General features: G+C 65.3%; 101 protein-coding genes and 3 tRNA genes (1 of these 104 cut by a window edge). 36 read left to right on the plus strand and 68 right to left on the minus strand.

Annotated elements, in window-relative coordinates; genetic code table 11:
- Positions 1–79 precede the first annotated feature (79 nt).
- Positions 80–1801, minus strand: a complete 1722-nt coding sequence (ilvD, locus tag AC50X7_RS03765; protein WP_494977835.1) for a dihydroxy-acid dehydratase — start codon at positions 1799–1801, stop codon at positions 80–82.
- Positions 1802–2127: 326 nt separating this feature from the next.
- Here ilvD and AC50X7_RS03770 point away from each other — a divergent pair, with 326 nt between their 5' ends.
- Together AC50X7_RS03770 and AC50X7_RS03775 are read left to right on the plus strand one after the other, a co-directional pair.
- A complete protein-coding gene (locus tag AC50X7_RS03770; protein WP_494977836.1) occupies positions 2128–3204 on the plus strand; it encodes a sunset domain-containing protein in 1077 nt (358 codons plus the stop codon).
- A 278-nt stretch (positions 3205–3482) separates the two neighbouring features.
- Positions 3483–3558 (plus strand) — tRNA-Lys (locus AC50X7_RS03775).
- Positions 3559–3729: 171 nt separating this feature from the next.
- Here the strand turns inward: AC50X7_RS03775 and AC50X7_RS03780 are convergent.
- Positions 3730–4188, minus strand: a complete 459-nt coding sequence (locus tag AC50X7_RS03780; RefSeq protein WP_307097821.1) for a MarR family winged helix-turn-helix transcriptional regulator — start codon at positions 4186–4188, stop codon at positions 3730–3732.
- A 96-nt stretch (positions 4189–4284) separates the two neighbouring features.
- On the opposite strand from AC50X7_RS03780, the gene bcp reads away from it, so the two are divergent.
- The 8 genes from bcp to AC50X7_RS03820 all read left to right on the plus strand — a co-directional run bounded on the left by bcp (position 4285) and on the right by AC50X7_RS03820 (position 14288).
- Complete coding sequence (gene bcp, locus AC50X7_RS03785; RefSeq protein ID WP_494977837.1) at positions 4285–4758, plus strand: thioredoxin-dependent thiol peroxidase; 474 nt, start codon at positions 4285–4287, stop codon at positions 4756–4758.
- 115 nt (positions 4759–4873) lie between these two features.
- Positions 4874–4955: transfer RNA gene (locus tag AC50X7_RS03790), tRNA-Leu, on the plus strand.
- A 256-nt stretch (positions 4956–5211) separates the two neighbouring features.
- Positions 5212–5886, plus strand: coding sequence for a fasciclin domain-containing protein (locus AC50X7_RS03795; RefSeq protein ID WP_494977838.1), 675 nt, complete (start codon positions 5212–5214; stop codon positions 5884–5886).
- A 162-nt stretch (positions 5887–6048) separates the two neighbouring features.
- Positions 6049–7719, plus strand: coding sequence for an ABC transporter substrate-binding protein (locus AC50X7_RS03800; protein ID WP_494977839.1), 1671 nt, complete (start codon positions 6049–6051; stop codon positions 7717–7719).
- A 79-nt stretch (positions 7720–7798) separates the two neighbouring features.
- Positions 7799–9301, plus strand: a complete 1503-nt coding sequence (locus tag AC50X7_RS03805) for a malate:quinone oxidoreductase (RefSeq protein WP_494977840.1) — start codon at positions 7799–7801, stop codon at positions 9299–9301.
- Positions 9302–9373: 72 nt separating this feature from the next.
- Entirely contained in the window at positions 9374–12592 is a 3219-nt protein-coding gene (locus AC50X7_RS03810) for an efflux RND transporter permease subunit (protein WP_494977841.1), read from the plus strand.
- Positions 12593–12708: 116 nt separating this feature from the next.
- On the plus strand, positions 12709–13818 hold the full coding sequence (locus AC50X7_RS03815; protein ID WP_494977842.1) for an LLM class flavin-dependent oxidoreductase: 1110 nt from the start codon (positions 12709–12711) through the stop codon (positions 13816–13818).
- Complete coding sequence (locus AC50X7_RS03820) at positions 13818–14288, plus strand: MarR family winged helix-turn-helix transcriptional regulator (RefSeq protein WP_104042212.1); 471 nt, start codon at positions 13818–13820, stop codon at positions 14286–14288. The genes AC50X7_RS03815 and AC50X7_RS03820 overlap by 1 nt, the downstream gene beginning before the upstream one ends.
- Before the next feature lie 51 nt (positions 14289–14339).
- Here AC50X7_RS03820 and AC50X7_RS03825 read toward each other — a convergent pair whose 3' ends face one another.
- Positions 14340–15146 (minus strand): transglutaminase-like domain-containing protein, encoded by an 807-nt coding sequence (locus AC50X7_RS03825; RefSeq protein WP_494977843.1) that lies wholly within the window; start codon positions 15144–15146, stop codon positions 14340–14342.
- A 74-nt stretch (positions 15147–15220) separates the two neighbouring features.
- The gene (locus AC50X7_RS03830; RefSeq protein ID WP_494977844.1) at positions 15221–16024 is read right to left on the minus strand and encodes a hypothetical protein; all 804 of its coding nucleotides are present in this window, start codon (positions 16022–16024) and stop codon (positions 15221–15223) included.
- A 132-nt stretch (positions 16025–16156) separates the two neighbouring features.
- Here AC50X7_RS03830 and AC50X7_RS03835 point away from each other — a divergent pair, with 132 nt between their 5' ends.
- The gene (locus AC50X7_RS03835; RefSeq protein WP_307094649.1) at positions 16157–16816 is read left to right on the plus strand and encodes a DUF1684 domain-containing protein; all 660 of its coding nucleotides are present in this window, start codon (positions 16157–16159) and stop codon (positions 16814–16816) included.
- Between the two features lie 9 nt (positions 16817–16825).
- Here AC50X7_RS03835 and AC50X7_RS03840 read toward each other — a convergent pair whose 3' ends face one another.
- From AC50X7_RS03840 to AC50X7_RS03860, 5 genes are read right to left on the minus strand one after another with little or no spacing between them, the layout of a single operon-like run.
- Entirely contained in the window at positions 16826–17998 is a 1173-nt protein-coding gene (locus AC50X7_RS03840) for a cysteine desulfurase family protein (RefSeq protein ID WP_494977845.1), read from the minus strand.
- A gap of 6 nt (positions 17999–18004) precedes the next feature.
- Positions 18005–18922 carry a carboxylating nicotinate-nucleotide diphosphorylase gene (nadC, locus tag AC50X7_RS03845; RefSeq protein ID WP_494978237.1) on the minus strand — a complete coding sequence of 306 codons (918 nt, stop codon included), beginning with the start codon at positions 18920–18922 and terminating at the stop codon, positions 18005–18007.
- Positions 18923–18929: 7 nt separating this feature from the next.
- Positions 18930–20801: an L-aspartate oxidase gene (gene nadB, locus AC50X7_RS03850; protein ID WP_494977846.1), complete on the minus strand. Its 1872-nt coding sequence runs from the start codon at positions 20799–20801 to the stop codon at positions 18930–18932.
- The gene (nadA, locus tag AC50X7_RS03855; RefSeq protein ID WP_494977847.1) at positions 20798–22105 is read right to left on the minus strand and encodes a quinolinate synthase NadA; all 1308 of its coding nucleotides are present in this window, start codon (positions 22103–22105) and stop codon (positions 20798–20800) included. The genes nadB and nadA overlap by 4 nt, the downstream gene beginning before the upstream one ends.
- Positions 22102–22812 carry an NUDIX hydrolase gene (locus AC50X7_RS03860; protein ID WP_494977848.1) on the minus strand — a complete coding sequence of 237 codons (711 nt, stop codon included), beginning with the start codon at positions 22810–22812 and terminating at the stop codon, positions 22102–22104. Before AC50X7_RS03860 ends, nadA begins: the two co-directional genes overlap by 4 nt.
- Before the next feature lie 237 nt (positions 22813–23049).
- On the opposite strand from AC50X7_RS03860, the gene AC50X7_RS03865 reads away from it, so the two are divergent.
- The 3 genes from AC50X7_RS03865 to AC50X7_RS03875 all read left to right on the plus strand — a co-directional run bounded on the left by AC50X7_RS03865 (position 23050) and on the right by AC50X7_RS03875 (position 26057).
- Positions 23050–24429: an amino acid permease gene (locus AC50X7_RS03865; RefSeq protein WP_494977849.1), complete on the plus strand. Its 1380-nt coding sequence runs from the start codon at positions 23050–23052 to the stop codon at positions 24427–24429.
- A 66-nt stretch (positions 24430–24495) separates the two neighbouring features.
- The gene (locus AC50X7_RS03870) at positions 24496–25323 is read left to right on the plus strand and encodes an alpha/beta fold hydrolase (RefSeq protein ID WP_494977850.1); all 828 of its coding nucleotides are present in this window, start codon (positions 24496–24498) and stop codon (positions 25321–25323) included.
- Positions 25324–25409: 86 nt separating this feature from the next.
- The gene (locus AC50X7_RS03875) at positions 25410–26057 is read left to right on the plus strand and encodes a phosphoribosyltransferase (RefSeq protein WP_494977851.1); all 648 of its coding nucleotides are present in this window, start codon (positions 25410–25412) and stop codon (positions 26055–26057) included.
- Positions 26058–26150: 93 nt separating this feature from the next.
- On the opposite strand, the gene AC50X7_RS03880 is transcribed toward AC50X7_RS03875, so the two are convergent.
- A complete protein-coding gene (locus AC50X7_RS03880; protein ID WP_307094641.1) occupies positions 26151–27482 on the minus strand; it encodes an MFS transporter in 1332 nt (443 codons plus the stop codon).
- A 282-nt stretch (positions 27483–27764) separates the two neighbouring features.
- On the opposite strand from AC50X7_RS03880, the gene AC50X7_RS03885 reads away from it, so the two are divergent.
- The gene (locus AC50X7_RS03885; RefSeq protein ID WP_494977852.1) at positions 27765–28499 is read left to right on the plus strand and encodes an IclR family transcriptional regulator; all 735 of its coding nucleotides are present in this window, start codon (positions 27765–27767) and stop codon (positions 28497–28499) included.
- Between the two features lie 25 nt (positions 28500–28524).
- Here the strand turns inward: AC50X7_RS03885 and AC50X7_RS03890 are convergent, their stop codons facing one another.
- From AC50X7_RS03890 to AC50X7_RS03900, 3 genes are all read right to left on the minus strand, one after another.
- On the minus strand, positions 28525–29769 hold the full coding sequence (locus tag AC50X7_RS03890) for an MFS transporter (protein ID WP_494977853.1): 1245 nt from the start codon (positions 29767–29769) through the stop codon (positions 28525–28527).
- A gap of 198 nt (positions 29770–29967) precedes the next feature.
- A complete protein-coding gene (locus tag AC50X7_RS03895; protein WP_494977854.1) occupies positions 29968–33042 on the minus strand; it encodes an AAA family ATPase in 3075 nt (1024 codons plus the stop codon).
- Positions 33039–34229 carry an exonuclease SbcCD subunit D gene (locus AC50X7_RS03900; RefSeq protein ID WP_494977855.1) on the minus strand — a complete coding sequence of 397 codons (1191 nt, stop codon included), beginning with the start codon at positions 34227–34229 and terminating at the stop codon, positions 33039–33041. The genes AC50X7_RS03895 and AC50X7_RS03900 overlap by 4 nt, the downstream gene beginning before the upstream one ends.
- Positions 34230–34467: 238 nt before the next feature.
- On the opposite strand from AC50X7_RS03900, the gene AC50X7_RS03905 reads away from it, so the two are divergent.
- Positions 34468–35571, plus strand: a complete 1104-nt coding sequence (locus AC50X7_RS03905; RefSeq protein WP_494977856.1) for an ADP-ribosylglycohydrolase family protein — start codon at positions 34468–34470, stop codon at positions 35569–35571.
- Here AC50X7_RS03905 and AC50X7_RS03910 read toward each other — a convergent pair.
- Both AC50X7_RS03910 and AC50X7_RS03915 read right to left on the minus strand, forming a co-directional pair.
- Positions 35552–36031 (minus strand): DUF4395 domain-containing protein, encoded by a 480-nt coding sequence (locus AC50X7_RS03910; protein WP_494977857.1) that lies wholly within the window; start codon positions 36029–36031, stop codon positions 35552–35554. The genes AC50X7_RS03905 and AC50X7_RS03910 overlap by 20 nt on opposite strands.
- A 72-nt stretch (positions 36032–36103) precedes the next feature.
- On the minus strand, positions 36104–37117 hold the full coding sequence (locus tag AC50X7_RS03915) for a 3'-5' exonuclease (protein WP_494977858.1): 1014 nt from the start codon (positions 37115–37117) through the stop codon (positions 36104–36106).
- Between the two features lie 145 nt (positions 37118–37262).
- On the opposite strand from AC50X7_RS03915, the gene AC50X7_RS03920 reads away from it, so the two are divergent.
- Positions 37263–38057 carry a DedA family protein gene (locus AC50X7_RS03920; protein ID WP_307097819.1) on the plus strand — a complete coding sequence of 265 codons (795 nt, stop codon included), beginning with the start codon at positions 37263–37265 and terminating at the stop codon, positions 38055–38057.
- A gap of 86 nt (positions 38058–38143) precedes the next feature.
- On the opposite strand, the gene rdgB is transcribed toward AC50X7_RS03920, so the two are convergent.
- From rdgB to clpS, 6 genes are all read right to left on the minus strand, one after another.
- Positions 38144–38794 carry an RdgB/HAM1 family non-canonical purine NTP pyrophosphatase gene (rdgB, locus tag AC50X7_RS03925; protein ID WP_494977859.1) on the minus strand — a complete coding sequence of 217 codons (651 nt, stop codon included), beginning with the start codon at positions 38792–38794 and terminating at the stop codon, positions 38144–38146.
- The gene (rph, locus tag AC50X7_RS03930; RefSeq protein WP_104042241.1) at positions 38791–39549 is read right to left on the minus strand and encodes a ribonuclease PH; all 759 of its coding nucleotides are present in this window, start codon (positions 39547–39549) and stop codon (positions 38791–38793) included. The genes rdgB and rph overlap by 4 nt, the downstream gene beginning before the upstream one ends.
- Positions 39550–39610: 61 nt before the next feature.
- The gene (locus tag AC50X7_RS03935; protein ID WP_104042242.1) at positions 39611–40408 is read right to left on the minus strand and encodes an MBL fold metallo-hydrolase; all 798 of its coding nucleotides are present in this window, start codon (positions 40406–40408) and stop codon (positions 39611–39613) included.
- A complete protein-coding gene (gene murI / locus AC50X7_RS03940; protein ID WP_494977860.1) occupies positions 40405–41421 on the minus strand; it encodes a glutamate racemase in 1017 nt (338 codons plus the stop codon). The genes AC50X7_RS03935 and murI overlap by 4 nt, the downstream gene beginning before the upstream one ends.
- A 102-nt stretch (positions 41422–41523) precedes the next feature.
- Positions 41524–42090 (minus strand): DUF2017 domain-containing protein, encoded by a 567-nt coding sequence (locus AC50X7_RS03945; RefSeq protein WP_307094634.1) that lies wholly within the window; start codon positions 42088–42090, stop codon positions 41524–41526.
- The gene (gene clpS, locus AC50X7_RS03950; RefSeq protein WP_104042245.1) at positions 42083–42466 is read right to left on the minus strand and encodes an ATP-dependent Clp protease adapter ClpS; all 384 of its coding nucleotides are present in this window, start codon (positions 42464–42466) and stop codon (positions 42083–42085) included. The genes AC50X7_RS03945 and clpS overlap by 8 nt, the downstream gene beginning before the upstream one ends.
- Positions 42467–42562: 96 nt before the next feature.
- Between clpS and AC50X7_RS03955 the strand changes: the two genes are divergently transcribed.
- A complete protein-coding gene (locus AC50X7_RS03955; protein ID WP_494977861.1) occupies positions 42563–43891 on the plus strand; it encodes a nicotinate phosphoribosyltransferase in 1329 nt (442 codons plus the stop codon).
- Positions 43891–44529, plus strand: coding sequence for an isochorismatase family protein (locus tag AC50X7_RS03960; RefSeq protein ID WP_307094632.1), 639 nt, complete (start codon positions 43891–43893; stop codon positions 44527–44529). The genes AC50X7_RS03955 and AC50X7_RS03960 overlap by 1 nt, the downstream gene beginning before the upstream one ends.
- A gap of 3 nt (positions 44530–44532) precedes the next feature.
- Here the strand turns inward: AC50X7_RS03960 and AC50X7_RS03965 are convergent, their stop codons facing one another.
- The 9 genes from AC50X7_RS03965 to AC50X7_RS04005 form a co-directional block, all read right to left on the minus strand.
- The gene (locus tag AC50X7_RS03965) at positions 44533–46314 is read right to left on the minus strand and encodes a DEAD/DEAH box helicase (protein WP_307094631.1); all 1782 of its coding nucleotides are present in this window, start codon (positions 46312–46314) and stop codon (positions 44533–44535) included.
- Positions 46314–46655 (minus strand): DUF3039 domain-containing protein, encoded by a 342-nt coding sequence (locus tag AC50X7_RS03970; RefSeq protein WP_104042248.1) that lies wholly within the window; start codon positions 46653–46655, stop codon positions 46314–46316. The genes AC50X7_RS03965 and AC50X7_RS03970 overlap by 1 nt, the downstream gene beginning before the upstream one ends.
- A 120-nt stretch (positions 46656–46775) precedes the next feature.
- On the minus strand, positions 46776–47558 hold the full coding sequence (gene nagB / locus AC50X7_RS03975; protein ID WP_494977862.1) for a glucosamine-6-phosphate deaminase: 783 nt from the start codon (positions 47556–47558) through the stop codon (positions 46776–46778).
- A gap of 66 nt (positions 47559–47624) precedes the next feature.
- Positions 47625–49196, minus strand: coding sequence for a transporter (locus AC50X7_RS03980; protein ID WP_494977863.1), 1572 nt, complete (start codon positions 49194–49196; stop codon positions 47625–47627).
- Entirely contained in the window at positions 49178–49972 is a 795-nt protein-coding gene (locus AC50X7_RS03985) for an ABC transporter ATP-binding protein (protein WP_494977864.1), read from the minus strand. Before AC50X7_RS03985 ends, AC50X7_RS03980 begins: the two co-directional genes overlap by 19 nt.
- Before the next feature lie 91 nt (positions 49973–50063).
- Positions 50064–50351, minus strand: coding sequence for a DUF3253 domain-containing protein (locus tag AC50X7_RS03990; RefSeq protein ID WP_307097817.1), 288 nt, complete (start codon positions 50349–50351; stop codon positions 50064–50066).
- 11 nt (positions 50352–50362) lie between these two features.
- Entirely contained in the window at positions 50363–51460 is a 1098-nt protein-coding gene (locus tag AC50X7_RS03995) for an NADH:flavin oxidoreductase/NADH oxidase (RefSeq protein ID WP_494977865.1), read from the minus strand.
- Entirely contained in the window at positions 51460–52452 is a 993-nt protein-coding gene (locus tag AC50X7_RS04000; RefSeq protein ID WP_494977866.1) for a co-chaperone YbbN, read from the minus strand. Before AC50X7_RS04000 ends, AC50X7_RS03995 begins: the two co-directional genes overlap by 1 nt.
- A 53-nt stretch (positions 52453–52505) precedes the next feature.
- On the minus strand, positions 52506–54218 hold the full coding sequence (locus AC50X7_RS04005) for a DUF8094 domain-containing protein (protein WP_494977867.1): 1713 nt from the start codon (positions 54216–54218) through the stop codon (positions 52506–52508).
- Between the two features lie 317 nt (positions 54219–54535).
- On the opposite strand from AC50X7_RS04005, the gene AC50X7_RS04010 reads away from it, so the two are divergent.
- Positions 54536–55720 carry an AI-2E family transporter gene (locus tag AC50X7_RS04010; RefSeq protein ID WP_494978238.1) on the plus strand — a complete coding sequence of 395 codons (1185 nt, stop codon included), beginning with the start codon at positions 54536–54538 and terminating at the stop codon, positions 55718–55720.
- A gap of 38 nt (positions 55721–55758) precedes the next feature.
- Here the strand turns inward: AC50X7_RS04010 and AC50X7_RS04015 are convergent, their stop codons facing one another.
- On the minus strand, positions 55759–56556 hold the full coding sequence (locus AC50X7_RS04015) for an alpha/beta hydrolase (RefSeq protein ID WP_494977868.1): 798 nt from the start codon (positions 56554–56556) through the stop codon (positions 55759–55761).
- Between the two features lie 34 nt (positions 56557–56590).
- Positions 56591–56947, minus strand: a complete 357-nt coding sequence (locus tag AC50X7_RS04020) for an Rv1322 family protein (RefSeq protein ID WP_494977869.1) — start codon at positions 56945–56947, stop codon at positions 56591–56593.
- Positions 56948–57056: 109 nt separating this feature from the next.
- Between AC50X7_RS04020 and nucS the strand changes: the two genes are divergently transcribed.
- Positions 57057–57752: an endonuclease NucS gene (gene nucS, locus AC50X7_RS04025; protein WP_494977870.1), complete on the plus strand. Its 696-nt coding sequence runs from the start codon at positions 57057–57059 to the stop codon at positions 57750–57752.
- 324 nt (positions 57753–58076) lie between these two features.
- Positions 58077–58280: a cold-shock protein gene (locus AC50X7_RS04030; RefSeq protein WP_011692441.1), complete on the plus strand. Its 204-nt coding sequence runs from the start codon at positions 58077–58079 to the stop codon at positions 58278–58280.
- Positions 58281–58442: 162 nt separating this feature from the next.
- On the opposite strand, the gene AC50X7_RS04035 is transcribed toward AC50X7_RS04030, so the two are convergent.
- From AC50X7_RS04035 to argS, 26 genes are all read right to left on the minus strand, one after another.
- Positions 58443–60986, minus strand: coding sequence for a bifunctional lysylphosphatidylglycerol flippase/synthetase MprF (locus tag AC50X7_RS04035; protein WP_494977871.1), 2544 nt, complete (start codon positions 60984–60986; stop codon positions 58443–58445).
- Entirely contained in the window at positions 60983–62293 is a 1311-nt protein-coding gene (locus AC50X7_RS04040; RefSeq protein ID WP_494977872.1) for an alpha/beta hydrolase, read from the minus strand. The genes AC50X7_RS04035 and AC50X7_RS04040 overlap by 4 nt, the downstream gene beginning before the upstream one ends.
- A gap of 5 nt (positions 62294–62298) precedes the next feature.
- Positions 62299–62730 carry a DUF2550 domain-containing protein gene (locus tag AC50X7_RS04045; RefSeq protein WP_494977873.1) on the minus strand — a complete coding sequence of 144 codons (432 nt, stop codon included), beginning with the start codon at positions 62728–62730 and terminating at the stop codon, positions 62299–62301.
- A 10-nt stretch (positions 62731–62740) separates the two neighbouring features.
- Positions 62741–63025, minus strand: coding sequence for a F0F1 ATP synthase subunit epsilon (locus AC50X7_RS04050; RefSeq protein ID WP_013601509.1), 285 nt, complete (start codon positions 63023–63025; stop codon positions 62741–62743).
- A 1-nt stretch (position 63026) separates the two neighbouring features.
- Positions 63027–64481, minus strand: a complete 1455-nt coding sequence (gene atpD / locus AC50X7_RS04055) for a F0F1 ATP synthase subunit beta (RefSeq protein ID WP_307094619.1) — start codon at positions 64479–64481, stop codon at positions 63027–63029.
- Positions 64482–64562: 81 nt separating this feature from the next.
- A complete protein-coding gene (locus AC50X7_RS04060; protein ID WP_307094618.1) occupies positions 64563–65453 on the minus strand; it encodes a F0F1 ATP synthase subunit gamma in 891 nt (296 codons plus the stop codon).
- A 73-nt stretch (positions 65454–65526) separates the two neighbouring features.
- Entirely contained in the window at positions 65527–67164 is a 1638-nt protein-coding gene (gene atpA / locus AC50X7_RS04065) for a F0F1 ATP synthase subunit alpha (protein ID WP_307094617.1), read from the minus strand.
- Between the two features lie 82 nt (positions 67165–67246).
- Positions 67247–68074, minus strand: coding sequence for a F0F1 ATP synthase subunit delta (locus AC50X7_RS04070; protein WP_494977874.1), 828 nt, complete (start codon positions 68072–68074; stop codon positions 67247–67249).
- Entirely contained in the window at positions 68074–68625 is a 552-nt protein-coding gene (locus AC50X7_RS04075; protein ID WP_307094615.1) for a F0F1 ATP synthase subunit B, read from the minus strand. The genes AC50X7_RS04070 and AC50X7_RS04075 overlap by 1 nt, the downstream gene beginning before the upstream one ends.
- Positions 68626–68677: 52 nt before the next feature.
- Positions 68678–68881, minus strand: a complete 204-nt coding sequence (gene atpE / locus AC50X7_RS04080) for an ATP synthase F0 subunit C (RefSeq protein ID WP_009356484.1) — start codon at positions 68879–68881, stop codon at positions 68678–68680.
- A gap of 81 nt (positions 68882–68962) precedes the next feature.
- A complete protein-coding gene (gene atpB / locus AC50X7_RS04085) occupies positions 68963–69763 on the minus strand; it encodes a F0F1 ATP synthase subunit A (protein ID WP_494977875.1) in 801 nt (266 codons plus the stop codon).
- A gap of 81 nt (positions 69764–69844) precedes the next feature.
- Positions 69845–70183: an AtpZ/AtpI family protein gene (locus AC50X7_RS04090; protein WP_494977876.1), complete on the minus strand. Its 339-nt coding sequence runs from the start codon at positions 70181–70183 to the stop codon at positions 69845–69847.
- Positions 70176–70658, minus strand: a complete 483-nt coding sequence (locus tag AC50X7_RS04095) for a Cg1360 family ATP-synthase-associated protein (RefSeq protein WP_494977877.1) — start codon at positions 70656–70658, stop codon at positions 70176–70178. The genes AC50X7_RS04090 and AC50X7_RS04095 overlap by 8 nt, the downstream gene beginning before the upstream one ends.
- 97 nt (positions 70659–70755) lie before the next feature.
- Positions 70756–71781, minus strand: coding sequence for an MraY family glycosyltransferase (locus AC50X7_RS04100; protein ID WP_494977878.1), 1026 nt, complete (start codon positions 71779–71781; stop codon positions 70756–70758).
- Entirely contained in the window at positions 71778–73556 is a 1779-nt protein-coding gene (locus tag AC50X7_RS04105; protein ID WP_494978239.1) for a polysaccharide biosynthesis protein, read from the minus strand. The genes AC50X7_RS04100 and AC50X7_RS04105 overlap by 4 nt, the downstream gene beginning before the upstream one ends.
- A 189-nt stretch (positions 73557–73745) precedes the next feature.
- Positions 73746–74708 (minus strand): glycosyltransferase, encoded by a 963-nt coding sequence (locus tag AC50X7_RS04110; RefSeq protein ID WP_494977879.1) that lies wholly within the window; start codon positions 74706–74708, stop codon positions 73746–73748.
- A 6-nt stretch (positions 74709–74714) separates the two neighbouring features.
- Entirely contained in the window at positions 74715–75626 is a 912-nt protein-coding gene (locus AC50X7_RS04115) for a glycosyltransferase (protein ID WP_494977880.1), read from the minus strand.
- 1 nt (position 75627) lies between these two features.
- The gene (locus tag AC50X7_RS04120) at positions 75628–76389 is read right to left on the minus strand and encodes an L-threonylcarbamoyladenylate synthase (protein ID WP_494977881.1); all 762 of its coding nucleotides are present in this window, start codon (positions 76387–76389) and stop codon (positions 75628–75630) included.
- Between the two features lie 12 nt (positions 76390–76401).
- Positions 76402–77274 carry a peptide chain release factor N(5)-glutamine methyltransferase gene (prmC, locus tag AC50X7_RS04125; protein WP_494977882.1) on the minus strand — a complete coding sequence of 291 codons (873 nt, stop codon included), beginning with the start codon at positions 77272–77274 and terminating at the stop codon, positions 76402–76404.
- A gap of 21 nt (positions 77275–77295) precedes the next feature.
- Complete coding sequence (gene prfA, locus AC50X7_RS04130) at positions 77296–78369, minus strand: peptide chain release factor 1 (protein WP_307094605.1); 1074 nt, start codon at positions 78367–78369, stop codon at positions 77296–77298.
- A gap of 243 nt (positions 78370–78612) precedes the next feature.
- Positions 78613–80796 (minus strand): transcription termination factor Rho, encoded by a 2184-nt coding sequence (rho, locus tag AC50X7_RS04135; protein WP_494977883.1) that lies wholly within the window; start codon positions 80794–80796, stop codon positions 78613–78615.
- A gap of 297 nt (positions 80797–81093) precedes the next feature.
- Positions 81094–82068 carry a homoserine kinase gene (gene thrB, locus AC50X7_RS04140; RefSeq protein WP_494977884.1) on the minus strand — a complete coding sequence of 325 codons (975 nt, stop codon included), beginning with the start codon at positions 82066–82068 and terminating at the stop codon, positions 81094–81096.
- A 2-nt stretch (positions 82069–82070) separates the two neighbouring features.
- On the minus strand, positions 82071–83177 hold the full coding sequence (gene thrC / locus AC50X7_RS04145; protein ID WP_494977885.1) for a threonine synthase: 1107 nt from the start codon (positions 83175–83177) through the stop codon (positions 82071–82073).
- Positions 83178–84500, minus strand: coding sequence for a homoserine dehydrogenase (locus tag AC50X7_RS04150; RefSeq protein WP_307094601.1), 1323 nt, complete (start codon positions 84498–84500; stop codon positions 83178–83180).
- The gene (lysA, locus tag AC50X7_RS04155) at positions 84501–85976 is read right to left on the minus strand and encodes a diaminopimelate decarboxylase (RefSeq protein ID WP_494977886.1); all 1476 of its coding nucleotides are present in this window, start codon (positions 85974–85976) and stop codon (positions 84501–84503) included.
- Between the two features lie 5 nt (positions 85977–85981).
- Complete coding sequence (argS, locus tag AC50X7_RS04160) at positions 85982–87646, minus strand: arginine--tRNA ligase (RefSeq protein ID WP_494977887.1); 1665 nt, start codon at positions 87644–87646, stop codon at positions 85982–85984.
- A 171-nt stretch (positions 87647–87817) separates the two neighbouring features.
- Between argS and AC50X7_RS04165 the strand changes: the two genes are divergently transcribed.
- From AC50X7_RS04165 to AC50X7_RS04190, 6 genes are all read left to right on the plus strand, one after another.
- Positions 87818–88282, plus strand: coding sequence for an FMN-binding protein (locus AC50X7_RS04165; protein ID WP_494977888.1), 465 nt, complete (start codon positions 87818–87820; stop codon positions 88280–88282).
- 3 nt (positions 88283–88285) lie between these two features.
- Positions 88286–89158, plus strand: a complete 873-nt coding sequence (locus AC50X7_RS04170) for an FAD:protein FMN transferase (protein ID WP_494977889.1) — start codon at positions 88286–88288, stop codon at positions 89156–89158.
- Complete coding sequence (locus AC50X7_RS04175) at positions 89155–90699, plus strand: ferredoxin--NADP reductase (RefSeq protein WP_494977890.1); 1545 nt, start codon at positions 89155–89157, stop codon at positions 90697–90699. The genes AC50X7_RS04170 and AC50X7_RS04175 overlap by 4 nt, the downstream gene beginning before the upstream one ends.
- Before the next feature lie 126 nt (positions 90700–90825).
- Positions 90826–90901 (plus strand) — tRNA-Arg (locus AC50X7_RS04180).
- Between the two features lie 353 nt (positions 90902–91254).
- Positions 91255–92307, plus strand: coding sequence for a M4 family metallopeptidase (locus AC50X7_RS04185; RefSeq protein WP_494977891.1), 1053 nt, complete (start codon positions 91255–91257; stop codon positions 92305–92307).
- 62 nt (positions 92308–92369) lie between these two features.
- Positions 92370–92690 (plus strand): protealysin inhibitor emfourin, encoded by a 321-nt coding sequence (locus AC50X7_RS04190; protein WP_494977892.1) that lies wholly within the window; start codon positions 92370–92372, stop codon positions 92688–92690.
- Between the two features lie 10 nt (positions 92691–92700).
- Here AC50X7_RS04190 and AC50X7_RS04195 read toward each other — a convergent pair whose 3' ends face one another.
- On the minus strand, positions 92701–93669 hold the full coding sequence (locus AC50X7_RS04195; protein WP_494977893.1) for a GlxA family transcriptional regulator: 969 nt from the start codon (positions 93667–93669) through the stop codon (positions 92701–92703).
- An 81-nt stretch (positions 93670–93750) separates the two neighbouring features.
- Between AC50X7_RS04195 and AC50X7_RS04200 the strand changes: the two genes are divergently transcribed.
- Positions 93751–93918, plus strand: coding sequence for a hypothetical protein (locus AC50X7_RS04200; protein WP_494977894.1), 168 nt, complete (start codon positions 93751–93753; stop codon positions 93916–93918).
- An 81-nt stretch (positions 93919–93999) separates the two neighbouring features.
- Entirely contained in the window at positions 94000–97965 is a 3966-nt protein-coding gene (hrpA, locus tag AC50X7_RS04205) for an ATP-dependent RNA helicase HrpA (RefSeq protein WP_494977895.1), read from the plus strand.
- Here the strand turns inward: hrpA and AC50X7_RS04210 are convergent.
- Genes AC50X7_RS04210 through AC50X7_RS04220 form a run of 3 tightly spaced genes read right to left on the minus strand, consistent with a single transcriptional unit; the run spans position 97962 to position 100534 of the window.
- Entirely contained in the window at positions 97962–98387 is a 426-nt protein-coding gene (locus AC50X7_RS04210; protein WP_494977896.1) for an HIT family protein, read from the minus strand. The genes hrpA and AC50X7_RS04210 overlap by 4 nt on opposite strands.
- Positions 98384–99592 carry an NAD(P)-dependent alcohol dehydrogenase gene (locus AC50X7_RS04215; protein ID WP_494977897.1) on the minus strand — a complete coding sequence of 403 codons (1209 nt, stop codon included), beginning with the start codon at positions 99590–99592 and terminating at the stop codon, positions 98384–98386. The genes AC50X7_RS04210 and AC50X7_RS04215 overlap by 4 nt, the downstream gene beginning before the upstream one ends.
- A 9-nt stretch (positions 99593–99601) precedes the next feature.
- Positions 99602–100534, minus strand: coding sequence for a sulfurtransferase (locus tag AC50X7_RS04220; protein ID WP_494977898.1), 933 nt, complete (start codon positions 100532–100534; stop codon positions 99602–99604).
- 73 nt (positions 100535–100607) lie between these two features.
- Here AC50X7_RS04220 and AC50X7_RS04225 point away from each other — a divergent pair, with 73 nt between their 5' ends.
- Complete coding sequence (locus tag AC50X7_RS04225; protein ID WP_494977899.1) at positions 100608–101699, plus strand: PLP-dependent cysteine synthase family protein; 1092 nt, start codon at positions 100608–100610, stop codon at positions 101697–101699.
- Here the strand turns inward: AC50X7_RS04225 and AC50X7_RS04230 are convergent.
- Entirely contained in the window at positions 101696–102352 is a 657-nt protein-coding gene (locus AC50X7_RS04230) for an MBL fold metallo-hydrolase (RefSeq protein ID WP_494977900.1), read from the minus strand. The two genes, AC50X7_RS04225 and AC50X7_RS04230, sit on opposite strands and share 4 nt — an antisense overlap.
- A 95-nt stretch (positions 102353–102447) precedes the next feature.
- Between AC50X7_RS04230 and AC50X7_RS04235 the strand changes: the two genes are divergently transcribed.
- The gene (locus AC50X7_RS04235) at positions 102448–102966 is read left to right on the plus strand and encodes a Fur family transcriptional regulator (RefSeq protein ID WP_494978240.1); all 519 of its coding nucleotides are present in this window, start codon (positions 102448–102450) and stop codon (positions 102964–102966) included.
- A 50-nt stretch (positions 102967–103016) separates the two neighbouring features.
- Here AC50X7_RS04235 and AC50X7_RS04240 read toward each other — a convergent pair whose 3' ends face one another.
- The 5 genes from AC50X7_RS04240 to AC50X7_RS04260 form a co-directional block, all read right to left on the minus strand.
- Entirely contained in the window at positions 103017–103892 is an 876-nt protein-coding gene (locus AC50X7_RS04240; RefSeq protein WP_494977901.1) for a metal ABC transporter permease, read from the minus strand.
- Positions 103892–104707, minus strand: a complete 816-nt coding sequence (locus AC50X7_RS04245; RefSeq protein ID WP_494977902.1) for a metal ABC transporter ATP-binding protein — start codon at positions 104705–104707, stop codon at positions 103892–103894. The genes AC50X7_RS04240 and AC50X7_RS04245 overlap by 1 nt, the downstream gene beginning before the upstream one ends.
- A complete protein-coding gene (locus AC50X7_RS04250; protein ID WP_494977903.1) occupies positions 104704–105690 on the minus strand; it encodes a metal ABC transporter solute-binding protein, Zn/Mn family in 987 nt (328 codons plus the stop codon). Before AC50X7_RS04250 ends, AC50X7_RS04245 begins: the two co-directional genes overlap by 4 nt.
- Positions 105691–105845: 155 nt before the next feature.
- Positions 105846–106916 carry a hemolysin family protein gene (locus AC50X7_RS04255; RefSeq protein ID WP_307094582.1) on the minus strand — a complete coding sequence of 357 codons (1071 nt, stop codon included), beginning with the start codon at positions 106914–106916 and terminating at the stop codon, positions 105846–105848.
- Positions 106913–108250, minus strand: coding sequence for a hemolysin family protein (locus tag AC50X7_RS04260; protein WP_494977904.1), 1338 nt, complete (start codon positions 108248–108250; stop codon positions 106913–106915). The genes AC50X7_RS04255 and AC50X7_RS04260 overlap by 4 nt, the downstream gene beginning before the upstream one ends.
- Positions 108251–108786: 536 nt before the next feature.
- Here AC50X7_RS04260 and AC50X7_RS04265 point away from each other — a divergent pair.
- The 4 genes from AC50X7_RS04265 to AC50X7_RS04280 form a co-directional block, all read left to right on the plus strand.
- A complete protein-coding gene (locus AC50X7_RS04265) occupies positions 108787–112593 on the plus strand; it encodes a multifunctional oxoglutarate decarboxylase/oxoglutarate dehydrogenase thiamine pyrophosphate-binding subunit/dihydrolipoyllysine-residue succinyltransferase subunit (RefSeq protein WP_494977905.1) in 3807 nt (1268 codons plus the stop codon).
- Positions 112594–112733: 140 nt separating this feature from the next.
- Positions 112734–113333, plus strand: coding sequence for a GDSL-type esterase/lipase family protein (locus AC50X7_RS04270; RefSeq protein ID WP_494977906.1), 600 nt, complete (start codon positions 112734–112736; stop codon positions 113331–113333).
- An 86-nt stretch (positions 113334–113419) separates the two neighbouring features.
- Positions 113420–114247: a DUF4097 family beta strand repeat-containing protein gene (locus tag AC50X7_RS04275; RefSeq protein ID WP_494977907.1), complete on the plus strand. Its 828-nt coding sequence runs from the start codon at positions 113420–113422 to the stop codon at positions 114245–114247.
- Positions 114247–114433 carry the 5' portion of a PadR family transcriptional regulator gene (locus AC50X7_RS04280; RefSeq protein ID WP_494977908.1) on the plus strand. It continues 431 nt past the right edge of the window, so only the first 187 of its 618 coding nucleotides appear in the window; it begins with the start codon at positions 114247–114249; its stop codon lies off the right edge, out of view. The genes AC50X7_RS04275 and AC50X7_RS04280 overlap by 1 nt, the downstream gene beginning before the upstream one ends.

The raw sequence follows: 114433 nt of genomic DNA on the forward strand, positions 1-114433 counted from the left end.
AGGTGGCGGATTTTGCGGAGGTTCGCACCCCTTTTCTCTTTTGTCCCCCCCCCCCGCCCCAGCCCCACCAGGGCAGGCCTTAGCCGCAGTAGGCACCCGTGCTGGCGCTGTGCACCAGCTTTGCGTACTTGGCCAAAACACCTTTGGTGTACCTGGCCGGGAGCGGCTCCCAGCCGACCTTGCGGGCTTCAAGTTCTGCTTCATCCACCAGGAGGTCGAAGCTGCGGGCTGCGATGTCCACCCGGATCCGGTCGCCGTCCTGGACGAAGGCGATGGGGCCGCCGTCGACCGCTTCCGGGGCAACGTGGCCGATGCACAGGCCGGTGGTGCCGCCGGAGAAGCGGCCATCGGTGAGGAGCAGGACGTCCTTGCCGAGGCCTGCGCCCTTGATGGCTCCGGTGATGGCAAGCATCTCGCGCATGCCCGGGCCACCCTTGGGGCCTTCATAACGGATCACCACAACGTCGCCGGCGTGAATCTGGCCGTTGTCCAGCGCGTCCAGGGCGCCCTGTTCGCGTTCGAAGACGCGGGCAGTGCCTTCAAAGACGTCGGCGTCGAAGCCGGCGCTCTTCACCACTGCGCCCTCAGGAGCCATGGAACCGTGCAGGATGGTGATGCCGCCGGTCTTGTGGATCGGGTTGTCCAGCGCGCGCAGGATTTTGCCGTCAACGTCCGGCGGGTTGATGGCGTCAAGGTTTTCGGCAACGGTCTTGCCGGTGACGGTGAGGCAGTCCCCATGCAGCAGGCCGGCGTCGAGCAGTGCCTTCATGATCACCGGCACGCCGCCGATCTTGTCCACGTCGGTCATCACGTAACGGCCGAAGGGCTTGAGGTCGCCCAGGTGCGGGATCTTGTCGCCGATGCGGTTGAAGTCGTCGAGGGTCAGCTCAACCTCGGCCTCGCGGGCGATGGCCAGCAGGTGCAGGACGGCGTTGGTGGAGCCGCCGAAAGCCATGGTGACGGCGATGGCGTTTTCGAAGGCCTTTTTCGTCATGATGTCGCGGGCCGTGATGCCCAGCCGGAGCAGGTTGACCACTGCTTCGCCGGACTTGCGGGCGAATTCGTCACGACGGCGGTCTGCCGAAGGCGGGGCAGCGGAGCCGGGCAAGGACATGCCCAGGGCCTCGCCGATGCAGGCCATGGTGTTGGCCGTGTACATGCCGCCGCAGGCGCCTTCGCCCGGGCAGATGGCCTTTTCGATGCGGGTCAGGTCTTCCATGCTCATCTTGCCGGCGGCGCACGCGCCGACAGCTTCGAAGGCGTCGATGAGCGTGACTTCCTTTTCGGAGCCGTCCTCAAGCTTCACCCAGCCGGGCATGATGGAGCCGGCGTAGAGGAAGACGCTGGACAGGTCCAGGCGGGCTGCCGCCATCAGCATGCCGGGGAGGGACTTGTCGCAACCGGCCAGCAGGACCGAACCGTCGATGCGCTCGGCCTGCATCACGGTTTCAACGGAGTCGGCGATGACTTCGCGCGAAACCAGCGAGAAGTGCATGCCTTCGTGGCCCATGGAGATGCCGTCCGAGACGGAGATGGTGCCGAACTGCATGGGGAAACCGCCTCCCGCGTGCACGCCTTCCTTGGCGCCCTGGGCCAGGCGGTTGAGGGAAAGGTTGCAGGGGGTGATTTCGTTCCATGAACTCGCGACGCCGACCTGGGGCTTGGCGAAGTCGTCATCGCCCATGCCTACTGCGCGGAACATGCCGCGTGCGGGGGCGGCGTGGATGCCGTCAGTTACTACCCGGCTGCGGGGCTTGATGTCAGGCTTGTTGTCGGTCGCGATCAGGGTGTCCTCACTCATAGGGGAAATTCTATGGCTCCCCGGCAGGGCTCAACGACAGGGCGGCGCCGGTTAAGCGGAATATCGGGAATATTTCGATCAGATAGTGGACTGTCATCTCGAATAATGAGACCAGCAGGCCACCCCGGTGTCGCTCTGTGCTGTTAGTCACGCCTCATTTGCTTCACGTTCGAGGGGGAACCCGGCTCTGGTTTTTTCGTCGGGGTATCCGCGCCCGGTTACCGCACGCCATTGGAAGTCCCGGCAGGTCAAAGAGCTAGACAGCGCTGTTGCGCCGACGTAGCGTCGGTGAAAGTGCACCTTGCCATCCGACTGAAGGACCTGCCATGGAATTTGTCTTTTTGATCATCCTGCTCGCTGTGCTGGCGGGCGTGGTGTGGTGGCGGCTGAACGCTAAAAAGTCCGCGGCCGCTTCCGGAGGCGCGGGACAGACTGAAAGGCCCCACACCGACGGGGGTACACGCGCTGACGGTGCACTTTCGAGCGGCGGCGCAGCAGCGTCCGCCGAAGCTGCCGGCACCACTGGCATTCCCGGTGCCGCCGGATTCGGCGCCCCGGCCGAACCCGTGGCGCGCCCGGCGGCAGAGGAGCCGGCTGAAACAACGTCGACGGCGGGACCCGCCCCGGCCACTCCCCAGGGCCACAGCGGGACCGGCGCGACTGCTGTCGGCGCCCGAGCCGGTACGGACCGGGCAGAAGGTACCACCCAGGACGAAGGCAGTGTCCGGGATGAAGCTGAATGGGAAACGCAATGGTCGGAGGCCTCAGGGCCTGCCCACGTCCACGAGGGAGCCGGCCGCCGGGAAGGTGCCGCGCCGGCGTCGCCCGCCCCCTCCCCCGAGCAAGCGCCGCCAACCGAACAAACACCGGTTCACCACCCGGAGTACACGGAACCGCAGGCCCCCACCCTGCCTGGTGCAGAGACTGCGGCCGTTGAGGACGCGGACGACGCCGGCGCCGGAGTTTCCTTCCCGGTCCCCGCTGCAAGCACGTCCCGCCCCCAGGAAGGCGGTCCGAATGCCGCCGCTGCCGGCATGCGCCTCCCCAGTGATGCCGCAGAAACAGAGACCCAGGACCGGGCGCACTCCTCGGCGTTGGTGGAAACGGGGGCGGACCACATCCAGGGCCCGGCCGGCGGCGGTGCTGCCGCGGTGCAGGAGCCATCGGCGCATAAGCCAACAGGGCACCTCGCGGCGGAGGAACCTTATGGCGAGGGCTCGGCGTCGGCCGCGGCGGACGGCAGCGGGCCAGCGGACTACACCGTTAAAGGTGACGCCGGCGCCATGGTCTACTACGAGGAGGGACACCCCGAATACGGGCAGGTCCGGGCTGAAGTGTGGTTTGAATCTGCCGCCCACGCCGAGGCTGCAGGATTCAGGGCGCCGAGGCGCAGGCGGATCTAGCAGCACTGGCCCCGGCGGATGTGGACGGTGTACCCAGCCGGCACGCTTGTGGCCCAATTCACAGGCTGGTACGGGCGGATCCGGGACGCAGCACGGGCGGTTTTGGCTGGCCACCAACAACCAAAACCCTGAGTTTGTGCTGGTTTTGCCCCCTTCCGGCCAAGCGGCGAGTGCCGGCGGGCGCCGATTTCACATGAACCGGAAGTTCGTGTAGAGTTTCATGTCGTTGCGGAGATCAACGGGGAAACAAAAAGCCCCAAACGATCGAAACAAAAGATGCACCTCTAGCTCAATTGGCAGAGCAATTGACTCTTAATCAATGGGTTCCGGGTTCAAGTCCCGGGGGGTGCACCACTGGGAAAACAGCCCCTGGCTTGTGGAAACGCAAGCCAGGGGCTGTTTTGTTTTGCCCGCGAATTGTTCCGCCTAAGCGTCCGGCTAAAAGAAAAGGCGTGACCTCAGCTTCAAAGAGAAGCTGGGATCACGCCTGTACGCGGTAGGCAGCGGCGGTAGTGGCCGCGACGCCTACGGGGTCATGGATGGATTCTCCAGGAACTCTCCGGTTGCCTGCGATCCGAACTGGCTTGCCAACTCCCGGACAACAGCTTTGAGTTCCTGGCGGAGGACATCGGGATCGATGGTGGCGGCTGCAAGCACGGTGCGCTCCATCTCCACGGCAGCAGCAACAGCTTGCCGGCCCTGTTCCGTCAAAGACACCACGTGGCTTCTGCGGTCGGACGTGCTGCGGACCCTGACGATGTGGCCGTGGGACTCCAGCCGGCTGAGCGTTTTACCCATCGTCTGGGCCTGAACCCGCACGTACTGGGCAAGCTGTGCCTGCGTCATGGGGCCTTGTGCGTGGAGAACCTCGATGGCTATAACACCCGCATGGGTAAGGCCAATGGCCCCAAGTTTTTCATTCCATGAGTGTTCGACGAGGCGCGCAGCAGTGGACAAGAGGCGCCCTGTGGGCCATTGATCCATATCAGGCATAGCAGCAAGTATAGCCAAGTGTCGATTGGCACTGCTCCGGACGGCTTACTAGGGTGGGGTGTCCCGCCCGCAACAAGGAGAAAAACAATGGCTGACAGACTCGTAACCGGTGACGAAGCGCCCCCATTCACGCTCAGGGATTCAGCAGGCAAAGACACCAGCCTGGCACCGCGCCCGGGCCGCCACACGATTGTCTACTTCTACCCGGCAGCTGCAACACCGGGGTGCACCAAGGAGGCCTGCGATTTCCGGGACAACCTGGCGTCCCTGCAGTCAGCCGGATATGACGTCCTCGGGATCTCCCCCGACCCGGTGGAGAAACTTGCAAAATTTGTTGCCCAGGAAGCCCTCAGTTTCCCGTTGCTCTCGGACGAGGACCATGCCGTCGCGGAGGCTTACGGGGCTTGGGGTGAAAAGAAAAACTATGGCAAGACCTACCAGGGCCTGATCCGCTCCACCATTGTGGTTGATCCCGACGGCAAGGTGGCGATGGCCCAGTACAACGTCCGTGCCACGGGACACGTGGCAAAGCTGCGCCGGGACCTGAAGCTGGACGCCTGACCTCACCGCTGCTGACGCAGATCCGGCCTGCGCGACGTTACAATTAAAACTGGCATCCGGCGTCGTGCGTTTACCAGCCCTGTTATTAGAGGTCTCGGACACGCTGCCGTGCCATGCGCGAGTGGTGAAATTGGCAGACACGCAGGATTTAGGTTCCTGTGCCTTCGGGCGTGGGGGTTCAAGTCCCCCCTTGCGCACACCAAGAGGTCCTCCGGCTCCGGCCGGGGGATCTCTTTTTCTTTTTCCCGTGGGCGCACGCGCCGCCGGTGCCCAAAAAGCTGCAGATTCGCGGCACGCACAAAACTCCTTGATGTTTGACCCATCCGTATTCGTACAACTCCCGAATACCCATTGAGACACCAGCCAAGGGCAGGTGCCCGCCAGCCAGACGCAAACAAGGCCCCGGACATCCGGTCCACCGCCTGCGAAACGCTAAACACAAGGAGAACCGAAATGCAGACAATCAAGCGCACAACTTTCACGGTCGCAGGCGTCGCAGCTGCCGCTCTGCTGAGCCTCACGGCGTGTGGCGGCTCGGCCGGCACCTCAAGTTCCTCGGCCCCTGCCGCCGCACCTGCGGCTTCCAGCATGGCCCCTTCCCCGTCCGCCAGCGCCACTGCCGCCACCATGGATCCGGCCGCAAACCTCGTTGGCCCGGGCTGCGCAGGTTACGCCAAGCAGGTACCCACCGGCGCAGGCTCCGTTGAAGGCATGGCACTGGATCCGGTGGCCGTCGCTGCATCGAACAATCCCATCCTCACCACCCTGACTTCCGCCGTGTCCGGCAAGCTGAACCCGAAGGTGGACCTGGTCGACACCCTCAACGGCGGCGAGTTCACGGTCTTCGCACCGGTTGATGACGCCTTCGCAAAGATCGATGCCGCCACCCTCGAAACGCTGAAGACGGACGATGCCCTCCTCAGCAAGATCCTCACCTACCACGTGGTTCCCGGCCAGATTGCTCCTGACAAGATCGCCGGCACCCACGCCACAGTCCAAGGCGGGTCCGTCACCGTCACCGGCAGCGGTGACGCCCTCAAGGTGGATGACGCCAAGGTGATCTGCGGCGGCGTCCAGACCAAGAACGCAACGGTTTACCTCATCGACTCGGTGCTGATGCCCAAGTAATTTCGTCAGCACGGGACGGGCCTGGTCCCACAGGACCAGGCCCGCCCGCGTTTATGGCCGTACCTGCGGGCGGCCATGACGGGAAACGGGAGTACGGGGTCAACTAGACTGGGTCCCGGCCCGCAGTCGGCGGCGCCGGCAAAATCCAGAGGTGATAAACGAGTGCCCAGCAGTCCATCGCGGCGGACGGTCATCAAGACCGGAGCCGTCCTCCTGGCGATGAGCGTCACCTCCTGCACGGGTGTTCCCGCCCCCTCGCCGTCGTCCACCACGCCAACTCCAAGCGCCTCCGCCGAGCCCACGGCGACCTTCAATTTCGGCACCGCAGTGCAGCCGCTGGGCCTGGACCCGGCACTGTCCAGCGACGTTGAGTCCCAGCGCATCACCCGGCAGATCCTGGAGGGGCTGGTGGGCGTGGACCAGACCACCGGTCAACCCACCCCGCTGCTGGCCACCGAGTGGAGCGAATCCAACGAGGGCCGAACCTACACGTTTAAGCTGCGCAGCGGCGTCACCTTCCAGGACGGAACGCCGTTCAACGCGGACGCAGTGTGCGCAAACTTCAACCGGTGGTTTGCCTTCTCCGCAGAACTGCGCCGGCGGGCCCCGGGCAGCTCGTTCAAGGGCGTATTCAAGGCGCACTCGGACGAGGCAGCGCTGTCCATCTTCAAGAGCTGCACCGCGCCGACCGTCGACACCGTGCAGATCGACCTCACGCAGCGCTTCACCGCATTCCTGCAGGCACTGACCCTGCCTGCCTTCGCCATCGCCTCCCCCGCGGCACTGGCGGCAGGCAAGGCGGATGTGCTGGACCGGACCCGCGGCGGCCAGGCCTTGTCGGCGTACGGCGCCCACCCGGTGGGAACAGGTCCGTTCAGCCTGAAGTCCTGGGATGAAGGAAGCGTCACGCTGGTCAGCAATCCGTCCTACTGGGGGGACCGGGGGCAGATCGCCACCATCAACTTCGTGGCCTACAACCATCCCCAGGCGCGCCTCCAGGCGCTGCTGGACGGCAAAATCGATGGCTACGACGCCGTGACGGTGGGGAACTTCGACCAACTCGTCAAGCGCGGCAAGCAGATCGTGCAGCGCGATCCGTTCTCGGTGATGTACTTAGGGATCAACCAGGAAATTCCTGTCCTGCAGAACCAGAAAGTCCGGCAGGCCATCGAGTTGGCGATCGACAAAGAAACGTTGATCCGCAGGTTCTTCATCGATAACACCGCTGCGGCCACGCAGTTTGTTCCGCCCAAGATCAGCGGGTTCAACAATGACGCCCCTGCCCTGGGCCATGATCCGGCAAAGGCCAAGGAATACCTCAAGGAGGCCGGGTACGCCGGCGAAGCGCTGAGGTTCTACTACCCGTTGAATGTCACCCGGCCGTACCTTCCCACACCTGAAAAGGTCTACGCCGAAATCAGCCGGCAGCTCACGGCGGCAGGGTTCAACATCCAGCCCGTGCCCGTTGACTGGTCCGATGGCTACCTCCAGAAGGTCCAGTCCCCGGGCGACCATGCACTCCACCTGCTGGGCTGGAACGGCTCCTACTCCGACGCCGACAACTTTGTTGGACCCCTCTTCGGGGAGAAGAACGGCGAGTTCGGCTACCAGGATCCGCAGGTCTTTTCGAAGATCAACCGCGCGCGCGGGCTGCCGGAAGGGGAGGAACGCGATGAGCAATATCACACCATCAATGCCCAAATCGCGGCATCCGTTCCCGCGGTGCCCATTGCCTTCCCGATCTCCGCGCTGGCCCTCTCGGACCGTGTGGTGAGTTATCCGGCGTCGCCTGTCTTAAATGAAGTTTTCACTAAAGTGCAACTGAAGCCTTGACGGGCCAGTCCAATTTCAGTAGTAGGGCTGCCCGGGGATATTCTGTGACAGCCAGAGCCGCTGCAATCGGAGACTGATCGTGACCTTCATTTCCAAGACCCCACATGCCGACGTCGTCCTGATCGGCGGCGGCATCATGAGCGCCACGCTGGGGGCATTCATCAAGCAGCTGGAGCCGAACTGGACCATCTCCATGTTCGAGCGGCTGGACGAGCCGGGGCTGGAAAGCTCGGGCCCATGGAACAACGCAGGAACCGGCCACGCCGCCCTCTGCGAACTCAACTACTCCCCCGCAGCCAAAGACGGCTCGGTGGACCCCACCAAGGCACTGCTCATCAACGAGCAGTTCCAGCTTTCCCGCCAATTCTGGTCCCACCTGGTGGACCAGTCCCTGATCGGGTCGCCCAAGGGCTTCATCAACACCGTGCCGCACATGAGCTTTGTGATCGGCGAGGCGAACACCAAGTTCCTCAAGACCCGCTACGAGGCGCTTAAGCCGCACGCCCTGTTCCGCAGCATGGAATACTCCGAGGACCACGGCCAGATTGGCAAGTGGGCTCCGCTGATCGTCAAGGGGCGTGACCCCAAAGAGCGGATCGCGGCCACCCGCGCTGCCGAGGGTACGGATGTGGACTTCGGGGCGCTGACCCGCGAGCTGACCACCTACCTCGGGAACAACGGCGTCGAAATTAACTACGGCCACGACGTCACGGGCATCTCCAGGGCGTCCGACGGCGGCTGGAACCTTTCGCTGAAGTACCCCAAGTCCGGGGAACACAGCAAAATCCACGCCAAGTTCGTCTTCGTTGGCGCCGGCGGCGGCGCGCTTCACCTGCTCCAGGCCTCCGGCATTCCGGAAAGCAAGGGCTACGGCGGGTTCCCCGTCTCCGGCCAGTTCTTCCGCTGCACCGACGAGGCCCTGGCGGCGCAGCACAGCGCCAAGGTTTACGGCCAGGCGTCCGTGGGAGCTCCCCCCATGTCCGTGCCGCACCTGGACACCCGGTACGTCAACGGCAAGCGTTCCCTGCTCTTCGGTCCCTACGCCGGATTCTCCACCAACTTCCTCAAGAGCGGCTCCTACCTGGACCTGCCGCTGTCCATCCGGCCCGGCAACATCATCCCCATGCTGGCCGTTGCCAAGGACAACATGGACCTCACGGCATACCTGGTGAAGGAAGTGGCCAAGAAACACGCCGACAAGGTGGAAGCCCTGCGCGAGTACTACCCGGAGGCCAAAGCGGGCGACTGGGAACTGATCACCGCCGGCCAGCGTGTACAGATCATCAAGAAAGACCCGCAAAAGGGTGGCGTCCTTCAGTTCGGTACTGAAGTGATCGCCGGCCGTGACGGCTCCATCGGCGCACTCCTCGGTGCTTCCCCCGGCGCCTCCACCGCCGTGCCCATCATGATCGAACTGCTGCGGAAGGCTTTCCCGAAGAACTTCAAGGGCTGGCAGTCCAAGCTGAAGGACATGATGCCCGGTTACGGCATCAAGCTCGATGACAACCCGGAACTTGCCGTGGAGCTCGAAAGGGCAACGGCCAGGTCCCTCCAGCTGGAGAGCGTTTCCGCCGGCCACTGACCCCTGCACGGGGTGAGTGGCCGGCTTCCGGCACACAACAGTTTCGCTAGAACCCCACAGGAGACCGATCAGATGTTCCGGCTGGCACAACTCTCACTTGCAAACCGGGCGCTGATCGCACTGATCACCGTATTCGCTTCCGTCTTCGGCGTGATCACCATGTCGTCGCTGAAGCAGGAGCTCATCCCGTCGATCGAGTTCCCCCAGATCACGGTGCTGACGGCCATGCCGGGCGCCTCCCCGGAGGTGGTGGACAAGCAGGTAAGCGGGCCGCTGGAGACTGCGCTGAACGGCGTGGAGGGGCTGGAATCCACCTCCTCCACGTCGCGGAACGGCGTCTCGCAGATCACCATGGTCTTCACGTACGGGTCCAACCTGGACCGGGCCCGGAACCAAATTGACCGGGCCATCTCCAACGCCAAGCGTTCCCTGCCCGAGGACGTACAGCCGCAGGCCTTTGCGGGCAGCATCAACGACTTCCCCATCGTGTTCCTGGCGGTGTCCTCCGACAAGTCGCTCAGCGAGCTGAACGCGGACCTCCAGCGGCTGAGCGTCCCACGGCTGCAGAAGATCGACGGCGTCCGGGGCGCCGACGTGACCGGCGGCGCCACCCAACACATCGAAATCCTTCCCCGCCCCGAAGCCATGGCCTCCGCCGGAGCCACCATCACCTCTATCCGCGACGCGCTGGGCAACAACGGCACCCTGGTTCCGGCGGGGACCCTTGAGGAGCAGGGCAAAACGCTGTCCCTGCAGATCGGCAGCCCAGTGGATTCGCTGGATGCCATCAAGGCGCTCCCCCTCGCCGGGGCAAAGGACGCCGCCACCGTCGGCACCGTGGCGGACGTGTCCCTCAAGGACGACGAACGCACCTCCATCACACGGACCAACGGCGAAGAAACGCTCGCCGTCTCCGTCACCAAAAAGCCCGAAGGGGACACTGTGGGCATCTCGCATGCCGTGCGGGACACACTGGACGAGCTTGAGGCCGAACTGGGATCGAACGCTAAGTTCACGCCGGTGTTCGACCAGGCCCCCTTCATCGAGAAATCCATCAAGGACCTCACCACCGAGGGCCTTCTGGGACTCGGCTTCGCCGTTGCGGTCATCCTGGTCTTCCTGATGTCTGCCCGGTCAACGCTGGTGACGGCCGTGTCGATCCCGCTCTCGCTCCTGATCACCTTCATCGGCCTGTCCGCCACCGGATACTCGCTGAACATCCTTACCCTCGGCGCCCTCACGATTGCCATCGGCCGGGTGGTTGACGACTCGATCGTGGTCATCGAAAACATCAAACGGCACCTCAGCTACGGGGAAGACAAAGTCACCGCAATCCTGACAGCCATCAGGGAAGTGGCCGGCGCCATCACGGCGTCCACCCTCACCACCGTGGCGGTCTTCCTCCCCATCGCCTTCGTGGGCGAACTGGCCGGCGAGCTGTTCAGGCCCTTCGCCCTGACTGTCACCATGGCCCTGCTGGCCTCCCTGCTGGTCTCGCTGACCATTGTTCCCGTGCTTGCGTACTGGTTCCTGCGCAATCCCGGTACCACGCCAGGCAGCGACGCCGCCCGCCAGAACGCAGCCGAGGCACGGGCCCAGGCCCTGGAAGCGGAACAGCGCAGCAGGCTGCAGCGCGGATACCTGCCCGTCCTCTCCAAAACCCAGAAACATCCCGTCATCACCCTGGTGGCTGCCGCGCTGGTCCTGGGCGCCACCGCCGCCATGACGCCGCTGCTGGCCACCAACCTGCTGGGCAATTCCGGCCAGAACAGCCTGACGGTCCGGCAGGTGCTGCCCGCCGGCACCAGCCTCGCGGACACGAGCGCCACGGCCATCCGCCTCGAGGAGGTCCTGCGCGGAATCGACGGCGTCCGTGACGTCCAGCTGACGTCCGGCAATGCCCAGGCCGGCTTTGCCGCGCTCACCTCCACCGGCTCGTCCAACTCCACGTTCACCGTGGTGACCGACGAAAAGGCGGACCAGGAACAGCTGCAGGAGACGGTGCGGAACGAACTGGCAAAGGTGCCCGATTCCGGGAAGGTTTCCGTGGGCACCCAGCAGGGCGGCTTCGGCACCTCGTCCACAGTGGATATCACCATCAAGGCCGCCACCACGGCCGACCTGCAGGCGGCAAGCGACACCATGGTGGAAGCCATGACCGGCGTTCCCGGCACCAGTGAAGTGGCCACCAACCTTGCGGCCAGCCAGCCGGTGGTTCAGGTGAAGGTGGACAGGGCGAAAGCTGTGGCCGCCGGGCTCGACGAAGAACAGGTGGCCGGGGTCCTCGCTTCGACCATCAGCCCCATCCCCGCCGGAACTGTCCGGATCGACACCGACGATTTCCCGGTCCAGATCGGTCAGGGCACCAGATTCACCAGCATTGACGCCGTCCGCAGAATCCCCCTTCCCGCCGCCGGCACCCCCGTGACGCTGGGCAGCATCGCCTCGGTGGAACAGGTGGACGTGCCGGTATCCATTACCGCCAGCAACGGCCAGCGCACCGCACGTGTGTCCGTGACGCCGTCCGAATCCAACCTCGGCGCGGTCAACGCCGAGGTCCAAAAACGCCTTGAAGAGGTGCAGCTGCCGGCCGGAGTCACCGCCGAACTCGGCGGTGCCACCACCCAACAGCAGGAGTCATTCCAGCAGCTCGGCCTCGCGCTGCTGGCTGCCATCGCCATCGTTTACGTGATCATGGTGGCCACCTTCAAGTCCCTCATCCAGCCGCTGATCCTGCTGGTTTCGGTGCCGTTCGCGGCCACCGGCGCCGTGGTCCTGCTTCTGGTGACCGGGGTTCCGCTGGGACTGCCGTCGCTGATCGGCATGCTCATGCTGGTGGGAATCGTGGTCACCAACGCCATTGTGCTGATCGACCTCATCAACCAGTACCGGCAGCCGCGGGACGGGCGGCCGGGAATGAGCGTGGCAGATGCAATCACGCATGGCGCACGCCAGCGGCTCCGCCCAATCCTGATGACAGCCCTGGCCACCGTCTTTGCCCTGACCCCTATGGCGCTGGGCCTCACCGGCGGCGGCGGCTTCATCTCGCAGCCGCTGGCCGTGGTGGTGATCGGCGGGCTCATCTCCTCCACCGCCCTGACCCTGGTACTGGTGCCTGTGCTGTATCGCCTGGTGGAGGGCCGCCGCGAAAGGAAGGCGCTGCTCCGGGAACTGCAGGAACGCCCGGAGTTCGGCGCCGGCGCGGACGTGGACGACGAGTTCCGGGACTGGACCACCGGCATGGTCCCCAAAGTCAGCGGCCGCCGCGCCGCCCCCGGAAGCCCCGAGTAAACAAAGCGGAATATTTTCCCGCCGGCAGCGTTGTACCCGTCGATAGATGCAAATGCATCTAAATTGGCCTATACTGGATCGCAGGCCAGCAAGTCCAAGCAACGGAAAGGCACATCATGCAGATCGGTGTTTTCAGCGTCAGCGACATCACTCCGGACCCCACCACGGGCCGGATCCCCACCGAGAATGAGCGGATCAAGGCCTCGGTGGCCATCGCCAAAAAGGTCGAGGAAATCGGCATGGATGTCTACGCCCTGGGCGAGCACCACAACCGGCCCTTCTTCTCGTCCTCCCCCACAACCACCCTCGCCTACATCGCCGCGCAGACCGAACGCATCACGCTGTCCACCGCCACAACCCTGATCACCACCAATGACCCGGTGAAGATTGCCGAAGACTTTGCGATGCTCCAGCACCTGGCCGACGGCCGGGTGGACCTGGTCCTCGGCCGCGGCAATACGGCTCCGGTCTACCCATGGTTTGGCAAGAACATCCAGGACGGCGTGGAGCTCGCGATTGAGAACTACAGCCTGCTGCGCAAGCTGTGGGACGAGGACACCGTGAACTGGTCCGGCAAGTTCCGCACGCCGCTGCAGAACTTCACGTCCACGCCCCGTCCGCTCGACGGCGTCGCCCCCTTCGTATGGCACGGTTCCATCCGCACCCCGCAGATCGCCGAAGTGGCCGCCTACTTCGGTGACGGCTTCTTTGCCAACAACATTTTCTGGCCGAAGGAGCACTACCAGCAGCTGATCAGCCTTTACCGTGAGCGCTACGAGCACTACGGCCACGGCAAGGCGGACCAGGCGATCGTGGGTTTGGGTGGCCAGTTCTTTATGCGGAAGAACTCCCAGGAGGCCGTCAAGGAGTTCCGTCCCTACTTCGACAACGCTCCGGTGTACGGGCACGGGCCGTCCCTGGAGGATTTCACCTCGCAGACGCCGCTGACCGTCGGCAGCCCGCAGGAAGTCATCGAGAAGACGCTGACGTTCCGGGAGTACTTCGGCGACTACCAGCGGCAGCTGTTCCTGATCGACCACGCGGGCCTGCCGCTGAAAACGGTGCTTGAGCAGCTGGACCTGTTCGGTGAGGAAGTCCTCCCCGTCCTGCGCAAGGAATACGCGGCCCGTAAGCCGGCCCACGTTCCTGAGCCGCCCACCCACGCCGGCCGGGTGGCTGCGCTGCTGGCAGCCCAGGACACCGAAAAGTCCGCTGCGGAGGCGTGATGGCAGGCAAGACTACCGAGTCGCCGGTTCGACTGGCGGCGGAAACCTGGGAGTCGCTGTTCCGGGCCCAGGTGGCTGTGATGCGCAAGCTGCAGTCCGGCCCGGCCTTCCGGAAGCTCGCGGTGAACGAGTATGACGTCCTGTTTACGCTCTCCCGCTGTCCCACCGGGTGGCTGCGGCTCAACGAGCTCAACGACAACGTCCTGCTGAGCCAGTCCAGCCTCAGCCGGCTGGTGGAGCGGCTGGAAAAACGCGGGCTCGTGGCCAGGATGCCCGCACCGGAGGACGGCCGCGGCGTGCTCCTGCAGCTGACGGACACCGGCCGTGAACTGCAGAAGGAGATCGGGCGCGAGCATGTCCGCGACATCTCCACCCTGATGGGTCCGGCCCTGACTCCGGCTGAGCAGAAGGAGCTGCGAAGGCTCACCGAGAAGCTTCGAAGCTCGCTGGGGCCACGCCCTGTCCGCTAGGAAGAACCTGCAGAGGCCGGCGCCGGAGCTTCCCGGCGCCGGCCGAGCCGCCTAGCCCAGTGCCAACAGCCGGGCGGGGTCCTCCACGGGCAGGGTGCCGTTGACAACAGCGGTGACCTGGAGCTGGTTGAGGATGAGGCTTCCGCCCACGGTGGAGAGGAAGGCCGTGTCAGCTGAGTCGCGGCCCGCCGTGATGCGCAGCATCGATTCCCGCGGGGCAAGGCCCGTGGGATCGATGACGTGCCAGGCTCCTTCCACGTAGGCCTCCGCTACGGCGTGGAAATCCATCGGGCTCAGCCCCGGGGCATAGACTGCGGCCAGCCGGGCTGGAATATCCTTGGACCTCAGCAGCGCGATGGCCAGGTGCGCAAAGTCCCGGCACACCCCACGGCGGCTGAGGAGGGTTTCCACTGCACCGTCGGTGCCCCGGGAGGAGCCGCTGAGGTAGCGCAGCTCCCCGTTCACCCAGTTCCGGACAGCGTGCAGCAAATCGCCACCGTGGACGCCCTCGAACTCCGCATAGGCCGTGGGCAGGAGCCGGTCGGATTCTGCGTAGCGGCTGGGCCGGACGTAGCGGATCCGGTCGGCGAGCTCCGCTTCCTCGGGTTCCCCTTTCCCGCCCACCGTCGCGGAGTATTCCACCGTGACCTCTGCCGGCTCGGCGAACTCCATGTAGTGGAACCTGCCTCCGTGGTGGTCCGATACCTCGGTCAGGGGTACCTGCCCTCCCCCGGCTGTCACGGCCAAGGACTCCTCAAAGGAGGAGTAGCCGCTGTTCCGGGCTACAGCGATGGCCATGGCCACCTTGGTGTTGGCTACGGTCTTGAAGACCAGTCGTGCGGAAACACTGCGTTCCATGGCTCTCCGGGGGTGTCGGCGGTGGAAGAAAAGTCGCCACTCTGACCGGCGCAGGGTGGGGGCCGGGAACGGGACTAGTTGTTGATCTCCAGAGACATTAGCATCCGCTGGACGTTGGCGAATTCAGTGCCTTCCGTGGCATAGCGGGTTGCCTGGTTCAGGGTGTCGAACGCCTTCGCGGGAGCCACCTTTTCATCCGGGGCGAAGGCCTTAACGGAGACCACATCGCCAAAGGAATAATCGCCCTTCCCCGCCGGGCCACGGACGATGTTGCGCAGCTCGCACGCCCGCCCGTCTCCGCCGCCCACTACGTTGGTGATGCCGTAGGAGCCAAAGTAGCGGTACCCCTGCACCACCCGGAAAACCACCCTCGGCGGTATTGTTCCTTCCCCGCCGGCGGCAGACAGTTCGACGGGAACGCTGCTGATGACCGTATAAGGCCGCTTCGAGGCGCCAGCGCAGGTGGCGGACGACGGCGGCAGTCCTGTCCGCAGCGCTGCGAGGAATGTCCCGTCCGGCTTTTTCACTTCGATTTTCAGCGCGCCGGGCAGGCTGCCTTCGTCCGGCGTGACGGACTGCGCGATCCAGTCCTCGGGAAGCTCGAAGCTGACAATCCTGCCGGGATCCGAGAAAGTCTTCCACGCCGCCGCCGTGGCAACAGCCTCGGGCCCGGCGGTGGGCGTCGCGCCGGCGTCCGCCGTCGCCGTCGCTGATGCCATGGCGCCCGCTGATGCAGGAGCGGTGGTTCCCGCGGCTGACGGGTCCGGCTGCGCTGTCCAGCCTGGCCCCCGGGGCTCTGCCGTGGAGCAGCCTGCAAGGAGGGCGCCCGCCACCAGCAGCGCACCGGACAGGACGGTCGGTGTTGCCTTGCCTCTCATGCAGCCAGCCTAGTGGGACGGCAGGGAGCCAGTGATGACCGGGAAGGGGTTTCCTCCGACCAAACGGCAAGCACACCGGCGCGTGTCGGCGCTGGACGTGTTCTGCGGGTCCCGGGGACTAGGCTGGGGGCTATGGAAGAGCATCGGGGCGCAGCCGAAGAAGACCGGACGGACATTTCCGCCGTCGACATCGCTGACTGGCGGCTGCGGACGTTTGCCCTGTATCACAACGTCCGCAAGCTTTCGCTCGAAAACCCGGCGGAGGCGCATTCCTACTGGCGCCATCAGCGCGACCTGATGTTCGTCACGCACCCGGCCTCGGCATTGACTGCGGCAGATAAGGCGCACTTTTCCGGGCTCAAAACGGCGGACTATGACCCCATCTACCGGTTCCATGTTCCGCTGACCCAGCAGGGCGCGGGCAGGCAAATCAGCGTAGAAACGGGTACCGACGGTGCCGTCCGCTTCGTCCGGCTGGGCACCTTTGACCTTCCGGAAGTAGGTCAGCTCGCGGTGTGGAAGCTGCAGGGGTACGGCGGCGGCATTTTTGTGCCGTTCCGGGACGCCACCGCCGGCCAGCCCGGCGGCAGCTACGGGGCTGGCCGGTATCTGCTGGACACCATCAAGGGCGCGTTCCACGGCGTCCAAGGCACCGGTCCGGACGCCACGTTTGTCCTGGACTTCAACTTTGCCTACAACCCGTCGTGCGCCTACAACGAGGCCTGGGCCTGCCCGCTGCCGGGGCCGTCCAACCGATTGGCCGTGGAGATCCCGGTGGGCGAGCTCTACTGACGGGACTGCTCAGCCCCGAGCAAGGCGCTGGGCGCCCAGGCCCCTGACCCGTCCGACGCCGTCAAGCACCGCCGCAGCCGCCGCTTCCAGGTCCGCTTGGGTCACCAATGCATCAAAACTGAACCGCACAGCAGTCTGGGCAACTTCCGGGGAAATTCCCATTGAGGTGAGCACGGGCGACGGCGCATCGGAACCCGCCGCGCAGGCTGAACCGCTGGAGCACACGACGCCCTGGCGTTCCAATTCAAGCAGCACTGATTCGCCGCTGGTTCCGGGGAAGCAGAAGGACGCCACGGAGGGCAGCCGCTCAACGGGATGCCCGGTGAGGATGGCCCCCGGAACACCGGCAAGTACAGCATTGATAAAGGTGTCCCGCATGGCTGCGACCCGCCGTCGTTTCTCCAGCTGGCCGGCTTGGGCCAGGGTGAGCGCGGTGGCAAGGCCCACGGCCCCCGCCACGTTCTCTGTTCCTGATCTCCGGCCCCGTTCCTGCCCGCCGCCATGAACCAGCGGCTCCACCCTGGTGCGGCCGCGGACGAACAACACTCCGCTGCCTTTGGGCGCCCCGAATTTATGCCCCGAAATGCTCATCGCATCAACGCCCAGAGCTCTGGTGTCCACCGGCAGCCAGCCGGCCGCCTGGACGGCATCGGTGTGGAACGGGACGCCCAGTCCGCGCGCCAGGCCGGCAAGTTCGGCGATGGGCTGCACCGTTCCCACCTCGTTGTTGGCGTACATGATGCTGGCCAGGGCGGTTTCCGGCCGAAGCACGGCCCGGAACGCTTCTGGCCTTACGCGCCCCGTCCCGTCTACAGGAACCACATCAACCGCGAAACCGTGGAAGCGCTCCAGGTAACGGGCCGACTCCTCCACCGCGGGATGCTCCACGGCGCTGATCACCACCCGGTTCAGCTGCGGATCTGCTGCCTGCCGGGCCAGGGCGATTCCCTTGACGGCGAGGTTGTCCGCTTCCGTTCCGCCGGCAGTGAAGGTCACTTCTCCGGGCCGGCAACCCAGGACGGTTGCGACCGACCGCCGGGCACCCGCGAGCCCATCAGCGGCAGCCTCGCCCACGGTGTGATGGCTCGACGGGTTGCCGAACTCACCGGTGAGGTAAGGCCACATGGCATCGAGCACCTCACGGCGGACGGGGGTGGTGGCTGCTGCGTCAAGAAAGATCATGGGGAGTCACCTGACGGTCAGTTCGACGTCGAGCCCGAGGTCCAGGGCCGCCACCGTGTGGGTGAGGGCGCCAACGGAGATGACGTCGACTCCCGTGGCTGCGATTCCAGCCACCGTCCCGAGGTTCACATTTCCGCTGGCCTCAACCCGTGCCCGCCCGGCCACCAGTGCTACACCGGCCCTCAACTCCTCGACCGTGAAGTTGTCCAGCATGATGGTGTCCACGCCGGCCGCAAGGACCGGCCCGATCTGGTCCAGGCGGTCCACTTCCACCTCGAAGTGGGTGGTGTGGCCCAGCTGTGCTTTGGCAGCGGCGAGAAGCCCGGTGAGCCGTGCGGGGTCGCCGCCGGTCATGACGGCGAGGTGGTTGTCCTTGGCCAGCACGGCGTCGGAGAGGCTGTACCGGTGGTTGGCGCCGCCGCCGCACCGCACGGCGAACCGCTCCAGGATCCGCAGCCCGGGCGTGGTCTTACGGGTATCGGTGATCCGGGCGGGGGTACCTTCGGCCAGCCGCACAAACTCTGCAGTCTTTGTGGCGATGGCGGACATCCGCTGCACCAGGTTGAGGGCCACGCGTTCTGCCAACAGGACCGACCTGGCACGTCCGCTGACCCGAGCGAGGTGCGTCCCGGCGTCGAACTTCTCCCCGTCCGCCAGCAGCAGCTCCACGTCGGTGTCCGGATCCACCAGCAGCATGGCATCCCGGAACACCGTGGCACCGCTGAGGACGCCCGGCACGCGCGCGTTCAGCACCGCGGTGGCTCGGGCTTCGCCGGGGATCAGCAGCTGGGAGGTGATGTCACCTGCGGGGGCATCTTCAGCAAAGGCACGCTCCAGGATCTCCCGCACCGGCGCCGACGGCAGCGTCAGGTCCAGGCGCGGTTCGTGGACGGTCGGTGGTTCAATCACCGGGTTCCGAGTCATGGACAGTTCAGTCATGGACAAGGCTCGCTTTCGGGCGGGTTCGGAAAGTTTTTTCATACTCGTCGGAGATGGCGGCAGCATCAGCAGGAGCGTCGCTCCGGTAGTGCGCACCCAGGGACTCCATGCGCTCCTGCGCTCCGGCCACCAGCAACTGCGCGGCAAGCAGCAGGTTGCGGTCCTCGTGCTCCCGGACGTCCCCACCGGTGGGAACACTCTCAGGACGGACGACGGCGGCCCACCGGTCAAGGGTTTCCCCCGCCGCGGAGAGCAGCACCCCATCACGAAGCACCCCGGCCTTGGCAGTCATCAGCCGCCGAAGGCCATCCCGCGAGAACGGCTCCTCCCTACCCTCCTTACCACCGACGTTGGCCAGCAGACTCTCAGCGGGAACAACTGATGCGGCCATCCCGCCTTCTAAAGCAGCAGGGAAGGTGATGGTGCCATCAGCGTTCCGGGGCAGGTGTGCGGAAGCGTGCGTCAAGGGGAGGCCGCCCGCGGCCGAGACAGCACGCGGAGCATTGCTGCCCCGGGACGCACCCCAGCCACGGTCACCGGAAAGGAAGTCCTCAACAGCGCGGCGGCCGAAAACCAGTCCCTCAAGTAAGGAGTTGCTGGCCAGCCGGTTCGCTCCTTGGACGCCGGTGCAGGCGACTTCACCTGCTGCGTAGAGACCTGGCACCGTGGTTCGGCCGTGAAGATCGGTGGTGACGCCGCCCATCCAGTAATGCGCAGCCGGTGCGACCGGAACCAGTTCGCGCGTCCAGTCGATGCCGGCGTCGAGCGTCCGCTGCGTGAGGGTGGGGAAACGCTTTGCCAGGAACCCTGGGCCCTTGATGGATTCAATCACTCGCGCATCGAGGTAGACGTGGCCGTTGGGGTCACCGAGCTTGGCAAGGTGCAGGGCAATGCTGCGGGACACGACGTCGCGCGGGGCGAGCTCCGCGTCCGGATGGTACGCCCGCATGAAGCGCTTCCCGTTGCCGTCGACGAGAATAGCTCCCTCACCACGGACGGCTTCAGAGATAAGCAACGGTGCCTGGTCAGTGCCTGGTGCCGCCGCCGGGCCTGATGGCGGGGTTACAACCAGGCAGGTGGGATGGAACTGGAAGAATTCCAGGTCAGTTGCCGCCGCTCCGGCGCGGACGGCGAGCGCAAGGCCGTCGGCGGTGGCCACCGCGGGATTGGTGGTCTGGGCGAACAGCTGGCCCGCTCCTCCTGTTGCCAGCAGGACAGCGTCCCCCTGCACCATGGCCCAGTTGCCGTCCTGAAGGAACTCCACTCCGGTAACTCTGCCGTTTTGCTGGAGGAGGGATGTTGCGTGGGCAGAAGTCCGGACCGTCAGGATCCCATCGGCTTGCCGCTTGAGCACTGACTGGATCAGCGCCGCGGCGACCTTCGCTCCGGTGGCGTCGCCGCCGGCGTGGAGGATGCGGGGCGCTGAATGGGCTGCTTCCAGTCCTAGAGCCGGGCCGCCGTCGGCCGCTGAATCGAAGCGGACGCCGAAACGCTGCAGCCCTGCGATGTCCCGGCTCGCCTCGGTGCACATCAACCGGACGGCGTCTTCATTGCAATGCCCCGCCCCGGCCCGGAGCGTATCCGCGATGTGGGCCGCCACGGTGTCACCGGGGGCAGGCCCGTCCAGCACCGCAGAAATCCCGCCCTGGGCGTACCAGGTGTTGCTTTCGCGAAGCCCGCCCTTGCTCAGGAGCACCACCTCAGCACCGGCATCCGCTGCCAGCAGGGCAGCATAGAGCCCCGCGATGCCACTGCCGACGACGATCAGCCGTGCCCGCGCCGCAGGGCTTTGGCGGGCGGACGTCCCACCGGGTCCTGGCGCTCCCCGGTCCTCAAGAGGAGCCGGGGTGGATGGCCTTGTCATGACGGCCTGGCCGCGAGCATGCGCTCAAGGGCGGTCCGGGCGTGATCCTGCACCGAGTCCGCGACGGTGATCCGGTTGACGACGCGCCCGGCAACCAGTTCTTCGAGGACCCAGGCAAGGTAGCCGGGGTGGATGCGGTACATGGTGGAGCAGGGGCAGATGACGGGGTCCAGGCAGAAAATCGTGTGCTGGGGGTACTCTGCCGCGAGCCGGTTCACCATGTTGATTTCGGTGCCGACGGCGAAAGTGGTGGGCTCCGTGGCCGCGGCGATGGCCTTCTTGATGAAGTCGGTGGAACCGGCGGAATCGGCTGCATCCACTACTTCCATGGGGCACTCGGGGTGGACGATCACCTGGACGCCGGGGAAGTCGGCGCGGGCCTTTTCGATCTGGGCTACGTTGAAGCGCTTGTGCACCGAGCAGAACCCGTGCCACAGGATGACCCTGGCCTCGAGCAGGGCCTTTTCGTCGTTGCCGCCCAGGTCCTTGCGCGGGTTCCACATGGGCATCTGCTCCAGGGGGACTCCCAGGGCTTTCGCGGTGTTGCGGCCCAGGTGCTGGTCCGGGAAGAACAGCACCCGCTGGGCCCGCTGGAACGCCCACTCGAGGACGGTCTTGGCATTGGAGGAGGTGCAGACGATGCCGCCGCGCTCACCGCAGAATGCCTTCAGGGCTGCCGAGGAGTTCATGTAGGTGACGGGCATGACGGGAACCCGGCCGTCGGCGTCGGGCTCGGTGCCGTAGATCTCCTCAAGCTGTTCCCAGCATTCGGCCACGGAGTCCGCATCCGCCATGTCCGCCATGGAGCAGCCGGCGGCAAGGTTGGGCAGGATCACAGCCTGTTCCGGCGCGGAAAGGATGTCAGCGGTTTCGGCCATGAAGTGGACGCCGCAGAACACGATGGCCTCCGCGTCCGGTCGGGTGAGGGCGGCGTTGGCCAGCTGGAAGGAGTCACCCACGAAGTCGGCGTACTGGATCACTTCATCGCGCTGGTAGAAGTGCCCCAGGATGACGGCCCTGTCCCCCAGTAGAGCCTTCGCTGCCAGGATCCGCTCACCCAGCTCCGCATCGCTGGCGAGCTTGTACTCCTCCGGCAGCTGCCCCTGGCGCGGGGTTGCCGGAGGTGCAACGTCGGCGCTGGAGGCGCCGGGGCCGTACGCGGGGATACCGGCGAGCGCCTCTGCGAGGTCGTAGTCCCACGGCCCCTTGGCCAGCGCGGGGCTGCACGTGCCGCCCTTTGCGGCCGCGCCTTTTTCGGCCTGTTCGCGTGTGATCAGCTGGATTGCTGTGTTGACGCTGCTCATGTTGTGCTCCTGTTGTCTGGGTCGAGGCCGGGCCGGCCGGTAAAGCGGTAGAGGCGGGGCGGGCGGTGTTTGCCGCCCTGGAGGTACTCGCCGGTTTCTTCGATGTCAGGGGTGGATTTGAGCTGCCGGCGGAAGTTGGCGGGGTCCAGTTGCCTGTCCAGTACGGCCTCGTAGACTTCCCGGACCTGGGCGAGAGTGAAGTACTCCCCCAGCAGGTGGTACGCCACGGAGCCGTAGGCCAGCTTGTTGCGCAGCCGCCAGAGCGCGTAGTCCACGATTGCGTTGTGGTCGAAGGCAAGTTCGCCCAGCCGGTCCGCCCGGAACCACCTGACGTTTTCCGACTCGTCCGCGAGCGCGGCTTCCGTGGGTTGAACCAGGGCCCAATAGACGATTGAGACCACCCGCTGGGTGGGTGAGCGGTGCAGCCCGCCAAAGGCATAAAGCTGCTCCAGGTAGCTGGGCGCAAGGCCCGTGGTCTCCACCAGGTTCCGCGACGCCGCATCCTGCAAGGATTCGGAGTGGCTGAGGGGGCCGCCCGGCAGTGCCCACAACCCTTTGTACGGCTCCCGGATCCGGCGGACCAGGGGTAGCCACAGCGTGGGCCGGCCCGAGCTTTCGCTGGGGCGCAGCGTGAAAATGACGGTGGAGATAGCGAGCGGGGGCGGCGCCGCCTGGCGCTCGGAGACGTTGGCAGAGCTCGAGTACACGTGTCACCGCCTTCCGGATTGTAGGACACCTGCCGCGCGCGGCTAGATATGGTCATCTTGACCAAAACTAATTCTACGGTCCAACGCCGTTCATTTAGCAAATGTTTCAGCTGGGCTCGGGCTAATCCACCGGCCCGGGGCTTGCGTCCCGACTACGCGCTGCAGCACGGAAGGCGGTAAATTCGATAGGTCCCACGAGGAGCCACCAACCACACCCCAAGAAGGTTCAGCAGCAAAATGACGATGAAGTCCACCGCAGTGCACGCACAAGGCCATCTGGGCCACACCATGAAGCCGCGCCAGCTCACCATGATGGGCCTGGGCAGCGCCATTGGCGCCGGGCTGTTCCTGGGATCCGGGGCAGGCGTGCAGGCGGCCGGCCCCGCAGTGCTCATCTCCTACCTGGTGGCAGGCACGCTGATCATCCTGGTTATGTGGGCGCTGGGCGAGATGGCCGCCGCGAACCCGAACAGCGGCGCCTTCTCCGTGTATGCCGAGCGGGCCCTGGGAAAGACAGCCGGCGCCACCATCGGCTGGCTCTGGTGGCTGCAGCTGGTAGTGGTGATCGCCGCCGAGGCACTGGGAGCTGCCGGGCTGCTGTTTACGGTGTGGCCGGTGATTCCGGTGTGGGCGCTGGCACTGGTCTTTATGGTCGTCTTCACCGCCATCAACCTCACGGGCGTCCGGAACTTCGGTGAGTTCGAATTCTGGTTCGCCATCCTCAAGGTTGCCGCGATCATCCTGTTCCTGGGGGTGGGCGCCGCCCTGCTGCTGGGGCTGCTGCCGGACGTGGCGTCCCCCGGCCTGGCCAACCTGACGGCAGATTTCGCCCCCGCCGGCCTGGGCGGCATCGCCTCCGCCCTCTTTGTGGTGATCTTCGCCTTCGGCGGCACCGAGATCGTGTCCGTGGCGGCGGCAGAGACCGAAGACCCGGAGCACAGCGTGGGCAAGGCCATCAGGACCGTTGTCTGGCGCATCCTGGTTTTCTACATCGGCTCCGTTTTTGTGATCGCCACGGTCCTGCCGGCAACCTCGGAGAGCCTGGCGTCGCCGTTTGCCGGAGTTCTGGACACGGCCCGGATCCCCGGCGCCGCAACAGCCATCACCCTGGTGGCCGTCGTCGCGCTCCTTTCCGCGTTGAACGCCAACCTCTACGGGGCCTCCCGGATGGTCTATTCCCTCGCGGAGCGGGCCGAAGCACCGCGGTTCCTCACACGGCTGAGTCGCGCCAGCGTGCCCATGCTGGCCGTCGGGGTGTCAGTGGCGTTCGGTTTCGTCGCCACGGTCCTGGAACTGCTGTTCCCGGAGCGTATCCTTCCGGCCCTGTTCCAGCTGGTGGGTTCCACCTGCCTGGTGGTGTGGGGCAGCGCGCTGGTCTCGCAGCTGATCCTGCGGCGCCGGGCAGATCGGGAGGGCACGCCGCTGCCCCTGCGGATGAAGGGCTTCCCGGCCCTGACCATTGTGGGGCTCGTCCTGCTGGGCCTGATCTTCGCGGTGGGCTTCAGCGCCGAGAGCAGCCGCATCCAGCTCTTCAGCACCATCGGCCTGATCGCGGGGATTGCGGTGGCCTGCGCCGTGGCCGCCCGGTTCACCACCAGGACCCGGCAGGTAGAGTAGTCCCGATGTACGAGGTTCCGAAGCGCCCGGTCCGCCCGGGTGCCGTAGTTGATGAGGACTGACACCATGAGCGGCAGGCACACCGGCGAGCAGCACTTGCACACAGTAGAGGGAACAGATCCCCAGTTGTACGTAGGGGTGCATGATCCCGCCGTGGATGCCGGGCTCCGGCCCGTCCTCCTGCTGCACGGCTTCTCGTCCTCCAGCAAGCTCAACTGGGAAGACACCGGCTGGGTGGCGGCGCTGCTAGACGCCGGCCGCCGCCTCATCACGGTGGACCTGCCAGGACACGGCCGAAGCGGAGCACCTGAGGACCGGGATTCCTACTCCCCCAGCAGAATCCGGGCGGACCTGCTCCAGGTAGCGTTCGACGCCGGCGTGCGGCCCGTGCAGGACGGCGACCCCTCCAGCGGGCTGGACATAGTCGGTTACTCCCTTGGTTCCCGGCTCGCCTGGGAGTTCGGAGCCACGCAGCCGGAAATCGTGCACCGGTTGGTGCTGGGCGGGCCGAACGTCGCGGACCCGCTTGCGGCCTTCGACCTCGTCGCTGCCCAGGATTACCTCGCCGACGGGACCCCGATCGCTGATGAGTCCACTGCCCGGCTGCTGAAAATGGCGCTGCTGCTGCCCAGCAACAACATCTTTGCGCTCCTCTCCCTGGTCGAAGCGATTAAAGCCGAGCCCTACGACCCGGCCGAGGCCGTTCCCCATGCGCCGATGCTCCTGGTGGCCGGTGACAAGGACGAACGCGCTGCCAGCCTGCCGCAGCTGGCTGACTTGGCGGCTAAGGCCGGGGGGATAGTTGAACAGGTGATGCTGCCGGGCCGGAACCACACCAACGCAATCACCAGCCGGGCCTTTAAACAGGCAGCCATCACTTTCCTCTCGGTCTAACAAATACCGGTCCGCCTGCCCGCTGTCTCCTGCCGCCCTTTTCCCGGCGGTAGGCTGAAGGAAGGGCTGGTAGCCGGGAGGGAAACATGCTGACGCGCTTTGAAGACCGTACTGAGGCCGGTGAGAGGCTGGCCGCGGTACTCGCTCAGTTCCGTGAGCGGCCCGGCACAGTAGTCCTTGGCCTTGCCCGGGGCGGCATCCCGGTAGCGGCTTCGGCCGCCAAGGCCCTCTATCTCCCGCTGGGAGCTGTCCTGGTGCGAAAGCTCGGCATTCCGGGGCACCAGGAAACTGCCTACGGCGCCGTGGCATGGGCCCGCGGCCGAACGGTCCGCCTGCTCAACAAGCCGCTGATGGACCGGGTACTGGAGCACGGAGTGCGCCAGGAGCTGCTGGACGAGGTGGAGCACCGCGAACGCGCCGAACTGCTGCGCCGCGTCAATTTATATCCGGGAATAGACCACGACCTGTCGGGCAAGACTGTCCTGCTGGTCGACGACGGCCTGGCCACCGGCGCCACCATGCGCGCCGCCGTCGAAGCCGTCCGCGAGGGTGGCGCGACAACGATAGTGGCCGCCGCCCCTGTCGGTTCCATCGAAGCGGAAGCCTCCGTGGAGCGGGTGTGCGACGCCGTTCTGTGCCTGCATCTGCCGGGAAAGTTCCGGGCCGTGGGCAGCTTCTACCGCCACTTTGAACAGCTTACGGACGATGACGCCATCAGTTTCCTGAAGCAGTAACAGCGTCCCCTGGTTTGATTGGTACCGCCGGTACGGCGACGGGCCCGAACCAGTGTGGTCCGGGCCCGTCGCCCTACTGCGGAGTTGATGAGGTCAGTGGTGGCTGACGCCCAGCGGACGGCCCTTGGTCTCCTTGGCCAGCAGCACACCGATGGCCGAGATGACGCAGAGGACCATGATGTAGATACCGATGGATCCGGCCCACTTGGTGGTCTGCAGCAGCGTTTCGGCGATGGTTGCCGCGAAGGCTCCGCCCAGGATGGCCCCGAACGCGTACCCGATGGAAATGCCGGAGTACCTGACGTTGGCCGGGAACATCTCGGCGTACATGGCGGACATGGGCCCGTAGGACAGGCCGAGGCCGATGGTGAGGACAAACAGCGCCACACCGTAGAGCCAGATGTTCCTGGTGTCGATCAGGGCGAACATGGGAATCATCCAGGCGAAGATGATGGCGTAGCCGATAAGGAACGTCTTGACCCGGCCGATGCGGTCAGAGAGCCAGCCGCCCGCCAGGGTGAAGATCAGCCAGCCGAAGGACGCCAGGGTGGTAGCCAGCAGGACCTGGGGCGTGGGCATTTGCAGCGTCCTGGTGGCATAGGCGATGAAGAAGGCGATCAGCAGGTAGCCGGCAGCGTTGTTGCCGATGAAGATCAGGGTGGAGTACAGGACCGGCCTCTTGTGGTTGCGGACCAGCACTCCCAGCGGCGCCTTGCTTTCCTGCTTCCGCGCGGCCATCTCCTGGAAGACCGGGCTTTCAGCAACAGCACGCCGGATCAGGTAGCCCACCACGATGAGGACGATGGAGAGCAGGAACGGAACCCGCCAGCCCCAGGCCGCAAAGTCTTCCCTGGACATGCTGGTGTTCAGGAAGAAGAGGAGGCCGGTGGCCAGGATCATGCCGATCGGGACGCCGATCTGGGGGTAGGCGCCGAAGAGGCCGCGCTTGTTCAGAGGCGCGTGTTCCACTGCCATCAGTGCTGCACCGCCCCACTCGCCTCCTGCCGAGAAGCCCTGGATGATGCGCAGGGTGATCAGGAGGATGGGTGCCCAGGCACCAATCTGTGCGTAGGTGGGCAGCATGCCAATGAGTGCGGTGGCTGCGCCCATCATCACCAGGGTGAAGACGAGCATTGCCTTGCGGCCCAGGCGGTCGCCGAGATGGCCGGCCACCACTGCGCCCAGCGGGCGGAAGAGGAAGCTGATGCCGATCAGGGCAAACGAGAGGATTTGCGCGAGTCCGGGGTTGGACTCGTTCAATGGCGCCAGGAACAGGGGTGACAGCAGCGTTGCGGTCAGCTGGGCAAAGATGAAGAAGTCGTACCATTCGATGGTGGTGCCGACCAGGGTGCCGGCGAGGACTTTACGCTCCTCACGCCGGGTGCTGGGACCAGCGAGGGTATCCACCTTGGAAGGTGTGGTCATTGAAACTCCATTGTTTTATCGGCAGCTACGCCGCCGGGACGCCTTCAGAATTACCGACAGAACGGTCAGTTAGTTGAAAGAGTACTACGAAAGTGTGAGGCGGGACACACCCCAACATAATTTCGGCTGCACTGTGTTTTATTGCCCGCCACAGTGGCAAGTGGACTCGGACGCCCGCAAGTTCTATATTTGAACCGCCGTTTCTTATTGCGGACGCCACGCCTCGGCGAATCCCTGCACACGAGCCGCGACACCGCTACCAAGCGACCTAGGATGGACAGCATGAGCCCCACCGCCGGAGCCCCGGCCGAAGCAGCTCCGCCACAGGCTTCACCCTCCCAAACGCTTTCCCGCGGCATCCGCGCCCTTGAGATCCTGGCCGCGGCACCTGGCCCCATGACCATCGCCGAGCTCGCCGATGCCATGGGTGTGCACCGTTCCGTGGCGTACCGCATCCTGCGCACCCTCGAGGACCACTCGCTCCTGGTCCGTGACGACGGCGGCCGGGTCCAGCCCGGGCCGGGCCTCGCCGTGCTGGCCCGGAGCGTCTCGAGGAACCTCCAGAGTGCTGCCCTTCCCGAACTCACCCACCTGGCCAACACCCTGGACATGACGGCGTTCGTGGCTTTGTGGGACCACCACGACTGCATCACCCTGGTCACAGTGGAACCGCGGCACTCGGGCGCGACGGTGGCCCAGCATCCCGGCACCCGGCACCCAATCAATGCCGGTGCACCCGGCATCGCCATCCAGTCTGCCCTCACTGAAGCTGAGTGGGACCGGCTGGAGACAGGCGTTCCCTACCGGCCCGAAGCGGCTGTTGCCAGGCGCGTCGGGTACTCCGCCAGCCATGACGAGGTCATCGCCGGGGTCTCCTCCCTGGCCGCACCCGTCCGTGTGCCAGGCGGCCGCCCGGCAGCACTCGCCGTCGTCTACATCCGCTCCGCCCACGACCCTTCAGTGGTGGGCGCGGCGCTCGCAGAAAGCGCTGCCAGGATCGAACGGCAGCTGACCTGAGCGTGCGCCGGTACGCTGAGCCTCGTCAGCGGCGGACGCTGCGGCGATGAAGCACGACGGCGGCCGCGGCTCCGAGGAGTGCCAGCGCGGATGCCGCGCAGGCGGGAACAAGGAACGCCGCCGCGTAGCCGTGGTCCTGTGCCAGCCGGCCGCCCAGGGACGAGCCGATCGCGGTGCCGGCCACAATGCCGCTGGCCAGTGCGGTCATCACCGTGCCCAGCCGTCCCTCCGGGGCCAGCACGCCTCCGACGGCGAAGACGGTAACCATCACCGGGCCCACGGGGACCCCAAGGATGAGCAGCACTGCCACCATCGCACCCAGTGACGACGGCACCAGCAGGAGCACGGCGAGTGCTGCCATCAGTACAGCGGACACCACCCAGCGCCAGGAAAGGCTGAAACGCTGCGGCCAGTAGGCAACTGAGAGGGCTGCGGCAGCCGAGCTGAGCCCCATCACGGCATACAGCAGTCCGGCGAGTTCGGAGGTGGCGTAGCTGGCCGAGAATGAACTCAAAGCCGCCTGCGTTGAGCCGAAAAACGTGCCCATGCAAACCATCGCAACCACTGGCAGGGCGACGGCGGCAGGCATCCTCACCCGGGAGCGGCGTTCTGCGGCCGGAACCGCGTGGCGTGCCCCCGGCACCGCGCGGTGGGTGCGATGCGCGGCAAAGGCGGGCACCAGCGTGATGGTCATGGCTGCCGCCAGCGCGAGCGGAAGCCAGGGTGCCAGGAGGCTGGCAAGGATTCCCACGAGCGCAGGCCCCAGCACAAAAGTCACTTCGTCCGCCGTGCTCTCGTACGAGAGCGCCGTGTCCAGGTCCCGCCTGTTATCCGGCGCCTTGCCCCGCGACGTCAGGGCCATCCACCGGACGCGGGCCAGCGGGCCTACCTGCGGACAGCTTGCCCCCGAGAGGAACGCGGCGGCCAACACGGCAGCGGGAAAGCTTCCGGACGTGCCCATGGCAGAGGCTGCAAGGATCAACGCCACTACGGCTGCGGTATTAAGGACGGCAGCCCACAGCAGCATGGGACGTTGGCCCCGCCTGTCGGCCAAGGCTCCCAGGACCGGAGCGCCGAGGGCGGAGCCAACGCCCACCGCACCTGCCGCAGTGCCGCCCAGGGCATAAGAACCGCTGTTGGAAGTGACCAGGGTCAGGGTGCCTACCGTCAGCATGGCCAAGGGAAGCCGGGCAAAGAGACCCAGGGGAATGAAGCCGCGGCCGGCGAGATGGGGAAGCCTGGCGAAACGGCCGCCGGAAGCAGGCTGCATGGGAGCCTGCGTGGCAGGTTCCGGTGTGTCGGGTTCCTGCGTGGCGGGAAGGACGGCGTGCCCCGAAGCAGGAGGCTGGCCAGATGAAAAGGAAGTGGAGGATTTCAATTCCGGGCTCGTTCAGTCATGCGCATCGTCCCTCCTCCCGATGCGCGAAACCCGGTAACTGTCCAAGTATATCCGCGCTTGCCCGCAACCTCAGACCGGGACGTCCAGGGCTTCGGCGATCCGCAGCGTAGATCCGTTCCTGGTCTTCAGTACCTGAAGCTGCGTTCCGATCCGTTGCTTCATTTCCCCCACATGGCTGACGAGCCCCACTACCCTGCCGCCGTCCCGCAGGCCCTCCAAGGCATCCATCACTTGTTCCAGGGATTGCTCGTCAAGGCTGCCGAACCCCTCATCCACAAAGAGCGTCTCGATTTCGACTCCGCCGGCCTCCTGCTGGACTACGTCTGCCAGCCCGAGCGCCAGGGAGAGCGACGCCATAAAGGATTCGCCGCCGGACAAGGTGGACGTGTCCCGGCGGTGCCCGGTCCATTGATCCACCACTTCCAGGCCCAGCCCGGACTTGGCACCGCGCGCCGCCTTCGCGTCAGTGTGCTGCAGGAGGTACCGGCCGTCGCTCATGGCAACCAGGCGTTCAGATGCGGCCAGAGCCACCTGCTCCAGCCGCGCCGCCAGCACGTAGCTGTTCAGGCTCATCCGGTAGGTGTTGTCTCCCCGGCCGGCCGCTGCGTCCGCCAGGCCGGCAAGCATGCGGGCCAGGTCCGCAGGCCCCCGCGCGGATCCGGCAAGCTCGTCATAGGCCGTACGGATGGAGGCCAGCGATTCGAGGCAGCGCTTGGCCATGCCTGCTGCCAGGTCCGCGTCACGCGCTTCCTTCAGGGCGGCAGCAGCCTCAGCCTTATGGACTGCGAGCTGCTGCTCATCGGGCACCTGACCGGCAGCCGCTTCCTCAAGGGCGAGCACAATGTCCGCTGACGCGAACAGTTCCGCCACCCTCGCCGCTTCATCCTGGGCGGACCGCATCTCGGATTCCAGGGCAGCAGCTTCACTGCCGGCCAGCAGGTGTTCGCGCGCCTCATCGGCGGTCGCGAACCCGGCTTCGGGCAACGCCTGCTCCAGCTGTTCCAAGGCCTCGGCAGCCTGGACCTTGGCAGAGCTCAGCTCAGCCTGGGCATCAACGGCTTTACCCAGCATCGCTGCCGCGTTTTCCAAGGCACGCAACCGGTGGGAAAGGCTGCGGTGGCCGGCCCTCAATCCTGCCAAAGCCTGGTCGAGCGAGGACGACTGTTCGGCCACGTCCGCAAGGGAGGACACCACCTGATTAAGCTCTGCCTCGGTGCCGGCACGTGAAGCTTGTGCAGCTGCAATGCCCGCCTCAAGCGTTTCAAGCCGCAACCGGGCTGCCGCGAGCTCCCCGACCGCCTGTTCGGCGTCGGCGGCAGCCCGGCGCGCCTCTTCGGCCGCGCTGGCGGCCTCCTCCTTGGCCGTTTCCCCGCCTTGGCCGGCGAGGACGGCTACCAGCTGGTTTGACTCGGCCAGCTTGTGGCCGGCCGCTGAAAACCCTGCGTCAGCGGCTTCATACAGCTGGTGGGCCGCTTCCTCGTCCTGGGCAAGCCCCGGGCCGCCCCCATCCGCTACCGCCGGCAGGGGGTGGTCGGGGCTTCCGCACACCGGGCACTGTTCCCCGTCGACCAGCTGCGCCGCGAGCTCGGCGGCCGCGTTCGCCAGCCGCTGCTCCCTCACGTCAAGCCAGTGCCGTTTAGTCTCCAGCTGGTTCTCCCGGGCCGCGTCGTGTTCCAGTTTCACGGCATCACGGGCCGACACTGCCGCAGCATACCGCCGGACCACGTCCAGCAGCTCCTCGGCAGCCGTTGCTTCCTTTGCACGCAGGGCCGCCGTTCCGGCACCCACCTCCAGCGGACCCAGGCCGCCGGAGAGGCGCGACCGTTCGCTGAGGAGGCTCTCCACACGGCTGGCCAGCGCGGCACCGGCCCCGGTGAGGTCATCCTGTTTGGCCAGCAGCTGCTGATGCTTTGACCGGAGCGCCTTGAGACGGTCCTCATCAGGAAGTCTCGCCTCGACCACGGCCAGCAGGGACCGAATCCGGTTTAGTTCGTCCGTTGCACCCGGAACTGCCGCTGGCCCGGCCAGGTCCAGCGCGTCATCTGCCGGGAAGCCGAGGTCCAGCTGGGCCAGTTCGGGGTCTTCACCGGCAGCGAGGCGAAGCAAGGTGAAAGCCGATTCCATCGCGGCAGCTGCGCGCCGGACTTTAACCGCTCCGGCATCGACACTCCGCAATTGTCCGGCGAGTACCTCTGCCTGGCGGTGCCGGCCAAGCCGGAGGGCAACCTCTTCCAGACGTGGCAGGGCTTCCTGCGCGGCGGCCTGCCTCGTGGCGGCTTCCTCCAGCCTGCGGTGCCGGTCCCGGCGTGCAGTCTCCGCTTCGACGCGGTTGGCACGTTCCCGGCTTGCCGCTTCCGCGGTTTTTGCCTCGTGGGCAAGCTCGCGCAGGCGCTCGGCGGCAGCATCCTTCAGCCAGTCGAGCCGTGCAGCAGGGTTGTCCCGGGACGGGCCATCGGCCTCACTAAGCTGCAGGGTTGCCGATTCCGACTCAGCCCGGGCCGCCAAAAGCTCAAGCTGGCCGGCAAGGACAGACACTTCTTCTTTCGCTGCCTGCGCCTGGCGGGACAGCTCCTGTTCAACTGCTTCGAACCGCTGGGTGCCAAAAAGTTTCTGCAAAAGCTCAAGCCGGTCGGTGGCCTTCGACCGCAGGAAGGCTGCAAAATCACCCTGCGGCAGCATCACCACCCGGGTAAATTGCTCACGGTCCATGCCCAGCAGGGCGAGTATTTCAGCGCCTGCCTCGTCATTGCGGGCCGACTTTTCAACCCACGCCCCGTCCACGCGTTCCCGCAGGAGAGTCTTCGCCTGCTGGGTGGTGAACCCGTTCCTTCCCCTGGCGCTGGGCTTTTCCCAGGCCGGCGAACGTGTGACCTCAAAGCGGCGGCCCTGGGCGGAGAACTCACAACTGACGCAGGGCTCCTGGCCCGGCTCGGCGTGGTCGCTGCGCAGGCGTTTGCCGTCCTGGCGTGCTCCTGGCACCGAGCCATACAGGGCGAAGCAGATGGCGTCCAGCACACTCGTTTTTCCTGCCCCGGTGGGGCCATTGAGCAGGAAAAGGCCGTGCGCGCTGAGCCGGTCGAAATCGATCTCCTCGGTGCCGGCAAAGGGACCGAATGCGGAGATGCGGAGCTGGTGGATCCTCATCGCGAGGCCTCCTGGAGGCGGACGTTTTCCAGCGCGCCCGCGAGCGCGGCCTTCTCTGCGTCGTCCGGGATGCGGCCGCGCACGTGCTCCAGGAAACCGCAGCATACGGCGAGGTCATCCGGCGCTTCGGCAAGCCTGCTGCTGTAAGTCGAGGCGGCGGTGGCAGGTCCGCCCTCGGGATCAAACCCGAGCACCAGGGTGTCAGGGAAGCGCGAACGAAGGCGGTCCATGGCCCGGGCAGGACGCTGGGCGTCCGTGAGGGTCACCTGGCAGTATGCGGTTTCAGCCCACGCGTGCTCGGGCGACTCAAGCAGTTCGTCCAGGGGACCCCGCAGGACGGCCAGGGTACGCGGGGCATCCCACAGGACTTCCTCGACACCGGTAACCCCATCGGCATCAATGTTTATCAGCCAGGCGCCCTTGTTGTGGGAGGCCTCGGAAAAGGAGTACGCAAGCGGGGAGCCCGAGTACCGGACCTGGGGCGAAAGGGACTGCCGCCCGTGCAGGTGGCCCAGGGCGGTGTAGCTGAAACCGTCGAAGAGGTCCAGCGGGACCGCACCCACCCCGCCGATGCTGAGGTCACGTTCACTGTCCGAGCTGATTCCCCCGCTGGCAAACGTATGGGCGAGAACCACCGAGTGGACTGTTGCCGAAGCTGACCGGCGTCTGATGTCCTGCCGGATCAGGTCTGTTGCCGCGCGGGTGACCTCGAAGTGGCTGGCAGCCTGGACGCCCAATTGCTCGGCCACGAGCCGCGGTTCGAGCCAGGGTATGCCGTAGATGGCCACCACGGCTTCGCCGGCAGCTGCCCCGTCTTCGGCAGCTGCGGCTGCAGGCAGCAGCAGGGGCTGGTCCAGGCCTTCAAGCCTGGTCCGCAGGTGCACTCCGCCGCGCTCCAGCAGACGCGAGGCGAACCCCAGCCTGATGGCGGAGTCATGGTTGCCGCTGGTGAGGACTACCTGGGCTCCTGCCGAGGTCAGCCTGACCAGGGCGTCGTCCAGCAGGTGGACCACATCCACGCCCGGGAGGGCGCGGTCGTAGACGTCCCCGGCGATCAGCACAATGTCCACGGAGTGCCGGGTGACGGCGTCCACCAACTGGTTGACAAAGGCCCGCTGCGCATCCAGCATGCCGACGCCGTGGAAGGACCGGCCCAAGTGCCAGTCCGATGTGTGAAGTAGCCTCATGTTCCTAAGCTATCGGTTGCCACTGACAGTTCCGGAGGACTGCAGTGCGTCGTGACGGGCCAGGACGGGCGTGCTCATGGTGTCGACCTTCAGGTAGGCGTACGGGGTTTTGCCTTCGGGCAACCCAGGTATTATTCCAGGGCCGGCTGTGCGTTCGCTGGACAAGGCGATATACGCGCGGGCTAAACGACGCCGGTGCGCGCAGGGCAGCCGTGCTGCGTCACGGTAAATTTACTGCATGAGCATCGAGCCGGACACTTCCACGCCCTCCCTCAAGTCCCGCATTCATGGCTGCCTCCTGGGCGGCGCGTTGGGCGATTCCCTGGGCTATCTCGTGGAGTTCGACTCGATAGACCGGATCCGCAGCCGCTTTGGCGCTTCCGGCGTGACCGGTTTCGCAGCCCTCGCGGGAAACAGCCACTTCTCCGACGACACTCAAATGACGCTCTACACCGTCGACGGTCTGGTGGAGGCGCTGGAGTGGGCCAACTCCGGGGTGGGTGCGGATGTTAACGCTTGCCTGTGGCTGGCCTACCTGCGCTGGCTCGCCACGCAGGGGGAAGCAGCTCCGGCATCGGCCCCTGTGGCACATCCCCGCTGGATCGACGAACAGTCCGTACTGCATCAGCGGCGGCACCCCGGCAAGGCCTGCATCTCCGGCCTGGCAACGGGTGAAATGGGCACCTCCATCCGGCCCGTCAACGCTGGGTCCAAGGGTTGTGGGACAGTCATGCGGTCCGCCCCGTTCGGGCTCATCCCCCACATCACGCCCGACGCCGTCTACAAGTTGAGTTCCGACGCCGCCTCCCTGACGCACGGCCACCCGTCAGCGCGCCAGAGCGCCGGAACGTTCAGCGTCCTCATCCACCGCCTCGTCGCCGGCGACGGGCTGCGGGAAGCTGCGGCGGCAGCAGTTGCACACGCCACCGGGGTCGAGGGTGTGGCCCCCGAACTGCCTGACCGGCTGGAGGGCGCACTCCGGCTGGCAGGCAAGGGAATCGTGACGCCGGAGGAACTGGTCCAGGCACTCGGCGAGGGCTGGGTGGCTGAGGAAGCATTCGCCGTCGCACTTTACGCCGTCCTGGCCACCCTGCCGGACGACGGCGGCGAGGCGGCCGGCGCAGGCGCCGCAGACCCGGTGCAGCACTTCCGCACAGCAGTAGCCCTGGCCGTCAATCACAGCGGCGACAGCGATTCCACCGGTTCAATTGCCGGGAATATCCTTGGCGCCTTTTACGGCGAGGACTGCCTTCCCGCCGATGGGCTGGAGGCCCTGGAGGCGCCCGAAGTCATCCGCGGCATGGCCAACCAGCTGGTGAAGGTCACAACCGGCGAAGGCTGATGTTGTTGCAGGCCTCGCAGACTTCTTCCGGAATCAGGCCGCGCCGCTGCAGGAACCCGAAGATCACGCAGCCAAGGCAAAATCCGGAGAAGGCCTCAAGCGACGCCGCGGCAATCAGGATCCCCAGCACGGTCCAGGCGGCGGGCGCAGCGCCGGCGGCGAACAGGAGGAACGCAACGGTGGAAACCACAGCTCCCATGCCCTGGGCAAAGCGTTTGGGCGGCCCGGGAACCAGCTTGACCCGGCCCAGCCGGGGCGTGATGACCTTGACAGAGAGCAGTGCCAGCGGCGAGATCCGGGGGCCGAACAGCAGCCGCAGCCAGAATCCGACGGCGATGGCCAGCAGCCCCCATCCCCACCCGGCGGCGGCGGTCCCCAGTGCCAGCAGCACAACAAGGCCGGCCGTCACGCGCGCAGCATACTCGTTGACAGGGTTGGGGAAGGCAAACACGGAGCGCATGAGCCCAGGCTAGGGGCGGCCGACGCCGGGTGGAAGCTTTGTTGCGCCCTGTGAACCTGGACGGCCAGGCCCTCAGGCGCTGACGGCTGCAGCGGCGAAGCTGCCCACCATCTGCAGGAACTCCCCCTCGGAGAGGACCTCGATGGCCTGGCCGCGCTCGTGGAGCTCCAGTACGCGCCGCGCTTTGCCCGTGAGCCTGCCGGAGCGGAGGTCCGAAGCCACAAAGCCGTCACCCACCACCAGGACCGTGGTGCGCCCGGTGACGCGGCTTTCAGGGCGGGCACCGAGCTCTGCCGAGCGCACTTTCGCTTCCGGCCGGCCCATGGAAAGCTGTCCGGTGAAAACGACCGTCTGGCCGTAAAGCGGATGGCCGGGGTGGGCATCGGGGTTGGGGTCCGGGTTCGCCCCCTCCTCAGGCCAGCCCGACTGGAACGGCCGGACGAGCGCAGCTCCGCTGCCGGCTGCAGCGGAGATCGCGGCCAGGCTCGGCTTCGACAACCCGTCACGGGCCGGGTCGAAGGCCTCCTGGCGCGGCATCACGAGCCCCAGGGAAAGGTAGAGCTCCGCGATGCTGTTGGCTCGGTTGCGCCCGGCGATGTCAATGAGGATGCCGGCGCACGCCCTGGCATCTTCGGCGGCGTCGTGGTGATTAACCAGGGGCACGCCGGCTTCCTCGGCGGCAAACGGCAGGGAGTTGGACACCAGGGAGTAGCACCGCCGGGACAGCATCACGGTGCAGACGTAGTCGTAGCCCGGACCCGCGAGGCCGGAGACCTCAAGGCCGGACCGGATGACCCCCAGGTCAAAGGCAGCATTGTGGGCGGCGAGGATGTCATCGCCGATGAAGGCGCCGATTTCGGGGAAGAGCTCCCCAAAGCGCGGCATTCCCGCCACGTCCCGGGCTGTGATGCCGTGTATGCGGACGTTGTGGTAATCGAAATGATCGTGACTGGCGGGCGGGCGCATCAGCCACGACGCTTCCTCGACAATCCGTCCGCCCCGGACTTTCGTCAGTCCAACGGCGCAGGGCGAGCCCCGGAATCCGTTCGCAGTCTCGAAGTCGATCGCCGTAAAGTCCAAACCCACGGGGCAACCTTACCTCCGGCGGCTGACCTTCCCGGGTCAGCCGTGCCGCCCTGTCATGGATATCACCAGTCCGACTGTCGGGAGTTTCATCTACGCCAGGGGCAGGAGGTGCGTCAAGTACCCTTGAGGGGTGAACTTTCCTGTGATGAACGACTTCGCTGTGTCCATGCTGGGTGGTGCGGGACCGGTGCAGCCACAGCTGGCATCGTTCCTGCCCGACTGGCTGAACCCCCAGGTCTTCCTGGCCGATCCTGCCCTGGCACCCTGGGTGGTCCTGCTTGTATGCGGCATCGTCTTCGCGGAAACCGGGCTTCTGGTGGGCTTCTTCCTGCCGGGCGACTCCATGCTTTTCACCGCGGGCCTGCTGGTGGCCACTGACACGATCAAGTTCAATGTGTGGCTTTTTGCGCTGCTCATTATTGTGGCGGCCATTATCGGCAACCAGACCGGTTACCTGATTGGTTCAAAGGCCGGCCCGGCCATCTTTAACAAGCCCAATTCCCGCCTCTTCAAGCGCGAAAACGTTGAGAACGCCCACGCCTTCTTCGAAAAGCACGGCGGCAAAGCGCTGATCCTCGCGCGCTTCGTTCCGATCATCAGGACATTCGTTCCCGTCATCGTCGGCGTCGCCCAGATGAACAAAAAGAAATTCTTTCTCTTCAACGTGATTGGCGCAGTCCTCTGGGGCGGCGGCGTGACGCTCCTGGGTTACCTGCTGGGCGACCGTATCCCCTGGGTCCGCGACAACCTGGACATCATTTTCATCGCCATCGTCCTGGTCTCGGTCCTGCCCATCGGCATCGAGGTCCTCCGCGGCCTGTCCGCAAAGCGCCAGGCGAAGGCCTACGGCACCGACCCGGTGGACGAGTTCATCGAGGAACACGCTCCCGAGAACGAGCACAAGACTCCCCGCCATATCCAGGGCACCCGCTCAGAGTAGGCTGCCGCGGCGCTATCCGATTGAACCTTTTAAACAGCTGTGCTCCCCGTTCCGGCGGGGAGCACAGCTGTTTAAGCAGGAATGCGCTAGCGGTTGTGCAGGGCCTCCACAACGGCCGGCAGGAGCGCCCGGAAGGCCTTGCCGCGGTGGCTGATCGCGTTCTTCTCATCGGCGGACAGCTCCGCGCAGCTGCGGTTTTCCCCCGCCGGCTGCAGCACGGGGTCGTAGCCGAAACCGCCGGCGCCGCGGGGTTCGCGCAGGAGGACGCCCTCCAGCTGCCCGTACTCCACCACCTCGCGCCCCGGGGCTGCGTCCGTACCGGGTACCGCCAGGGCCGCGGCGCAGACGAAGGCCGCGCCCCGGTGGGCGTCCGGCACGTCGGAGAGCTGGTTGAGCAGCAGCTGCAGGTTGGCTTCGTCATCGCCGTGGCTGCCGGCCCACCGAGCCGAGAAGATCCCCGGCGCCCCGCCCATCACGTCCACGGCAAGGCCGGAATCGTCGGCAATGGCCACGAGGCCCGTCGCTTCAGCGACAGCGCGCGCCTTGAGCAAAGAATTCTCGGCGAACGTCACACCGGTTTCGACGACGTCGGGGGCACCTGCCGCCGCCGCGTCCACCACCTGCGTGTCGACGTCGAGCCCCGGCACCTGCCCGCGCAGCAGTTCCCGCAGCTCGCGGAGCTTGCCTTTGTTATGGGTGGCAAGCACCAGGCGCGGCGCGGCGGTGGCCGCGCTCACAGGCTGTCTGCCAGGGTTTCGCGCTGGATGGCAGCAAGCTGGGTGGTGCCCAGCAGCGCCAGATCGAGCAGCTGGTCGAGTTCGGCCCGGTCAAAGGGCGCACCTTCGGCGGTACCCTGCACTTCCACGAACTTGCCGGAGCCCGTCACCACCACGTTCATGTCGGTCTCCGCCCGGACGTCCTCAACGTAGGGCAGGTCCAGCATCGGAACGCCGTCGATGATGCCGACGGACACCGCTGCGATGGTGTCGATGAGGGGCTGGGCGTTCCTGGCGATCAGCTTGTTGTCGCGGGCGAACCGGATGGCATCCGCGAGCGCGACGTAGGCGCCGGTGATGGCTGCGGTCCGGGTTCCGCCGTCCGCCTGCAGGACATCGCAGTCCAGCACGATGGTGTTCTCGCCCAGGGCCTTGGTGTCGATGATGGAGCGCAGGGAGCGGCCGATGAGCCGGGAGATTTCGTGGGTGCGGCCGCCGATTTTTCCCTTGACTGATTCACGGTCGGAACGGGTGTTCGTGGCCCGGGGCAGCATGGCGTACTCGGCCGTAACCCAGCCGCGGCCCTCACCTTTGAGCCAGCGGGGAACTCCGGCAGTGAGGGACGCGGTGCACAGGACCCGGGTGTTGCCGAACTCGATCAGGGCCGAGCCTTCGGCCTGGTTGGACCATCCGCGGGTGATGCTGATGGGCCGGAGCTGGTCCGGGGCGCGGCCGTCGGCGCGCACGATGGGCACTGCAGTTGCTTCAGAAGTCATGCCTTTAGCTTATCCACTGCCGGCCGCAGCGAGAGTCCGGGTGCCGCCGGACCGGCGCCGCTCAGATGGTGTAATGCACTCCGGCGACAGCCACGGCGACATCGCCGCCGAAGACCGGACGGGCTTCCGCCATGACGGTAGTCGGCGAGGTCCATACCGGAATGTGGGTCAGCAGGAGCCGTCGCGCCCCGGCAGCGGCTGCGGCTTCCCCTGCGCGTTTGCCGGTCAGGTGGACATCCTTGATGCCGTCGTCGCGGCCTTCCTCGAAGGCTGCCTCGCAAAGGAACAGGTCGGAGTCCTTGGCCGCCTCCTCCAGCCCCGCGCAGGAGTCTGTGTCACCCGAGTAGGTCAGGGTCCGGGAGACGTTGTTGCCTTCCTTGTCCGGCTCCACCACTTCCACCCGCAGGGCGTACGCCTCCTCCACGGGGTGGTTCACCGCGAAGGGTGTCACGGTGAAAGGGCCGACGGTCACGGCTTCGCGTTCTGCCCAGTTGGTGAAGTCGAACTCCTCGTGCATCCCCGGGTCCAGCTCCAGGCCGTACGCGGTGGCCATCCGGTCTGCCGTGGCGGCCGGTCCCCATACCGGAATCCGGCCGCGGCCCCAGCCGCCCGGCTTCCACCGGACAGCCACGTGCAGGCCGCACAGGTCCATGCAGTGGTCCGGATGCAGGTGGGTGAGGAAGATCGCGTCGATGTCCTCGAGGTCGGTGTACCGCTGGATAGCGCCAAGTGCGCCGCTGCCCAGGTCCATCACCACTTTCCAGGTCCGCTCGCCGTCGTTCGCCGTCAGGAGGTAGCACGATGCCGGGGAGCCCGGGCCGGGGAAGGATCCCGTGCAGCCTACGATGGTGAGCTTCACTGGCCGGAACCCCCGGTCACTGAACTGCCCACGAAGTTGGAAATCCGCGGGCGGCTCCTGGCGTTTTGGGCCGCGGCGATCATTTCGGGGGTGATGCGGGCCAGGCTGCCGGTGGGGTACTGGGCGGCCACATGATCCACGTGCCGGACCGAGAGTACCTCGGGACCAAGGAACCGGCGGGCCAGTGCCTCGAACTGGTGGGCATCGCCGGTCGCCACGAAGTGGTGTTCCGGAGGGGTGTCCCCGGTGCGCTGCAGGTTGTGGGTGGCCAAGGCCCGGTAGACGTCCTTGGCGGTTTCCTCGGCACTGGACACCAGGGTCACGTCCGCTCCCATAACGAAGGAAATCACGCCGGTGAGCAGCGGGTAGTGGGTGCAGCCCAGGACTACGGTGTCCACGCCGGCGGCCTTGAGCGGGGCCAGGTATTCCTCCGCGACGGCCAGCAGGGCCGGCCCGGTGGTGATTCCGGCTTCCACATAGCTCACGAACTCCGGGCAGGCCACCGATGTAATGACCAAATCCGGGGCGGCGGCGAAGGTGTCCTCGTAGGCGCGGGAACCCACTGTGGCGGAGGTGCCGATCACGCCTACCCGGCCGCTCCGTGTTGCGGCAACGGCGCGGCGCACGGCCGGCTGGATGACCTCGATGACCGGAATGCCGTACTTGGCCGTGTACCGCTCCCGTGCGTCACGAAGCACAGCGGCCGACGCCGAGTTGCAGGCTATGGTGAGCAGCTTGACACCGGAGTCCACCAGTTCGTCCATCACGCCCAGGGCGTTGGCCCGGACCTCCGCGATGGGCAGGGGGCCGTACGGTCCGTGCGCCGTGTCCCCCACGTAGAGGATGGACTCGTTGGGAAGCTGGTCGATGATGGAGCGCGCCACCGTCAGCCCGCCTACGCCGGAGTCGAAGACACCAATGGGCCGTGATTCCACGGCCGCGGCCGGGAGGTCGCCGGCTTCGGACACCGCTGCGGCTTCAACGTGCGGGTCCATGCTCGAGGCTGTTGTCATGATTATTCGAGGATAGGTCTTCCCTGCAGGCTCAGGCAGCATCTTGTGGCCTGTGACTCATGTCTAATGTGTCACAGGCCAGGGACGGGAACGGCCGGCCGGTCAACGGCCGGTGTCCAGGGACTGCAGCATGGCCTGGACCAGCGACTCCTGCAGCCAGGTGGCGAAGTTGTAGACCAGTGCCAGGTAGCTTTCAACGTCCTCGGCCTGGGACCAGTCCTGCATCAGGTGGACGTGCTCGGCGTCCTCCTCGTCCTGGATGTCCAGCCGCTCGGCCAGCACCAGCCGGACGTCGTTCAGGGCCATCGACCAGTGCCGTGCGCCGTCAGCGGTCAGCACGATCTCGTCCTTGTCCAGGTCAAGTGCCGCCGCCCGGAGGGCACCGATCTTTGTTTCCCGCAGCGAGCGCTCCGTGAGCTGGCGGAACTCCAGGGACGCGCCGTCGTCGTTCTTCATCACGTTGGGCAGGAGCCGCTTCACCGCCCGGTCCGTGGGCACGGCCACCTCCATGTCGAGGCCGATCAGGGCCGCCAGCGGGTCCTGGCCCTGACGCTCCTCCGGCTGGAGCATGGAGATGACGTCGTCGATGAGGCTGCGCAGCAGTTGCCGTTCGGCCGGTTCCAGATAGCCGGTGATGCCTTTAAGTCCGTACTTGAACGCCTTAGCCACGTTTCCCCTTACCCTGGCCCGGCCCGCCGGACTTGCCTGCATTGCCGCCTGACCCGCCGCTGGCCTTCTCCACCGTGGCCCACAGCCCGAAGCCGTGCATCGCCACGGCATGGCGCTCCACCTGCTCCTTGCTGCCGGAGGCAACAATGGAGCGGCCCTTTTTATGGACCTCCATCATGAGCTTGTTCGCCTTGCTTTCCGGGTAGCCGAAGTAGCTTTGGAACACGTAACTGACGTAGCTCATCAGATTAACGGGGTCATTCCAGATCACCAGGTTCCAGGGGATGTCCGGCGCGGCAAGGAAGTCTGTTGACTCCGCTGTGCCGGTCCGGGTGCCCTCCTGCGTATCAGGGCCGAGCGCAACGCTTAAGGTCATCTGTCCATTCTATGGGGAGGATGGGCCCACGCCGGCGAGGGGCCCGCGGCGAAGCGAAGCGAGACGTGGGAGCCGGTGGGGACTAGAGTGACTTTCGTGAGCACCTCTGCCGGCTGGGACCATCCCCGCACGTCCTTCTACACTGACCACTACGAGCTGACCATGCTGCAGGCGTCGCTGCATTCGGGCGCCGCGCACCGCAGGTCCGTCTTCGAAGCCTTCGCCCGGCGGCTCCCGGACGGCCGGCGCTACGGCATTGTGGCAGGTACAGGCCGCCTCCTTGAAGGCATCTCGAATTTCCGCTTCGGGGAGGCCGAACTGGACTTCCTGGCCCGCACCAAGGTGGTCAATGAGGAGACGCTGGAGTACCTGGCGTCTTATCGTTTCTCCGGTGACATCTGGGGCTATCCGGAAGGGGAAGCGTACTTTCCCAACTCCCCCATCCTGATCGTCGAGGCCACTTTCGCCGAAGCGTGCATGCTGGAGACATACCTGCTGTCCGTGCTCAACCATGACAGCGCCATCGCCTCCGCCGCGTCCCGGATGATCAGTGCCGCCGGCGGCCGCCCCTGCATCGAGATGGGCTCCCGCCGCACCCATGAGGAAGCCGCTGCCGCCTCCGCCCGGGCAGCCATCATTGCCGGCTTTGACAGCACGTCCAACCTGGAGGCGGGCATCCGCTACGGGATCAAGACGGTGGGCACCGCCGCGCACTCCTTTACCCTCCTGCACGACACCGAGCGGGACGCCTTCGAGGCCCAGATCGCGTCCCTCGGCGATGGCACGTCCCTGCTCGTGGATACGTACGACGTCGAAGCAGCCGTTCGCACTGCAGTGGACCTGGCGGGTCCGCGGCTTGGGGCGGTACGGCTGGATTCCGGCGACCTCGTGGCACAGGCCCAGTGGGTCCGCCAGCTCCTGGACAGCCTGGGCAACGAAAATACCAAGATCGTTGTCACCTCGGACCTGGACGAGTTCGCCATCGCCGCCCTTCAGTCGGCCCCCGTGGATTCCTACGGCGTGGGCACTTCACTGGTCACCGGGTCCGGCGCCCCGACCGCCAGTATGGTCTACAAACTGGTGAGCCGGACGGACGACGACGGGAACTTCGTCTCTGTAGCCAAAGCGGCCAAGAACAAGGCGAGTGTGGGCGGGCGCAAGTACGCGCTGCGGAAACTGGACGAGCGCGGCATTGCCACTGCCGAGGTGGTGGGTGTGGGCCGGCGGCCCGAGGACGACGGCAATGACCGCCCGCTGCTGCAGCAGTTCATGAAAAACGGCGAACTGATGCCGGGCTGGACGGGCCACGAAGGCGTGCTCCGCGCGCGCCGGCGCCATGCCGAGTCAATGGCTGAACTTCCGGCCGTGGTGAACCGCCTCCAGCGCGGTGAAGCAGCCATCCCCACCATTTACGAGGAGAACTAATGTCCCGCGCCCTGATCATCGTTGATGTCCAGAACGATTTTTGCGAGGGCGGCTCGCTCGCCGTGGCCGGCGGCGCAGCGGTGGCCGGCGCGATCAGCGAATACGTGGATGCCCACCACAGCGAGTTCGACCACGTGGTGGCCACGCAGGACTGGCATATCAATCCCGGAGACCACTTTTCCGAAACCCCGGATTTCATCGACAGCTGGCCGCCGCACTGCGTGGCGGGAACCCGCGGTGCAGAGCTCCACCCGGACCTGGATACCGAGTACATCGATGCCTATTTCCAAAAGGGGCAGTTCGCAGCGGCCTACTCCGGCTTCGAGGGACTGCAGGCGCCGGAGGACGCCGTACCCACCGGGGAACGGCAACCCGGCGCGCTGCCCGGCGCCGGCGACGCTGACAGGTATGCTGCCGCTGATGACGCCATCGGCCTGGACGACTGGCTACAGAGCAACGACGTCGAGGACGTGGTGGTGGTGGGGATCGCCACCGACTACTGCGTCAAGGCAACGTCCCTGGACGCAGTGCAGGCGGGCTACTCCGTGACGGTCATCCGCTCCCTGACGGCAGGGATTGCGGAGGACCTGGAGGAAGCAATCACCGAGATGGAGCTCGGCGGCGTCGACGTCGCCTGAGCGCTATTTGCGGCCGACGAACCAGTCCTGAAGCTTCCGCAGGCGGGACTGGAGCTGCTCCTCGTTGGCCTGGGCCACCGGAGGACCGCCGCAAACAGTCCGCAGCTTTGTGTGGACCACGCCGTGCGGCGTCCCGGTCCGGGCCGACCAGGCAGCCACGTTCTTGGCCAGTTCGTTGCGCAAGTCCATCAGCAGCCGGTGGTCCGGGACAGCCGGAGCCGCGGCTTCTGCCGCCACCGGGGCACGCCGGTTCTTCCGGTTGAGCTGCTCATGCTGGCGTTGGCGAAGCAAGGTGCCCACCTGTTCCGCGTCCAGCAGCCCGGGGATGCCCAGGAAGTCCATCTCGTCGTCGGAGCCTACTTCGCCGCCGGTGCCGAACTCGCCGCCATCGAACAAGACACGGTCAAAGGACGCCTGCGAGTCCAGGGCCTCGAACTTGCCCTTTGTGAGGCTGTCGGAGGCCTTGTCCTCGCGGTTGGCTTCCGCCATCAGCGAGTCCTCGGGATTGAACAGGCCGTCCCCGTCCTCCTTCTCGGGGCGGTCCAGGGCGTGGTCCCGCTCCGCCTCCATGGAGTTGGCAAGAGCCATCAGCTGCGGCACGGACGGCAGGAAGACGGACGCGGTCTCCCCCCGCTTGCGGGCACGCACAAAGCGGCCCACAGCCTGGGCAAAAAACAACGGAGTGGAAGTTGACGTTGCGTACACACCCACTGACAACCGGGGAACGTCAACGCCTTCGGACACCATCCGGACCGCAACCATCCACCGCTTCTCACTGGCAGTGAATTCCTCGATCTTGCTCGACGCTTTGGCGTCGTCGGAAAGAATAACCGTGGGCGACTCCCCGGTGATCCGCTTCAGCTGCCCCGCGTATGCCCTGGCGTCCTCGTGGTCGGTGGCGATGACCAGCCCGCCGGCGTCCGGAACCGTACGGCGCACCTCGCTGAGGCGTTTGTCCGCCCCTGCCAGGACAGCCGGAATCCATTCGCCGGCCGGGTTCAGGGCAGTGCGCCATGCGTGCGACGTGATGTCCTTGGTCACCGCGGCCTCACCGAGGGATGCCGCCATCTCCTCGCCGGCGCTGGTCCGCCAGCGCATTTGCCCCGAGTACGCCATAAACATCACCGGCCGGACCACGTGGTCGCGCAGCGCGTTGCCGTAGCCATAGGTGTAGTCCGCCTTGGACCGGCGGATCCCGTCCCGGTCCTCCGCGTACTCCACAAACGGAATGGGAGAGGTGTCCGAGCGGAACGGGGTTCCGGTCAGGGACAGCCGGCGCGCCGCAGGGTCAAATGCCTCGCGCAGGCCGTCGCCCCAGGACAGCGCTTCGCCGCCGTGGTGGATCTCGTCCAGGATCACCAGGGTGCGTGCGGCCTCGGTTTTGGCCCGGTGCAGCATGGGTTTGCTGGCGACCTGGGCGTACGTGACGGCGACTCCAATGAAGCCGCGGCCGTGCTGGCCGTCGGCGTTCTTGAAGTTGGGGTCGATGGCGATGCCCACCTTGGCCGCCGCATCCGCCCACTGCCGCTTGAGGTGGTCCGTGGGCGCGACGATGGTCACGCGGTTGACTGCGCCGGACTCGATGAGCGTGGACGCGACCCGAAGCGCGAAGGTAGTTTTACCGGCACCGGGTGTGGCCACGGCAAGGAAGTCCCGGGGACTTGTCCTCAGGTAGAGGTCCAGGGCTTCCTGCTGCCAGGCACGGAGTTTCGGGGCGGTTCCCCAGGCTGCACGTTCCGGATAAGCCGGAGGCAGGGTGGGGCCGCCAAAAAGCGTCTCCGTCACTATTTGTTGTTGCCTGAGTCCCCTCCGGGACCCTTGCCGCCGTCGTTGCCCGGGCGGAGGCCGTCATAGACCTCTTTACACATTGGGCACACCGGGAACTTCTGTGGGTCCCGGCCGGGCGTCCAGACTTTGCCGCACAAGGCGATGACGGGGTCACCGGTCAGCGCGGACTCCATGATTTTTTCCTTGCGCACATAGTGCGAAAAGCGCTCCCGGTCTCCTGGCTCCACCTCTTGGCGCAGTTCCTCGCGCTCAATGGTGGCCGTGGACGTTCCAGCCCCGGAAAGCTCGCGCATCGGGTCGTTTTCGAGAGGGTCCGTCATGCTAGTCATGCCAACCATCTTAGCCTTTCCGGCGGTGGGGCGTTCGACGGCGGCGCGTCCCCCTGCGGGAGGAAACAGCCGGCCGCTGCCTGCCGCCGTCGAACTTTTCCCTGCTGCCCCGGGCCGCCGGCCATGCTGTCAGATACCCTGCCAGGCGGGCTTGTTGTCATAGGTGTGGCGGTAAAAATCGGCCAGTTTGAGCGCCGAGGCGGCAGCCTCGTCCAGCAGGACGGTGGCATGGGGATGGAACTGCAGCACGGACGCGGGGCAGATGGCGGACACCGGACCTTCGACAAACTCGCGGACGGCCTGCGCCTTTTGTGCGCCGGTTGCCACCAGGACCACATGCCGGGCATCCATGATGGTCCCCAGGCCCTGGGTCAGGACGTGGTGCGGGACCTCCGCCAGGCCGCTGAAAAACCGGGCGTTGTCCCGGCGTGTCTGTTCGATGAGGCTTTTGATCCGGGTGCGGGAGGCGAAGGAGGACCCGGGCTCGTTGAAGCCGATGTGGCCGTCAGTCCCCACGCCGAGGAGTTGCAGGTCGACGCCGCCCGCCGCGGCGATGGCCTCCTCGTAGGCGCGGCAGGCCTCCGGGATGTCTGTGGCCGTCCCGTCCGGGCCGTGGACATTTTCCGGGGCGATGTTGACGCGGTCGGTGAACTCCCGCCGGATGACCTCGCGGTACGACTCGGGGTGCCCGGCCGGCAGGCCCACGTACTCGTCCAGGGCAAAACCTGAGGCACGGCTGAAGTCCAGTCCGTCCCGCCCGTGCCGGGCAGCGAGTTCATCGTAGATCGGCAGCGGCGACGAGCCGGTGGCAAGTCCCAGGACCGCGTCCGGCTTGCGCCGGAGAAGCTCCTCGAAGGCATCAGCGGCGAGCTTCCCGATCTGTTTGCTGCCGCTGAGGATGACTACTTCCATGCTGTTCCTTCCGGGGCCGTGTCAGCTGTTCGCCCGCTTGGCGGTTGGCTGCTCCGTGTCCACTGCTCAACGGTTCACTGTGACCTGGGCCAGGAGCTCAGGACCGCGGGCGTCCAGCCATTTTCCGCCCAGCCTGACACCGATCACAAACAAGCCCACTCCCAGCACAAGTCCAACGGCGAGGTTCAGCCAGCCGAACAGGCTGTTGCCGGTGACCAGCTGGGCGACCAGGAGGGCGGCCTCCGGCAGCACCAGGACCATCAGGACTCCCAGCCCGGCGAACTGGACGGCAAGGGTCTGGCCCACGTTTCCCGGGGGTTTCTTGAAGGGGCTGTCGCCGGGCAGGGGAACCGCCACGGTGTACCGGGCCGAGACCACGGAGGACAATCCCAGTCCCGTAAAGAGGATTCCCAGGCTGAGCCCCAGCTGGCCGGGCAGCTGGTCCCAGTCGCCGGTGAAGGCGGAGTGACCGGCGGCGAACACCAGGACCACCGGCAGCGCGAAGGCAAGGCATGCCAGGGCACGGCCCAGCCTGTCGTCCACGCCCCGGACACCGCTGGCCAGGTGCAGCGCGAAGGCAGTGCTGTCATAGGACACATCAGCGGAAATGGACCAGGCCAGGATAAACGCCGACAGCGGCGCCAGGAGCGCGAGGGTGCTGAAATCGCCGGTTTGGCTGCCCTGGAAAACCAGCACCACCGGCAGGAGCGGGATCACAACGAGGGAACCGGAGTAGCGGGGGTCACGGATCCAGTACGTCAGGGCCCTTGCCATCACGGCGCCCGCAGGAACAGCGGGCAGGAGCCCGAGCAGCCCCAGCTTGCCGCCCTTGCGCTTGCCGCTGCCAGAGTAGGGCGGCGTGACCAGGGCACGTTCCAGCAGCAGCTTCCAGAACCAGGCCAGGCCCGTAAGGACCGCAAGGGAGATAAGCAGCTTCAAGGCCGCCGCGCCGGGCCGGCCGGCCTCGATGTCCCCCGCCAGGGCCCACGGGGCACCAAGCGGAGTCCACGACAACGTCCGGGCGAAGTCCGGAAGGAATCCAGTGGACGCGGTGATTCCGCGGCCTACTCCCGCCACAATGGGGCCCAGGAGGACAAGGGGAACCATAAACGCGACGGCGCTCACGTCCTTGAAGCGGCGGGACGACGCGAGGCTGGCCGTTGCCGTCGTCACCACCTTGGACAGCACGATGCAGGTCAGGACGCCCACCGCCGCGCCCACCAGGGCTGCGAACGCAGGCAATACGCCGCGGGACCACGTCATCACCGTGGACAGTGCCACCAGGGCTGTTGCCAGGCCCGGAATGCCGATCAGTCCGCCCAGCGCGAGCCCGGCCAGCAACTGCTTCATCGGGACGGCGAACGTGGTGAAGCGGGCGGGATCCAGCGTCATGTCTGTTGCCGAAGCCACCACCGGAATGATGCCCCAGCCCAGGATGGCCGCCGAACCGCCAAGCACCACGGCGGTGTACGCCAACTCGTGGTCCGCCTGGCGAAGCAGGACCAGCACCACCACCAGCGTGGCAACGATGCTCAGGGCATAGAGCCCTGCGAAGGCCATGCCCACAAGCTGCCAGGGGCTGCGGCGAAGTCCGTTGCGCAGCAGCGTGAGTTTGAGCCCTAAAAGGTGCGCAACCATTCCAGCCCTTCCGTGCGGCTGCGGCCGCCTACCAACTGGACGAACCGGTCTTCCAGGGAGACTCCCCCGCGCACCTCGTCCACCGTTCCGGTGGCCAGCAGCCTTCCGCCGGCCACCACTGCAACGTGGTCGCACATGCGCTGCACCAGGTCCATCACGTGGCTGGAGACGATCACCGTGCCGCCGGACGCCACATAGCTGTCAAGGATGGAGCGGATGTTGGAGGCAGACACAGGGTCAACGGCTTCGAAAGGCTCGTCCAGCACCAGCAGCCTGGGCGCGTGAATCAGGGCGGACGCCAGGGCGATCTTTTTGGTCATGCCCGCCGAGTAGTCAACCACGAGTGTGCCGGCGTCCTGCGCCAGGTCCAGGGCCGCCAGCAGCTCACCCACGCGGCTGGCCAGCACGTCCTTGTCCATCCCGCGCAGCAGTCCGGCGTAGGTGATGAGCTGTTCGCCGGTCAACCGGTCAAACAGCCGTACCCCGTCCGGCAGGATGCCCATCAGCCGTTTTGCCTCCAGCGGGCGTGCCCAGACATCCACGCCGTGGACAACCGCAGTGCCGAAGTCCGGGCGCAGCAGCCCGGTGGCCATCGACAACGTGGTGGTTTTGCCGGCGCCGTTGGGGCCCACAATTCCGAAGAAGGAACCCGCGGGGACGTCCAGGCTGATGCCGTCCACCGCGATCTTTTGCCCGAAGCGTTTGGCGAGTCCCCGGATGGACAGTGCGGCGACGGGACCGGCCGGCCGTGCAGGGTCTGGTTGCTGAGCAGTCATGAAGCCAGACTAGTCCTCGGGTTGCGGCAGCGGGGTCCTCCTGCAGGAGTAGTAAAAAAGGCGTAGGACCACCCGCAGCGGCCGCGCGTTGCTAGCGCACTTTGCGGATCCGGATGGGTCCTTTGGCGGTGGAGGGATCAACCACCGAACCGCCTTGGGTGATCTCCACCTCGCCGGCATCAACCAGCCGCCGGGCAGCTTTGCGGGCAGGCTCCATGAGGTCGCGCCAATTTTCGTCGCCCACGGCACGGGCAGCATCCGACGGGCAGATGGTGGACGTTGCAGCCCTGGCGGCCAGAAGTTCCAGGATGGCCGCTTCCAGTTGCAGGTCGACTCCGTGGCCTGCGGTTTGCCCCTTGTCGTGCTGCGCGGTTGCCATCACAGCGGCATTCAGAAGGTGCGCCGCGGGACGGCGCGCTCGTACTGCGGTGCCCACTTAATGTCATGGCCCAGTTCGAAGGCCGCGCGCAGCCACCAGTGCGGGTCCCGAAGAGCAGCCCGGGCAATAAAGACGCCGTCGGCCTGTCCGGTCGCGATGGCATGTTCGGCCTGGCCGGCAGAGGTCAGGAGGCCGACGGTGCCGGTGGGCACTCCCGCTTCCCTGCGGATGGCCGCGGAGAACCCCGTTTGGTAGCCGGGGCCGGCCTTGATCTGTTGATGGGCCACCGCTCCGCCGCTGGAAACGTCAACGAGGTCCACGCCGTGCTCCGCCGCCTCCTGTGCCAGCCGCACGGAAGCCGCAAGGTCAACCCCGCCATCGGCCCAATCACTGGCCGAGATCCTCAGCAGCAGGGGCATGGAGTCAGGAATCACAGCCCGCACCGCATCAACCACCGAAAGCATCAGACGGTTCCGCCCTGCTTCATCCCTGCCCCAGGTATCGGTCCGCATGTTGATCAGCGGGCTCTGGAACTGGTGCAGCAGGTAGCCGTGCGCCGCGTGGATTTCCACAGTGTCGAAGCCGGCCTCAACGGCGCGGACGGCGGCGGCCGCGAAGTCGCTGATCACTCCCGTGATCTGTTCCTCGCTCATCACGGCGGGCTCGGCATAGCCGTCGAAGGGTGACGCTGAAGGCCCTGCTGTGGTCCACCCGCCGTCGGACTCCGGAATACTGCCGTGCTTCCCGGAAAAGGGCCAGTACGTGGAGGCCTTCCGGCCGGCATGGGCCAGCTGGACGCCAATTTTTGCGTCCGCCGCCCCGTGGCGGTGCACAAAAGACGTGATCCGCTGCCAGGCTGCGGCCTGGGCGTCGTTGTAGAGGCCGGCGTCGCGGGGGCTGATCATGCCCTCGTGGTTGACGGCGGCAGCCTCGGTGAGGATCAACGCCGCGCCGCCGGCGGCGAAGGAGCCCAGGTGCATCAGGTGCCAGTCATGCGGAACTCCGGGCGCGGCGTCGGCATCGCAGCTGTACTGGCACATCGGCGATACCCAGCCGCGGTGCTGCAATTCAAGCGAGCGAAGCTTCAGCGGCTCGAACAGGGCGGACATTAGAAAAGAACCCGCGCGAGTGCCTGGCGCGCCTTGGCCACGCGCTCATCGGCTGCGCCCACCACGTCGAACAGCTCAAGCAAACGGACGCGGGCAGTCTCGCGCTCCGGTCCGAAGTTCCTGCCAATGAAGCTGACCAGGCGGGTCAGCGCGTCCTCCACGTGCCCGCCCGCCACATCCAGGTCAGCGACGGCAAGCTGCGCCTGCAGGTTGTCCGGCTCATTGGCTGCCTGGGCGCGGAGCGCTTCGCTGTCCTGGGCTGAGAGCGACTGAAGGCGCTCCATCAACTCCACCTGGGCCAGCCCGGCCTTCGCCTCGTGGTCGGCAGGCATCTCGTTCAGTGCCTGCCGGTAGGCGTCTGCAGCCGCCGCGTAGTCGCCGGCTTCGATGGCGTCGAAGGCGGCCTGGTGAAGCGGCGGCAGCGGGGCGGGCTCGCCTTCCTGCTCGGCACCGGCGCCGAGGCTGCCGGTCACGCCGTTTGCCGCGGCCACCTTCAGCAGTTCATCCAAAAGGCCGCGGACCTGCTGTTCGTCGGCACCGCCCTGGAAAAGCGGCACCGGCTGGCCCTTGAGCACTGCTACGGCGGTAGGCACGGCCTGCACTTGGAACGCCTGGGCCAGCTGAGGGAAAGCTTCGATGTCGGCGGCTCCGAGGACCAGCCTGCCGCCATAACTGTCCACCACGCGTTCCAAAACATCCAGCATGGTTGCGGATTCGGGCGAGTAGGAAGCCCACAGGGCGAAAACCACCGGCACCTGCGCGGACAACTCCACCAGTTGCTGGAAGTTGCCCTCGGTCACGTTCACTACCAGCTCGGGAGTACCGGGAGCGGCCCCCGGTTGCGCTCCCCCGGGCGCTTCCGGACCCGACGGCGGCGCGGAGGGGGCCGGGGCGGCGGGGCGCTGCTTCAGCGAGGAAAGGTCGACGGCGCCGCGCAGGTTAAGCAGGTTGGCAGCGGCAGGAGGGACTGGGCGGGAAGCTGGCGAACTCATGCTTTCCACTCTAGCCACTCCGGCCGCTGCCGGGGGTAATGCAGGTACGGCGTCTACTTGAAGCTGGCCCCCACCAGGCCGCGGGTGGCAGCCACAAGCTTCATGGGATCGGTGGAGCCTGCCGGCGGAACGTACACGGCCATGGACTCGGCGAAGCTCAGGACCATGCCGGTGGTGGTTTCCTTGCCGCCGGCGAGCGCCGCGGCATCGTCACCGATGCTGAGCTTGTCACCGGCGGCCTTCGGCGTCCCCTCGAAGCCGAAGTTGATCCGGCCCAGTACCAGGGCGCCGCCGTCGGCGGTGCGGAACACAATGGTGCTCTCGGGAACAACCTTGTGGGTGAAGGAGAAATTGCCGTTCTCTCCCGCCTTGACCACCTCTGCCTGGTAGGACAGGGTGTCCGCGATGTACGGCGAGGACTTACCCTCCACCAGCTTGTCCTTGAAAGGGGAATCGGCGCTGGTGAGGCGGTCGGCCAGGCCGGACATGGCCTCTTCGCCGCTGTACAGCAGCCCGGTCTTGTCAGCCGCTGCCAGCGTCTCGGTACCGTCACGGTTGATGGTGGGGAAGGTGGTGCCGGGCTGGAGTGGGTTCGTTTCCACGAGCTTGTAGTTCTCGCGCGGAGATGACTGTACGAGCGTCAGCAGCTGCGGAACCACGTTGCCGTCGCCCTGGGTCACGGCAAGGACGGACCGGGGCCAGTCACGGTTACTGGTGACCACCGTGGTGAGGAGCTTGGTGGAGCGCACGGGCATCCGTGCCTCGTAGGATCCCACCCGGGAGCGGATCTTGTAGTTCTGGGTCCGGACTTCAAGCTCAGTGCCGCCAACGCGGCCGGCAAGCTTTTTCGCATCCTTTGCTGCGTCGCCTGCGTCCGCTGCGCTGGAAACCTGCTCCAGGATGCGGCGGAACTGGGCGTCGAGCAGCACCGGCGAGCCTGACTGATCCTGCGCGGCAGCCGAAGACTCCGGGGAAGGCTCGGGCGCGGGCGAGGTGGCACTTGCGGCCACACCGGTTCCGGCCACAACAGCAGCGGCAACCACACCGGCGGCGGCCATGGTCACCCGCGAGGACGAACGTGCCTCGGTCCTGGCACGGGCACGCTGGGCAAAACCGCTGCCCTTGCCGTTGCCGTCACCTTCGCCGTTGCGCTTGCGCTTGCGCAGGGAGAGCAACGCCAGGGCGATCCCGCCGAGGATCAGGAGCGAGCCAAGCACCATCAGCGGAATGGCCCACGGGGTGGAAGTATCGTTCGGGAACGTCATGGAAACGGAGGCAGGAGCAGGCTGGGTCCCGTCAGAGGCCAACAGGAGGGTCCAGTCGCCGTCGGCCGGCGGTGTCCAGGAGTACTCCAGCTCACCGCTTGCGTTCTCGGTGGAAACCCAGAGGTCCGAGCCTGCGGGGTTGGGCGCAGTGGGTTCGCCGTCTGCGTGTTCCACCTGGAGCGACTTCCCGTCCTCGGAAACCCCCGTGACGGTGTTGTGCGCCGTCTTGCCGACCCAGGCGTCGACATCATCGGGACGCCCCGATGCCAGCAGGAAGTTGCCATCACCCTCGATATTGATCTTGACGGTGCCGCCATGAAGGGTGCGCAGGTTCTGGTCAATGACCGTCAGCGGCGCCGCCCCGGCATCAGCCGGCGCAGAGGCCGTGAAAGTCTCGGACGGGGCCCAGATGGTTCTCTGGCCGATGCCGGCCAGCAGTGTCAGGAGGCCGAGCAGCACGAGTGCGACTGCAGTCTTTAAACGCAAGGGAACACCTATCATCAGCGGGGGTTTACCCTCAATAGTAACGGTTTCGTTACCACGGCCCTTGTTTCCCGTGCCGGAAAGGCATCTTCCCCTGCCCGCGTGACGGGCACTTCACGGGTGTTGACAAGGCGGCTGATAGTGTTTGCGATGATCATCACACCCGCCCGCGCCAGCGGCGCCACGCACTGAACAGGCCCCACATCCCAGTGACTGACAAGACGGACGAGTCCTCCGCGGCACACGAGAAACGAACGGGCGCTGAGCCTTCGGCAGGCGCTCCCCAGGTCCCTGCGCCCGTCAGCCGGAGGGGGGCAGCCTCCGCGGCCCTCGGACTGGTGGTGCACCGCCTTCGCCAACCGCTGCCCGGGGCCCAGCCGAGGCTCCGCTTCGAAATGCCGCCGGAGTACCCCCACCAGGAGAAGCAGGTTGGCGAAGAGTCAGGCGAGGTCGAACCCCAGTTCGGTGACCCCGGCCCACGGATGTCGCCCCAGCACCCCCTGTACATGGGTTTTATGGGCACCGTGGGTGTGGGCCTGGCCCTGCTTGTCTACTGGATCGGATCCAACACCACGCAACTGCTGCTGTGGATTGTGGCTGCGCTGTTCATCGCACTCGGCCTGGAACCTGTGGTCAGCTGGCTTGAGAGCCGCAAGATCCCCCGCCCGGCCGGAATCCTGGTGTCCGTTACCGTGCTGGTAAGCGCCGTCGTCGGATTTTTTGCCACCCTGATCCCCACGATCGTGGAACAGGTGACGCAGGTTGTCCAGCAGGCACCGGTCTGGGTTCGGGACTTTATTGATTCAGACTTCTTCCGCAGCCTCGATGACCAGTTCGGCGTCCGGGACCGGATTACCGAGGAACTGGACAAGTTTGTCAACGACCCCGCGGCAGTGGGCGGAATCTTCGGCGGCGTGGTGAGCTTCGGGTCAACCGTCGCCAACGGCCTGTTCGGCACCCTGATTGTGCTGGTGCTGAGCCTGTACTTCCTGGCCGCCCTGCCCGCAATGAAAAAATGGGGGTACCGGCTTGCACCCCGTTCCCGCCGGGCCCGGGTTGAGGCTTTGTCCGAGGAGATCACCCGATCGGTGGGCAACTACGTGATCGGGCAGGCTTGCGTAGCCCTGCTTAATGCCACCTTTGCCTTCATCGTGATGTCCATCGTGGGGGTTCCCTTCGCCCTTTTGCTGGCGTTCGTGGTGGCCCTCCTTGCCTTTATCCCCCTGGTGGGCGGGCTGATTGCCGGTGTGCTGGTAGTCCTCATCGCGCTCACCGAAGACTGGCAGACCGCCACTGTCTACGCCATCTGCTACTTTGCATACCTGCAGTTCGAGGCCTACTTCATCTCGCCGCGCATCATGCAGAAGGCTGTCGCGGTGCCGGGCGCAGTGGCAGTCATTTCCGTTATCGCCGGCGGCAGTTTGCTGGGCGTCCTCGGCGCCCTGATCGCCATTCCGACGGCGGCCGCCGTCCTGCTGCTGGTCCGCGAAATCTACATCGTGCGGCAGGACCAGCACTGACGTTGGGACGCGGCCGCCGGCCTCTCAGGTCGATACACCTAGGCCGGGGCGTTGGCTGCCGGCCCGTCCCATACCTGCGGCAGGCTGGCGCCGGAACCTGCTTCGGTGACCTCATCCACGATCTCGTTCAGCACCCGCCCGGCGTACTTCTCCCCCACCCACAGATGCTTGGCGCCTTTGACCCCTACAACGCGGGCCTGCGGCACCAGGCTGAAGCGCCCGGCGGCGGCGTCCGGCTGCAGATAATCATCGTGCTCAGGCACCAGCACCTTGAGCGGTTTGCCGGACTGCGCCCACTCGAGCAGGTGCGCATCCTTGGCCCGGTGCAGCGGCGGGGACAGCAGAACTGCCCCCTCAATCAGCGAGGCGACCGGCTCCGTGGCCCCGTACATCAGGGCAAGTTCGGTGCCGAAGGACCAGCCCACAAGCCACCGGTTGGGCAGGCCGCGTTCGACGGCGAAGCGGACAGCTGCCTCCACGTCATGCCGCTCTCCCACACCTTCCTCGAAAGCACCGGTGCTGGTACCCCGCGGGGACTCGGTGCCGCGCGTGTTGAACCGCAGCACCGCGATGCCGGCCAGTGCGGGCAGCCGGTAGGAGGCCTTGCGGTAGACGTGGGAATCCATGAACCCGCCATGGGTAGGCAGCGGGTGCAGGGTAATCAGCGTGGCTTTGACCGGCCCGGACTCCGGCAGCGCCAGCTCCCCCACCAGGGTATGCCCGTCCTCCGTTTGCAGCTCCACGTTTTCGCGCCGCGCCGGCAGGACAGTGGAGGCACGGATGGGCGTGGGGCCGGTGGACTGGCTGAATTCGTACGACGCCGGATCAAAAGTCATGCCTGCCAGCTTAGCGACAGCTGCACCCGGCCCCTTACCGGTAGCGGTAACTGCGGGTCATCCAGCAGTTGGTGTGCCAGTGGCGGCGCTCCGCCAGCCCGGCAGCAGCGCCGAAGAGGTGGTCATCCTTCCAGACCACCAGGTGGGCAACCCCCGGCAGCACTGCAGTGGAACACTCGGGGCAAATGTACGTCTTTTCAGCGTTCCTGGCCGTCATGGTGCGGACCATCCACTCGCCGTCGGGTGCGCTTTCCCGCCGCGCGATGCCTGCCCGCGCGCGCTCCAGGTCAAGCTCAGGAACCTCGCTGCTTCCCTTCCTTCCGGCCGCACGGGCCGACGCGGCTCCGGATTTTCCGGACACGGGACGGCGGGGTCGGTTGAAACGCGGCATGCATCCATTCTGCCCCAGCGCCGGCCAGGCCGGTCCCTGCCGGGCCGGCACCGCTCCCCCGGCTTGCCCGGGGCGGAGGCCGGCGGCACCAGACGGTAGTCTGTACGGCGTGCGACTTGTCATAGCCCGATGCTCTGTTGATTACGTTGGCCGGCTCAAAGCCCATCTCCCCCTTGCCACCAGGCTGCTGCTGGTCAAGGCTGACGGCTCTGTCCTGGTCCACTCGGACGGTGGCTCCTACAAGCCGCTCAACTGGATGAGCCCGCCGGCAACGCTCCGCGTCTCTTCCCCCGAGGACGTTGACCTGGAACTGGGTGTCATCGAGCAGTGGACCGTGCAGTCGGCTAAGACGGACGACCGGTTGATCATCAACATCCATGAGAAACTCAGTGACTCCTCCCACGACCTCGGTGTGGATCCCGGCCTGATCAAGGACGGTGTGGAGGCGGACCTGCAGCGGCTGCTGGCGGAACAGATTGAAACGCTCGGTGAGGGCTATTCCCTGATCCGCCGCGAGTACTTCACGGCCATCGGCCCGGTGGACATTTTGGCCCGCGACTCGGGCGGCGGCACCGTGGCCATTGAGCTTAAGCGCCGCGGCGACATCGACGGCGTGGAGCAGCTCACCCGGTACCTTGAGTTGCTGAACCGCGATCCGCTGCTTGCCCCGGTCCGGGGTATCTTCGCTGCGCAGCAAATCAAGCCGCAGGCCAAGGTGCTCGCGAACGACCGCGGGATCGATTGCATCACCCTTGACTACGATGCCATGCGCGGCGTGGACGACAGCGAGTCCCGGCTCTTCTGACTGCCGGTTTTCCAAGCGCTCCCGGCCCAGGCAGCGAGCCTCCCTTTCGGGCTCTATTCGGCTCTGACAAGGTCATTTAAACGTCTTTTTGCCCAAAAATTGTGCGTTTTTCCGCCCAAACCGTTGACCTCCGCGGAGCAGCGTGAAATTCTTATCTCAGTCTTTGTGTAGGTGTTTTTCATGCTCGCAAGACATGTTGCGAGTGCGAAGCTCCTGCAGCGCCGGTCCTTTACCGGACGGCAATCCAGGATTCTTCTCACGGAGTGACCAAGGCCGGCACGAGGTGTGCCGATCTTAAACAAGTTCCACAATGAGGAGAAATAAATGGCACAGGGAACCGTCAAGTGGTTCAACGCTGAAAAGGGCTTCGGCTTCATTACCCCGGATGACTCCGACGGTGATGTCTTCGTGCACTACTCGGAGATCCAGACGGGTGGCTTCAAGACCCTCGACGAGAACCAGCGTGTTCAGTTCGAAATCGGTCAGGGCGCCAAGGGCCCCCAGGCTACCGGCGTGACGCTGGTCTAGTCCCCGCCGCCCGGCCGCGTTAGTGCGGCCGGCAGCGAAACAATGATCCCCGGCAATTATGCCGGGGATCATTTTTGTTGAATTGCCGGTTTCATCCCCATGGCAGCAATGGCCGTTCCCGGCTCGCCGGAGCGTACATTTGTTGGTGCTAATTGGAAGGGTTCACTTCACTAATTTGCGTACCAGGCGGGCACCCTGCGGAAGGGAAAGCCCTGGCAGGTAGGCACGTGTTAAAGCGCGGCCAATAGCGGGCAGGTGCAGCGGGTCCTGGTAATACAGGTATAGGGCGCGGTACTCCGGTTTGAACCGCGACTTGAATGCCGCCAGGGAACGGAATCCATATACGGGTTCAAGGGCGTGTCCCACCAGGTCGAGGATCCGGACAAGGTTATCCGCCCCGCCCTCCCCGCCGGAATTATCAGCGGCCCCGGGGACGCTTGCCAGCGGCGAACCCGAGAGGGATATGACCTCCACTGAACTGCGCAGCTCGAGCACAGCAGAGGCGATGAGAAAGTCCATCACCCCCGGGAATCCTTCTGCTCCCCGGCGCATGACGTCCAGCGTCCGGCTGACCAGGGTCCCGCCGTCGTAAACCGGCAGCCAGCTGGTCATTCCATGAACGGTGCCCTCTTCGTCAACGGCGAGGCAGCACAGGACCTCCGGGTCATCGAGCTCATCAATGCCGCCCAGGGTGAAGCCCATCTCAGGGACGGTCTTTCCAGCCGCCCATTCCTCGGAAACTTCGCTCAGGCGTGAGCGCAGCGCAGCGGGCAACGACGCGTAGGAGCCCCACACAGCTCTGACCCCGAGCTTTGCCGCACGGTTCAGCGCAGTCCGGACGTTCTGCCATTCCTTGCCCCGAAACTCGAGTTCGCGGATTGCAAGCCGTGTCTCCTGCGCTACGGCAACCCGCGAAAACCCGCGCTCCTGGAGCATGGGCCAGAGCGAGTCGTCGCAGGAGTAAAGCGCAGGGATCAGGGCCTGCCGGCTGCAGTAGGCCATAAACCCCGCAGCCACGTCCTTCTGGCACTGCGCCGGACCGAAGGCTCCGCCAAGTGTGAGTGCCACGCTGCCGTGCCGCTGGAAAGCCACCGCGCCCTGGCCGTCGGGACTGAACCAATACTCATTGGGTTCCCAGAGTGCCATCCAGGAAAGCGGTCCACCGCCCCGGTGGAGCAGGTTCCGTGCCTCGATCCGGTCCTGCCGCCCGGAATCGTTCCCATGGTGCCCGCCCAGCAGCGCCCACCACACAGCCGCCAGCGCAATCCCCCAAAACACCGGTCCGGAGTACGCAAAAAGGACAGCCTCCACGCTGTTCCGGTCAGCGAAAACGCGGTGGTAGTGCTGTGGGATGGGAACCGGGACGTACTGCCTGGCCAGCTCCGCGAACAGTCCCAGCAGGCCGCCGTCGCGCGCTAATCCGCCTGCCCAGAACCAGGCGCCCGCATAAGTGCTTGCAAGGAGAAGCCACGTTCCTCCCACCGCCAGCGCCAGCGTCCGCCGGGCGGACGGGAGCGTCTGAACCCGGAACTGCCGTCGGTTGAACCACAGGAGCACCGCCAGCAGCAGGGGTACGACAACCAGCGGAAGCACGTGGGCAAAGGCAGATCCCATGGGCGGGGCGGACGGTCCTTGCAGCCGGGACGGAACCAGGGCGAACAGCGCCAGGTAGACGGCCGCGAGCCCCGTCACGGCGAGCTGGATGGCGAGTGCGATATTCAGGGCAAGCCGCCGGCCGCGGCGCATGCCGTCCGCGCAAATCAACAGCAGGACCACCGGAATGACTGCAAGCGCAAGGCCAAAGGGTCCCGCAAAGCCTGCCCGGCCGGCCTCAAGGCAGGATGCTTCCACAGTGGCACCGCAGTTGAACACCAGCTGGCTGAGCGTAGGCATGGGGTTCAACACCACGTCGCGCAGCAGCGCCAGCGGACCCGTAGGTGCCCGCGCTATTCCCGTGAGGATCGGACCCACAGCGAAAACGGCCACGGTAAGCGCGAGCAGGTTTCGGGTCTCCCTGCCGGTGGACCTGTGCCGGTGCAGGTGGCCATGGTCGCCCTGGATCCACCACCCGGCCAGGAGTCCCAGGAAGGCACCAAGCAGCCCGATGACGGTCTCTGCATGCCCCACGTAGAGCACCAGCAGGAGCGAGATGGACAGCACGCCTGTGCGCAACCGGCGCTGCCACAGGACCGGCAGCCTTCCGCTGGCCGCGAGTGCCGCGGTCAGGACTGCCGGATAGGGTCCAAGCAGGATGTCATCGGCCATCCGGTCGAGCCATCCGTCGCCAACGTAGCCCGCCAGCTGGGTAAGCAGCAGGAACAGCGTGACGGCAGCGAACTGGCCTCCAAAGAAGAACGCGGCCGCCACCGGTGTTCCCATCCTTCGTTCGGCAGGGCCCAGCAACAGCAGGATCATCAGGGAGGCGGCAACGTAGGCCATCGGGTTGGTGGCGAAAAAGAGGCTGGTGAACAAAGCCCACCAGTTGCCCGCGCGCAGCCCCGGTCCGCTCACTCCCGCCATATCCAGCAACTGCTCCGGCGGCCCGGCGAGGTAGCTGCCGGTGGCAGCCCCGGCGACGAGGAACACCGCAAGCACGGCCACGGAGAACGGCATCGACTTCAGCGCGCCGATGATCCGGTTCAGGGCGGGGCGTCCCACCGTTGTCCACGCCAGTGACGCTGTGCGGACCTCCTTTCCGGAGCTCACTGCTGGAGTCCCCACCTGTCGGCCAGGAACTGGAGTGCGTCGGCAATCCGCTTGGAGGACGTATCCCAGGAGTGTCCGGTGTTTTCCACCTCGTGGGCACGCACGGTGAAGCCGGCCTCCCGGGCCGCCGCGGCCAGCGTGTGAAGGTACGCCAGGAATTCGTGGTCGTCCTGCCCCGCCGTCAGGTACACCCCGCTGGACTCGAAGCGGCGTTCTTTCATGATGGCAAGGGGCGTCTCGCGCTCAAACGCATCCGGGTCCCCCGGGAAGGCCGCATCGATGGTCTTCTGCCGCTCCTTGGCGATGGCCGGCTCCGCTTCGCCGGAGAAGGAGAGGACGGACGGGTACAGCCCGGGGTGCCGGGTTCCCATCTGCAGGGCGCAGGTGCCGCCGAAGGAAAACCCGCCGATGGCCCAGTGGCTGTGGTTGACGTCAACCGAAAGGGTGGCAGTAATCCATTCAGGCACATCACGGGAAAGGTATGTATCGGCCTTTGCGATGCGGCTGTCCATGCACATCGTGTTGGCGGACTGTGAACCGTTCGGGTCGGGCACCACCACCACTGGAGCGACGCCGCCGTGGGACCGGGCAAAGGAATCCATGTGGTCCTGCAGGGTGCCGCCGGTGACCCAGTCAGCGGGGCCGCCCGGCTGGCCGGCTACCAGGACCAGCACCGGAAGCGCGGGACGGTTTTCCGAGAAATAGGCGGGTGGCAGGTAGATATAGGCGTCCCGCGTGTTCATTCCGGATAGGGTGCCGGGGATGGCAGACTTGCGGAGAACTCCCCCGTCCGGCAGCTCACCCTGTGGTGCCCACCCCAGGAGGGGAACGCCGTCGTCCTCCCCTGACTGCCGCATCAGGTCCGGTTCGAGGGTGGGGATCCGGGCCAGCGCCGTGCCGAACAGGTCACTCACCGTGCGGTTGAGCCCGTAATAGGCATTGATCTGGACCGATGCAAGGGCGACCACCAGGAGTACTCCCGCCAGGCCGGTGGCGCGTGGGCGCCAACTGCTCCGGGGCAGCCGAAGCAGGAAGAGGATCACGGCGGCAACACCGGTCACCACCCACAGCAGGACCGGATCCGGAATGTTGTCCGGGAACACGGAGAAGACGTTGATGAGGGCCCAGTGGACGGTGGCCACGAGGGCGAAGGCGACGGCGGCAGCGGCGATGGCGCGGAAAATCCAGCGCCGCGCGCGAATGCGGGAAGGCGGCGAGAGGAGATACACGGCGCCGGCCAGGCCCAGCGCGAGCGACACCCAGTAAACCGCGCCCTCGGTGAGCCGGAGGTTGAAAAAGCAGTCCACCGCGGCTAGCGCCAGGTGCCCACGCCGATGACCGGCCCGGCCTCAAGCCAGGACGAGAGACCGGCATAGGCGTCGAATTTCATGGCAAGGCGAAGGTCCTGCCCTTCGTACCGCAATTCAACAATGACGACGTCGGGCTGGACCTTGACGGCCTCGGCTTCGGTGGGCTTGCGGCGGCCGAGCAGCTCGAGCGAGTGCCGCCTGAACTTGTGTTTGGGACGGACACTCAACGAGAGCAGCCGGAACCACTCAAGGTCGTTGTCCTGATAACGACAAACCCCCATCTGCCAACTGTTTCCAGCCATGCAAATGGAGGCGTCCACCGTGCCGAGGGCACGCCGCAGGTTGAAGCGGCGCACCCCCGAAAGGCACAGTGCAAAGACCAGCAATCCAAAAGCGATTGCCATGGCGATGAACGTAAAAGTCGGTGCGTCCATCAAGGTGGTGCTAGCGGATCCCAGCGGTAGCCGAGCCGCCCAGGTGGGCGTTGTCAGCAACAATAACCACCCGGTTGTTGTCGACGGAGAAGAATCCACCGTCCACATCTACGGCGATACGGTCACCGGACACCGGCTGGATGGCCAGTTCACCCTCGGCCAGGATCGCCAGCAGGGGCGAGTGGCCGGGCAGGATTCCGATTTCACCATCGCTGGTGCGGGCCTTGACCATCTTGGCCGCTCCGGACCACACGAAGTGGTCCGCTGCGACAATCTCAACCTCAAGCTCAGCCATATTACTTGGTCTGTTCCTGGATCTTGGCCCACTGGCGCTCAACGTCATCGAGGCCGCCGACGTTGAAGAACGCCTGCTCCGCGATGTGGTCCAGCTCGCCGTCGCAGATGGCGGTGAAGCCTTCGACGGTGTCCTTGATGGAGACCGTGGAACCCTCGACGCCGGTGAACTGCTTGGCGGTGTAGGTGTTCTGCGAGAGGAACTGCTGGATGCGGCGTGCACGCGACACGACGATCTTGTCCTCTTCGGAGAGTTCGTCAACGCCGAGGATGGCGATGATGTCCTGGAGTTCCTTGTTCTTCTGCAGGATCTGCTTCACACGGACAGCCGTGTTGTAGTGGTCCTTGCCGATGTACTGGGGATCCAGGATGCGGGAGGTCGACGTCAGCGGGTCAACGGCCGGGTACAGACCACGGGAGGCGATTTCACGGGAAAGTTCCGTGGTCGCGTCGAGGTGTGCGAAGGTCGTGGCCGGAGCCGGGTCGGTGTAGTCATCTGCGGGAACGTAAATAGCCTGCATCGAGGTGATGGAGTGGCCCTTGGTGGAGGTGATGCGCTCCTGCAGGAGACCCATCTCATCTGCCAGGTTGGGCTGGTAGCCCACAGCCGAAGGCATACGGCCGAGGAGGGTGGAAACCTCGGAACCTGCCTGGGTGAAGCGGAAGATGTTGTCGATGAAGAGCAGCACGTCCTGGTTCTGCACATCGCGGAAGTACTCCGCCATGGTCAGGGCCGACAGGGCTACGCGCAGGCGCGTTCCCGGCGGCTCATCCATCTGGCCGAATACAAGGGCGGTGTCCTTGAGGACGCCTGCCTCTTCCATTTCAACCCAGAGGTCGTTGCCCTCACGGGTACGCTCGCCAACACCGGCGAATACCGAGGTACCACCGAAGTTGCGGGCAACACGGGTGATCATTTCCTGGATCAGAACGGTCTTGCCCACGCCGGCGCCACCGAACAGGCCGATCTTTCCACCCTTGATGTACGGGGTGAGAAGGTCAATGACCTTGATGCCGGTTTCCAGCATCTCGGTGGAGCCTTCGAGCGAAGCGAAGCTCGGAGCCTTACGGTGGATGGGCCAGCGTTCGCTGATCTGCAGTTCCGCCTCGGTAACGTCCAGGGGCTGGCCCAGGACGTTGAAGATGTGGCCCTTGACGCCGTCGCCGACGGGTACGGAAATCGGGGCACCGCTGTCCACTACAGACGTACCGCGGACAAGTCCGTCGGTGGCCTGCAGGGAGATGGCGCGGACGAGGTTGTCACCCAGGTGCTGGGACGTCTCGAACGTGATGGTCTTGGTCTCACCGTTGAGTGTGATCTCGGTGGTGAGTGCGTTGTAGATGGACGGGATTGCGTCAGCCGGGAATTCGACGTCGACAACCGGGCCGATTACGCGCGCAATGCGGCCGGTGGCACCGGACGTTGCGGCTACGTGTTCGGTAGCAGTGGCAGTCATCTCTCTCACTTCACTCAGTAGATGGCGTGGATTTAAGTTTATCTGTGGTGGTGCAGGTCCAGCGGAACCGGGCCGTGCAGGCTAGGACGCGAGGGCGTCTGCGCCGGCAACGATCTCGGACAGCTCCTGCGTAATTTCAGCCTGGCGGGCCGTGTTGCGCAGACGGGTGTACTTCTTGATGAGGTCCGTGGCGTTGTCGCCCGCGGACTTCATGGCCCGCTGGCGTGCAGCAAGCTCGGAAGCCGCTGCCTGCAACATGGCCGCGAAGATGCGTGACTCGATGTAGCGCGGCAGCAGAGCGTCAAGAACACGCTCGGTTTCCGGCTCGAACTCGTACAGCGGCAACAGGTCCGATTCAGAAGCCGCCTGCTCCTCCACTACTTCCAGCGGAAGCAGGCGGATGACCGTGGGCTCCTGGGTGACCATGGACTTGAAGCGGGTGTACACCACGTGGATCTCATCCACGCCGCCCTCTTCAAAGTCGGTTGCGAAGTCTGCCAGCAATGCTTCGCCGACTTCACGCGCGGTAGTGAACTCGGGTGCGTCGGTGCCACCGGTCCAGACCCGCGAGTACTCGCGGTTCCGGAACTCGAAGTAGGCCTGCGCCTTGCGTCCGACGAGGTACGTCTTGACTTCCTTGCCTTCAGCGTGGAGCAGCTCGTTGAGACCCTCCACCTGCTTCAGCACGCTTGCCGAGTAGGATCCGGCCAAGCCACGGTCCGAGGTGATTACCAGGACGGCGGCACGGCGGATCTGCTCCGGCTCAGTGGTCAGCGGGTGATCGATTTCGCTTTGGCTGGCGACAGCAGAAACGGCGCGCGTGATCGCGTTCGCGTAAGGCAGTGAAGCTGCTACGCGCGCACGGGCCTTGCCGATGCGCGAGGTAGCGATCAGTTCCATCGCCTTGAAGATCTTGCGCATCGACGTGGTCGAGCTGATCTTCTGGCGGTAGACCCGAATCTGGGCTCCCATACTTATCCTTTCCTAACATTCCGTAGACCGGGTGTGCCGGACCCTTAGGGCCCGGCACACCCGGTCAGTGGAATTAGCGCTTCTGCTTGACGATTTTTTCCTGGTCGACATCGCCCTCGGAGATAGCGCTGTGCTCCTCGTGGCCGGCGCCTACCAAGTGGTTGTCACCCTCACCGAAGAAGCCCTTTTTGAAGGCCACGATGGCGGACTTCAACGCTGCCGCGGTGTCGTCGTCCAGCACGTTGGTCTGCGCCAGCGTGGTCAGGATCGAGGACTTGTGCGTGAGGTGCTCCAGGAACTCCGACTCAAAGCGGCTGATGTCCTCAACCGGCACGTCATCGAGGTAGCCGTTGGTGCCTGCCCAGATGGACACAACCTGGTTCTCCACCGGGAACGGCGAGTACTGGCCCTGCTTGAGCAGTTCCATCAGGCGTGCACCACGGGTGAGCTGCTGGCGTGAAGCGGCATCCAGGTCCGAGGCAAACATGGCAAATGCCTGCATGTCGCGGTACTGGGCGAGGTCCAGCTTCAACGTACCGGAAACCTTCTTCATGGACTTCACCTGTGCGGCGCCGCCCACTCGGGACACCGACACACCAACGTCAACAGCAGGACGCTGGTTGGCGTTGAAGAGGTCGGACTGGAGGAAGATCTGGCCATCGGTGATGGAGATGACGTTGGTCGGGATGTAGGCAGAAACGTCGTTTGCCTTGGTCTCGATCAACGGCAGGCCGGTCATGGAACCCGCGCCCAGCTCGTCGGAGAGCTTTGCACAACGCTCCAGCAGGCGGGAGTGCAAGTAGAAGACGTCGCCCGGGTAGGCTTCGCGTCCCGGCGGACGGCGGAGCAGCAGCGACACTGCACGGTAGGCCTCAGCCTGCTTGGACAGGTCATCAAACACGATCAGGACGTGCTTGCCGCCGTACATCCAGTGCTGGCCGATGGCCGAGCCGGCGTACGGTGCGAGGTACTTGAAGCCTGCGGGGTCGGAAGCGGGAGACGCCACGATGGTGGTGTACTCCAGTGCGCCGTTGTCCTCGAGGGTCTGGCGGATGGCGGCAATGGTTGACGCCTTCTGGCCGATTGCCACGTAGATGCAGCGGACCTGCTTGGTCACATCGCCCGAAGCCCAGTTGGCCTTCTGGTTGATGATGGTGTCGATCGCAATGGCAGACTTGCCGGTCTGGCGGTCACCAATGATGAGCTGGCGCTGGCCGCGGCCGATCGGAATCATGGCGTCGATAGCCTTGAGTCCGGTCTGCATCGGCTCGTGCACCGACTTGCGCTGGGTCACGCCGGGAGCCTGGAGCTCCAGTGCGCGGGTGGTCTCGGCCTTGATCTCACCGAGGTCATCGATGGGCACGCCCAGCGGGTCGACAACGCGGCCGAGGAAGGCGTCGCCCACGGGCACGGACAGAACCTGTCCGGTGCGGTGGACTTCCTGGCCTTCTTCGATGCCGGTGAAGTCGCCGAGGATGATGACGCCGATTTCGCGGACGTCAAGGTTCTGGGCGAGGCCCAGGGTGCCGTCCTCGAAGCGCAGCAGCTCGTTCGCCATGACCGAGGGAAGGCCCTCAACACGGGCGATGCCGTCACTAGCGGTGGTTACGCGGCCGACCTCTACGCGCTCTGCGTTTCCGGGTTCGTAGGACGCCGCGAACTCGTTCAGCGCATTACGGACGTCGTCGGCGTTGATGGTCAATTCGGCCATCTGCAGTCCCTGCTCTCCTGTTTTGTGATCACCGTTGTCCACGATGACCGGGGTTTCTATCAGTTTTGTTGTGCTTGTCCGGCTAGCCGGCCAGCTGGCGTTGCAGCTCGCCCAGGCGGGTGATGACCGAAGCGTCGAGCACTTCGTCACCTACCTGGACGCGGATGCCGCCAATGAGTGCCGGGTCAACGTTGACGTTGACCTTCAGTTCCCGCCCGTACATTGCATTCAGGCCCGCCTGGAGGCGTGCAAGCTGCTCAGGTGTCAGGGGACGGGTCACGCTGACCGTTGCAATCCAGCGCTGCTGCCGCTTGGCCGCCAGTTCGGCGAACCGCTCCACAAGCCGGGTGGGCTTGATGCCGCGGGGCTGGGTTACTGCCTGCGTGATGAGGACCTTTGCTTCCTCGCCCACGCCGGGCACCAGCTTCTCGGCGAGTGCAGCCTTGGCCGCAGCGCTGGCTTGTGGTTCGGACAGAGCACGTTGTACCTCGTGGCTGGAGGCAACGGCCTGGTTGAAGGAGAACAGATCGTTCTCCAGCTCTTCCAGGCCAGAGATTCCGGAGGCAGAAACGGCCGACTTGTTTTCAGCAACGGAAATGACCACCGTTGCGGCAAGAGTCTCGAGTGCATCGCCGATATCCCGTGCGGTTGCCCAGCGTGAGCCGGCCAGCCCGCCCGCGATCTCTGCAGCATCAGCGGAGACTTTTCCGCCAACCAGCTGCCTGACCAGCGCCGACTTTTCGTCACCGTTGCGGGACGGGTCAGTCAGGGCGCGGCGCAAGCCAGCCGAGCTGTCCACCATTCCCAGAATTCCGAAGAGTTCCTTTGCCAGCTGCAGTGACGCCGTCGGAAGCTTGGCTTCCAACCCGGCCAGCCCTGTTGCCAGCGATTCGCTCGATACGCCTGCCATTACTTAGCTGCACCTGCGTTCTGGGTCTCCAGATCTGCAAGGAAGCGGTCCACTACACGTGCTGCACGCTGGTCGTCGTTGAGCGATTCGCCAACGATGCGGCCGGCGAGGGTGGTGGCCAGGGTGCCGACCTCCGAACGCAGGGACACAACGGCCGCCTGGCGCTCGGATTCGATCTGGGCGTGGGCCTGGGCCGTGATGCGGGCAGACTCTGCAGCTGCCTTTTCCTTGAGCTCCGCGAGGATCTGGGCACCTTCGGCGCGTGCTTCCTCACGGATGCGGTTGGCTTCGGCGCGGGCGTCGGTCAGCTGCTGCTTGTACTCTTCGAGTGCAGCAGACGCCTCAGCCTGGGCCTTTTCAGCCTTTGCAATGCCGCCTTCGATAGCCTCGGCACGCTCGGCGAAGGTCTTCTCGAACATCGGGACAACGAACTTGACCACGATGAACATGAGAATGGCGAAGCCCACGAGGGTAACGCCCATTTCCCAGAGGTTGGGCATCAGGGGGTTAACTTCGCCCTCAGTGGCGGCTGAGATGATCAGCTGATTCATATTTCACCCGTCCTTTTCTACTCGGTTCTGTAAGTTCGCTTCGTTCTAAGGACTAGAGAACGAAGGCGAAGACCAGGCCGAGGATGGCGAGGGCTTCGGTCAGCGCAAGGCCGAGGAATGCGATCGGCTGCAGGACACGCTGTGCTTCCGGCTGGCGGGCGACGCCGTTGATGTAGGCAGCGAATACGAGACCAACACCGATACCACCGCCGATTGCGGACAGACCGTAACCTACGAGGTTGAGATTGCCTTCCATTTTTCTTCCTTTCAAGATGCCACCCATGTGGCAGGTTGTTTGGGTTGCTATCATCCCCGCTAGGGGAAGCTTAAGGGTGCCTTAGTGGCTGTCGGCGTGAAGCGCGCCTTCGATGTAGATCGCGGTCAGCAGCGTGAATACGTAGGCCTGCAGGACCATGATCAGGGCTTCAAGCATGTACATGGCGATGGCGCCGGCGAGAACCAGGACGGAGGTTCCCTTGAGCAGGATGTTCTCCTGCATGATGAGGTATTCGATGCCGGATCCGGCGATCATCACGATGAGGTGTCCTGCGAGCATGGTCGCGAACAAACGGAGGCTGTGCGTGACGGGCCGGACCAGGAAGTTGGAGATGATCTCGATCGGGATCACGATCGGAAGGATAAACCAGGGAACGCCGGAGGGCACGGTGGCCAGCTTGAAGTAACGGAGTCCGTTCTTCCTGACGCCGATGGCGATCCAGGTGAAGTAGACAATGCCAGCCAGTACATAGGCGCCGCCCACGTGCGAGAACGTGGGGAGCTGGAACAGCGGGATGGCGCCGTAAATGTTGTTCACCAGGATGAAGAAGAACAGGCTGAACAACAGCGGGACATACTTGATGAAGTCCCTGCCGCCGATGATGTCCTTGGCGATTCCGTTGCGGACGAAGCCGTAGGCGGCTTCGCCGGCGAACTGGAGCTTGCCTGGTACCAGCTGCTGCTTGCGTGCGGCGAGCACGAAGAAGACGGCGATAAAGACAACAGAGAGGAGGACCAGCAGCATCTGCTTGGAGAATCCTTCTGCGGCACCCCACGGCAGGATTGCCGGCAAATGCATTTCGTTAATTCCAGGAGGAGTAAACTCTCCTGAATCTTGGGCCGGGAGCGCAAGCGCGATCAACGCGTTTCCTCTCTGCAGTGTCCATCATTGGGCGTTGGGCGGGGACCGGCAGCCTGACGGCCTGCTGTTCCCCCTGTGAAATTATTTGGCATTAGTGTCGCCGTCCTGGGACGGCCCGCTGGCAGCATGGCGCTCCCCAGCGTTTTTGCGAGAACTGGTAAGGCCATGCATATGGGAAAGGTAAAAACCTCCGACGGCTCCAAGCAGAGCGCCTGCGAGCACGATCCAGCGCGTTCCCCACACGTAATCCAGTCCCCACCCTATCAAACTCCAGACGATGATTCCGCCAACGATGTAGCTGAATACGGCCATGCCGGCGTTGTATCCGCCGCTGGTTCCGTCGCTCGATACACCGGTGGCAGAGCCGTTTGATCCGTCCGTGCTGTTGGTGCCTTCTCCGGGTTTCTTTGGATCACGCATCGCGGTTTTCCTTGGTTTCTGGATCGTTGTAGATCTGAAGGCGGGCTTTGCTGAAACCGTAAAGTTCTGCAGCCTGCCAGAGTACGACGGCGGTGACGGCACCTACGACGAACCAGCGGCCATGCAACCACTGGGGAGCGCCGATGACGAAGAGGACAGCGGCGAAGCCGACCACCTTCACGAAGTAGGTGGCGACGAACATGCCAATTGCTCCGGAAGGATTGTTGCGCCCCATGAAGTGGCCCACCAGAAGGCTGATCCCGAAGAACAACATCACCAGCAGACCGCCCAACGTACTGGACAGGGCACCGCTTCCGCCGTTAAGGATTGCTGCCGGGACTGCGCACAGGGCGAGCCCGGCCGCCGCAGCCACGGAACTCCGCGTGAGGAGGTTCAGCCACAAAGACGGTGTGGGGCCGGAGGCGCCAACGTTTCCGCTGCCGGACTCAGGTCCGGACTCGGCGTTGGAGGTCATTCGATCCCAATCGTCGGCACCAACAGGCACGTGGCCATGAGGCAGGTTTGGAGGGCAGCTTTGGCTGCCCTCAAATTCTACACGAGATAGAACACGGCTAGCTCACGGGGAGGCGTGTGACCTTCGACGGGCGCCGGTACCGGCGGATGAGGTCCGGGCTGGCCAGGTACAAAGCGATCACCAGCACGCCGGCGGCCACGCACAGGGCGACGACGGGGAGCGAAGCAGTGGCGGCGACGAAGCCTAGGGTGATGACGGCTGCGGTGCATAACGTGACGGTGGCGGCTGACTGCAGGTGCGAGAAGCCTACGTCCGTGAGCCGCTGATAGACGTGTTCCCGGTGGGACGCGTACCACCGCTCCCCTGCCTTGATCCGGCGGAGCAGGGTGTAGCCGGCGTCCGCGGCGTAAACCAGAATCGGCGAAAGAACGTATTCGACGTAGACCCCGCCGAGGAAGCCTGCTACCGCCAGGGCTGCTATCGACGCACCCAGTAAGTAGCTGCCGACGTCGCCCAGGAAGACTGAACCCCGCCCCAGGTTCCATGGGAGGAAACCGAGGAAGGACATTGCCAGGACGGTGCCGCCGGCGGTCAGCCAGGGCTGTTCGGACAGCAGGCCGGCCATTGCGTAGGCACCCCCGGCCGTCACCCCGTGCAGGCCCGAAATGCCATTGACTCCGTCCATGAAATTGGCGATGTTGACATAGGCTGCGATCGCCACGGCAGCGAGCGGCAGCCACCAGAACGACTGTCCCGTGAGTACGATGAGCATCGCGGAACCGGCCGCCCCGATGCCGAGCTGGGCGGCGGCGCGCCCGCGGATGGACATGCCGCGCAGGTCCTCGACCCAGCCCACGGCTGCGCAGGCGGCAATGATGCAAAGCACGGTGGCGGCTACTGAGCGGTCCACCGTGACGACCCCCAGCAGCAATGCTGCAGCGTAGCCGGCCGCTGTGGCCAGGGCTACGGCCATACCCATTCCCCGAATGGTCACTTTCACGTGCGATGAACGGGCAGAGGGAACATCAACCACGCCCAACCGGACCAGCCACGGCTTCACCGCAAAGGGAAGCAGCAGGCTGGCCAACAGCGTAATCCCGGCAACCAGGGCCAGTGGGATCACGACGCCACCCGGATCTCACCGGCGTCAGTGGCCTCATCATCGGGAATGTCGGCGATGCCGGCACCTTGTTCCGCCTCGCAGCGGGCCAGCCAGACGTCGAGGTCAAGCTCGTCCGGGTCCTGTTCCGTTGCCCTGGTGTGGGAAATTTTCGGATGCAGGGGGCGCTTATCCAGCTCGCCGCTGCCGACCAGTACCTCGTGCAGCTTCTCCCCCGGCCGCAGCCCGGTGTAAATGATCTCCACGTTCTTTCCCGACATCGCAATCATCCGCTGTGCCACATCCAGGATCCGGACCGGTTCACCCATGTCCAGGATCAGCACATCGCCCCCGGTACCGATCGCACCCGCCTGGATCACCAACTGGCAGGCCTCGGGGATGGTCATAAAGAAGCGGGTGACGTCGGGGTCAGTGACGGTAACGGGACCGCCAACGCGGATCTGCTCAGTGAAAAGTGGCAGCATCGAACCGCGGCTGCCCATCACGTTGCCGAAGCGGACGGAGACGAACTTGCTGCCGGTCTGGCCGGCCATCCATGCCGTCAGTTTTTCGGCAATCCGTTTGGAGTGGCCAAGGGCGGTGGTGGGGTTGGCCGCTTTGTCGGTGGAGATGTTAACGAAGTGTGAGACACCGGCGCGCTGGGCGGCGCGCAGGACGTTCAGGGTGCCGCAGACGTTGGTTTTCCAGGCTTCCACCGGATATTGCTGCAGCAGCGGCGCGTGTTTCAGTGCGGCAGCGTGGAACACCACTTCAGGGCGTCGGTCCTGGAAGATGTTCTGCAGGGCTTCGGCGTCGCGGATGTTGGCCAACACGGTATCCCGGCCTGCCAGGAGGCCGTGGCCGCTGATGGAGATCTGGGTCTGCTGCAGGCCCGTCTCGTCGTGGTCCAGCATGATCAGTTCCGCCGGGTCGAACTGGACAATCTGCCGGCAGAGCTCGGATCCGATGGAACCGCCGGCGCCGGTCACCAGCACCCGCTTGCCCTTGATGTACCCGGCAATTTCGTCAACCTTGATGTCTACGGGCCGCCGGCCGATCAGGTCTTCAACCGCTACGTCGCGGAAGTCGGAGAAACCCGCGGGCGCGCCGGTGCCCAGCATGTCCCGCAGCGGGGGAAGTACCAGAACACGCACGTTGAGGCCGGCAACAGCGTCCGAGATGCGGCGGACCACGGTGGCCTCCACGTTGGCGAAGGCCAGGACCAGGACTGTTGCGCGGGTGCGGCGGATAATCGCCGGCAGGTCATCCCCGCGGCCCTGGACCTGGACGCCGGAGAGGCGCAGGTGCTTCTTGGCCGGGTCATCGTCGATCAGGCCAACCGGAAAGTATGGGGAATCCTGGTCCTGCAGCATGCGGGTCACCAGGGAGTTGCCGAGAAATCCGGCGCCGTAAACCAGTGTGTTTTGTGCCCCGTCCCCGGGCCGGGCCCTGCCCTCTACGTAGAGCCGTTTAGCGTAACGTGCGGCGCACATAAAGAGGCAGGCGAAGGGAAAGGCGATCAGGCCCACACTGCGGCCGACTTTGATGGCCTCATAAAGCACCAGGAGGCTGGCAGTGATGGAGGCAGCCACAATGACGGTGACGAATACAAGTGCCCGTGCCTCCTGGAAGCTGCCGAATGGATACCGGCCCCGGTACAGGGCGAGGGAGTATCCGGCGAGCATCTGGGCCACCACAGCGATGGCGGCGATCACGAACGCTCCGGCGAACTGCTCCACCCGGATGCCCATCTCGTAGCGCAGCAGCAGCGCCAGGCCGATCGCCACGACCCATGACATCGAGTCGAGGAAGAGCTGGATCCAGATCCAGAGGGCGGGCTTCTCGTCCCGTACTGCGCCATGTGCGCGCGTTTCTGATTTTGTACTCAACGAAAGATGCAACCGACTTCCACTACCACGGCGGCCAGGCGCCTGTTTCAAAATACCCCGCCGCAAAACTGTCGGACCGCTTCGGGGCCTAGAACGATACTAATCGCTTCGGGTTCCGCTGCCCGGATGTGCCGGCAGCGAAGGCATGGGTTTCCAGCCCTTGTCGGCAAGGATGCTGCGTGATTCACGCCAACCCTGCCACAGCGCATCGGCCCCTTTAAGGGTGCGCTCAACGAGGACCAGCCGGACAAGTTCCTTCAGGAAGGTCAGTGCTGTGCCGGCTGCGAAACCCGCCCGGTTGAATTTGCCGTGTGCCCGCAGGTAATGCGCCACGTGCCCGCGGTTGCGCATCACATAGCGGCGGCTCAGGTCGGACGAATCATTAAGGTGGCGCAGCCCCAGGTCCACTTGCCGCTGCGCGCGGACCTTTTTAATGACGAAGGCGTTGACGTACACCACCGGTGTTTGCTGCGCGGCCAGCCAGCCGTAGATCAGATCGTCCCAGGTGATGAAGAAGCGTGGATCCGGCAGGCCAATGCTCCGGGCCACGGTGGCGTTGATGAGCATTCCCTCAAAGTTCCCCACGTTCGTGCGGAACACCTCCGAGTGCCGGAACACATCGCGCGAGACCGGGAGGAAGATGCCCAGCGACTCGACAAAATGGTGCTGCCAGAAGAACGGTTTGCCGTTTGCGTCGTACCGGCGGCCGATCAGGCAGGAGTATTCGGGCGTGAACTTCCCCAGTGCCTCCACCGCGCCGGGAAGCACCTCGACGTCGTCGTCCATCAGCCACAGCCATTCGGCGCCGTTTTCCAGCGCCAGTTCCACGCCGCGGGAGAACCCGCCGGCTCCGCCGACGTTCCCGTCCAGGCGTTCGTACTGGATGGGCGGCCCGCCGGCAGCGAGGGCCTGGGCGACGACTTCCGGCGTGTGATCGGTGCTGGCATTGTCCACGACGAGGATCCGCGCAGGTGCGGTATCCAGCCGGGCGAAGGAATCGAGCAGGTTGCGCAGGAAGTCGGCGCGGTTGTATGTGACGACGACGGCGAAAAGGTTCTCCACGGCGGCCTAGCTGTTCGTGGACATCAGTTCCGCGGGCGAACCAAAGCCCTTGCCGCGGAAGCCGGTTGAATAGGCCCGTAACCAGTGCACCAGGCCCTTGAGGTCCCGGGCCTTCAGGAAGTAGTAGGGGAAGCCGATGATGTCCGCGCTGAACCACCGGAGGTTCCGGTACTTACGGGTCAGGTAGCCCCGGTTACGGAAGTAGCAATAGCGCTTGAACTCACCCTCGGGGATGACGGGGGTGATGAACCCGCCGAAGACGGGTTTCATCTCGGTCCAGGTGGCGGGGTGCTGCACGGCGACAGTGGCGAGGGTGCCGTACTTCAGCCCGGCCTTCTTGACGCGCGACAGGAAATCGACTTCGTCGCCCCGGATGAAGAACTTCACATCCGGAATGCCGATCCTGTAAAAAACCTCGGTCCGGATGAGCGCCCCGTTGAAGAAGTGCACCATGTCCGGAAGGTAGCCCATCGGCTCCAGCCGTGACCGGTCGTTGGTGAGCAGCCCGTTGATGCGGAAATTGAAGGACAACCGGTTAGGGTCGGCCGTTGCGGCTACCAGCGGGCTGATGATGTCGAGCTGGTGTTCATCGGCCGTGCGGAGCAGTTCGGCCAGGCAGCTGGCGTCTTCGGGGTGGCCGTCGTCGTCCATCATCCAGATCCACTCGGCGCCGCTGGCCATGGCCGCGAGGATGGCGTAGGCAAATCCGCCCGCCCCGCCGAGATTGGCTTCGGAGCGCAGGTAGTTGATGTTCTGCGCTCCCCCGGCATTGACGACGTCGATGGCCGGGGCAGTGCCGGAGTCCACCAAAGCGATCGAATGGATCGGCGCTGTCTGCGCGGCCAGGCCCTTCAGGAGCAATGCAAGCTCCTCGTGGCGGTCAAAGGTCACGGCCGCGACGGCCACCTTGGGCTGCATGTCAGTTCCCCGGGTGGTTGTCGGTGGTGCTGACGGCACTGCTGCCGGCCGGGCTGTGGGCTTCAGCCGCCGGCTCCTCTGGTTCTTCCGCTGCCATCGGAATCTCACCCAGCCCCAGCACATCCGGCACGTGCTCACGGAGCTGATCAAGCGTCACGGCGCCGTTCCGGACCACCCGCAGGCGGGGGCCGGTAGCGTCAACAATGGTGGAGGGCACTGCTGCCTCGCCTTCGAGCGGGCGGAAGCCGCCTTCGAGGTAAACCTCAACGGAGTCGGCCAGCTGCTCGCGCGCTGCGGCGGCTGTCTGGCCCGGAGCATGGCCGGTGCGGTTGGCGGAAGAAACCGCCAGCGGCCCGGTGAGGGTCAGCAGTTCCTGGGCGATTTCGTCGTCGGGCATGCGCAGCGCCACCGTGCCCTTGGTTTCCCCAAGATCCCAGTCCAGGGACGGCTGCGCGTGCAGGATAAGGGTCAGGCCGCCCGGCCAGAAGGCTTCGGCGAGCTTGCGGGCGTCCGCCGACACGTCCGTGGCGAGTCCGTCAAGGGCGTTGATGCGCGGAATCAGGACGGGCGGCGGCATGGCGCGGCTGCGTCCCTTTGAGACCAGGAGCATGGTGACGGCCTGTGGCGAGAAGGCGTCGGCAGCAATCCCATAAACCGTATCCGTGGGAAAAACCACGCACTTCTTCTCGCTGATGGCCCGCTGGGCGTGCTCAAGTCCTTGGGCGCGCTCGTCGTCGCTGGTGCAGTTATAGGTTGTGGTCACGCGCCTATTCTTTCATTCCTTGTGGTCCGGATCCGCGAGCAGGGCACTGGTGGCGCGCTCCTTGCTGTTGAGGTCCAGATGCGTCCTGATGCTGGTCCAGTTCCCTGTCCTGGCCAACATGGCCGAGATCCAGCCCGCTTGGACTTCCGCATGTTCCATTACGAAGTAGCCGCCCGGTACCAGCAGCCGGGCAGCGGAGGCGGCCGCCGCCGTCGGAAGTTCCATTCCGTCCGCTCCCCCGCCATACAGCGCTTCCGGCGGATCGTGCAGGGCAACTTCGGGTTCGGTGGGGATGGCTTCGGCGGGAATGTAGGGCGGGTTGGAGATGACGACGTCGAAGGTTCCGTTGAGTTCCGGCAGCGCGTCCCGCAGGTCCCCGAGGACCAAATGGACGCCCAGGGGGGCCAGATTCTTCGCTGCCCAGGCATGTGCGAAGGGGCTGAACTCCACCGCGTGCACCTCCGCGCCGGGCACTTCGTGGGCGATGGAGCCTGCGATAGCGCCGGATCCGGTTCCGAGGTCCACGATCCGCGGGTGCCGCATGCCCGCGACGTGGTCGATGACCAGCTGCACCACGGATTCGGTCTCCGGGCGGGGTACGAAAACGCCTGGACCCACGGAGAGCTCGAGATACCGGAAATGCGCCAGACCGGTGATGTGCTGCAGCGGGATCCTGCTGGCACGCTCTGCCACCAATTCCCCATAGCCCTCAGGGGCAGGGGTATCCCCCAGCATCATGGCGCGCAGGCGGCCCAGCCCGACATTCAGCAGATGGTCGGCGAGCAGCTCGGCGTCCACCCGCGGGCTGGGGACGCCGGCGTCGCGCAGAATGTCGGTTGCCTCGCTGACGGCGTCCGCGAGCGACTGCCCTGGCCCAAATGTCATCCGCTGTATTCCCGGAACGAGTTAGTCGCCGATGGCGTCCAGGCGGGCCTGTTCGTCCATCTCGATTGCCGACTGGATGACCGGCTCCAGGTCACCGTTCATGACCTGGTCCAGGTTGTACGCCTTGTAGCCGGTGCGGTGGTCCGCAATCCGGTTTTCCGGGTAGTTGTAGGTGCGGATGCGCTCCGAGCGGTCCATGGTGCGGATCTGCGACTTCCGCTGGGCCGAGTTTTCGGCGTCGATCTGCTCCTGCTGGTGCGCCAGGATACGTGCCCGCAGCACGCGCATTCCGGCTTCACGGTTCTGCAGCTGGGACTTTTCGTTCTGCATGGCCACCACGATGCCGGTGGGAAGGTGGGTAATGCGCACGGCGGAGTCGGTGGTATTCACGGACTGGCCGCCGGGACCGGAGGACCGGTAGACATCGATCTTGAGGTCGTTTTGGTTGATCTCGAGCTCTTCCGGCTCATCCACCTCGGGGAGTACCAGCACGCCCGCGGCAGAAGTGTGGATGCGGCCCTGGGACTCCGTCACGGGAACGCGCTGCACCCGGTGCACGCCGCCTTCGAACTTGAGCCGCGCAAAAACGCCCTCGGCAGGATCGTTGGAGCTGCCCTTCACGGCAACCTGCACGTCCTTGTAGCCGCCGAGGTCTGATTCCGTGGCGGAGATAATTTCGGTTTTCCAGCCGCGGGACTCCGCATACCGGGTGTACATCCGCAGGAGGTCCGCAGCGAACAGGGCAGCCTCGTCGCCGCCTTCACCGCCCTTGACCTCGAGGATCACGTTGCGGGCGTCGTCAGGGTCGCGGGGAATGAGCAGCCGCCGAAGTTTGGCCGCGGCGACTTCCAGCGACTCCTCCAGCTCAGGCACCTCAGCAGCAAACTCGGGATCCTCGTCAGCCATCTCCTTGGCAGCAGCCAGGTCATCCTGGATGGCTTCCCACTTGTGATAGGCCTCAACAATCCCATTGAGCTGAGCCGAACGCCGCCCAAGCTTCCGGGCAAGCCGCTGATCAGCATAAACAGCAGGATCCCCCAGCTGCGCCTGGATAGCATCATGCTCATCAAGCAGGCCCTGTACGGACTCAAACATCTATAAACCTCTTTCGACTTGTAGCCAAGTCTAATAATGCGACAGCGAAGGTGGACAAGCCGCGAAGGCGACAGACTGAGGAGTCGGTCGGTTTTGCCGCCCCGGGAGTGGCATCGGGCCTGCCGGAGCTGGGCGGCGAACGATCGCAGATCGAAAGCCGCCCAGCGTAGGGGCGGGGGCGGCAAAACCGAACGACGAAGGCGGGGCCCGCAAAATATGCGACGACCCCGCCCCGTAACTCAGCTATTTGTCGTTATCGGACTTCGCACCAAGCGTCGTCTTCTGAACCTGCATCAGGAACTCAACGTTGCTTTGGGTCTCCCGGATCTTGTTCGTCAGGAGTTCAAGGCTCTGCTGGGTTTCGAGTCCGGAGAGGACGCGGCGCAGCTTCCACATGATCTTGACTTCCTCGGGGGAAAGCAGGTTTTCCTCGCGGCGCGTGCCGGACGCGTTGACGTCCACGGCCGGGAAGATGCGCTTGTCAGCCAGCTGGCGGGACAGGCGGAGCTCCATGTTGCCGGTGCCCTTGAATTCCTCGAAGATGACTTCGTCCATCTTGGAACCGGTCTCCACGAGTGCCGTTGCCAGGATGGTGAGCGAGCCGCCGTTTTCGATGTTGCGGGCCGCGCCGAAGAAACGCTTGGGCGGGTACAGTGCGGCGGAATCCACACCACCGGACAGGATGCGGCCGGAGGCCGGTGCTGCCAGGTTGTAGGCACGGCCCAGGCGGGTCATGGAGTCCAGGAGGACCACCACGTCCATGCCCATTTCCACGAGGCGCTTGGCGCGTTCGATGGAGAGCTCGGCCACTGTGGTGTGGTCGTCGGCGGGGCGGTCGAAGGTGGAGGCAATGACCTCGCCCTTGACCGTGCGCTGCATGTCCGTAACTTCTTCAGGACGTTCGTCAACGAGCACCATCATGAGGTGGACCTCAGGATTGTTGGTGGTGATGGCGTTGGCGATGGACTGCAGGATGAGCGTCTTGCCGGCCTTCGGCGGGGAGACGATCAGGCCGCGCTGGCCTTTGCCGATCGGGGCAACCAGGTCGATGACACGGGGGCCGATCTTCTTGGGGTCGGTCTCGAGGCGCAGGCGCTCGGAGGGGTACAGCGGAACCAGTTTGGCGAACTCGACACGGTCCTTGAGTTCTTCCGAGGTCTTGCCGTTGACTGACGTCACGCGGACCAGGGCGTTGAACTTCTGGCGGGCAGACTGCTGGCTGCGGTCTTCGCCGTCACGCGGAGCGCGGATGGCCCCAACCACGGCGTCGCCCTTGCGCAGGTTGTACTTCTTGACCTGGGCGAGGGAGACGTAAACGTCGTTCGGTCCCGGGAGGTAGCCGGAGGTGCGGATGAACGCGTAGTTCTCCAGGACGTCAAGGATGCCGGCAACCGGCAGCAGGACATCGTCTTCAGTGACCTCGACGTCGTCGACGTCCGGTCCCTGGGCGCGTCCACGGCGGCGGTCGTTGCGGTCGCGGAAACGGTCGTTGCGGGAGTTGTCCCGGTCCTGGCCGCCGGAGCGGTCATTCCGGTCGTTCCGGTCATTCCGGTCGTTGCGGTCACGGCGGTTACGCCGGTTGCGGCGGCTGCCGCCGTCGGCGTCCTCGTCGCGGTTGTCGTCGCGGCGGGCCCCTTCACGCTGGCCTGCTTCCCGGCTGCCCGCATTGTCGCGGCCGCCGTCGGCGGTCTCGCGTGCAGCGTTGTCGCGGCCACGGGTGCGTCCGCTTTCGCGGCGGTCCGTGCGCTGCCCGGCTTCGCCGGCTTCAGCTTCGGCCCGCTCAGCGGCGGGTTCTGCGGTGCGGGGTTCTGCGCTGCCCTGCACTGCGGCGCGCTGCTGGGCGTCGGCCTGTTCTGCCGGCGCCTCCACAGTTTCGGCAGCCTGCGGCGCAGCTGCGGCTGCTTCGCCGCGGCGCCGGTTGCGGGTGCGCGGCTGGCGACGCTCAGCGGCACCTTCAGCGGCGTCGGGAGCCTCGGCGGCGGCGGGAGCCTCAACCGGAGCGGGTGCGCTGGTTTCGGCAGCCGGTTCGGAGGCTGCGGGTGCCACCACTCCGTCACTGACGGCGCGGCGGCTGCGGCCACGGCCACGAGCCCGCGTTCCTTCAGCAGGAGCCTCGGTTGTTTCAGCGGCTGCCGCCGGGGCGGACGCTGCCGGAACGATTGCCGGGGCCGACACGTTCTCGACGGCCTTTTCCGCTGCCTTCGCAGGAGCCTTGGTCATGGGGGTACCGGCGCGGTGGGCGGAGATGGCCGAAACCAGGTCCCCCTTGCGCATCCGGGAACCGCCGGAAATCCCGAGCTGGCTGGCGAGTGCCTGCAGCTGGGCGAGCTTGAGGCCGGCAAGGCCGCTGCTCTTGGCGGGCGCGGCCGGTGATTCGGCAGCAGAAGATAGTTCCACAGCTGGCGACAGCTCAGTGGTTTCGGTCACGAAGGATCCTTCCCCCTCGACGGCGTCCAGACTGGGAGCTGGACGCGATGATTTGATCTGGGCTGCAGTTCAGATCTGCAGCCGCATTGCTCGGCCTTGCCGGTTGGATATCGGCCAGCAGGGCCGGATACTAATTCACCTTGCACTCCACCCATGGCGGAACGCAGGACTGACGCTTCAGGGGCAGTTTGAGTGCTGCAGATTCCTGCGACAGACCAAGCAGGCGGCACCGGAATACATTGCGCAGTAAGAGACCAAGCGGCAACTAAGTGCAATAGCAGATCAGATAGGCGTCAATTACCGCCGGTGCAACTCCACCTTAGCACCTTCAACGTCCACTGCCAGCTTCAGAACGCGCCACCCGATGTCCGGCGTGTTTGCCGCGGTGAACTCCCCGATGAAAGCAACGACGGCGGCCGCTTCATCCTGTCCGTTCGCCAGGACCAGCACGGTGGGCCCGGCACCCGAGACTACAGCCGCGTGCCCGGCCGCGCGAAGCGCCGAAATCAGCGCAGCGCTCGGACGCATGGCCTCCGCACGGTAACTCTGGTGGAGGTAGTCCTCGGTGCCGGCCAACAGGAATTGGGGCTTGCTGGTCAGGGCATGGATCAACAGGGCGGCACGTCCGGAATTCATCGCCGCCGCGTGGTGCCCCACCGAGGCCGGAAGCAGCGCACGCGCCGCTTCCGTTGACAGCTCGAAATCGGGAACAGCCACGACGGGAACCACCGTTTCGGAGACCGTCGCGCTGGTGCTGCTGTACTGGTCACTGTCCTGCCACGACAGCGCCAGCCCACCGAAAATGGCAGGTGCCACGTTGTCCGGGTGCCCTTCCAGCTCGCTGGTGAGCTGAAGGATCCAGTCCTTACCGCGCCGGCTGGCCTCAGGCACCAGGGCATTTGCCGCGGATACGGCTGCCACTACTGCCGATGCGGACGAGCCAAGGCCCCGACCGTGGGGATTGACGTTGTCAGCCGTGACCTTCAGCCCGCCGTGCCTGAACCCCAGCCGTTCGAAGGCCGCTTCCATGGCCCGGACCACCAGGTGGCTGGCGTCCCTCGGGAGGGTTTCTGCGCCTTCGCCGCGGAGATCGAACAAGAGCTCCTCGGATTCCAGGCTCTCCACTGTCAGGGTGTCATGCAGTGCCAAGGCCAGGCCAAGGCTGTCGTAGCCCGGGCCGAGGTTGGCCGTGGTGCCCGGAACCCGGACCGTGACCCGCTGTCCGGGTTCAATAAGCTGCAGTCCGACGGCGGTCTGCGAGGTGGCGTCCAAGGCTACTTTTCTTCCAGTCCCAGTTCGGCAGCAACGGTGACAACATCATTGGAAACCTTGACCGGCTGGACATCGCTGCCGTCCTCGGTGCGCAGGGCCCACTGGGGATCCTTCAGGCCGTGGCCAGTAACGGTGATCACGATGGTCTTGCCGGCAGGAACCTCGCCGGCGGCGTGCTTCTTAAGCAGGCCTGCCACGCCGGCCGCGGAACCCGGCTCAACAAAAACGCCTTCGCGGGAGGACAGCCAGCGGTGCGCGTTGAGGATTTCCTCATCCGTGACGGCGTCGATAAAGCCGCCTGATTCGTCACGTGCACCAATGGCACCGTCCCACGATGCAGGATTGCCGATCCGGATGGCCGTGGCGATGGTGTCCGGTTCGGTGATTGGGTGGCCGGCGACGAAGGGTGCTGCCCCTGCTGCCTGGAAGCCCCACATGGCGGGGGTTTTGGTGGAGACGGCGGGAAGCGTGCCCGCGGTTTCGGACTCGAACGGAGCGGAGTACTCCTTGTAGCCCTTCCAGTACGCGGTGATGTTTCCGGCATTGCCCACCGGCAGGACGTGGATGTCCGGAGCGTCCCCCAAGGCGTCGACGATCTCGAAGGCGCCGGTCTTCTGTCCCTGGATGCGGGCGGGGTTGACGGAGTTGACCAGGAAGACCGGGTAGGACTCCCCCAGCTTCCGGGCGATGTCCAGGCAGTTATCGAAGTTGCCGTCCACCTGGAGCAGGGTGGCCCCGTGGGCGATGGCCTGGCTTAGCTTGCCCATTGAAATCTTGCCCTCGGGCACCAGGACGGCGCACTTCAGGCCCGCGGCCGTTGCGTAGGCGGCGGCAGACGCGGACGTGTTTCCGGTGGAGGCGCATACCACGGCCTTGGCGCCGGATGCTACGGCGGCGGTCATGGCCATGGTCATGCCGCGGTCCTTGAAGGAGCCGGTGGGGTTCATGCCCTCCACCTTCAGGTACACCTCGGAGCCGGTGAGCTCGGAGAGCTTCTGCGCGTGCACCAGCGGGGTGCCGCCCTCACCCAGGGTGATGACCCGCGTGGATTCCGTCACGGGCAGACGGTCAGCGTATTCGCGGATAACGCCGCGCCATTGGTGAGCCACTTAGACTCCTTCTACCCGCAGAACGGATGTAACTGAATTGATGACGTCCAGGCCCTTGACGGCTTCGACGGTGGCCGCAAGGGCAGCCTCTGATGCGCGGTGCGTAACGATCCGCAGTTCGGCCGACTCCACGTTGGACTCGGCGTCCCGGTGGATGGTCTGCCGCATGATTTCGATGGAGACGCCGTGTTCGGCGAACAGCTGGGCGATCTTTGCCAGGACGCCCGGCTGGTCCGCAACGTCGAGGCCGATGTAGTAGCTGGTGACGGCAGCGTCGATGGGCAGGGCCGGAACGTGGCCGGTGGTGGTCTCGGTACGCTGGGGTCCGCCCAGGACCAGGCGGCGGGCCGCGGAGACAAGGTCGCCGAGGACGGCGGACGCGGTGGGGGTGCCGCCGGCGCCCTGGCCGTAGAACATCAGTTCACCGGCATTCTCGGCCTCGATGAACACGGCGTTGAAGGCGCCGCGGACGGCAGCCAGCGGGTGCTCACGGGGCAGCAGCGTGGGGTGCACGCGCACCGAAACGCCACCGCCTTGTCCACTGTCGCCGTCGCCGATTCTTTCAGCGATGGCCAGCAGCTTGATGACGAAACCGGCATCCTTGGCCGCTGCGATGTCAGCGGCGCTGACCGAACTAATGCCTTCGCAGTGGACGTTTTCCAGAGCGAACCGGGTGTGGAAGGACAGCGTGGCGAGGATGGCTGCCTTGGCAGCTGCGTCGTGGCCCTCGACGTCGGCGGTGGGGTCCGCTTCGGCGTAACCGAGGCGCTGCGCTTCGGCGAGGGCGTCGGCGAACTGGGCGCCGGTGGAATCCATCTGGTCAAGGATGAAGTTGGTGGTGCCGTTGACGATGCCCAGCACGCGGGTGATCCGGTCGCCGGAAAGGCTGTCGCGGATGGGCCGCAGGATGGGAATGGCTCCGGCCACGGCAGCTTCGTAGGACAGCTGCACGCCGGCCTTGTCCGCCTCCTCGTAGAGGGTGGGGCCGTCCTGGGCCAACAGGGCCTTGTTGCCGGTCACTACACAGGCGCCGTTCTGCAGCGCGGACAGGATCAGCGAGCGGGCCGGCTCGATGCCGCCCATCAGTTCGATGACCAGGTCGGCGTCCTTGACCAGGGTCTCGGCGTCGGTGGTGAACAGTTCCTGCGGCAGCTCGACGTCCCGCTTGGAGTCGACGTTGCGCACGGCAATCCCGGACAGCTGCAGGCGCGCGCCGGTGCGGGCGGCAAGGGCGTCGGCGTCCTCAATGAGAATCCGCGCAACCTGGGCCCCAACGTTGCCACAGCCCAGCAGGGCCACTTTCAGGGTTCGCAATTCAGACATTCAGGCTCCCATGTCGCGGTTCAGCAAATCTTCTTCGGTTTCCCCGCGGACAATCAGCCGGGCAGATCCGTCGCGCACCGCGACAACGCCCGGCCGGGCCAGATAGTTGTAGTTGCTCGAGAGGGCCCAGCAGTAGGCGCCGGTTCCCGGTACAGCAAGCAGATCACCGGCTGCCACGTCCTCGGGCAGATATACATCTCTAACAACTATGTCGCCGCTCTCGCAATGTTTGCCCACCACGCGGGACAGCTGTGGCGCGGCGGCGGACGTACGGGAGGCCACAACCGCCGAATAATCCGCGTCGTAGAGCACCGGACGTGCGTTGTCGCTCATACCGCCGTCCACCGACACATAACGGCGGGGATACGTAACGTTTTCGCCCGCATCTTCGGCCTGGCCGGAGCCGGGGGCATCGACGCGGACAGTCTTGAGCGTCCCCACCTCGTACAGGGTAAAGGTGGTGCTGCCCACGATGGCCCGCCCCGGTTCAATCGAGATCCGGGGTGACTCGATGCCCAGTTCAGCGCAGGTGGAACGGACGACGGCGGCCATCGCCGCAGCAATCTCAGCTGCAGGGCGTGGGGTGTCCACCGGGGTGTAGGCGATCCCGTAGCCGCCGCCGAGATCAAGCTCCGGCATAACGATGGAGTACTTTTCCTGCATGGCCGCGAGGAAACGAAGCAGCTTCTCGGCTGCCAGTGCAAAGCCGTCCGGTTCAAAGATCTGGGAGCCGATGTGGCAGTGCAGGCCCAGGAGCTCGATGCCGGGGTGTGCCGAAGCCGCTGCCACCGCTTCCTCGGCAGCAGACAGGCCCGCCTGGTCCGTGGTGTCAGCCGCCATGGACAGACCAAACTTCTGGTCCTCGTGCGCCGTGGCGATGAATTCATGTGTGTGGGCGTGGACGCCGGGCGTCAGCCGCAGCATGACCTTGGCCATTTCGCCGCGGGCCTGGGCTATGTCGCCCACCCGCACCAGCTCGGACAGGCTGTCCACCACAATCCGGCCGAGGCCCATGTCCAGGGCACGATTAATCTCACCGTCGGACTTGTTGTTCCCGTGCAACGCCACGCGCCCACCGGCAATGCCCGCGCGGGCGGCGACGGCCAGCTCCCCGCCCGAGGCCGTATCCAGGCGCAGGCCTTCCTCCTCCACCCACTTCACAACAGCTGTGCAGAGGAAGGACTTTCCCGCGTAGTAGACGTCCACGCCGCCGCAGATGTCAGCGAAGGCAGCATCGAAGGAATCCTTGAAAGCCCGTGCACGGGAGCGGAAATCGGCCTCGTCCATAACGAAGAGGGGCGAGCCGAACTGCTCTTTCAGCTCCTGGACGGTGAGGCCTCCAACGGTAAGTGAGCCGGCGTCGTTCCGTTGCACGCTGCCCGCCCACATCGGTTCCTGGAGTGCGTTCAGGTCAGCGGGCACTGCGAGCCATTCGGGTGCCAGCGGAGACGCGGTCTTCGAGGTTTCTACGGACATTGCCATCACATCCGTTCGGGCGCGGAAACGCCAAGAAGGTCAAGGCCGTTGGCGAGCACCTGGCTGGTGGCGTCATTGAGCCACAGGCGGGTGCGGTTGACGTCGGTCACCGCTTCATCGCCCATGGGCGCGATGCGGCAGGCGTCGTACCAGCGGTGGTAGGCACCGGCGATGGTTTCGAGGTGCCGTGCCACGCGGTGCGGTTCGCGCAGTTCCGCTGCCTTTGCCACAATCGACGGGTAGCTGCCCAGGTACGAGAGCAGTTCGTTCTCCGTGGCATGGTCCAGGAGGGAGGCGTCGAAGCTGTCTTTGCCGTCCACACGGCGTTCCACACCGGCGTCGACGGCGTTGCGGGCTGCGCCGCGGGACCGGGCGTGGGCGTACTGCACGTAGAACACGGGGTTCTCGTTGCTGTGCTTCTTCAACAGCTCCGGGTCCAGGGTCAGCGGGGAGTCTGCCGGGAACCGCGCCAGGGAGTAGCGGACAGCATCCTTGCCGAGCCAGTCGATCAGGTCCTTCAGCTCGATGATGTTCCCCGCGCGCTTGGACAGCTTTGCGCCGTTCACGGAAACCAGCTGGCCGATCAGGACCTCGATGTTCACCTCGGGGTCATCTCCGGCGCAGGCGGCGATGGCCTTGAGCCGGTTGATGTAGCCGTGGTGGTCGGCGCCGAGCAGGTAGATCTTCTCGGTGAAGCCGCGGTCCTTCTTAGAGAGGTAATAGGCGGCGTCAGCAGCGAAGTACGTGGGCTCGCCGTTGGCGCGGATCATCACCCGGTCCTTGTCGTCGCCAAAATCGGTGGTCCGCAGCCAGACAGCACCGCCGTCGTCGAACACGTGGCCCTGCTCGCGAAGGCGGGCAACGGCACTTTCGATGGCGCCGGCGTCGTGCAGTTCCTGCTCGGAGAAGAACACGTCGAACTCCACGCCGAACTCGGCGAGGGTTGCCTTGATGTCCTTCATCTGTGCCTTGTAGGCGGCGGCGCGGATGACCGGAAGCGCGGCGACCTCGGTCAATTCGCGGATGTCGGGGTGTTCGGTGATGACCTCGTGGCCCAGATCCGCGATGTACTGTCCCGGGTAACCGCCCTCGGGTACAGGCCGGCCGTGCAGGCGTGAGTACACCGAGTTGGCGAAGACGTTCATCTGTGAACCGGCGTCGTTAATGTAGTACTCAGCCGTGACGTGGGCGCCGGAAGCGCGCAGCACCCGGGCGATGGCATCGCCGAGGGCAGCCCAGCGGGTGTGTCCAATGTGCAGCGGCCCAGTGGGGTTGGCGGAAACAAATTCCATGTTGACGGTGTGGCCTGCGAGCGCGGTGTTGGTCCCGTACTGCCGGCCGGCTTCGACAATGACCTTGGCGAGGGCGCCGGCCGTGGCAGCGTCCACGGTGATGTTCAGGAACCCGGGGCCCGCGATGTCCACGGCGGAGACGCCGTCGATCGACTTGAGCCGCGCGCTCAGCACCGTGGCGAATTCGCGGGGGTTCGTGCCGGCCTGCTTGGCAAGCTGCAGGGCGATGTTGGTGGCCCAGTCACCGTGGTCCCGGTTCTTGGGTCGCTCCACGCGTACCTCGTCTGGCACTGCTGATGCTGAAAGGGCAATCTCGCCGGCGTCGACGGCGTCTTTCAGGCAGGCGGATATGGCGAGGGAGAGTTCTTCGGGAGTCACCCCTCTAGCCTACCGGGGGCCAGTGACAGCAAAAGAATTCGGACTGCTCCGGTGCCATAGGCATTCCACAGGAAATTCACAAGCCACCTGCAAGTTGAACCAATACGCTGGGTTCATCGTTGACACCGACGTAAGCACCGTCCCAAACACTTATACGAAATGAGAGCCTTTATGAGACCGTCAGTCCGCAAAAGTGTTTTCGCCGGAATCGCCGGCCTTTCCCTCGCCGGAACGGTGGCGGGCTGCGCGCCGTCCGCCACTGAGAGCACGCCGGCGGCCCCCGCCGGCAGCGCTGCAGCAACGGCGTCCGCAGGATCGTCGTCGCTGGCAGGCAGCGGCGCCACGTACAAGGACGGCACGTACAGCGCTGACGGAAACTATGTTTCGCCGAACGGCACCGAGACGGTAGGTGTCGAACTGACCCTGGCCGGAGGCACGGTCAAGGACGTCAACATCACCCAGCATCCCTCCAACCCGAACACCCGCAAGTTCCAGGGGGAGTTCGCCGGCGGTATCGCGTCGCAGATAGTGGGCAAAAACATAGACGAGCTCAACGTCTCCAAGGTCGCCGGCTCCTCCCTGACGAGCGGCGGGTTCAACCAGGCCGTAGAACAGATCAAGTCGGAGGCGCAGTAGACGGTGCCGGGCGCGGACTGGGAGGACTTTGCGTTTGAGGCAATCGGCACGCACTGGGAGATTTCCACTCCTTGTCCGCTTGCTCAGTCCGTCCGGGCCCGCCTCCTTGACCGGGTGGAGAAGTTCGACGCCGACTGGTCCCGCTTCCGGGCCGATTCCCGCGTCAATATCATGGCGCGGGAGCCCGGGACGTTTGGTTTTCCAGACGAGGCGGGCCGGCTGGGGCTGCTGTACAGGACGCTTTACGGGCTGACGGACGGAGCCATGACCCCGCTGATCGGCGCCTCCCTTGAGCGGCTGGGGTACGACGCCGGCTACTCCCTTAAGCCCTCAGGGTCGCCGCTGGCCGCACCTCCCTGGGACGAGGTCCTCAAGTGGGAGGGCACCACCATCACCACCACTTTGCCCGTGGTTCTTGACATCGGGGCGGCTGGCAAAGGCCTGCTGGTGGATCTGCTCGCCGAAAAACTGGACGCTGAAGGACTTGATTCCTTTGTCATCGACGGCAGCGGGGACCTGTTGGCAAGGGGCTCCCGCTCCACCCAGGTGGCTTTGGAGCACCCCTACAACCCCGGGCAGGCCATCGGCATCGTGCCGCTCACCGGGCGTGCGCTCTGCGCCTCGGCGTCCAACCGCCGGACGTGGGGCGATGGCCTGCACCACGTCCTGGACGGAACAACCGGGCAACCGGTCAGGACCGCCGTCGCCACCTGGGCCCTTGCAGACACGGCGATGCTGGCAGACGCCCTGGCCACTGCTCTCTTCTTTGTCCCGGGCGCACGCTTGGAGCAAGAGTTCAAATTCTCCTGGCTGACCGTATTCTCTGACGGGAGCGCAGTCCACTCCGCCGAGTTTGAAGGGACACTGTTCACATGAGCCCTGTGGAAACGCCGAAGGCCGGGCCGGTCCCCTCCGTGGCCGCCCGGCTGGATACCGTCCTTGGCCGGTTCACCATGTACCGGCTCATCCTGCTGGTCCTTGCAGCTCTTGCCGTGTACAGCCTCTTACTCGATGTTCTTGGCTGGCTGACCTTCGGCATCCCCGAAATGCTGGCGCACCTTGTGCTGTGCCTCGGCCTGACCTACGCCTCCAACAGGGCTTTGGCAGCCCTGTTTCGGGTTCGGCCCCACTCTGAATCCTCGCTCATCACAGGGCTGCTGCTGTACTTCCTGTTCTGGCCCTCCTTCGCGCCGATGGATGTGGCTGGAGTGGCACTGGCCTGTGTCCTGGCTTCTGCATCAAAGTACGCACTCGTGTGGCGCGGCCGCCACATTTTCAACCCCGCCGCCGCGGGAGCATTCGTGGTTGGGCTCACGGGGCTCAACGTCGCCACCTGGTGGGCAGCTACTCCTGCGATGTTGTTGTTGCTGGTGCCGGGAGTCCTTTTGGTGCTTTACCGCACACGGAAATTCCTGATGGCCTCGGTCTTCCTCGTGGTGGCCTGCGCCATCATCGGCGCGGAACTGCTTCAGGCCGGCATGTCCGTTGGGATGGCGCTGTGGCAGTCACTGGCCCAGCGGCCACTGCTGTTCTTTGTGGGCTTTATGCTCACCGAACCGCTGACACTGCCGCCGCGCAGGTGGCAGCAACTGGCCCTCGCGGCTGTGGTGGGCGTGGTTTTTGCCGTCCCCTACAACTTCGGCTTCCTGGCCAATTCCCCTGAGGCCGCGCTGCTGCTGGGCAATCTGCTCGCCTTTATGGCGGGCCAGCGCGGCGGTGTGCGGCTGACGTTCAACGGGACCAGGCCGCTGACGACCAGCACCACCGAGTTTTCCTTCAAGCCCTCCCGGCCCGTGCGGTTTGTCCCGGGGCAATACATGGAACTGGACCTCCCGCACGCGAAGTCGGATGGAAAAGGACGACGCCGGGTGTTCAGTTTGACCGGCTCGCCCAGTGAGCGCGTGGTGAAGTTCGGCGTGCGGACTGCCGAGCCGCTGTCCGCCGCCAAAAAGGTCCTTCTTTCCCTGCAGCCGGGCGACGAGCTGACGGCCACTTCCGTTGGAGGTGACTTTGTCCTCCCCCGCGATCCCCGCAAGCCCGTCCTGATGATGGCTGCCGGCATCGGCATCACCCCCTTCCTTTCACATCTCTCCTCCGGTGGTTTACGGGACCGCGACGCCGTGATTCTGGTGCTGGCCAGGAGCGCTGACGAGATCGCGTACGCAGATGAATTGAAGGCTCCAGGCGTCCGTGTGGTTGCCCGCATCGCCGATGGTTCCGAGCCGCCGCCGCACATCGCTGCGTTCCCTGCAGATGGCACCAGGGTGGACGGTGAAGCCCTCAAAGCACTCGTTCCCGACATTGCTGACCGCGAGGTTTATATCTCAGGCTCACCAGCGAGCGTCGCCTCGTTGCGTCGTGCGGCACGGCAGGCCGGGGCCAGGAAGGTGCACGTGGACTCGTTCTCGGGCTACTGAAACGCGCCGCTTTGGAGAGCCCGTGCCCGCCGGAGTTCCGAGTCCCGAGTGGCGATTTTCCCTTGCGGGCCACCTTCCTGCTAAGCTCTAGGACGTCCCGCCGGCAACGGCAGGAACCCCCGGATTGCCCTCGTAGCTCAGGGGATAGAGCGTCTGCCTCCGGAGCAGAAGGTCGTAGGTTCGAATCCTATCGAGGGCACCAGAAGAGAAGCACCCCGGTCCACGGACCGGGGTGCTTCTCTTTGTCCAGTCCGGCACGGCTCAGGACCACGCCGGTCACGGTGACAGGTCGTGTGGCGGAGGCCAGATCTGCGACAGGTCGTCGGCATACCAAGGTTCGCTGCCCCGGGAGAGTCCGGCCAGTGGGGTGGTTCCAGTCCTGGTGTTCGCTTTTGTATTGCCGGCCGGCGGGACCTAAATCATCGTGAGGGGGTAGGACATTCCTGGTTGCACCCCAACAGTTGCCCCGCCAACAACGGACGGAACACCGCTTGGATCCACCGCTTTGTCGGTGCCCCCTCGTAGTCTGAATTTACCTAGTTGAGGGGGTACGCCATGCACGTTCAGTTCTGTTCCATCATTCCGCCATACCTGTTGAGGCGGCTGGCCAGGCAGGACGCCCCGAAGTTTTCCGCGGCCGCACGAGCGGCCAAAGAAGCCTTGGGCCACGTCCGCTCTGTCCAGGCAGCCCGCACGCAGGCCGCCCCCGACGTCCCGGCAGGAGTGCGCCAGGCTAAACCAGGACCATCAAACCGCTCGGTTTTCGACGCCGCCGGCTCGGAAACCGTCCCGGGCAAACTCGTCCGCAGGGAGGGAGAGCCCGCCACGGGGGATCCTGCAACTGACGAAGCCTACGACGGGATGGGCCACACGCATCGGCTGTACGCCGACGTCTTTGGAAGGAACTCGATCGACGGCCGGGGCCTGCCCCTGAACGCTACCGTGCACTTCGGCAAGCTCTACGACAACGCTTTCTGGGACGGGACTCAGATGGTCTTCGGCGATGGTGACGGGGAGGTCTTCGAACGGTTCACCAGGTCCCTCAGCGTCATCGGCCACGAGCTTGCACACGGGGTTACCCAGCACTCCGCAGCGCTGGTGTACCGGAACCAGGCCGGGGCCATCAACGAGTCGATGTCAGATGTTTTTGGTGCACTTGTGGAGCAGTACGTGAAGGACCAGTCGGTCACGGAGGCCAGTTGGCTCATCGGCGAGGGGCTTTTCACGCCCGAGGTGGAAGGGCGCGCCCTGCGGTCCATGAAAGCCCCCGGAACCGCGTACGACGACGACGTGCTGGGTAAGGATCCGCAGCCAGACTCGATGGACACTTACGTAAGGACGAGCGCGGACAACGGCGGTGTCCACATCAACTCAGGCATCCCCAACCGGGCGTTCTACCTCGTGGCGGAACAGCTGGGCGGAAACGCCTGGGACTCGCCCGGGCGCATCTGGTACGAGACGCTCACCGGCGGGGATTTGCCCACGGGCGCAACCTTCACCGTATTTGCCCGCGCCACGGCAGCTACGGCTGGGGAGCTTTTCGGTTCTGATTCAAAAGAGCATGACGCCGTGCGAAACGCGTGGGAAACTGTGAAGGTCAAACTCTAACGGGATGCCTGGCTGCCGTACTTCGGGCCACCGGGCTCGAAGTACCACCCAGGAACCAAGCCATGAAGATCAGTGTGGAGCGCACCGGCGGCATCGCGGCGATGACCCGGGTGTGGACTGTTAACGCTGTTTCCGAGACAGCCAGGAACCAGTGGCAGCCCATCGTCGAGGCATGCCCTTGGGACGCCGTGCCTCGAACACCGCGGGCCGCCGCAGAGGAATACTCCGGAGCCCAACCGGACCGGTTCATCTACTCGATCCGTGCGGGCCAGCATCGCGCTGCGCTGCCCGAGCGGGCAGTCACCGGACCCTGGCGGGTGCTGGTGGACAGCACCCGGGCGGCCGCTGAGGAATCACGGGCGGCACAACGCCGGGAGGCATGAAGCCCGGGGGCTAACCCACCTCCGCCAGCTGGCCGCGGAAGGCCCTGCGGTAGGACTGCGGGCTGGTGTCCAGGACTTTCCCGAAGTGGTGCCGCAGCAGGACCGGATGCCCAAATCCGGACTCCCGCGCAATCTCCTCAATGTTCAGGTCCGTGGCCTCAAGGAGTTCCTGCGCCCGGAGCACCCGCTGGGAGTTGAGCCAGGCCGCCGGTGTTGCCCCCGTTTCGGACCGGAACTTCCGGGCGAACGTCCTGGCGGACATGTGCACCCGCGTGGCGAGCTCATTCACCGTATGCTCGCGGTCCAGGTGCTCCACCATCCAGCGAAGGAGTTCCTCCATCGGAGCAGAGCCGCAGGTGGGCATGGGCCGGTCAATAAACTGTGCCTGGCCACCATCGCGGTGCGGCGGGACCACCATGTCGCGGGCAATCGCAGCGGCCACGTGCGCACCCAATTCCACCCGCACCAGGTGCAGGCAGGCATCGATACCGGCAGCCGTGCCGGCGGAGGTGATGATGTTTGCGTCCTGCACGTACAGGACGTTTTCGTCCACCCGGACACCTGGATATTCCGCAGCGAGGCGGCCTGAGTAGTGCCAGTGCGTGGTGCAGCGCCGGCCAGCCAGCAGGCCCGCCCGGGCCAGGGCAAAGGCTCCCGAGCAAATGGACATGACCCAGGCTCCCCGCGCATCAGCGGCGCGCAGTGCTTCAAGGACGAACTCGGGTAGATCATCATCGTTGCCGTAGGGGGTCATGATGACGAGGTCTGCGTCGGCGGTGGCTTCCAGCCCAAGGCTCACATTCATGGACAACCCGGACTTGAGCTGGACGTCGCCCGGCGCCGGCGTACAGACGCGGAAGTCAAAGGCCGGGACGCCGCTCCCCCGCCCGGACCTGTCTATCCCGAACACTTCACAGGCGGTGCCAAACTCGAACATCGAGAAGTTGGGGACCACGATGACGGCTACTGATTTCAGCATGCTTCCATTGTGGCAGGAATTTTAGCGTTTTGGGCATTTCTGCCACTTTTTCTGGGTCCCAGAGAGGAGAAGCATGGAGGCATGGAAATCCTCACAACCGTCCTCGTCATCCTGCTGCTCCTCATATTTGCCGCCACTGTGTCGGCTCTCCTGCAAGACGGCAGGGGGCACACGCCTCCCGTTGAATCGCATGAAGCGTGGTCCGCCCTGGACCTTCCCAGCACCAACTACACGCTCCGCATCTTCTAACCCAGGCCAGCCAAAGGCCGGGCACAGCTGCAACCAGTCGAAACGGGAAGCCCGGGCTCCCGCAGTAGACTGTCAGCAGCCATGACACTTCACATCTCCTATCCTGCCGAGCTGCCGGTCTCCGAGCGCCGCGAAGACCTGATGGCCGCCATCGCAGCGAACCAGGTCACCATCATCGCCGGCGAGACCGGCTCCGGTAAGACCACCCAAATTCCCAAAATGTGCCTCGAACTTGGCCTGGGCGAAAACGGCCTGATCGGGCACACCCAGCCGCGCCGGCTCGCAGCCCGCACGGTCGCGGAGCGCATCGCCGAGGAACTGGGCGTGGACATCGGCCAGGAAGTCGGGTTCCAGGTCCGCTTCACCGGCGAGGTCAGCCGGAACACCAAGGTCAAGCTGATGACCGACGGCATCCTGCTCGCGGAAATCCAGCGCGACAAGCTGCTGCGCAAGTACAACGCCATCATCATCGACGAAGCCCATGAGCGCAGCCTCAACATCGACTTCATCCTCGGCTACCTCCGGCGGATCCTGCCGCAGCGGCCGGACCTGAAGGTGATCATCACGTCCGCCACCATCGATCCCGAGCGCTTCGCCAACCACTTCGGCACGCCGGAAAACCCAGCGCCCATCATCGAGGTCTCGGGGCGGACGTACCCCGTGGAAATCCGGTATCGCCCGCTGTCGCAGCCCCCCGCCGGAACGGATGAAGAGAACGCTTCCGACGATGAACTCGAGGAAGACCGCGATCCCCTCGACGCCGTCTGTGACGCCGTGGACGAACTCGCTGCCGAAGCGCCCGGCGACATCCTCGTATTCTTTTCCGGCGAGCGCGAGATCCGGGATGCTGCCGAGGCGCTCCAGGCCCGCATCCAGTCCAACCGGAGACTGGCCGGAACCGAAATCCTCCCCCTGTTTGCCCGGCTCAGCCTGCAGGAACAGCACAAGGTGTTCCACCCTGGCAACAAACGCCGGATCGTCCTTGCCACCAACGTGGCCGAGACGTCGCTGACCGTGCCGGGCATCAAATACGTGATTGACACCGGCACTGCCCGCATCTCCCGGTACTCGCACCGCACCAAAGTCCAGCGGCTGCCCATCGAACGCGTCTCACAGGCATCGGCCAACCAGCGTTCCGGGCGGTGCGGGCGCGTATCGGACGGCATCGCCATCCGCCTCTACTCCGAGGAGGACTTCGAATCCCGGCCCCGCTTCACGGATCCCGAAATCCTGCGCACCAACCTCGCCGCTGTCATCCTGCAGATGACAGCCATGGGAGTGGCCCGGGGGCCGAAGGACGTCGAGAACTTCCCCTTCGTGGAGCCCCCGGAAACGCGGGCCATCAACGACGGCGTCACGCTGCTTCGCGAACTCGGCGCCTTGGCTGCCGCCCGGCCCCAAAACGGCTCTGACGGGACGAAGGGCGGCGGCGGACTTACCGCCGTCGGGCACAAACTCGCCCAACTGCCTGTGGACCCCCGGCTGGGCCGGATGATCGTGGAAGCGGGAAAACGAGGATGCGTCCGCGAAGTCATGATCCTCGCGGCGGCCCTCACCATCCAGGACCCGCGCGAGCGCCCTACGGACAAGCAGCAGCTCGCGGCGGAAAAGCACAACCGGTTCAAGGACGAAAACTCGGACTTCACCGGTTTCCTCAACCTCTGGAACTATATCCAGGAGAAGCAGCAGGAGTTGTCGTCCTCTGCCTTCCGGCGCCTGTGCCGGGCCGAATTCATCAACTACCTCCGCGTGCGCGAGTGGCAGGATCTGTTCGCCCAGCTGCGCCAGCTGGCCCGCCCACTGGGCATCAGCCTGGACAACAAACGCCTTGCCGATCCCGTTGGCAACCACGACGGCATCCACATCAGCCTCCTTTCCGGGCTCTTGAGCCACATCGGCATCCTGGACGAGCGTAAGCGTGAATACGCCGGTGCCCGCGGCAGCCGCTTCGCGATCTTCCCCGGCTCTGCGCTGTTCAAGAAGTCCCCTACGTTCGTGATGGCGGCGGAACTGGTGGAAACCAGCCGGCTCTGGGCCAGGGTTGCCGCCCGGTTCGATCCCGTCTGGGCAGAGCAGGTGGCCCCCGACCTGGTCAAGCGCAGTTATAGCGAACCGCACTGGTCCACCCGCCAGGGCGCAGTGATGGCCTACGAAAAGGTCACCCTCTACGGCGTACCCATCATCGCCCAGCGCAGGATCAACTACGGCAGGGTGGATCCCGTCGTCGCCAGGGAACTCTTCATCCGGCATGCCCTGGTGGAGGGCGACTGGAAGACCCACCACAAGTTCTTCCACCGCAACCGTGCCCTCCTGCAGGAGGTCGAGGAGCTCGAAGCAAGGATGCGGCGCCGGGACCTCCTGGTGGACGACGAAACGCTGTTTGAGTTCTACGATGCGCGGGTCGGGCCGGACGTTGTGTCCGAACGGCACTTTGATAAGTGGTGGAAGGAAGCCCGGCAGGAAAACCCTGACCTCCTGGACTACGACAAGTCGCTCCTCCTCAGCGACGACGCCGACGACCTCGATGTCTCCGCCTACCCCAAGACCTGGCTGCACAAGGGTTTTGAACTCCCGCTGACCTATGAGTTCCACCCTGTGGCTCCCGGCTCGCCGCCCAATCCGAGCGACGGCGTCACCGCCGAAGTGCCCGTCCTGTTCCTTAATCAGCTGGACGACAAGGCCTTCCGCTGGCTGATTCCAGGCCAGCGCGTGGAACTGGTAACGGCCCTGATCAAGTCCCTGCCCAAGCAGGTCCGCAAGAACTTCGTCCCTGCCCCGGACGTGGCCCGGCAGGCAGTAGCTGTCCTTGAGTCCGATTTCGACCCGGCCTCCGACGAGCTTGAACTCTGCCTCGAACTTGCGCTCCGCCGCGTCCGCGGGCACGTCATCCCGCCCGGTTCGTGGAACTGGGACGCGGTGCCCCCGCACCTGCGCGTGACGTTCAAGGTGGTGGACAGCAAAGGCAAGGTCCTGGATGAGGGCAAGGACCTCGCTGCCCTTCAGGAGAAGCTTGCGCCTGCCACCCGCCGGGCCATTGCCGAGTCGCTGGGTGCCACACCCGCCTCTACCGCTCCGCGCAGCAACGCGGGGCGAGCTGCAGGAAGGGCCGACGACGGCGGGACTCCCCGCCTGCAGGCACCCGCCCAGGTGCCGGCCGGGTCCGGCCCCGCCGGGTTCCGGGAGCAGGACGGCCTCACCGAGTGGACTTTCGGAACCCTCCAGCGCCAGGTCAGCAACACGGTCAAGGGCCACACCGTCACGGGTTATCCGGCCCTGCAGGACCAGGGCAATTCTGTGGCCCTTCGGGTGTTCCAGACCGCGGACGAACAGCAGGACGCCATGCGCGGCGGCGTGATCAGGCTGCTGGCCCTGCGCGTTCCTGCTCCTGACCGCTACGTTCTGGAGCACCTGAGCAACACGGAGAAACTGACATTCAGCCAGAACCCGCATGGTTCTGTTTCAGCCCTCATTGCCGACTGTGCGCTGGCGGCGATCGACAAGCTCACTCCTGCCGAACTCCCCTGGGACCGCAAGTCCTTTGACGGGCTCTACGAGCTGGTCCGGGCTGAGCTGATCGACACCGTGTTCAGCGTGACGGCCGTGGTGGAGCGCATCCTCGCCAGTACCCGGCGCATCGAAAAGCAGCTGAAAGGCACCACCAGCCTGGCGCTCATCAGCGCGCTCAACGACATCAAGAGCCAGCTCGAGCAGTTGGTGTACCCCGGCTTTGTGGCACGTACCGGCTATGCCCAACTCAGCCAACTCCCGAGGTACCTCTCAGCCATTGAGAAGCGGCTGGAACGCCTCCCGGGCAATGTCCAGCGGGACGCCCTCAGCATGGCGGTGGTGCAGCGCCTCGAGGATGACTACGACGACGCCGTGTCGGCCCTGCTGCCCGGCCGTAGGGCCGGCGGCGAGCTTGCCCAGGTCCGGTGGATGATTGAAGAGCTCCGGGTGAGCCTCTTCGCCGTCGAACTTGGGACCGCCTATTCGGTGTCCGAGAAGCGGATCCGCGCTGTGCTTAACAAGGCGCTGGCTCCGGCTTAGGCCGGGACGAAGTCGCCGTACCCCGCAGCGCGCAGGCCCTGCCGGAGTTTCTCGGCGTTGGCGTCCAAAACTTCCGGGTCGGGGTTCTGGTCCGCGGTGGCAAAGTTGAACTCGGCCATGCTCCTGGAGGGCCAGACGTGCACGTGCAGGTGGTTAATTTCATAGCCGGCCACAATTAGCCCGGCGCGCGCCGCACCAAAGACGTCCACCTGGACGGCGCCGATCCGCCGGGCCACCTCCATGACCCTCGCCAGGGTCTCCGGAGAGGCGTCGGTCCAGCGGTCCACTTCCTCGGTGGGAACCACCAGGGTGTGGCCGTCGGCCAGCGGACCCGTGGTGAGGAACGCGGATACGTCGTTCTCCCGCCAAACGAACCGGCCGGGAATTTCGCCGTTCAGGATCCTGGTGAAGAGCGTACTCATGCGTCTGCCTCCTTGGCGGGTGCCTGCAAAGTGCTGGTGTCCAGCACGAACCGGTATTTCACATCGCCGGCGACCATCCGGTCGTAGGCTTCGTTAAGCTGATCAGCGCCGACCACTTCGATGTCCGCCACCACGCCGTGCTCCGCGCAGAAGTCCAGCATTTCCTGGGTTTCGGCAACGCCTCCGATCAACGAGCCGGCGTACGCGATCCGGCGCCTGATCAGCGCCCGGGGGTTCACGGGCGGCATCGCCTCGGACGGAAGTCCGAGCTGGAAAAGCGCACCGTCAACGCGCAGTGTCCGGAACAGCGGGTTCAGGTCGTGCGGAGCTGCCACGGTGTCGATGATGAGGTCGACGGTGCGGTTGGCCGCGTCCATCGCCGTTTGGTCCGTGGACAGGACCACTTGGTCGGCCCCCAGTTCCAGGGCGGCCGGCACTTTGGACTCGGACGTGGTGAACACCACCACCTTCGCTCCCATCGCCTTGGCGAGCTTGACGGCCATATGACCGAGTCCGCCCAGCCCCACCACACCCACAACGTCGCCTTCTTCGACGTCGAAGTGCCGCAAGGGCGAGAACGTCGTAACGCCGGCGCACAGCAGCGGAGCGACGGCGGCCGGGTCCAGGGAGTCCGGTACGTGAAGGACGTAGCGGCGATCCACCACCACAGAGGAGGAATAGCCGCCCTGTGTGATCGAGTTGCCGTTGCGCCGGTCGACGGCCCCGTACGTGCCGGTCATTCCGTTTTCGCAGTACTGTTCCAGGCCGTCCAGGCAGCTTTCGCACTCGCGACAGGAGTCCACGATGCAGCCAACGCCCACCCGGTCCCCCGGCGCGAACCCGGTAACGGCTGATCCCACGGCACTCACAGTGCCAACGATCTCGTGGCCGGGCACCAGCGGCCAGGTTGTACCACCCCACTCGCCGCGAACCGCGTGGACATCCGAATGGCACAGCCCGCAAAACTCGATGGCAATTTCGACGTCGTCGGCCTGGGGAGTGCGGCGGGAGAGGGTCAGCGGGACCAAGCCGCTGTCCGGGGATGTGGCGCCGTACGCAGCAGCCAGCACGCCGCCGTCGGAAGCAGCGGATCCGGACGCAATCAACCCGGAGGCAACGGTTTCAGCGGCGACAGGTTCACGGACAGCAGTTTCAGGGGTGACAGGTCTTGCAAGGGGCGGCGGCACGGGACGTCCAGGAGTCATAGTGCGACGCTACCCTTGAGCGCCGCCAAGTTTCCACCCAGCCGGGGCGTCGCCGTCGGCGCGGGGGTCCGGCCCCGTCACCACCGGCAGATGGGTGTTGCTGGACCACTCGGAGAAGGACCCGGGATAGAGGGCGGCACGGAAGCCGGCGAGCTCAAGGGCGGCCACCTGGTGGGCTGCCGTGACGCCGGACCCGCAATAGACTCCCACCTCGACGTCGTCGGTGACGCCCAGCGACTCAAAGCGTCGGCGCAGCTCGGCGGGAGGCAGGAAACAGCCGGCGCCGTCCACGTTTTCGTACGTCGGCGCACTGACTGCACCCGGAATGTGGCCAGCTCGGGGATCAACAGGCTCAATCTCGCCGCGGTACCGCTCTCCGGCCCGCGCGTCCAGAAGAATCCTGTCGGCGGGGCGCCCGTCCGGACGGTCATTCTCCGCAACGGGTCCACCCTCCATCCGGGAGGTTACGTCGGCCGCCTCCAGGACCGGCATCTGCCCGTCTGCAAGGGTGACGTGGCCGGGAACGGGCCGGACCTCGCCCAGTTCCAACGGCAGCCCTGCTGCACGCCAAGCCGCCAGGCCGCCGTCGAGCAGGTAAACCTTGGGAAGGCCGGCGTTGCGCAGCATCCACCACGCCCGGGCTGCCGCCATGTTGGCGCTGTCATCGTAGGCCACCACAAGATCGCCGTTGCTGATGCCCCAGCGCCTCGCCGCCTCCTGGAACCTTCGGGGTGATGGCAGCGGATGCCTTCCCCGCTCCGGGACAGCAGGATCCGCAAGTTCGGTGGCGAGATCAACGAAGACGGCGCCCGGCAGGTGCCCCTTCAGGTAGTGGTCATGGCCGTGCGGGACGCCCAGCGCCCACCGCACGTCCAGCAGCACCGTGCGCACGCCGCCGGCACGGCGCCCCTCCAGTTCGGAAACATCCATCAGCGGATTCATTGTGCTCCTTCGCGTGGGCAGCCAACGCTCCCACTCTAACGGCAGCTCCGGCAGCCGCAGGTAGGCTGGTGCGGTGAAGATCGAGCGCACCGCGGGCCGGGACTGGGCGGACGAAGCCATCCGGAAAATCACGGCAGAAAACAACCGCTCCGCCGATACCCACCTCTATTCGGTACCCCTTCCCGAGCACTGGCGCGTACAGCTTTATCTCAAGGACGAGTCCACCCACCGCACCGGCAGCCTCAAGCACCGGCTGGCGCGCTCCCTGTTCCTCTTCGGCCTGGTCAACGGCTGGATCAGGGAGGACACCACCATCGTCGAGGCCTCCAGCGGCAGCACCGCGGTGTCCGAAGCCTATTTCGCGCAGCTCCTGGGACTGCCGTTCATAGCCGTCATGGCGCGCACCACCAGCCCCGAAAAGGTTGCGCTGATCGAGCAGTTCGGCGGTTCGTGCCTCCTGGTGGACCACGCCTCCGAGGTCTATGCGACGGCGGAAGAGGTCGCCGCCACCAGCGGCGGGCACTACATGGACCAGTTCACCTACGCCGAGCGGGCAACGGACTGGCGCGGAAACAACAACATCGCGGAGTCCATCTTCGGCCAACTTGAGCTGGAGGAACATCCCGTGCCGGACTGGATTGTGGTGGGCGCAGGGACGGGCGGTACCAGCGCCACCATCGGCAGGTACCTCCGTTACAACAGCCACCCCACCCGGCTGGTGGTGGTCGATCCGGAAAACTCGGCCTTCTACCCGGGCTGGCGCGGCACCTCGTCCGGCCCTGCTACCGGATCGCCGTCCCGGATCGAGGGCATTGGCCGGCCCCGGATGGAGCCCAGCTTTGTGCCGTCCGTGATCGACCACATGGTCCAGGTACCTGACGCTGCGTCGGTCGCCGCCATGCGCCACCTGCGCACGCTCGCCGGGCTCCATGCCGGTCCCTCCACCGGAACCAACCTTTGGGGCGTGTGGCAACTCATCGCGGGGATGATCGCCGAAGGCCGCCAGGGCAGCATCGTCTCGCTGATGTGCGACGGCGGCGAGCGCTATGCAGGCAACTATTACTCCCCCGGGTGGCTGGCGTCCCATGGCTTGGATCCGCAGCCGTACGAAGCGGTCATCAGGCGGTTCTTTGATAGCGGTACCTGGGACGGTGGCGAGGCTTAGACTTCCACCGACTCGCCCGCGGCCAGGTGCTGATACTCCGTGCCGTACTTGGCCCCGAGGCGCTTGACATGGCCTTCCACGATTTTCAGGCCATTCTCGTTGAGCAGGCCGTCGTGGATTTGGAATGCCCGTGGTGCCCGGACGCCGATCACGAAGTCCACCACTTCAGCTGCCTTGCTCCACGGCGCGTGGATCGGCACCAAGAGCGTCTGCACGCTGATGCCGTCCGGAATGACGAACGAATCACCGGGGTGGTAGACATTGCCGTCCAGGAGATAGCCGACGTTGGCCACCACGGGGATCTGAGGGTGGATCAAGGCGTGCTGCCCGCCGAAGCTGCGAACCTCGAAGCCCGCCGTTTCGAAGGACGACCCGGGGTCTACGGTGTGGATCCGGTCCGCTGCATCAGAGGCTTCCTTGCGCAGGTTATCCGCGACGCCCGCCGGGGCAAAAACCACGAAGTCCCGGTTGTCCTTCAAAGCAGCCACCACAGCGGGAACGTCGATGTGGTCGCCGTGTTCGTGGGTGACCAGGACCGATTCGGCACCGGCCAGTGCCTCCGCCGATTCCGAAAACGTGCCCGGGTCCAACACCAGAACCCGGCGGTCTTTCTCGAGTCGGACGCAGGCGTGGGTGTATTTGGTCAGCTTCATAGCGCCAGCCTAGGGTCCGGTCCGAACCCGTGTCCACGAAGCTCCGGCTGGTAATCTTGATCTTTGCCACCATCCTGAGGGAAGCGAGTCCATCCATGCCGTTCGGCGCCAAGGCTGATTCCACCAAGCCCGCTTCGGCCGAAGCCTTGGGAGGCACCGCACGGGCCGCTTCCGTGCCGGCAGGCACCGCCGCGCCCGTTGCCGGCAAGGAACAGCGCGTGACCAAGCAGAGGCTGGCCGTCAGCGCCGCATTGGATGAGCTGCACGATTTTGTGAGCACGCAGGAGCTCTACCGCATCCTGCAGAATCAGGGCGTATCGGTATCCCTCGCCACCGCCTACCGGATCCTCCAGTCCCTTGCCGACGAGGGCCTGGTGGACGTGCTGCGCAACGGCGACGGCGAAGCGGTTTACCGCCGCTGTGCCGTCACCGGCCACCATCACCACCTCCTGTGCCGGAACTGCGGCAAAGCGGTGGAGGTGGAAGCGCCCGCCGTGGAAACGTGGGCAGCCCGCACGGCGAGCGAACACGGCTTCACCGAAGTGGCGCACACCGTGGAGATCTTCGGGCTGTGCCCTGACTGCACGGCGCGCAGGGCAGCCGGCGAGCTCTAAGCAGGTCCGGCTTAGGGGGCCCCCTGCCGCGCGAACCGGCCCACGCGCGATCAGTGGGCCTGCAGCACCCGCCCGTTGATGCCCCGGGACGACCGGATGGATCCGATAACGCGGCACACCACGTAGATCAGGAATGACAACGTGGTGACGTAAGGGCTGATGGGGATGCGGCCGCCAAGGGCCAGCAGGATTCCGCCGACGGTCGCCGTCACGGCGAAGACAACACTCAGCACCACCACTGTCACCGGGGAGGAAGTCACCCGGAGGGCTGCAGCAGCCGGTGTGATCAGCAGTGCGAGCACCAGGAGGGCTCCCACCACCTGGATGGAAAGAGCCACGCTGATGCCCAGCAGGACCATAAAAACGATGGCGAGCGTCCGGACGGGCACACCGCGTGCCTCGGCCAGTTCCGGATCCACACTGGCAAAATTCAGTGGCCGCCAGATGGCCGCCAGGACAACCATTACCACCACGGCGGTTCCGGCCAGCGCCTGAAGCTGGACGGTACCAACTGACACGATCTGCCCGGTCAGCAGGCCGAACTTGTTCGCAGCTCGTCCCTCGTACAAGGACAGGAACAGGATTCCGAGGCCCAGGCCGAACGGCATAATCACGCCGATGATTGAGTTCTTGTCCCTCGCCCGCACCCCCATCAGGCCCAGGAGCAGTGCAGCCGCCACGGAGCCGATGAGCGAACCAAAAACGATATCGGCCCCAATGAGCAGGGCAAAGGCGGCACCGGCGAAGGACAGTTCCGATATTCCGTGGACCGCAAATGCCAGGTCGCGTTTCATCACAAACGTGCCCACCAGCCCGCCGAGCAGTCCCAGGACGGCTCCTGCCCAGATCGAGTTCTGGACAAGGACCAGCAACTCTCCGTAGTTTTCGAAGCTGAAGATCGCCCCGATGATGCTGTCGGCGTCCATCAGGCCACCTCTCCGGCGAGGGCATGGGCTTCCGCGTGATGATGCGTGGTGGCATCCGGCAGGCCCACCACCACGATGCGGCCGTTGGCGTGGATGACCTCGACATGGCTGCCGTAGAGGTCTGAAAGGACTTCCGTGGTCATCACTTCCTGCGGCGTGCCGACCTTGAACCGGCCGCCCGCCAGGTAAAGCACCCGGTCCACGTAATCGATTACGGGGTTGATCTCGTGGGTAACAAACACCACAGCACTGTTCTGCTCGTGGCATTGCTTGTTGATCAGCGCGCTGACTGCCTGCTGGTGGTGCAGGTCAAGGGAGAGCAACGGTTCGTCGCACAGCAGGACCTTGGGGTCGCTGGCAAGGGCCTGCGCCACGCGGAGCCGCTGTTGTTCGCCGCCGGAGAGCTGTCCCACCGGAACCTTGGCATAGTCGGTTGCGCCCACCAGTTCGAGGAGATCGTCAATCCTGCGGTTCGCTTTGCCTGACGACATACGGAGTCCCCAGCGGTGGCCGTCCACGCCCAAGCCCACGAGGTCGCGGGCGCGCATGGGCGTATCGCGCGCGAAGGATTTTTGCTGCGGGATGTAGCCGATCAGGCTGCTGCCGCGCTCAACCGGGTGCCCGCCGAGCGTGGCCTTTCCGCTGTGCAGGTCCTGCAGACCCAGCAGGACCTTCAGGAAGCTGGTTTTGCCGCTGCCGTTGGGCCCGAGCACGGCAAAGAACTCACCGGGCCTGATCTCCAGGTCCAGATCCTCCCAGAGCGTCCGCTTACCGAATGCGAGGGACGCCCCGGTGAGGCTGACCACGGGTTTCAACTATTTGTCTCCAGAACTTTGCTGACGTTGTTCACATTGTCCGTCATCCACTGCACGTAGGTCTTGCCCTCGGGCAGCGTTTCACTGAAATCGACCACCGGCACGCCCGCCGTTTCGGCAGCCTTCTTCAGCGCTTCGGTCTGCGGGCCCTCGGTCTGGCCGTTGTAGGCGAGGAACCGCACCGACTTGGAGGCCACCAGGTCGGTTGCAGCCTTGAGGATGGCCGGCGGAACGTCGGTGCCTTCCTCGATCGCAGCAGTGTAGTCCTTAGGCGTAGCGTTCTCCAGGCCCGCGTCTTCCAGCAGGTACACCGGTACCGGCTCCGTCACAGCAACGGGCGCGCCGGCCGCTCCGGCCTTCAGGCCTCCGAGTTTCCCGGTCAGTTCTTCCAGCTCGGCCTTAAAGGCAGCAGCGTTTGCATCGAAGGCAGCTGCGGAGGCAGGTTCCAGCTCACCGAGCTTTGCTGCCATGTTATCGGCCAGCCGCCCCATGGCAGCCAGGCTGTACCAGACGTGCTCGTTGAGCTCCCCGTGGTTGTGTGCGTGGTCATCCTTTGCCACTGACTCCGCAGGTGTTGCCCCGGCCGAGGCTTCCTCTTCGGGGTGCGCCATGCCGGAAAGTTCGACGGCGTTCAGCACGTTGGCCGCGTCGATGCTGCTGTCCTCCGCCAAGGTATGGAGGAAATCGTCGTACCCGCCGCCATTCTCGATGACCAGATCGGCCTTGGACACGAGGAGCCGGTCCTGGGCAGTGGCTTCGTAGGAGTGCGGATCCTGGCTGGTCTTGGTGATGATGGCAGAAACGCTGACTTTGTCCCCGCCGATTGTCTCTGCGACGTCACCGTAGACGTTGGTGGAGGCCACCACGTTGATCCTGTCGGCCGCCTCGGTTGAAGCTTCGGGCTGGGGGCTGCACCCGGCGAGCAGCAGGCCAAGCCCGGCAAGGGCTGCCAGGGATGTTCGGGCAGCGGAAAGACGGCGCACGGAAACCTCGGTTCAAACGGGAGCGGAAAAGAACCACTCCAGCTTATACCTAAATAGGAATGATTCCTATTTAGGTATAAGGAAGCAAGTGCCCGGGGCTCCGCGAGAGGCGGTTGGCAGGGAGCCCCGCACCCGCTTGCGGGGCTCCCGGAAGTTCAGCTGCCGTTTGCCTGGCCCAGCCTCCGGACGCCTGTGGCCTGCGTGGCGTCACGGATCTCACCCACAAGCTGCTCGATCACGTCTTCCAGGAAAAGGACGCCCTTTGTCTTGCCATCGGGGCCGATGACCCGCGCCAGGTGCGAACCGGTGCGCTGCATTACCGACATTGCTTTTTCGATCTCGTCATCCAAAGCCAGGTTCGCAAGTGACCTGATCCTGCTCTCGGCAATCGCGTGCCCGTAACCGGCCTCGGGAATGGACAGGACGTCCTTCACGTGGAGGTAGCCGTAGAGCATGTCATCGTCGTCGAGCATCGGGAAGCGTGAGAACCCGGTGCGGCTCACGGCCTTCTCAAACTCCACCGGCGTAGTAGCCGCTTTCAGCATGACCAGCTTTTCCAGCGGCACCATAATGTCCGCGGCACTGTACTCCGAGAATTCGAGCGCGCCGGTGATCAGCCCCGCATCGTCATCCACGAGGCCGTGGCGGGTGGACTCCTGCACGATCGACTGCACCTCCTCAAGGGTGAAGGAGGAGTTCACCTCATCCTTGGGCTCGATGCGGAGCATCTTAAGGATGTGGTTCGCCGACCAGTTAAGGACAGAGATGACGGGGTGGACCAGCCGGGCAACGAACATCAGCGGCGGGGCGAGCAGGAGCGCGGCCTTGTCTGCGACGCTTACCGAGATGTTCTTCGGCACCATCTCGCCGAAGGTCACGTGCAGGAACGTCACCACCATCAGGGCGACGGCGAAGGCTGCCACGTCGGCAACTTCCATCGGCAGGCCCAAAGTCTCCAGCGGCACGGCCAGCAGGTGGTGGATGGCAGGTTCTGCCACCAGCAGGATCAGGAGGGAGCAGACCGTGATGCCAAGCTGCGCGCACGCCAGCATCAGCGAAACGTTCTCCATGGCACGGAGCGTGGTTTGCGCCCGCTTGTTACCGGCTTCAGCCAACGGCTCGATCTGGCTGCGCCGGGCGGACATCACCGCGAACTCCGCGCCAACAAAGAAAGCGTTGCCGAACAGGAGGACAACCAGCCACAGTATTCCGGCCCAGTCGCTCATCGTTCAGCCCCGTCTTCGTTGTTGCCGGACTCGGGCTCGGGCTCCGCGGGCCGGAAACAGATCCGGTCGATGCGCCTGCCATCCATCCTGGTGACACTCAGCGTTCCGCCGCCAACGGGGACGGTGTCGCCCACCATGGCGATCCGGCCAAGTTCGCTCATGACATAGCCGCCCACTGTTTCGTAGGCCGCCTCATCGGGAACGGTCAGGCCGGAAATCTGTTCGGACAGTTCGTCCGGGCGGAGCAGTCCAGGGAAGTACCAGTCGCCGGATGCGCTCTGCAGCAGGCCGGGACGGACCTTGTCATGCTCGTCGGACACCTCGCCCACGATCTCCTCGACCAGGTCCTCGAGGGTGGCGATGCCCGCTGTCCCGCCATATTCATCCAGGACAACCGCGAGCTGCAGGTTCCCCTCACGGAGTTCCGCCAGCAGGGCATCAAGGTGGATGGTCTCCGGGACCCGCAGCACCTCGGTCATGATGGCACCGGCTTCCAGGTTCTGCCGGCGCTCCCAGGGAACAGCCACCGCCTTCTTGACGTGGACCAGCCCCCGGATGTCATCGGCTGATTCGCCGATGACCGGGAAACGTGAGTACCCGGTCCGGCGTGCGGCAGCGAGGATGTCAGAAACGGGCTGGTCCGCTTCGATCGTCTCCACCCGGATACGCGGCGTCATCACATCGGCCGCTGTCCGGGCCGAGAAGTTCAGCGTCCGCGCCACAAAGTTGGCTGTGCCGGCGTCGAGGGTTCCCATTTCCGCCGAGCGCCGCACAAGCGACGAGAGTTCGGCCGGGGTCCTGGCGCCCGAAATCTCTTCCTTCGCCTCGAGCCCGAAGACATTCAGCACCTTGTTGGAAAAGCCGTTGAGCACCACGATGGCGGGTTTGAACACGGCAGTGAACATCAGTTGCGGCCGGGCCAATGCGCGGCCCACCGGGAAGGACAGGGCGATGGCCATGTTCTTTGGCACCAGTTCGCCCAGGAGCATCGACAGCAGGGTTGCGATAACCATTGCCAGGACCAGCGAAATGGAGGCCACCGCCACGTCGGGAAGTCCGACGGCGGCCAACGGGGCTTCCAAAAGCCTGCCCACGGATGGCTCCATCACGTAACCGGTCAGCAGAGTGGTCAGCGTGATGCCCAGCTGGCAGCTTGAGAGCTGCGTTGAAAGGGACTTCAGGCACTTCAGCAAGGGGACCGCACCGGCGTCACCGTCGTCGATGGCCCTTTGGACGGTGGCCTGGTCAAGGGCAATAAGGGAAAACTCGACGGCGACAAAAAAGCCCGTGCCGGCGATCAGCAGCAAACCTGCTGCGAGGAGAAGCCATTCCATTCAGCATCCCGCCTGGGCAGCGGTGGCTGCGTGGACGGGCACTGGAGATGGGAAGCGACGCCAGGACTGTCGGTCCGGCGGAGGATGGTCGGCCGATGCCGACGCAGTTTCCTTGGCAGCTCCTGCCGGCTGTGCCAGCGATTGGTGATGGGCGCGTGTTCGGGGTTTGCCGGCTCTGCGGGTGGACTGCGCGGAGCTCTGTACGCTCCGCTGGCAGCCCCCAGGCCGGCACCTAGATTTACTGTCCATAAGAGTTTCAGTCTACAGGGAGCCGGGCGCCCCACCGCGCCTTCCGCAACAGCCGCCAGGGCGGCCTCTAGTGCTCCGAAAACCCTGATTTCCGTCGTTCCCCGCCGCCACATTCCGGCCTTTCCACGTCACTTCATGATTTGGGTCACCCTTATTGGCAGTTACCACACGATGCTTACTAGACTGGCATTGGTCTGGGTTCAGAGGACGCAGAGACCGGTTGAATCGTAGTGCTGAAGCACCGTGGGCCGGAGAGAAATCAAACTCATGGAAGAGGCGTATTTCAAGTGCCAGAGCAGCCTAGCCACCGTCTACCAGAGGAATTTGGCGGAAACGAGTGGCTCGTTGACGAACTGTACGAGCAGTACCAAAAGGACAAAAACGCCGTGGATGCCAAGTGGTGGCCGCTGTTTGAGTCCTTCGGCGCGGCCGGCAGTTCTTCTTCCAACGGAAACTCGGGGCATGCAGCTGCCCACCCTGCCACCCGGGAAATGCCTGTTGTGAATGCGGCTCCTGCGGCACCGGCCACGCCTCCCGCCCCGCCGTCGGCACCGCCCGCCTCTGCTGCACCTGCTGCCGCCCCGGCGCCGGCCCCTGCCAAGAAGGCTCCTGCCACTGTGGCACGTGACGGTTCCAAGAAGACTGAATCCGGCACGGGCTCGCAGCCCATCCCGGCGCAGTTGCCCAAGAACGTCAAGGCCCCCACGGCCCCGGAAGAGGACGTTGTCTCAATCCTCCGCGGACCGGCGAAGGCCATTGCCACCAACATGGTCACCAGCCTCGAGGTGCCCACCGCCACCAGCGTCCGGGCCATTCCGGCCAAGCTGCTGATCGACAACCGCGTTGTCATCAACTCCAACCTCGCCCGCGCCCGTGGCGGCAAGGTCTCCTTCACGCACCTGATCGGCTACGCGGTCATCCGCGCTCTCTCCCAGTTCCCTTCCATGAACGTGTACTACGACGAAGTGGACGGCAAGCCCGTTGCCGTCCAGCCGGCGCACGTTAACTTCGGCATCGCCATTGACATGCCGAAGCCCGACGGAACCCGCCTGCTGATGGTGCCGAACATCAAGAAAGCCGAGACCCTCAACTTCTCCGAGTTCTGGCACACCTACGAGGACCTCATCAAGCGCGCCCGCAACGGCAAGCTGACCGCTGATGACCACCAGGGCACCACCGTCTCGCTGACCAACCCGGGCGGCATTGGTACCGTGCACTCCGTGCCGCGCCTTTCCAAGGGCCAGGCGGCCATCATTGGCGTCGGCGCGCTCGACTACCCTGCCGAGTTCCAGGGTGCCAGCGAGAAAATCATCGCCCAGAACGCCATCAGCAAGGTCCTCACCCTGACCTCCACCTACGATCACCGTGTAATCCAGGGGGCCGGCAGCGGCGAGTTCCTGAAGCTGGTCCACCAGCTGCTGCTCGGTGCGCAGAACTTCTACGACGAGATCTTTGAGTCCCTGCGCATCCCGTACGAGCCCGTACGGTGGAGCGCCGACAAGCAGGTGGACCCGGCCGACGAAATCAACAAGGTCGCCCGGATCCAGCAGCTGATCCACTCCTACCGTGTCCGCGGACACCTGATGGCGGATACCGATCCCCTCGAATACGTCCAGCGCAAGCACCCGGACCTCGACGTCCTCACCTACGGCCTGACGCTCTGGGACCTGGACCGCGAGTGGCCCACCGGCGGTTTCGGCGGCAAGCCGATGCTCAAATTCCGCGACATCCTCGGCGTCCTGCGCGATGCCTACTGCCGCACCACCGGCATCGAGTACATGCACATCCAGGAGCCGGAGGAACGCAAGTGGTTCCAGGACCAGCTGGAGCACCCATACTCCAAGCCCAGCCGTGAAGAGCAGCTCCGCATCGTCTCCAAGCTGAACGCAGCCGAGGCATTTGAGACCTTCCTGCAGACCAAGTTCGTGGGCCAGAAGCGCTTCTCCCTCGAAGGTGGAGAGTCGCTGATTCCGCTGCTGGACGCCATCATGTCCGACGCCGCCGACGACGGCCTGGACGAGGTAGCCATCGGCATGGCCCACCGCGGCCGCCTGAACGTGCTCACCAACATCGCCGGCAAGACCTACGCGCAGGTGTTCCGCGAATTCGAGGGCACGCAGGATCCGCGCTCAGTCCAGGGATCCGGTGACGTCAAGTACCACCTGGGCACAGAGGGAACCTTCACCTCCGACAACGGCAAGGAGACCAAGGTTTACCTGGCCGCCAACCCGTCCCACCTTGAAGCTGTCGACCCGGTCCTCGAGGGCATCGTCCGCGCTAAGCAGGACCGCCTGGACCAGGGCCAGTCGTTCCCTGTCCTGCCCATCGTCGTCCACGGCGACGCCGCTTTCGCCGGCCAGGGCGTGGTTGCCGAAACCCTCAACCTGTCCCAGCTCCGCGGCTACCGCACCGGCGGCACCATCCACATCGTGGTCAACAACCAGGTAGGCTTCACCACCGCTCCGTCATCGTCGCGGTCCTCCACGTACTCCACCGACGTTGCCAAGATGATCCAGGCACCGGTGTTCCACGTGAACGGCGATGATCCCGAGGCTGTGGTCCGCATCGGCCAGCTCGCCTATGAGTTCCGCCAGCGGTTCCACAAGGACGTTGTGATCGACATGGTCTGCTACCGCCGCCGCGGGCACAACGAGGGCGATGATCCCTCGATGACCCAGCCGCTGATGTACAACCTGATCGAAGCCAAGCGTTCAGTCCGCAAGCTCTACACCGAGTCGCTTATTGGCCGCGGTGACATTACCGAGGAAGAAGCCGAGCAGCTGCTCCGCGACTACCAGGAGCGGCTGGAGCGGGTCTTCGCGGAGACCCATGCGGCGCAGACGTCCCCGATTCCGATCATCACGGCGGATTCGGCAGCTGTGTCCGACATTGAGCGGCCCATCGCCCAGCAGTCCGACTCCAGCACGAACTCCCCCGTGTCCACTGCCATCTCCGCGGACACGCTGGCCCGGATTGGCAAAGCTCACCTGGAGATTCCGGAGGGCTTCACCGTCCACGCGAAGCTCAAGCAGCTGCTGGAGAAGCGCGAACAGATGTCCCGCGAAGGCGGCATCGACTGGGGCTTCGGCGAGATCGCGGCCTTCGGTTCGCTCATCATGGAAGGCGTCCCGGTACGCCTGGCTGGCCAGGATTCACGCCGCGGCACGTTCGTGCAGCGCCACGCCGTCTTCCACGACCGCGCCAACGGCAAGGAATGGCTGCCGCTGGGCAACCTTGCCGATGACCAGGCCAAGCTGTGGATCTACGATTCACTGCTGTCCGAATACGCAGCCATGGGCTTCGAATACGGCTACTCCGTGGAACGCCCCGATGCGCTCGTCCTCTGGGAAGCCCAGTTCGGCGACTTCGTCAACGGTGCCCAGACCATCATTGATGAGTTCATCTCCTCCGCCGAGCAGAAGTGGGGCCAGCGGTCCTCGCTGGTACTGATGCTTCCGCACGGCTACGAGGGCCAGGGCCCGGACCACTCCTCCGCACGGATCGAACGCTTCCTGCAGATGTGCGCCGAGGAAAACATGATCGTGGCCAATCCCACCACGGCGGCCTCGCACTTCCACCTGCTGCGCCGCCAGGCCTACAGCCGGCCGCGGAAGCCGTTGATCATCTTCACGCCCAAGCAGCTGCTGCGCCTCAAGGGCGCCGCGTCGTCGGTGGAGGACTTTACCAACGGCACGTTCCGGCCTGTCATCAGCGACCATGAGCAGCTGGCCGCAGACGCCGTCGAACGCGTTCTGCTGGTCTCCGGCCGCCTCTACTACGATCTCCTGTCCACCCGGCAGAAGACCGATGACAAGACGACGGCGATCGTCCGGGTGGAGCAGCTTTACCCGCTGCCCGCCGCCGAGATCGCTGCCGAGCTGGCCAAGTACCCGAACGCCGAGGTTGTCTGGGCGCAGGATGAGCCCGCCAACCAGGGACCGTGGCCGTTCATTGGCCTGAACCTGCCGGACGCCCTTGACCGGCGCGTCCGCCTGGTGTCGCGTCCGGCCTCGGCCTCCACGGCCGCCGGCTCCATGAAGCGCCACGCCGCGGAACAGGATGCCCTCCTGAAGCAGGCATTCGCGCGGAAGTAATCAGTAAGGCTGCCCGGCCGGACGTCGAAATACCGACTCCGGCCGGGCAGTTCTGTTTAATGGGATGAACAGCACCGGCCCGATCCCCCTGAGTGGTCCGGGTGGCGGCAGGCAGTCAGCACCGAAGTTAAGAGGAACGTGTGGAAGACAGGAAGCTGCGTATCGCAGCTGTAGGCGATGAACTGCTGGCCGGACTCGGTGATCCCCGGGCACTCGGCTGGCTGGGCCGCGTTTTGGCCCGCACTCCCCAGGACGGCATGCTCCTGGAGAGCTACGCCCTCCCCTGCCCGCAGGAAGGAACGGAAGGCCTGGCTGCCCGCTGGATGGGCGAGGCCAGCCGCCGGTTCAGCGACCAGGCCGAGAACCGCCTGGTCATAGGCCTCTCCGGCCGGGACATCGAGTTCGGGCTTTCCACTGCCCGCAGCCGGCTCAATCTGGCCAACATCCTGGACTCGGCATCGCAGAACCGGCTTGGAGTTTTTGTGGTGGGCCCGCCGCCCACCCTGGACCCGGCACAGAACCGCCGCCTCGACGAGCTGAACACCGCCTTTGCTGACGTCACCACCCGCCGCAAGCATCTTTATGTGGATACTTTCTCACCCCTCCTGAACCACGAACAGTGGCGGCAGGACCTGGCAGCAAACGGCGGGACGCCCGGGCAGGCCGGATATGGACTCATGGCCTGGCTGGTACTGCACCGAGGATGGTTCCAATGGCTGGGGATGGCCGTCCCCGAATAGGAGAGCGGTTCGCGATATATCTTGACCTGAGCGTTGCCCCGGCGGTACGTTGGGTGCATCACGCGATATATCGTCTTGGAGGACCAATGGCTGATCAGAACTGGGATGTCACGAGCGCACAAACCATCGACGTCGACTCGGTGACGTCCCTGAAGCTGGGCATGGTGCGCGGCCGCTTCGACGTGGTGGCGCATCATGACCCGGTCACCCGGATAGAGATTTCCGAGGTCCAGGGCGACCCCGTGTCCGTTTCGCTGGAAGACGGCCGGCTCGAGGTCCGTCATCAGCTGCACGGGCCGCAGGGCTGGTTCAAAAACCTCATGGGAACGGTCAACCACAACAGCGAAAACTACGCCGTCATCAGCATCGCTGTTCCGGCCACGGTTGAAGTTGAGGCAGGCACCGTCAGCGGTGACGGCCTTGTTTCAGGGATGGCCGGCCGCACGCGCCTGAACACTGGTTCCGGTTCCGTGATGTCCGACGGCACCGATGGTGAACTGCACGTGAACACTGTCAGTGGCGAGGTAAGCGCCCGCAATCACAGCGGCGTCCTCACAGCCAAGACTGTTTCCGGCGAGGTCACGGCATCCGGAAATTTCAGCCACATCCGGGCCAACACGGTCAGCGGCGGCATGAGTTTCGACCTGCTGGGCTACACCCAGGATTTCGGAGCCAATTCGGTATCCGGCGACCTCACCATCCGGATCCCCCACGACGTCGGCGTGGACCTCGTTGCCAAATCTGCCAATGGGACGGTGGTCATCGACCACCAGAAATACCATGTGCCGGGCGGCAAGGTGGAGACCATTGCCGGTCCGGACGCGAAACTCATGCTGGTCAGGACCAATTCAGTGTCAGGCACCACGTCCATCATCCACAGCGCAGCGTCCGGGAACGCGGAAGAACAGCCCTGATGCCCGCCGTCTTCGCCCACGGCGCCCTGCGGCTCTACCTGCTGTCCCTGCTGGAGTCGGGCCCGAAGCATGGCTACGAACTCATCAAGGCGCTCAAGGAACGCTTTGGCGGCACCTACTCCCCCAGCGCCGGCACCATCTACCCCCGGCTCGGAAAACTCGAGGAGGAGGGGCTGGTGGCCACGG

The sequence above is a fragment of the Pseudarthrobacter sp. Hb11 genome (assembly GCF_059383655.1).

Coding starts and splice junctions, on each gene's coding strand:
- ilvD (WP_494977835.1), bottom strand. CDS start 1,801: ATGAGTGAGGACACCCTGATCGCGACCGACAACAAGCCTGACATCAAG.
- AC50X7_RS03770 (WP_494977836.1), top strand. CDS start 2,128: ATGGAATTTGTCTTTTTGATCATCCTGCTCGCTGTGCTGGCGGGCGTG.
- AC50X7_RS03780 (WP_307097821.1), bottom strand. CDS start 4,188: ATGGATCAATGGCCCACAGGGCGCCTCTTGTCCACTGCTGCGCGCCTC.
- bcp (WP_494977837.1), top strand. CDS start 4,285: ATGGCTGACAGACTCGTAACCGGTGACGAAGCGCCCCCATTCACGCTC.
- AC50X7_RS03795 (WP_494977838.1), top strand. CDS start 5,212: ATGCAGACAATCAAGCGCACAACTTTCACGGTCGCAGGCGTCGCAGCT.
- AC50X7_RS03810 (WP_494977841.1), top strand. CDS start 9,374: ATGTTCCGGCTGGCACAACTCTCACTTGCAAACCGGGCGCTGATCGCA.
- AC50X7_RS03815 (WP_494977842.1), top strand. CDS start 12,709: ATGCAGATCGGTGTTTTCAGCGTCAGCGACATCACTCCGGACCCCACC.
- AC50X7_RS03820 (WP_104042212.1), top strand. CDS start 13,818: ATGGCAGGCAAGACTACCGAGTCGCCGGTTCGACTGGCGGCGGAAACC.
- AC50X7_RS03825 (WP_494977843.1), bottom strand. CDS start 15,146: ATGGAACGCAGTGTTTCCGCACGACTGGTCTTCAAGACCGTAGCCAAC.
- AC50X7_RS03830 (WP_494977844.1), bottom strand. CDS start 16,024: ATGAGAGGCAAGGCAACACCGACCGTCCTGTCCGGTGCGCTGCTGGTG.
- AC50X7_RS03835 (WP_307094649.1), top strand. CDS start 16,157: ATGGAAGAGCATCGGGGCGCAGCCGAAGAAGACCGGACGGACATTTCC.
- AC50X7_RS03840 (WP_494977845.1), bottom strand. CDS start 17,998: ATGATCTTTCTTGACGCAGCAGCCACCACCCCCGTCCGCCGTGAGGTG.
- nadC (WP_494978237.1), bottom strand. CDS start 18,922: ATGACTCGGAACCCGGTGATTGAACCACCGACCGTCCACGAACCGCGC.
- nadB (WP_494977846.1), bottom strand. CDS start 20,801: ATGACAAGGCCATCCACCCCGGCTCCTCTTGAGGACCGGGGAGCGCCA.
- nadA (WP_494977847.1), bottom strand. CDS start 22,105: ATGAGCAGCGTCAACACAGCAATCCAGCTGATCACACGCGAACAGGCC.
- AC50X7_RS03865 (WP_494977849.1), top strand. CDS start 23,050: ATGACGATGAAGTCCACCGCAGTGCACGCACAAGGCCATCTGGGCCAC.
- AC50X7_RS03870 (WP_494977850.1), top strand. CDS start 24,496: ATGAGCGGCAGGCACACCGGCGAGCAGCACTTGCACACAGTAGAGGGA.
- AC50X7_RS03875 (WP_494977851.1), top strand. CDS start 25,410: ATGCTGACGCGCTTTGAAGACCGTACTGAGGCCGGTGAGAGGCTGGCC.
- AC50X7_RS03880 (WP_307094641.1), bottom strand. CDS start 27,482: ATGACCACACCTTCCAAGGTGGATACCCTCGCTGGTCCCAGCACCCGG.
- AC50X7_RS03885 (WP_494977852.1), top strand. CDS start 27,765: ATGAGCCCCACCGCCGGAGCCCCGGCCGAAGCAGCTCCGCCACAGGCT.
- AC50X7_RS03890 (WP_494977853.1), bottom strand. CDS start 29,769: ATGCAGCCTGCTTCCGGCGGCCGTTTCGCCAGGCTTCCCCATCTCGCC.
- AC50X7_RS03895 (WP_494977854.1), bottom strand. CDS start 33,042: ATGAGGATCCACCAGCTCCGCATCTCCGCATTCGGTCCCTTTGCCGGC.
- AC50X7_RS03900 (WP_494977855.1), bottom strand. CDS start 34,229: ATGAGGCTACTTCACACATCGGACTGGCACTTGGGCCGGTCCTTCCAC.
- AC50X7_RS03905 (WP_494977856.1), top strand. CDS start 34,468: ATGAGCATCGAGCCGGACACTTCCACGCCCTCCCTCAAGTCCCGCATT.
- AC50X7_RS03910 (WP_494977857.1), bottom strand. CDS start 36,031: ATGCGCTCCGTGTTTGCCTTCCCCAACCCTGTCAACGAGTATGCTGCG.
- AC50X7_RS03920 (WP_307097819.1), top strand. CDS start 37,263: ATGAACGACTTCGCTGTGTCCATGCTGGGTGGTGCGGGACCGGTGCAG.
- rph (WP_104042241.1), bottom strand. CDS start 39,549: ATGACTTCTGAAGCAACTGCAGTGCCCATCGTGCGCGCCGACGGCCGC.
- murI (WP_494977860.1), bottom strand. CDS start 41,421: ATGACAACAGCCTCGAGCATGGACCCGCACGTTGAAGCCGCAGCGGTG.
- clpS (WP_104042245.1), bottom strand. CDS start 42,466: ATGACCTTAAGCGTTGCGCTCGGCCCTGATACGCAGGAGGGCACCCGG.
- AC50X7_RS03960 (WP_307094632.1), top strand. CDS start 43,891: ATGTCCCGCGCCCTGATCATCGTTGATGTCCAGAACGATTTTTGCGAG.
- AC50X7_RS03970 (WP_104042248.1), bottom strand. CDS start 46,655: ATGGTTGGCATGACTAGCATGACGGACCCTCTCGAAAACGACCCGATG.
- nagB (WP_494977862.1), bottom strand. CDS start 47,558: ATGGAAGTAGTCATCCTCAGCGGCAGCAAACAGATCGGGAAGCTCGCC.
- AC50X7_RS03980 (WP_494977863.1), bottom strand. CDS start 49,196: ATGGTTGCGCACCTTTTAGGGCTCAAACTCACGCTGCTGCGCAACGGA.
- AC50X7_RS03985 (WP_494977864.1), bottom strand. CDS start 49,972: ATGACTGCTCAGCAACCAGACCCTGCACGGCCGGCCGGTCCCGTCGCC.
- AC50X7_RS03990 (WP_307097817.1), bottom strand. CDS start 50,351: ATGGCAACCGCGCAGCACGACAAGGGGCAAACCGCAGGCCACGGAGTC.
- AC50X7_RS03995 (WP_494977865.1), bottom strand. CDS start 51,460: ATGTCCGCCCTGTTCGAGCCGCTGAAGCTTCGCTCGCTTGAATTGCAG.
- AC50X7_RS04000 (WP_494977866.1), bottom strand. CDS start 52,452: ATGAGTTCGCCAGCTTCCCGCCCAGTCCCTCCTGCCGCTGCCAACCTG.
- AC50X7_RS04005 (WP_494977867.1), bottom strand. CDS start 54,218: ATGATAGGTGTTCCCTTGCGTTTAAAGACTGCAGTCGCACTCGTGCTG.
- AC50X7_RS04015 (WP_494977868.1), bottom strand. CDS start 56,556: ATGACTTTTGATCCGGCGTCGTACGAATTCAGCCAGTCCACCGGCCCC.
- AC50X7_RS04020 (WP_494977869.1), bottom strand. CDS start 56,947: ATGCCGCGTTTCAACCGACCCCGCCGTCCCGTGTCCGGAAAATCCGGA.
- AC50X7_RS04030 (WP_011692441.1), top strand. CDS start 58,077: ATGGCACAGGGAACCGTCAAGTGGTTCAACGCTGAAAAGGGCTTCGGC.
- AC50X7_RS04045 (WP_494977873.1), bottom strand. CDS start 62,730: ATGGACGCACCGACTTTTACGTTCATCGCCATGGCAATCGCTTTTGGA.
- AC50X7_RS04050 (WP_013601509.1), bottom strand. CDS start 63,025: ATGGCTGAGCTTGAGGTTGAGATTGTCGCAGCGGACCACTTCGTGTGG.
- atpD (WP_307094619.1), bottom strand. CDS start 64,481: ATGACTGCCACTGCTACCGAACACGTAGCCGCAACGTCCGGTGCCACC.
- AC50X7_RS04060 (WP_307094618.1), bottom strand. CDS start 65,453: ATGGGAGCCCAGATTCGGGTCTACCGCCAGAAGATCAGCTCGACCACG.
- atpA (WP_307094617.1), bottom strand. CDS start 67,164: ATGGCCGAATTGACCATCAACGCCGACGACGTCCGTAATGCGCTGAAC.
- AC50X7_RS04070 (WP_494977874.1), bottom strand. CDS start 68,074: ATGGCAGGCGTATCGAGCGAATCGCTGGCAACAGGGCTGGCCGGGTTG.
- AC50X7_RS04075 (WP_307094615.1), bottom strand. CDS start 68,625: ATGAATCAGCTGATCATCTCAGCCGCCACTGAGGGCGAAGTTAACCCC.
- atpE (WP_009356484.1), bottom strand. CDS start 68,881: ATGGAAGGCAATCTCAACCTCGTAGGTTACGGTCTGTCCGCAATCGGC.
- AC50X7_RS04090 (WP_494977876.1), bottom strand. CDS start 70,183: ATGCGTGATCCAAAGAAACCCGGAGAAGGCACCAACAGCACGGACGGA.
- AC50X7_RS04095 (WP_494977877.1), bottom strand. CDS start 70,658: ATGACCTCCAACGCCGAGTCCGGACCTGAGTCCGGCAGCGGAAACGTT.
- AC50X7_RS04105 (WP_494978239.1), bottom strand. CDS start 73,556: ATGTCATGGGTCGTGGCGATCGGCCTGGCGCTGCTGCTGCGCTACGAG.
- AC50X7_RS04115 (WP_494977880.1), bottom strand. CDS start 75,626: ATGCAGCCCAAGGTGGCCGTCGCGGCCGTGACCTTTGACCGCCACGAG.
- prmC (WP_494977882.1), bottom strand. CDS start 77,274: ATGACATTTGGGCCAGGGCAGTCGCTCGCGGACGCCGTCAGCGAGGCA.
- prfA (WP_307094605.1), bottom strand. CDS start 78,369: ATGTTTGAGTCCGTACAGGGCCTGCTTGATGAGCATGATGCTATCCAG.
- AC50X7_RS04150 (WP_307094601.1), bottom strand. CDS start 84,500: ATGTCTGAATTGCGAACCCTGAAAGTGGCCCTGCTGGGCTGTGGCAAC.
- lysA (WP_494977886.1), bottom strand. CDS start 85,976: ATGTCCGTAGAAACCTCGAAGACCGCGTCTCCGCTGGCACCCGAATGG.
- AC50X7_RS04165 (WP_494977888.1), top strand. CDS start 87,818: ATGAGACCGTCAGTCCGCAAAAGTGTTTTCGCCGGAATCGCCGGCCTT.
- AC50X7_RS04175 (WP_494977890.1), top strand. CDS start 89,155: ATGAGCCCTGTGGAAACGCCGAAGGCCGGGCCGGTCCCCTCCGTGGCC.
- AC50X7_RS04185 (WP_494977891.1), top strand. CDS start 91,255: ATGCACGTTCAGTTCTGTTCCATCATTCCGCCATACCTGTTGAGGCGG.
- AC50X7_RS04190 (WP_494977892.1), top strand. CDS start 92,370: ATGAAGATCAGTGTGGAGCGCACCGGCGGCATCGCGGCGATGACCCGG.
- AC50X7_RS04195 (WP_494977893.1), bottom strand. CDS start 93,669: ATGCTGAAATCAGTAGCCGTCATCGTGGTCCCCAACTTCTCGATGTTC.
- AC50X7_RS04200 (WP_494977894.1), top strand. CDS start 93,751: ATGGAAATCCTCACAACCGTCCTCGTCATCCTGCTGCTCCTCATATTT.
- hrpA (WP_494977895.1), top strand. CDS start 94,000: ATGACACTTCACATCTCCTATCCTGCCGAGCTGCCGGTCTCCGAGCGC.
- AC50X7_RS04210 (WP_494977896.1), bottom strand. CDS start 98,387: ATGAGTACGCTCTTCACCAGGATCCTGAACGGCGAAATTCCCGGCCGG.
- AC50X7_RS04215 (WP_494977897.1), bottom strand. CDS start 99,592: ATGACTCCTGGACGTCCCGTGCCGCCGCCCCTTGCAAGACCTGTCACC.
- AC50X7_RS04220 (WP_494977898.1), bottom strand. CDS start 100,534: ATGAATCCGCTGATGGATGTTTCCGAACTGGAGGGGCGCCGTGCCGGC.
- AC50X7_RS04230 (WP_494977900.1), bottom strand. CDS start 102,352: ATGAAGCTGACCAAATACACCCACGCCTGCGTCCGACTCGAGAAAGAC.
- AC50X7_RS04235 (WP_494978240.1), top strand. CDS start 102,448: ATGCCGTTCGGCGCCAAGGCTGATTCCACCAAGCCCGCTTCGGCCGAA.
- AC50X7_RS04240 (WP_494977901.1), bottom strand. CDS start 103,892: ATGGACGCCGACAGCATCATCGGGGCGATCTTCAGCTTCGAAAACTAC.
- AC50X7_RS04255 (WP_307094582.1), bottom strand. CDS start 106,916: ATGAGCGACTGGGCCGGAATACTGTGGCTGGTTGTCCTCCTGTTCGGC.
- AC50X7_RS04260 (WP_494977904.1), bottom strand. CDS start 108,250: ATGGAATGGCTTCTCCTCGCAGCAGGTTTGCTGCTGATCGCCGGCACG.
- AC50X7_RS04275 (WP_494977907.1), top strand. CDS start 113,420: ATGGCTGATCAGAACTGGGATGTCACGAGCGCACAAACCATCGACGTC.